Genomic DNA, 113992 nt, shown 5'->3' with positions numbered 1-113992 from the left:
GTGATCTCGCTCGGCCTCTCGGTCGTATCAGCCGACTCCGTGCTGTCCTTCGCCGCCGCTGACCAGGCCGGAATGGCAAGGGCGCTCTCGGGCGCCGAGCTCCGCACCTGGTGGGCCATCGCGGGTGGCGCGCTCGGGCTCGCCGTGGCAGCAGGCCTGCTGCAGCTCGTGCCCGGCCGGATCCGGCAGCTGACCCCCGCCTTCACGGCGGCGGGATCGTTCCTCGCGCTGTGCGCCGCCGCGAGCGCTCCTGGGGCGCTCGCCGTCACCATCGCGAACCTGCTGATCGCCGCGGCCTCCGTCGCGGGAGCGGTCGTGCTCGCCCGCGAGCGGCTGGTCCCTCCTGCCTCCGCAGTCCCCACGACTGCCCTCAGAATCGTGCTCCAGTGCGTCGCCGGCGTCGCGATCCTCGCGCTGCTGGCGGCGGGGCTCGCGGTGCGACCCGTCGAGATCGGCGCGCTTGTCGTCGGCGCTGCGCTCACCTTCGGGCTCCGGTTCTCGGCCGGGCGCACCTCACCGCTCCGGCCCGTCCTCACCGCACTCACGGCCGCGCAGCTGCTCGCCGTCCCCCTGCTCGTCGCGTTCGTGCGGGACGCCTGGAGGACCCCGGAGCCATCGGGGACGAACCTCGCCATCACGTGCTCCTACCTCGGCATCGCGCTCCTGCTCGCCGCCTCGCTGCTGCTCCCACGACCGTGGCTCTCCACCGCCGAGCGCATCCTGCTCGCCTCCGCGGCAGCCCTCCCTGCCTTCGTCGCCTCCTTCGTGCTGCTCGCGCTCCTCAGGTCGAGCGCGGCGCGAAGCGACGACGGCGCCCTCCTGACGGACGCCGGCTGGCCGCTCGGAGCCCTCTGGCTGAGCTGCGCCGCGCTCGGCGCGCTGCTGTGCGCCGCGTTCGTGCTCGTCGCCCTGCGCCGCCGGCAGGACGAGGATGCACCCGCCGTGGTGCCGCTCCTCGCCGTCCTGCCCCCAGCCCTCTGGGCAACGCTCGGGGCGCTCGTCACGGCGTTCGTGACGGCTCAGTTCCTTCCGCCGGTCGTGGCCTCCCTCGGCGTCGCCGCCGCCGCGCTGGCTGCCGGTGGCACCCTCGCGGCCCGACTTCGCGGCGCTCAGGGAAGCAGGGTCCTCTCCGCCGAGCTCGCAGCCACCGCCGTCGCGCTCGTCTCCCTCGTGAGCACGCCGTTCTTCACCGGCGCCTTCGGGTCGTCCGCCGGGGCGCAGTACCTCGCGGCGACGATCGCGACCTCGGCCGCCGTGCCGGTGCTGCTCGCGATCTCCCCCGCAGGGCTGTTCCGCGCGCGAGGACGAGCCTCGATCGCCTGGATCGGCGTGGGCCTCCTCACCGCCGCCTGGTACGTCTTCGCCACCGGCACCCCCGGCATCACGAGCTCCGAGGGCGTCCATCTCCCCGCCGGAGTCCCGCTTGTCGTCTCCGCACTCCTGCTCTGGTGGTTCGGCCGGGCGCGGAGCGCTGGCGAGCCGGCACGAGCGGCCGCCTTCGTCCTCGCCGGCGGGCTCGTGCTCTCGACGGTCGTCCCCGCGATCAACTCAGCCGAGACGACCACGGGCACGCTGCTGTACTTCCTCGTCGGCATCGTGGTCGCCCTGGGGGTCGCCCTTGCAGCGAGCATCCTCAGCGTCCCAGCCCACGCGCGTCCGCTGCTCGTCTCGCTGAGCGCCTCGGCCGCCGGCGTGGCCGTGCTCACGGCGCTCGCCCACGTCCAAGCGAACCTGACCGGCGACCTCAACCCGCGCGGCGTGCTCACCGGCCTGATCACGAGCGTCGAGGCACTCGTGTGGCTCACGGCCTGCGTCCTGCTCGTCGGCACCGTGTCGTGGCTCCTGCTGCGCCGCGTCTGGGCTGCGGATGAAGCCAGCGCCCGCCGCAAGCTGCTCATCGCTCTCCTCGCAGCGACCGGCGGCGCCGTCGTCATCGCGCTCCTGCTCACCACCCGGTTCGAGAGCGCCATCCTGCTGCTCGGCCTGGCGCTGCTCGCGGGCCTCCTCGCAGCCGTCCTGCCCGATCGCCTCGTCACCGCCGCCGGCCGCGCCGGACTCGCCCTCGTCGGCTTCCTAGCGCTCGCATCCCACGGTGTCGCCGTGGCGGTCGGCACACCCAGCGGGCCGAGCAGCCCATGGATTCAGCAGCAGACCGGCATCACCGTGCTCCTCGTCGGCCTCGTCGCGGCAGCCATCGTCGTGATCGCCCGAGTGCTCTCCGCCCCGAACCTGCTCGTGAGACTCGCCAGCTACGCCACCACGGTCCTCGCGACCTGGCTGCTCGTCGACCACGTGCAGGCCATCGGAGTCGAAAGCGTCTCCCCCGTGCAGATCGCCGCCGCAGCCGGAGTCATCGGAGCGCTCACCGCCCTGGCCGGTGTGCTCCTGGCTCCCGAGGGAACGCGCCGAGGAGACGGGATCGCGCTACGCGCGCTCGGCCTCCTGACGGCGCTGGCCGGCGTCCCCCTGGGAGCGGGAGCCTCACGCGCCCGAGTCGAAGGGTTCGCCGATTGGAGCGCGCTTCCGACCGCAGTCGCCCTGCTCGCGGCCGCCGCCATCGTCGCGAGCCTCCACGTCGGGGCGCGCTCGCCGTACGCGATCCTCCGCTACCTCGGCGTGCCGGTGCTCGCGCTCGCGTGGGTCTGGGAGGTGCTCGGGAACTGGGACGGCTCCTCCTTGTTCGTGGCCTTCGGCGGAGCGTTCCTCGTGTTCTTTGCAGCCGGCACCGCGACTGCCGCGAGCGGCCGTCTCGGCGACGAGCCCCGTCCGCCAAGCGTCGAGAGCCTCCTGTGGCTGGCAGCGGCACCCGGCATCTGGCTCAGTGCGGGCGCGATCGCCGCGGTCGCGCAGCCCCTCGACGAACCCGGCGCCCGCATCCTGTCGCTCTCGGTGCCGGAGCTCGCACTCGCCATCCTGACCCTCGCGCTGGTCGTCGTCTGCACCGTCGCGCCCGTTGCCCCGCGGATGCGCGCCTCGGCCAACGCGCTCGGCGTCGGCTCGTCGATCTCGGCCGCCGTACTCGGCCCCGCCCTGGTCATCGCAGCGCAGGGCCCCCTGACCCCGGTCACCCTGCCGCTCTGGGGTGTCCTGCCTGCCTGCTTCGTGCTGCTCTTCGCGAGCGCGCTGTGGCGGCGCCAGCACCAGCTCGAGAACCCGCGCCTCGCCGCGCTCGCCTCGACGGTGCTCGTGCCCCTCGCCATCACGGCGCTGGTGCTCTCCGCCCTCCCGAGCGTCCTGCGACGCGAGGTCGAGAACGGCCAGCAGGTCGCACTCACCTGGGTCCTGGTGCTCTGCGCCGTCACGCTGGCGAGCCTGGTCCGCCCGGAGCTGCTCCCCACTCTGGCGCCGGCGCAATCCGCCCCCGGCGCTCGGCCCTCGCTGCGCGTCCCCGTCCTCGCGTTCTCCGCAGCCGCCCTCGTCGCCATCATCGGCGTCGTGGCCACGGAGGCCCCGGCCCCCTGGCTCGAGCTCGCGACGGCACCCCTCGGCGCCACGCTGCTGGCGGGAGGCCTGTTCTTCCTCGACAAGCGCCCCGCGCTGCGCAGCTGGGCCGCGCTCACCCCGGGCCTGGCCCTGCTGCTGGTCCCGAGCTACCTGGCGCAGTTCGCCGACCCGGCGCCTTGGCGTCTCATCGCCCTCGGCCTCGGCGCGGTCGGCGTCACCGTCTGGGGAGCCACGCGTCGCCTCCAGGCGCCGCTCGTCTTCGGCGCGATCATCACCGCGCTCCACGCGGTCACCGCGTTCCGCCAGCAGCTCGCCGTCGTCGCCGGCGTCGTCCCCTGGTGGGCGTGGCTCGCACTCGCGGGCACGGTGCTCGTCGTCATCGCGACCACGTACGAGGCGCGACTGCGCGACGCGAAACGCGCCGCCGCGTCCATCCGCTCGCTCAGGTGAGCGCGCCGGCTGTCAGCTCACGAAGAACGTCAGAGCTGGCAGCCGGGGCACCAGTAGAGCTTGCGGGCCTGCATCTCCTCGAGGGCGATGGGAGTTCCGCAGACACGGCACAGCTCCCCGGCACGGCCGTAGACCCAGTGCCGGTCCTCGCGGTTCTCGAGTGCCGCCGCCTTCGCCTTCCCGCGAAGCCCGTCGATCGTCATCATCTGGCCAACCTCGACGCCGATCTTGAGCAGCTTCGTCCAATCGCGCCACAGCTGCCTGAGCTGCTCGTCGGTGAGCTGCGAGGTCGGCGTGTGCGGGTTGATGCCCGCCCGGTAGAGCATCTCAGCCCGGTACACGTTGCCGATGCCGCTCACGATCTGCTGATCCATGAGCACGATGCCGATGGGCGTGCGCTTGCCCCGCGCACGCTCGAGGAAGCGCGCCTCCGCCTTCGCACCGCGGTCGACGAGCGGGTCCGGCCCCAGCTTCTCGATGCGCGCAGCGACCTCGTCGCCCGTCATCAGCTCACACGCGGTCGGACCACGGAGGTCGGCACACGTCTCCGCGGTGAGGAGCCGCAGCCGCACGGCCCCGACGGGCTCCGGCGGCCACTGCGAGAGCTCCTGCTCGCGCTCAGCCTCGGCCATCTTCAGTCGCGTGCGCCTCGGGGCCCCGATGCTCGAGAGCGAGGTCTCACCCCGCGAGTCCTCGATCGTCACGCCGGGACGCCTGCGCGAGTACTCGCCGGTCTGCCCGAGCGTCGTCGAGACCTGACCGGAGAAATCCCAAGCACCGTAGATGCCGAGGTGCACGCGCAACCAGACGCCGCCCTCGAACCGCGAGAACATGTGCTTGCCGACCGCGAAGGTCTCGACCATCTCGCGGCCGTCGATCTCGGCAGCCCCCTCGACGAAGCGCCCCTGCGGCGAGGACGCCGAGACGACACGCCCCGCATAGTTCGCAGTGAACTGGCGGGCTATTCGGTGGACGGAGTGACCCTCAGGCATTCCCCGCCGGCGTCTCAGACTCCACCATCGGCGGCACGACGGTGCCGACGGCGCCAAGCACCGACTTCCCGGCGATCTTGCCGGTCTGCTCGTACTCGGCGAGCTGCGAGATACGGCGCAGGTGGCGCTCTTCTCCCGGGAACGGCTCGGCGATGAAGATGTCGATGAACCGCAGCACATCCACGATCTCGTGCTGCCTCGCGCCGATGGAGATCACGTTCGCGTTGTTGTGCTCGCGCGCCAGCTGCGCCGTGGCGTCGCTCCACGCCAGCGCCGCACGCACACCCGTGACCTTGTTGGCCGCGATCTGCTCGCCGTTGCCAGAACCGCCGAAGACGACGCCGAGCGACTTCGAGCCGTTGGCCCAGTCGTTGGCGACAGCCTGCGCGGCGTTGATGCAGAACGACGGGTAGTCGTCGAGGGCGTCGTACTCGGACGGGCCGTGGTCGACGACCTCGTGACCCTGATCGCGCAGGTGCTCCTGCAGCTGCTGCGAGAACTCCAGTCCAGCGTGATCCGTCGCCACGTGGATGCGCATCAGTCGAACACCGGTCCGCGGGTGCGGCTGCGCTTGAGCTCGAAGAAGCCATCGACCGACGCGGCCATCACGACGCCGTCGAAGAGGCGAAGCGCCTCCTCGCCCTTCGGCGCAGGAGACACGACGGGGCCGAAGAAGGCGACGCCGTCGATGGCGATGATCGGCGTTCCGACCTCGTCACCGACACGCTCCATGCCGGAGAGGTGGCTCGCGCGGTAGCGCTCGTCGAACTCGCCGGCGTCGGCGCGCTCGACGATCGACTCGGGGATCTCCAGCTCGGTGATCGCCTCCTGCAGCACCTCGTCGCGGTCCTTGCGCCCACCCGGGTGGATGCGCGTGCCGAGCGCGTCGTAGAGCGCCTTGACCTTCTCGTTGCCGAGGTCCTGCTCGACGCCGGCGACGACGCGGCCGAGGCGAGAGGTTCCCTGCAGCATGTCGCGGTACGACTGCGGGATGTCCTTCTCCTCGTTGAGGAGCTCGAGGCTCATGATGTGCCAGGTGATGTCGAGGTCACGATGGCGAGCGACCTCGTCGATCCATCGCGAGGTCATCCAGGCGAATGGGCAGATCGGGTCGAACCAGAAATCTACTTTGATCGGTGCGGGCATACGCATAAGCCTACTCGGCAGGACTAGGCTGGCCGCGCCGCAAGCCCGGAACCTCCGGGCTCCCTCACACCAAAGGAGCTGGAATGCCCGGAGAGAACCTGACTCGCGCTGAGTCGGTCGAGCGTCGAGGAGTTGTGCTCGGCGTCGAGCACTACGACGTCGCACTCGACCTCACGACGGGTCCTGAGACGTTCCGCTCGATCACGACGGTCACGTTCTCGGCGGTTCCCGGCTCGTCCACCTTCATCGACGCCATCACACGCCAGGTGCACAGCGTCGTGCTCAACGGCGAGGCGCTCGACGTCGCCGCCGTGAACGACGGGGTGCGCATCCAGCTGCCGAACCTCGCCGAGCACAACACGCTCACGGTCGACGCGGACGCGATCTACATGAACACGGGCGAGGGCCTGCACCGCTTCGTCGACCCCGCTGACGGCGAGGTGTACCTCTACTCGCAGTTCGAGGTGCCCGACTCCCGCCGCATGTTCACGGTGTTCGAGCAGCCGGACCTGAAGGCGAACTTCACGTTCCATGTCACGGCCCCCGCGGCGTGGCAGGTCATCTCCAACGAGCCGTCGCAGGCGCCTCAGCCCATCGACGGCGAGCGTGCCGTCTGGCACTTCGCGACGACGCCGCGCATCTCGAGCTACATCACGGCGCTCGTGGCCGGCCCGTACACGGTCGTGCGCGATGAGCTCACCTCCATCGACGGACGCACGATCCCGCTCGCCGTGTACTGCCGCACGTCGCTCGCGCCGAACCTCGACGCCGACAACATCTTCCGCACCACGAAGCAGGGCTTCGAGTACTACGAGAAGGCCTTCGGGGTTCCGTACCCGTTCACGAAGTACGACCAGCTCTTCGTGCCCGAGTTCAACGCGGGCGCCATGGAGAACGCCGGGTGCGTCACGTTCACGGAGACCTACGTGTTCCGGTCGAAGGTCGCGGATGCGGTGCGCGAGCGCCGCGTCGTCACGATCCTCCACGAGCTCGCCCACATGTGGTTCGGCGACCTCGTCACCATGAAGTGGTGGAACGACCTCTGGCTCAACGAGTCGTTCGCGGAGTTCATCTCGACGCTCGCGACCGCTGAGGCCACCGAGTGGACCGAGAACTGGGTCACCTTCAACGCCAGCGAGAAGTCGTGGGCGTACCGACAGGACCAGCTGCCCTCCACGCACCCGATCGTCGCAGAGATCCGCGACCTCGACGACGTGCAGGTCAACTTCGACGGCATCACCTACGCCAAGGGCGGTTCGGTCCTCAAGCAGCTCTTCGCCTGGGTCGGCCGCGACGCGTTCTTCGCCGGCATCAACGCGTACTTCCAGAAGCACGCGTGGGGCAACACGGAGCTGCGCGACCTGCTCGTGGAGCTCGAGACCACAAGTGGCCGCGACCTCACCGAGTGGAGCGCCAAGTGGCTCGAGACGGCCGGAGTCAACACGCTCCGCCCCGTCTACGAGCTGGACGAGCAGGGGAACTTCGCGTCGTTCGCCATCGAGCAGACGGCGACCGCCGAGCACCCCACGATCCGTCCGCACCGCCTCGCGATCGGCCTCTACAACGTGCAGGGTGACGAGCTGGTGCGCATCCACCGCTTCGAGCTCGACGTCGACGGCGCGCGGACCGAGGTGCCGAGCTTCGTGGGCGGTGCGCTCCCGGACCTCATCATCGTGAACGACGACGACCTCGCCTACGCGAAGATCCGTCTCGACGAGCACTCGGTCGGCACGGTGCAGCAGCATCTCCCCAAGCTGCGTGCTCCCCTGTCCCGCTCCCTCGTCGTCAGCTCGCTCTGGGATGCGACCCGGGATGCGGAGCTGCGCGCACGCGACTTCATCCGCACCGTGCTCGGGGTCATCGGCACCGAGACCGAGTCGACGACTCGCCGCACAGTGCTCGGTCAGCTCATCTCCGCGGCGAAGTTCTACACGGCGCCGGAAGACCGGGCCGAGATCGTCGAGGTCGTCACCGACGAGCTCTTCGAGCTGGCCAAGCAGGCTGAGGCGGGATCGGACGCGCAGTTCAGCTTCGTCAAGTCGTTCGCCTCTCTCGCGGAGAGCCCAGCGCAGCTCGATGCCGTCGCCGCGCTCTTCGACGGCACGTTCAAGCTCGAGGGCCTCGACATCGACACCGACCTCGGCTGGGAGCTCCTCTACGCGCTCGTCGCGGGCGGCCGCGCCGGCGAGTCCGAGATCGCGGCGAGGCTCGAATCCGACCGCACGGCGGACGGCGAGCGCAGCGCGGCACATGCCCGCGCAGCGATCCCGACGGCCGAGGGCAAGGAAGCGGCCTGGGCGTCCGTCATGGATCGCTCTGACGCCACCAACGCCATCGTGCGCGCCACCGTCGCGGGCTTCGACCGAGTCGCCGACGAGGCGCTCCTCGAGCCGTTCGTCGACCGCTACTTCGGTCACATCTCGACGATCTGGGCCGACCGGAGCTTCCAGATCGCGGAGACCCTCATCGAGGGCTTCTTCCCCGCAGGCCTCGCGACGGCACGCGTCCGAGACGCCGCCGACGCATGGCTCGCGAACAACGAGGGGGCGGCGCCCGCGTTCCGCCGCCTGATCATCGAAGGCCGCGCCGGAGTGGTGCGCGCCCTCGCCGCTCAGGAGCGCGACGCGCAAGCAGAGTAAGCACGGCAACGCGAAGAGGTCGCCTCCCCCTGGGAGGCGACCTCTTCGCGTTGCAGCCGGCGGTGTGCTGCGGGTCGAGGCGCTACTCGGCGAGTGCCGCCTCGATCGCCGCGACGACCTCCGGAGCGTCCGGCTCCGTCGTCGGGCGGAAGCGGGTGACCTTGCCGTCACGTCCGATGAGGAACTTCTCGAAGTTCCAGCTCACACGGCCTGCCTTGCCGTTCGCATCCGGAGTCTTCGTCAGCTCCGCGTAGAGCGGGTGCTGCGACCGGCCGTTGACCTTGACCTTCTCGAACATGGGGAAGCTGACGCCCCACGTGAGCGAGCAGTACTCCTTGATCTTGTCGGTGTCGGAGTACTCCTGCAGGAACTGGTTGCTGGGGAATCCGAGCACCGTGAAGCCCTGCGGGCCGTACTGGCGCTGCAGCTCCTCGAGCTTCTCGTACTGCCCCGAGAGGCCGCACTTCGAGGCGACGTTCACCACGAGCTTCACCGGCTCGTAGGTGGCGAGCTTCTTGGCCTCGCCGTCGATGGTGGTGACTTCGATGTCGTTCACGTTCAGGCTCATACGTGTGGCAACCGGAGCAGGCGCCCGCCTATTCCGTGTCGACGCAGCTCGGACGTGCCTCACACGAGACGGATAGGCGCATCCGCCTACACTCGAGGCGCTATGGCAGAATTCTGGACTTCCCTCACGACCGCGCTCGCCCCCTTCGACATCCCCATCACGATCGTCTTCTATATCCTCGGGGCGTTCGTGTTCCGGTGGATCCTGCTGCGGCTCATCGACCGCTCGGTGAAGCAGATCGTGAGCGGCGTCAAGAAGAAGCGCGGGGTGACGGACACGCAGGCCATCTCGGTCCGCTCGCCGCTCGCCGCTGTCAGGACGGTGCAGCGCACGCGCACGATCGGGTCGGTGCTGACGAACATCGTCAACGTCCTCATCGTGGTCATCCTCATCGTCATGATCATCGCGAAGATCGATCCGGGCATCCTCGCCTCCCTCTCCCTGCTGAGCGCGGCCGTCGGTGCCGGTCTCGGTTTCGGCGCGCAGCGCATCGTCGGCGATGTCCTCAACGGCCTCTTCATGGTCATGGAGGATCAGCTCGGTGTCGGCGACGTCATCGACATGGGCGAGGCGACGGGTGTCGTCGAGAAGGTCGGCGTGCGCATCACGCAGATCCGCGACGTCGAGGGCACACTGTGGTTCGTCCGCAACGGCGAGATCCAGCGCGTCGGCAGCTTCTCGCAGGGCTGGAACCGCATCGTGTTCGACCTCGCGGTTCCCTACGAGACGTCCCGCGCGCACGTCGAGCGGGTCATGCTCCATGCGGCGAAGGAGCTCACCGAAGACCCGGACTGGATGGACTACTTCATCGGCACACCCGAGATGTGGGGCATGGAGTCCATCTCCTCAGACGCTGTTGTCCTGCGCCTCACCATCCGCGTCCGCCCCGGCACGCGCTGGGAAGTGGAGCGAGAGCTGCGGGCCCGCACTCAGGACGCGCTAAAGTCGGCCGATATCAACCTGCCGTCCCTGAAGGCGATCGTGCTCGATGGGGCTGACGGCCAGCCGACGGCCGGAGGAGGTGCCTGATGACGAACAACCCCATCCACCTCCGAGCCTCAGAGGGCGGGGGCTCTGCCCTGCCGACGCTCTACGACGAGATCGGCGGCATGCCCGCCTTCGACAAGCTGGCCCACGCGTTCTACGAGGGGGTGCGCGACGACGAGCTCATGTGGCGCATGTACCCGCAGGACGACCTCGAGGGAGCGACCTGGCGACTCGGCCACTTCCTCGCCCAGTACTTCGGCGGGCCGAGCGAGTACAGCGCAGAACGCGGACATCCGCGGCTCCGGATGCGCCACAACGCGTTCCACATCAACCCGGAGGCGAGAGAGCACTGGCTTCGGCACATGCACGCGGCCATGGACCAGCTCGACCTCTCCCCCATCCACCGCCAGCAGATGGCCGACTACTTCGACCGCGCGGCGACCGCGATGGTGAACACCTTCGAGCCGAGCCCCGGAGCCGAGTCCGCCTCCTGAGCCCGGCCCGAACGGCCGTGGTCGCCCGACGCAGCCGCGGCTAGACGACGCCCTGCGCGAGCATCGCGTCGACGACCCGTGAGAAGCCGGCGATGTTCGCGCCGATCACGTAGTCGCCCGGCTTCCCGTACTCCTCCGCCGTCTCACTGCAGCGCGTGTGGATGTCGCGCATGATCTCCGCGAGACGCGCCTCGGTGTACTCGAACGTCCACGAGTCGCGCTGCGCGTTCTGCTGCATCTCGAGCGCACTCGTCGCGACACCGCCGGCGTTGGCGGCCTTGCCCGGGCCGAAGAGGACACCCTCCTCCGCCCGGAACCGGTCAGCAGCCTCCTTCGTGCACGGCATGTTCGCCCCCTCGGCGACGACCCGCACGCCGTTCTTGACCAGCGCCGCGGCAGCATCCCCGTCGAGCTCGTTCTGCGTTGCGCACGGCAGCGCGATGTCGACGGGAACGTGCCACATCCCGGCGGCGCTCGACAGCGCCTCCGCTCGCCCGCCCACCCGGTCGACGTACGCCCCGACACGCTTCCGCTCGACGAGCTTCAGCTGCTTGAGCACCTCGACATCGATGCCGTCAGGGTCGTACACCGCACCGGAGGAGTCGCTGGCCGAGACCACCTTCGCTCCGAGGGCCACGGCCTTCTCCATCGCGAAGATCGCGACGTTGCCGGAACCGGAGACCGCGACCTCCTTGCCGTCGAGGTCGTCGCCCTTGGTCTTGAGCATCTCCTGCGCGAACAGCACCGTCCCATAGCCAGTCGCCTCGGGTCGGACCAGCGACCCGCCCCACGTCATGCCCTTGCCCGTCAGCACGCCGGCCTCGAAGCGGTTGGTGAGGCGCTTGTACTGACCGAACAGGTAGCCGATCTCGCGCCCGCCCACGCCGATGTCGCCGGCAGGCACATCCGTGTGCTCGCCGATGTGCCGGTACAGCTCGGACATGAACGACTGGCAGAAGGCCATGATCTCGCGGTCGCTGCGCCCGCGCGGGTCGAAGTCGGCGCCGCCCTTCCCGCCGCCGATCGGCATGCCCGTGAGCGCGTTCTTGAAGATCTGCTCGAAGCCGAGGAACTTGATGATCCCGAGGTTCACCGACGGGTGGAAGCGCAGGCCGCCCTTGTAGGGGCCGAGCGCCGAGCTGAACTCGACGCGATAGCCGCGGTTCACCTGCACGTGCCCGTTGTCGTCGACCCACGGCACACGGAAGATGATCTGCCGCTCCGGCTCGCTCAGCCGGCGGATGACCGCGAGCTCGAAGTACTCGGGGTGGCGCTCGAGCACTGGACCGAGCGTGTCGAGCACCTCGGTCACTGCCTGATGGAACTCCGGTTCCCCCGCGTTGCTCGCGAAGATGTCCTTCTTGAGCCGTTCGATGCTGCGGTCCATGGGTTTCCTCCGGGGGTGCGGCGCACAGGGTGCGCGGGTGCTGAGCGATCGACTCGCTCAGTGGGCGACGGCAGCGTTCAGCGTGCCGAGCTGGATCGCAGGAGCACGTTGCCCTGCGTGGTCTCGAGTCGGAGCCAGGCTCCGGCGGTGAGGATGCGGGTCTCTTCACCCGAGCGCAGGAAGCCGAGGCTGAGGGCGGCGAAGGCGGCTCCGCTCGTGAGGCCGCTCTGCTCGTCGATCACGCGCGTCCAGACCTCCGTGCGCACGCGCTCGACCAGCGCGGTGCCCAGGTTGCCCGGCACGGCATCGGCGACTTCGGCGATGCCCTGGTCTGCGGCGGCGATGAGCGTGGCCGCCGACAGCGCCCCGGCCTGGGTCCACCCTCCGGTCGGTGCCGCGATGCCCGCCCACGATTCGCGGAGGCGCTCCGGCGGGACGGCGAGGTCGAACCCGACGGCCGCATCCGCCTCCCCTGACGGGGCGTCACCGCCGGCCGTCCGACGGCGAGCAAGGCGATCGAGGAGGCCCCGCAGAGGGACGGTCACATCGAACGCTCCCGCGTGGACGTCGTCGTCAGCCGCCCCCTCGAGTTCGGCTCGCAGCGCGCGGACGCCGAGCACGAGCGGCGAAGTGTCGAGGAGTCCCTGCGGTCGCAGCACGGGAACCCAGAACGCCGCAACCGTGCCGGCGTGCACGATGCGCACGGCCCCGTCCTCGATGCGACCGGCTCGACCGAGGAACGATTCGAGGTCGCGTGCGGCGTGCAGATCGGGGATGCGGAGAACGGGAGACATTGCCCTCTAACCTACTCAGTTCTCCGGGGGCAGCGGGTCCCTAGACTGCTGAGATGGCAGATCTGGTTCCCGAGTCGCCCTCGCACTCACCCGCGCCGCAGCAGCCGGCGCCGCTCTCGTTCGACGCCCTGGAGGCGCTGTCGCCGCTCGAAGCGTTCCTGCACACGCTGGACCTCACCGACACGGGTGCCCGCACTCGTGACGACATCTTCACGGGTCCGAGCCAATGGATGCCCCACGGCCGCGTGTTCGGCGGCCAGGTGGCGGCCCAGTCGCTGGTGGCGGCCGCCAGGACCGTGTCGGGCGAGCGACCCGTGCATTCCATGCACGGCTACTTCCTGCGTCCCGGCGACGTGAAGCTGCCGATCACGTTCGCCGTCGACCGCATCCACGACGGAAACTCGTTCACGACGCGCGCCGTGAGCGCGTTCCAGAGCGGGCAGCCGATCTGGTCGATGATCGCGTCGTTCCAGGACGTGGACGATGGGTTCGAGCACGAGGTGTCGATGCCGGAGGGCATCCCCGATCCGGATGACCTCCCGAGTGAGGCCGATCTCCTCGAGACGGTGAAGGCGACGCTCGGCGCTGAGGCGCCGGAGTCCCTCGCCGCGTACTGGCTGATGAAGCGGCCGTTCACGATGCGGCACGTCAACGGGCCCGTGTACCTCGAGCCCGCCGCCGATCAGACGCCGGCGCAGGCGGTGTGGATCAAGGCGGTGGAGCGCATGCCGGACGACCCGCTGCTGCACCGCGCGGCGATCGCGTACGCAAGCGACTACTCGATCCTCGAGCCCATCATGCGTGGGCACGGCCTGACCTGGTCGACGCCGGGGCTGCGAGCTGCGAGTCTCGACCACGGCGTGTGGTGGCATCGGGATGCGCGGGCTGACGAGTGGCTGCTCTATGTGCAGGACTCCCCGGTCGCGCGCGGCGGGCGTGGCCTCTCGCGAGGCCAGCTGTTCTCGCGTGACGGCGCGCTCGTCGCGACGGTGGCCCAGGAGGGCATGGTTCGCCGCAAGCGCCGCTGAACCGCAGCGCCGGGGGCCAGGGCGCCAGGAAGGCCAATACCGCCCCGCGCCCGGTCAGGCGTTGCTGCGGCCGCCGCGGAACGTGAGGGGCTCGTCGAGGTAGGCGGTCCAGGCGTCGCGTTCGCGGTCGTTGATGCGCCGCGGCCGCTGGGTCGCCGCGTCGATGAACACGAGCGTCGAGGACGCGATGACGTACTTCGTGCGTTCGCCGACCTCTGGCTGCGCGTCTTCGGGGCTCCAGATCTCGTAGTCGACCTCCGCGCTGGCGGCGCCCATCTTGGAGATCCACAGCTGCACGTCGAGGGGCTTCGTGGAGTACGGGATCGGGGCGAGGTACTCGATCTCGTTGCGGGCGATGAGGGTGAGCGTGTCGCCACCCTCCGCGGCCGCGTCGATGATGGCGAGGGGGCGCTCGTCGTCATTGGATGCGCCGATGTTCCAGAACGCGCGGACGCGGGCCTCCTCGAGGAGGGTGAGCACACGCGAGTTGTTGACGTGGTTGTAGGCGTCGAGGTCGCTCCAGCGGAGGAGCGTGGGAACGTGGAAGCGCATCGGAGTCGGTGGTCCTTCGTGTCTGCTTGGCGCCGGCGCGAGCCGACGTCGTCTGGCGGGGTGGGACGAGGAAACCCCGGGGTCGCACTGTGCGACCCCGGGGTTCCTGGTGGGACTAGTCCCTCGTGAGCTTGCGGTAGGTCATCCGCGACGGCTTCGCCGCGTCTGGGCCGAGGCGCTCGATCTTGTTCTCCTCGTAGCCCTCGAAGTTGCCCTCGAACCAGTGCCAGTGGCTCGGGTCTTCCTCGGTGCCCTCGTAGGCGAGGATGTGCGTGGCGATGCGGTCGAGGAACCACCGGTCGTGCGTGATGACCACGGCGCAGCCGGGGTACTCGAGCAGCGCGTTCTCGAGGCTCGAGAGCGTTTCGACGTCGAGGTCGTTCGTGGGCTCGTCGAGCAGCAGCAGGTTGCCGCCCTGCTTGAGGGTGAGCGCCAGGTTGAGGCGGTTGCGCTCACCACCGGAGAGCACGCCTGCCTTCTTCTGCTGGTCTGGTCCCTTGAACCCGAAGGTGGAGACGTAGGCCCGTGACGGGATCTCGACGTTCCCGACCTGCATGTAGTCGAAGCCGTCGGAGACGACCTCCCACACGTTCTTCTCGGGGTCGATGCCGCCGCGGGACTGGTCGACGTAGGAGAGCTTGACGGTCTCGCCGATCTTGAGCTCGCCACCGTCGAGCTCTTCGAAGCCGACGATCGACTTGAAGAGGGTCGTCTTGCCGACGCCGTTCGGTCCGATGATGCCGACGATGCCGTTGCGGGGCAGCGAGAAGCTGAGCCCGTCGATGAGAACTCGCTCGCCGAAGCCCTTCTTCAGCTTGTTCGCCTCGAGGACGATGCTGCCGAGGCGGGGGCCTGCGGGGATCTGGATCTCCTCGAAGTCGAGCTTCCTGGTGCGCTCGGCCTCGGAAGCCATCTCCTCGTAGCGGGCCAGGCGCGCCTTCGACTTGGCCTGGCGGCCCTTGGCGTTGGTGCGCACCCAGGCGAGCTCCTCTTCGAGGCGCTTCGCGAGCTTCTGGTCCTTCTTGCCCTGGACCTTGAGACGCTCCTGCTTCTTCTCGAGGTAGCTCGAGTAGTTGCCCTCGTAGCCGTGGAGGCGGCCGCGGTCGATCTCGGCGATCCACTGGGCGACGTGGTCGAGGAAGTACCGGTCGTGCGTGATGGCGATGACTGCGCCTGGATACTTCTGGAGGTGCTGCTCGAGCCAGAGCACGCTCTCGGCGTCGAGGTGGTTCGTGGGCTCGTCGAGGAGCAGCAGGTCGGGCTTCTCGAGCAGGAGCTTGCAGAGCGCGACGCGGCGCTTCTCACCACCCGACAGGACGCTGACGTCGGCGTCTCCCGGTGGGAGGCGGAGGGCGTCCATCGCCTGCTCGAGCTGCGAGTCGAGGTCCCAGGCATCGACGTGGTCGATGTACTCCTGGAGGGTGCCCATCTCTTCCATGAGCGCATCGAAGTCGGCGTCGGGTTCCGCCATGAGCGCGGAGATCTCGTTGAAGCGGTCGAGCTTCGCCTTCGTCTCGGCGACGCCGAGTTCGACGTTCTCGCGAACCGTCTTCGACTCGTCGAGCTCCGGCTCCTGCATGAGGATGCCGACCGTGAAGCCCGGGCTGAGGGTCGCGTCGCCGTTCGACGGGGTGTCGAGGCCAGCCATGATCTTGAGGATCGTGGACTTACCGGCCCCATTGGGGCCGACCATGCCGATCTTGGCACCTGGGAGGAACGACATCGTCACGTCGTCGAGAATGAGCTTGTCTCCGACCGCCTTGCGGGCGCGGATCATCTGATAAATGTACTCGGCCATGGGTTCCAGTCTAGGAGTTGGTTGGCACTCGGCGCGCGGCGCTCCGCTACCAGGTGATGGGCTGTGTGAGTCCGATGAGGCATTTGCCCGTGCTGACGGGGGCGACGATGTCCGAGGTGTAGCCGCGTGGGCCGCGCTGGCCGACGAGGCACTCCTCGCCGATCTTCACGGAGACGATGATGTAGTCGGCTTCGAGATCGACGTTCGTGCGGTCGAACGTGACCTCCATGGCGGCCTTGTCGAAGCCGGTCGCGGTGAGCCCGTCGACGAGTTCGACGGAGCTCGCTGAGCCATTGGTCGCGATCGTCTGCAGGTTCGTCTCGTCGAAGATCGGCTTGTTGTCGCTCGCCGTTCCGCCGGGAACGAAGGCCGCGGGTGGCGCTTGCGTCGCCTCGGCGGCCGCGGTCGTCTCGGCCGGGGGCTGCGCCTCCTGCGACGAGCATCCCGCCAGCGCCAGCGCCGCCACCAGAGCCACTGGGGCGATGAGAGCGAAACGGCGCATTCGTGACCTTTCTCGGACGGGGCGGTCACCAGTGTAGGTGGCCAGGCGCTCAGAAGGGCGGCTGGTACTCGCTCTCGTCGGAGACGGGCGGCTTGTGCCACTCCACCTCGTCGGGTGCTGGCGCCGGTTCATCTGCTTCCGGCGGGGCCTCACCCTGCATTCCGCCGTGCCCCTGCATTCCTCCCTGCCCCTGCGCCCCGCCGACTCGCTGCCGCTGGTCAGCGCCGCCCTCATCCTGGCGCACGCGCAGACGCTTCGCGAACGTCGAGGAGCCCGCCGTGAGGTCGTGACCGAGCGCATCCGCCACCACCTCGTGCTTCGTGCGAGGCCCGTTCTGCGAGTCGAACCTGCGCATCCGGAGCTTGCCGACGACGATCACCCGCTGTCCCTTCTCGAGCGACTTCTCCGCGTGCGTCGCGAGGTCTCCCCACGCGGCCACGTCGTACCAGTTGGGGTCGACATCCTCCCAGCTGTTCGTCGCCCGGTTCAGGCGACGAGAGTTGGTGGCGATGCGGAAGTTCACGACGAGCTGCCCGCTCGGCGTCGTCGTGAGCTCCGGCTTGCTGCCGAGGTTACCGATGAGCGTGATGTGGTCGTGCATGTCTCCCCCTTGGATCTGGCTGCGATGCGATCCGGCGCGGCGCTCGTGCCGGGAGCTCCGCGCCGGATCGTGGCACCAGTGTCGAGCTGGGAGGAGACGATCGTGCCTATGGGAGAGGCGCCTGTGCACGGCATCGCGTGCACAGGCGCCCTGTCGGCAGAGTGCCGGGAGATCAGAGCATGTACTGCGTGAACTTCGACCGCACCTTGTTGACCTTGGGCACGGCGACGAAGTTGCAGTAGCCCTGGCCGGGGTTCTTCGCGAAGAAGTCCTGGTGGTAGTCCTCGGCATCGAAGTACTGGCCGAGCGGCGAGATCTCGGTGACGATGCCGCCACCCCAGAGCTCGTCGGCACGGTCGCGCGCGGCTTCGAAGAGCTCCCGCTGGGCGTCGTCGGCGTAGTACATCGCGGAGCGGTACTGGGTGCCGACGTCGTTCCCCTGTCGGTTGAGCTGGCGGGGGTCGTGGAGTGTGAAGAAGATGTCGAGGATGACATCAGCCGGCACCACGTCCTCGTCGAAGACGACGCGCACCGCCTCGGCGTGCCCGGTCGTGCCGGTGCACACCAGCTCGTAGTCGGGCTTCGGGTGCTCACCACCTGTGTAGCCGGAGATCACATCGCTGACGCCTTTGACGTTCCTGTACACGGCATCGAGACACCAGAAGCAGCCACCTGCAAGCACGAATTCGGTCATGCGGCCAGGCTACGCCGGTGCGCGAGAACTTGGCTGAGCCCTGCGCGAACACGGCACCGGACGAAGAATGTCGGTGGTCGCTCCTAGCCTGACCTCATGTTCACGACGCAGCTGACCCAGCCCACGCAAACTCCCGTTCTGGCGCCCCGCACCGGACCATTCACCCAGCGTTTCGCCGAGCTGACCGCCACTCAGGTCCACGCCGCGCGGTGGCGCATCACGGGGTCCAACGGAGCAGTGCGCGGCTACGTCGAGGAGCACCCGCGCGGCTCGGGCGTGGTGTATGCCGCGACCCGCATGAGCCGCACGACCACCACGTTCCTCACGCTCGACGAGTTCTCCGACTTCCCCGAGGCGGTGAAGGCGTTCCGCTACCTCTGAGCAGTGCCGCCCTCACCCCGAGAAGGCGTCGTGGCCGGGAATCCTCAGGCTCGCCACCAGGTATCGGTGGGCAGCACCGGCAGCTGCCGCTTGTGCTCGGTCTTCCGGTAGAGGGCCTCGATGCGGGCTGCTGTCTCAGCATCGACCTCCCCACCCGTGAGGTAGGTGTCGATCTGGGTGTAGCTGAGACCGAGGTTCGCCTCGTCGGTCTGACCGGGGGTCTCATCGAGCAGGTCGGCGGTGGGCGCCTTCACGTACAGCCGCTCCGGAGCACCGAGCTCTTCGAGCAGCTGGCGACCCTGGCCCTTCGTGAGCCCCGCGAGCGGATTGAGGTCGGTGCCGCCGTCGCCGTACTTCGTGAAGAACCCCGTGACGGCTTCGGCCGCGTGGTCGGTGCCCAGCACGAGGAAGCCGCGCTCACCCGCGATGGCGTACTGCGCGACCATGCGCTGGCGGGCCTTGGAGTTGCCCTTGTTGAAATCGGTGATGGCACGGCCCATGGCCTGCAGGAAGGCATGCTGGAGACCGTCGGTCGCTGGCTTGATGTCGAAGCTGATGCGCTCGTCCGGCTCGATGAAGTCCAGCGCAAGCTGCGCGTCGTCTTCGTCGGCCTGGATGCCGTGCGGCAGGCGGACCGCGACGAACGTCGCCTCGCCACCCTCCGCGCGGACCTGCTCGACGGCGAGCTGGGCGAGCTTGCCGAGCAGAGACGAGTCCTGGCCGCCGCTGATGCCGAGCACGAGCCCCTTGGAGCCGCTTGCGAGCAGGTAGTCGCGCATGAAGGCGATTCGATCCCGGATCTCCGCCGCTGGATCGATGACCGGCTTCACGCCGAGGGCCGTGATGATTTCCTGTTGTGCGCTCATGGTGCCACCGATCCTAGCGAGCGCCTGTTTCGGTGGGGAGTCATTTTCAGGGGCAAGCACCCAGAGTGTCGCCGCCGCGACCCGGAGCGAGACCGCTCAGCTGCGCACGAGACGGGCGATGGCATCGGATGCTTCCTTGAGCTTCTGCTCGCCTTCGGCTCCCCCGAGCCGCACGGCGTCGGCGACGCAGTGCTTCAGGTGGTCGTCCATGAGGCCGAGCGCGACGTTCTCGAGGGCGGAGGTGATCGCGGAGATCTGGGTGAGGATGTCGATGCAGTACTGCTCCTCGTCGACCATCCGGTGGATGCCCCTCGCCTGCCCCTCGATGCGCTTGAGTCGAGTGAGGTACCTGCTCTTGTCCTCGATGTAGCCGTGATGGGCGTGGCCGCCCGCTTCGGTGATCTCGCTCATGATGCTGCCTTTCGTGGTGTGTGCTCTGGGGTGGCGGTCGGAGCTTCGAGGCCTCGGAAGGCCCGAAGCCGAAGGCTGTTGCCGACGACGAACACGCTCGAGAATGCCATGGCCGCGCCTGCGAGCATGGGGTTGAGCATGCCGAGCGCCGCGAGCGGGATTGCCGCGACGTTGTAGGCGAACGCCCAGAAGAGGTTGCCCTTGATGGTGCCGAGCGTGCGACGGGAGAGGCGGATCGCATCCACCGCGGCGAGGAGGTCGTCGCGCACGAGCGTGACGTCGGCCGCCTCGATGGCGATGTCCGATCCCGTCCCCATGGCGAGACCGAGGTCGGCTTGGGCGAGTGCCGCTGCGTCGTTGACGCCGTCTCCGACCATCGCGACGACGCGCCCCTCACTCTGCAGGCGGCGGATCACATCGACCTTCTCCTGCGGCAGCACCTCGGCGATGACCTCATCGATGCCGACTGCGGCCGCAACCTGCTTCGCGACGGTGGAGTTGTCGCCGGTCAGCAGCACTGGGGCGAGCCCGAGGCGGCGCAGCTCGGCGATGGCACGCTCGCTCGTCGGCTTGATGGTGTCGGCCACGGAGAGCACGCCACGCGCCTCACCGTCCCAGGCGACGATGACGGTCGTCTGCCCGAGGGCCTCGGCCTCGCGCTTGCGAGTCGCCAGCTCCTCACCCAGGTCTATAGCCCAGTCGGCAAGCAGCTGCTCGCGTCCGATGACGACGAGGTGACCATCGACGATGCCCTGCACTCCGGTGCCCTCGTGGTTCTGGAAGGCGTCGACGGCGGGCAGTGGGCCGACCTCTGCTGCGGCCCCGATCGCGAGCGCGCGAGCGATGGGATGCTCCGACGCGGATTCGAGCGCCCCCGCGAGCCTGAGGAGGTCACCTCTCGAGACGCCATCCGCGCTCCATGCCCCGACGAGGGCCATCTTGCCGCTCGTGACCGTGCCGGTCTTGTCGAGCACGATCGTGTCGACTCGGCGCGTGGACTCGAGGACCTCTGGACCCTTGATGAGGATGCCGAGCTGCGCGCCGCGTCCGGTGCCGACGAGCAGCGCCGTGGGGGTCGCGAGGCCGAGCGCGCACGGGCAGGCGATGATGAGCACGGCGACGGCCGCGGTGAAGGCAGCCGCGGCGGGGAAGCCGGCGCCGAGCCAGGCGCCGAGCGTCGCGACGGAGATGACGATGACGATGGGGACGAAGACGCCGGAGATGCGGTCAGCGAGTCGCTGGACCTCGGCCTTGCCGGTCTGGGCGTCCTCGACGAGCTTCGCCATCTGCGCGAGCTGGGTATCGCCGCCGACCTTCGTCGCGCGAACCACGAGGCGCCCACCCGCGTTGATCGTCGCACCGACGACTCGGTCGCCTTCGATGACCTCGACAGGGACGGACTCTCCGGTGAGCATCGAGGCGTCGACGGCGGAGCGGCCACCCGTGACGACTCCGTCTGTGGCGATCTTCTCGCCGGGGCGCACGACGAACTCGTCGCCGACGCGCAGCTCGCTGATCGCGATGCGAGTCTCCGCTCCCCCACGCAGGACGGCGACGTCCTTCGCGCCGAGCTCGAGGAGAGCACGGAGGGCCGCACTGGCCTGTCGCTTGGATCGCTTCTCGAAGTACCGACCGGCGAGCACGAACATCGTGACGCCGGCTGCGACCTCGAGGTAGATGTTGGCCGCGCCGTCGGAGGGGGCGATGGTGAGCTCGAACGGGTGCGTCATGCCCGCCTCGCCCGCTGTGCCGAGGAAGAGCGCGTAGAGCGACCACGCGAAGGCGGCGAGCGTGCCGACCGAGATGAGCGTGTCCATCGTCGCGCTGCCGTGGCGGAGGTTCATCCAGGCCGCCCTGTGGAAGGGCCAGGCTCCCCAGACGATGACCGGCGCCGCGAGTGCGAGCGAGGCCCACTGCCAGTACGTGAACTGGAAGGCGGGGACCATGGCGAGCAGGATCACGGGGACGGAGAGGACGATGCTGCCGATGAGTCGCTGGCGCAGGCTCGCGAGCTCGGGATCAGCCTCCGCAGACCCCTGGCTCGGTTCTGCCGCGTCCGGAGTCGGCAGCGCGGCTGTATAGCCCGTCTTCTCGACTTCGTCGATGAGGGATTGCGGGTCGAGCCCATCCGGTGCGCTGACGCGGGCCTTCTCGGTCGCGTAGTTGACGGATGCGGTGACGCCGTCCAGCTTGTTGAGCTTCTTCTCGATGCGCATGGCGCAGGAGGCGCAGGTCATGCCGCCGATCTCGAGCTCGATGTCGGTCGTCGTGTTCATCGTTCTCCCTCTCCGTGCTCGGGGGCTTCGGACTGCTCGTCTGGGGTCTGATGGATCTGTGGGCGCCAGTCGTCAGCCGGGCCCGCGTCGACGGCGAGCTGCGCCGTGAAGAAGGCCGCGCCGAAGACCGCCGCGAGGAGCGCGGCGTAGAGGCTGAGCTTGACCGGCACGTTCACGTCAGGCCCTGGTCGCTGCGTAGCCGGCCTCATCGACGGCGGCGATCACGGCCGCATCGTCGAGGGGCTCTGCGCTCTCGACGACGAGGCGCCCGGTCTCGGCCGAGACGTCGACGCTCGCGACGCCCGCGAGGTCGCTGACCTCCTGAGTGACGGCGCGCTCGCAGTGGGCGCAGGTCATGCCCGTGACCTGGTATGTGGTGGTGGTCATCCTGGATCTCCTTGCCGGGGCAGTGCCCCCTGGGGGTATGTACGGTGTGTGTAACCGTATACCCCTGGCAGGTATTCCCCGGCTCAGATCCAGAATCCTGCGACGGCTGAGAGTCGCCGACCGAGGTGCGCGCAGATCAGTCTTCGCGCAGGATCCGGTAGCCGCGCAGCGGGTCGTAGCCGTGGATCTCGCGCGTATCGAGGACGGCCATGAAGTCGAGCACCTCGTCGGTGACGAGCTGCCCTGGCACGAGCACGGGGAACCCTGGCGGGTAGGGCGTGACGAAGCCCGCGGAGATCGGCGCGGCGCCGCCCTTGACCCGTTCGGCGAGCTGGGCGTGGCTGAGGTGCTCGATGTTCGCCCGGCGCTGACCCCGGAAGAACGCGGTCCGCAGGTCGCCGTCCGGGAGCCCGTCGGCTGAGGCGTACTCCGGCGCGAATGCGCTGAAGTCGGGCAGCGGCGGCATCGGCGCGGGCGCGGGGCGCTCGCCGTCGATCTCCCGCGCCTGGGACTCCTCCTCGAAGCGCTCCGCGAGCTTCACGAGCACCTCGATGAGGTAGCCGACGGAACTGCGGGAGGTGCCGATGTTCGTCATGAACAGCACGGTGTTGCGGCTCGTCTTGTTGACCTGGATGCCGTAGCGATCCATGAGGTGCTCGTGCTTGAACGTGTCACCATCGACACCCGTGCGCGAGATCTCCACCGTGATCCGACTCGGGTCGACGACGAACTCGTCTTCCTCCCACGCTTGCCACATCGTCGAGAACCCGTCTCGGTGGGGCATGGGTCTCGTGCTGGCGCGATTCTCGGCCGGGATCAGATCGTGGCCGGACAGCACACGGAAGGTGCGGCGCAGCAGCGGGTGACGCGCGATGGCCTGCGCGATGCTCGTCGCCAGATCCAGCTGACGCTGGACGAGCTCGAACCCCTCCAGCTCCACCTGGCGTCGCCCGAGATCGAGCGAGGCGAGGATCTGATAGTTCGGCGACGTCGAGGTGTGCGTCATGTACGCCTCGTGGAACGGCTCCTCCGCCTCTCGGTACCAGTCCTTGTCGTAGACGTGGATCATCGAGCCCTGACGCAGCGCGGTGAGGGTCTTGTGGGTCGACTGCGTCGCGTAGACCCGGATCCGTGCATCCGGGGAAGGCAGGAGCCGCTCGGCGAGCCACACCTCGTCGGCAGCGGGCTCGCCCGTCTCAGGGTCGAACAGGCGAGCGCGCTGCTCCTGGTAGGCGGTCGCGTGCGCGGTGGTGGCCAGGCGATCCTCGAGGTGCTTCGCGGCCGCCATGGCCGTGCGGCGGCGGGTGATGGGGTGGAACGCGGCGAACGCGAACCAGGCTTCGTCCCAGAGGAACACGAGGTCAGGCTTGATGGCGAGGCACTCCGCCATGACCCGCTCCGGGTCATAGACGATGCCGTCGAAGGTGCAGTTCGTGAGCGTCACGAGGCGCACCTCGTCGAGGCGCCCCGCCGCGCGGTAGTCGAGGAGGAGCTGCTTGATGCGGTCGAGCGGCACCGCCCCGTAGAAGGCGAACTCGTTGAGCGGGTAGGCCTCGAGGTAGGCCGTGCGGGCGCCGGTGAGCATGAGCGCGTGGTGGTGCGACTTGTGGCAGTTGCGATCGACGAGCACGATGTCGCCGGGAGAGACGAGCGCCTGATGCACGATCTTGTTGGCCGTGGAGGTGCCGTTCGTGACGAAGAACGTGTGCTTCGCCCCGAAGGCTCGGGCCGCGAGCTCCTGCGACTTCTTGATCGCTCCGACCGGGGCGAGCAGCGAGTCGAGGCCGCCCGAGGTGGCGCTCGTCTCGGCGAGCAGGAGGTTGAGGCCGTAGAAGTCGACGAGGTCCGTGATCCACTTCGAGGTGACCACCGACCCGCCGCGCGAGATCGGCAGGGCGTGGAACACACCGGCCGGGCGACGGGCGTGCTCCTGGATGGCCGTGAAGAACGGGGTGTCGTAGAGGTGGGAGACGCGGCGCAGCAGCGACAGGTGCAGCTCGAGCTGATCCTCGCGCAGGAACACGCGGCGGAAGCGTCGCGTGAGCACGCCGGCGAGGTCTTCGATGTGCGCGCCCGCGACGAGGTACAGGTCGAGCTCAGGACGGAGGGTGTTGAGCGTGTCGGCGAGCCCGAGCACGCGCTGCACCGAGGCGAGGCTCGAGCGCGACGTCGCCGTGGTCCCGGCCGAGTCGACGTGGGCCAGGTCGATGGTCTCGCGCATGTCGCGGCTGAGGCGCTGCTGGCTGCGGTCGCTGAAGCCGGGGCGGATGATGACGGCGAGGATGTTCGGGTTCGTGAGCACGGCCGCGACGGCGTCGTCCGCGGACGGCACGATCACGTAGTCGTACACGAAGGCGTCCGCGGCGCTGCGGAGCTTGAGGATGTCGGCGCGTAGCGCGTCCCGGTCGGCGGTGGTCGTCTCGTCGACGAGCAGCACCTCGAAGCGAGGACGCGGGTCGGCGTCGTCCTGCAGCTCCGCACGCTCCGCCTCGTCGAGGCGGTCCTCGCGATGGTCGGCAGGGATGCTCGTGCCCCGCAGCCGACTCACGACCCGGCCGATGCGCTCGAGGGCCGTCGAGTACTCGCCCTTGTCGAGCGACTCGCGGATCTCGGCGACGTAGCGCTGCCCGAAGCCCGCCCAGTACAGCTCGAGCGTCTCGAGGGCGCGGAGGTTTCGCGAGATCTCGCCGTCTGCATCCAGGATGCTCGATGTCTCGTGCCCCGACTCGAGGCGCTTGATCGCGAAGCGCAGGTACTCCCACGCGTCGCTGCGCAGGCGCCAGGTGCTGGTCGGCATGCCCGGATCTCGCTCCAGGCTGTGACCGGAGGCGCGACGATCAGCGTCGATCGCGGTGTTGGCGGAATCGTGGAGACCTGCGGCATCGAAGCTCGTCACGCTCGCCATTCTTCCAGAGCACCGGACGCTTCTCGGCCACGCGACGAATCGCGACCGAACCGTGCCTAGGGCGCCAGGTAGCGGCGGATCAGATCACGCAGCTCGTCAGCTGCGCCCGATGCGTCGAAGGTCGTGTCCTCGACGCTGCGCGTCAGGACTCCGTCGGCGATCACCCCGACCCACAGGGCGAGCCGGTCACCCGTGATATCGGAGCGCCACAGCCGCTCACGTTGCCCGGCCGTGATGATCGCCTCGAGCGCACCCTGCTGCCCCGACGCGACTTCCTCGAGCAGCTGCTCGACGCGCTCGTCGCTCGGTGCTGCACTCAGGCCGGCGACGAAGCCGGCGAGGTGCGGATCGCTCGCCTCCTCGAGCAGCAGGTCGAGCCAGGCGAGCAGCGCACCTCGCGGATCGTCCGGGGCGCGTTCCGCGAGCGCTGCGAACCGGGTGCGCGACTGCGCTGCATCCGCCTCGAGGATGCCGACCAGGAGGTGCAGCTTCGTCGGGAAGTGGTGGAAGAAGGTCCCGGACGAGACACCGGAGCGTGCGCAGATGCGTGCCGTCGTCGCCCCCGCGTAGCCGAGCTCGGCGATGAGCTGGGAGCCGGCCTCGATGATCGCCGTGCGCGTTCCTCCGGTGCGTGCCGCCATCCGCTGCCTCCCGCCACCTTCTCGAAACCGATGTAGAGCGTTCACTCTAGAGTGTTTACTCTAGAGCATGAGCGAAACGACGGAGGAGCGAATCGACAGGCCCGCACCGCGCGGCGGCATCGGCACGCCGACGTTCGAGACGCGGACGCGTGACGGCTGGATCTTCCTCGCGGGGCTCCTGCTGTTCTGGGTCGTCTACAACGGCCCGCCGGTTCCGGAACTGGCAGGCATCGACCTCCGACTGGGTATGGCGGGACCCGCGTCGAGCAACGCCTGGAAGTGGCTCGGGGCGCTCCTTCTGATCGCGCTCGTGCTCTGGGGCGAGCATCGGGGGCTTGCCTCGCTGCTCATCACGAAGCCCACCAGCAAGGACATCGAGTGGGCCTTCTACGCCTTCGGGGGCGTCATGGCGTGGTCCTGGATCGCCAGCCTCGTGGCCCCGCAGGAGGAGAACAGCGGTGTCGCCACGATCACGAGCATGAGCATCGCCGGGGTCCTGCTGCTCATCGTCACCGCCGCCGTCACGGAGGAGGTGGCCTTCCGCGGCTACCTGCAGGAGCGCCTCGGATCGCTCCTGCACTCGCGGTGGATCGGCGCGGCGGTGAGCCTCGTGATCTTCATCGCGCCCCACGTGGTGTTCTTCGGGCCGAGCTGGCTGTTCCATCAGCTCGTCGGCACCCTGGCGCTCGTCGCGTTCACCCTCATCCGTCGCAACCTCGTCGCGACGATGCTCCTCCACTTCCTGATCAACGCGCCGATCCTCATCCCGACCGTTCTGGCGAAGCTCTGAGACCCCAGCCGACGGCACGGCGAGCTAGCCTCGCTGCCTCTGCGAGGCCAACCACGTGTGGTTGACGATGGCCCGACTCACCGCCTCGCGATAGGCGGCACCCTCCGGACCTCGCCGGAGATCACGGGAGAAGTAGGGCGAGGTCTCACGGTGGGGCGACCCGTTGTGGATGCGCTCTGCGAGCTCACTGAGGTACGTGCGACCCGCGAGGCGGTGCTGCTCGAGCTCGTCCTCGTCGAGGCAGATCAGGGCGGAGTCGTCGACCATGTTCGTCACCACGTACCTCGCGTCGAGGTACAGGCGCTCGCCTTGCGCGACGAGGAACCAGCGCCCGGGCTCGTGGTCGACGTAGCGCATGGCGTCTCGTTCTTCCGCGATGCGTGCCGCGTCGCCCCACTGCTCGACCGGCGGGATCGCGCCGAGCCGGTGCCGCCGCGCCTGGTCGAGCGCGAGGTGGCTGACGACCGGGGTGCCGCCACGAACGAGCGTGACGCAGAGGATGCGGCGGCACGCGAGGCAGGTCAGCTGACTCTCGACCCGCTCCATGAGGCCGGAGGTGTGGAGGGGGCGAAGATCCGACAGGCGCACCCAGCTGGCGCTCTCCTGGAGGAGGCCGGCCGCGAGCGCCTCCGCGATCGCGTCGATGGTGCGCTCGAGGTCACAGGCGCCGGCCCGGTCGCGCACGACGAGGCCGCTGCAGCTGGGGCAGAGATCGTCTTCAGGGCGGACGACGAGGCCCGGCTGCTCGAGTGTGAAGACGAGCGCAACGAGGTTGCCTGGGTCATTCCAGCCGCGGCGGTCGCGGAATTCCGCCCGCGCGTATCCGTCGTCGAGCTCGAAGTAGGGGGTGCCGAGCCCAGCGAAGCGGCGGCGTCCGGCGATGACCTTCTTGAGGTCGTCGAGCGTCGCCGCGTTGTGGGCGCCCTCGAGCCACTCGGACAGGTCGATCGCCGATGGCGAGTGGGCGGTGGGCACCGTGTGCAGGATCACGGCGACAAGCGCGTCGTCCTGCAGGATCAGCTCCCCACCAGAGGCGAACCGCAGCCGCCGTGACCGCACTGCCGGCTCCCCCACCAGCACCTCGGACACCCAGGCAGGGGCGCCGCCGAACGCCTCGACCAGCGACCGGACCGGCGCATCGCGTTCGGAGAGCGTGAGCGCGTCCAAGATCATCCGCAGTCGAGAGGGCATGCTTCATCGTGCCAGGCGCGGCCCGGAGACGCGCCTGCTGCGCTCAGGACGACGGCCGGAACGGTCCTCCGGGCGAGAACGCGTACGCCGCGAAGCGCTCGCCCATGAGCTGGTGAGCTTCGGGACCAGGGTGCAGGTCGTCGGGAAGCGGCAGCAGCTCCGCATCCGCTTCGCCGTAAAGCTCGGTGCCCTCGAGGAAGGACAGCTTCGGGTCGGCAGCACGGCGTTCGGCGAGCGAGGCGAGCTCGCGCCGGATCACGCTGAGGGTGAGACGCCCCTGCGACTCGTCCCCCGAGGTGCCCGTGGCCAGGAACTTCACGCGTCCGACCCTGAGCGATTCCGGGTCGAGCGCGCCGGGGCCCGGCGTGTGCTCGTGGATGCCGCAGAAGACCGGCGAGATGAGCACGATCGGGGTGTCTGGATGCCCGTCCCGGATCGTGTCGAGGAAGCCGTGGACGGCGGGCACGAACGCCCGGATGCGCATCGCGTCGACGTTCACGACGTTGATGCCGAGTTTCACGCTGATGAAGTCCGCGGGCGTGTCCCGCAGGACGCGGGCGAGGAACGGGTCGACCATCGCGCTGCCGCCGAGCCCGAGGTTCAGGAGCTCGACGCCAGCTCGGCGGGCCGCGACGGCCGGCCAGATGTCGCTCGGAGCGGACGCATTTGAACCGTGGCTGATGGAGCTGCCGTGGTGCAGCCACACCGGGCCCGCCGACGTGACCGGCTCAAGCGGTGCGTCCGAGCGCAGCTCGACCAGCTCGACCGACTCGTTGTGCGGAAGCCAGAACTCGACTCGCTTCACCTCGCCCGCTGCGAGCCCCGAGATCGTCGTCGTGTGCGTCGCGCCGGCGTGGAACGACGTCGCCCCGGTCTGCAGGTCGACCTCGACGGCGTCGCCGCCCGTCAGCTCGTCGCTGACGAGCCGCGTGCCGTCGACGAAGACGTCGACGCGCCCGCGAGGACGTTCGATGCCGGCGTAGGCGGATCTCGTGGGGTGCAGCTCGAGCGCGACGCTCGCGGCTGCCGTATCGAAGACCACGCGAACACCCGAGGGCTGAGCCTCCACCAGGAGCAGCTGCGGATCCGGGAACTGCGACCGGACTGCCTCGGGCAGCCGGTGGGGCCGAACGCCCCGGTCGGTCTGCTCGAGTTCCGCGGCGCCGCGCACGAACTGGGGAGAGAGCTGGGTGACGTTCACGAGAGTGCCTCCGGAATCGAGGTCGGCCGGGCCGAGGAGCTGCGGAGAAGGGTGCCCCAGGCAGGATTCGAACCTGCGACCGACGGATTAGAAGGCCGTTGCTCTATCCACTGAGCTACTGGGGCGCGGTCCCAGCCAGCATAGCGGGCCACGAAAGGGTGCACTGGCCGCCACGAAACCCGGGGAATCACTACGATGTCCCTCATGCCTATTGCTCAGGAACGTCTCGTCTGGATCGACTGCGAGATGACAGGCCTCGACCCGTCCATCGACGAGCTGGTCGAGGTCGCCGCTTTTGTCACCGACAGCGACCTGAACATCCTCGACGAAGGCTTCGAGATCGTGATCTCGGCGAGCGACGCAGCCATGGCCAACATGGGCGAGTTCGTGACGCAGATGCACACCACGTCCGGGCTCATCGAGGAGATCCCCAACGGCGCAAGCCTCGAGACCGCGACGGCGCAGCTGCTCGCGTACCTGAAGAAGCACGTCCCCGTGCCCAACACGGCCCCGCTTGCGGGCAACACCATCGGCACCGATCGCATGTTCCTCGCGAAGTACATGCCAGAGGTCGACCAGCACCTCCACTACCGCAACGTCGACGTCTCCACCCTGAAGGAGCTGTCGCGCCGCTGGTTCCCCCGCGTGTACTTCCACTCCCCCGACAAGGACGGCGGCCACCGCGCGAAGGCCGACATTCTCGAGTCGATCCGCGAGCTCAAGTACTACCGGAAGGCGGTGCTCGTGCCCGAGCCCGGACCGACCAGCGAGGAGCTTCGAGAGGTCGCAGCAGAAGTGGTGAACGACTTCGCCCAAAATCTGTAATAGACTCTCGTAGTCGCAGGCGAGCGAGAGCACGCGTGCGACAGACATGGTGGGTATAGCTCAGCTGGTAGAGCGCCTGGTTGTGGTCTAGGAGGCCGCGGGTTCAAGCCCCGTTACTCACCCCATGTTGGAAGGCCCCGATTTCCCTGCACTTGCAAGTGCTGGAGAACTCGGGGCCTTCGTCGTCGGGCCGGGTCTGTGCGAGGACAGTCCGGCCGCATCCACGCGAGAGGCGCAGGTTCCCAGTGCCGGGAATCTGCGCCTCCCGCGTGCTTCTAGCGAGGCGCGGGGGCCTCGAGTTTCGGTGAGTCCGGGAGAGGCGACTCGGGACGAGGCGGCTCAAGGGGAAGCGATTCAGCGACGGGTGACTCCGGGATGCGCGACTCCGGTTCCAGCACGAGCGCTGCGGCTGGCATGCGGCTCGCCCAGAGAACCCCGAAGAGCACGATCGCGCCTCCGACGAGCTCGAGCGGGCCGGGCCGCTCCCCCAGCACGAGCCACGCTGTCGAGATGCCGACCACGGGGACGAGCATCGAGAACGGTGCGACGACACCCGCCGGGTGGCGCTTCATGAGCCACACCCAGATTCCGGATCCGAGAACCGTGCCGAGCACGATCGTGTAGACGAGCCCAACCCACGCGGGAACCGCCGCGGCGGTCCACGCCGTCGCGAGCGACGCCCAGATCTGTTCCGGCCCCTCCACGAGCAGCGAGACGGCGAGCATGGGGATGGGCGGCACCACGGCCATCCACATCGTCAGGTGCAGGGGCTTCGGCGGTTCGGCGAGTCGGCTCGAGATGTTGCCGATGGCCCAGCCGAACGCGCCGATCACCACGAGCACAAACGGCCACCAGCTTCCGGCGCCGCCCCGGGCGACACCGACCAGCAGCAGGCCGCCGACCGCGACCGCGATGCCGATGACACGACGCGTCGTGAGCTTCTCGCGGAGGAAGATCGCGCCGAGCAGCACGGTGAACGGCGCCGACATCTGCAGCACGAGCGACGCGAGCCCCGTGGGGAAGCCAGCCGCCATACCGAGGTAGAGCCCGACGAACTGCAGGGTGCCGAAGCCGAGCCCGTACCCGACGAGCCACCGCAGCTTCACGTTCGGGCGCGGGATGAACAGGATCGTCGGGATAGCGAGCAACCCGAAGCGCAGGGCGATGAGGAAGAACGGCGGGAACTGCTCGAGCGAGGCGTGGATGGCGAGGAAGTTCACGCCCCAGAGGACTGCGACGAGGCAGGCGAGGGCGACATGGCGAGGAGGCACGGGATCAGTGTGCGGCGCGCTCACCCTGAAGCACCAGTGATGATCCGTGACCGATAACTGTAGGCTCCCTACATGGAATTCCGCCACCTCGAGCTGCTCCGCGAGCTGTCGCTGCGGGGCACACTCGCGGCGGTGGCCGAGGCCACGCACCGCACCCCCTCCGCCCTCTCGCAGCAGCTGAGGACCGCAGAGCGGGAGCTCGGCGCGAGCCTCGTCGAGCCGTTCTCCCGAGGGCTGCGCCTCACCGCGGCCGGGAGGATCCTCGCCGACGGCGCCGACGACGTGGGCAGGGCGCTCGCCGAAGTGCAGGCGAAGCTCGAGGCGAGCCTCGGCGAGCCGAGCGGCACCGTCTCGATCGGCGCGCTCCCGAGCGCCAGCGAAGCGCTTGTCCCCGGCCTCCTCCGCCGCACGGCCGGGTCGGCGATCCAGCTCGACCTCGACGACTTCGACCTCGCCGAGTCCGAGTACGCAGCGCGAACCCTCGACGCCGACATCGTTATCGGGCACAGCCTCACGGGAGACGTCCCGCGCGGGGCAGAGCACCTGCACACGCGAGTCCTCGCCCGGGAGCCGATCGACGTCGCCCTGCCGTCCGAGCATCCGCTGGCGCACCTCGACCACCTCGTCCCTGGCGATCTGCTCGGCACCACCTGGGTGGGTGTGCCCGTCGGCTACCCGTTCGACAGCATCCTGATCGCCGTCGAGAACGCCACGAGCACCAACCTCGATCGAGTGCAGCGGCTCCGCGACAACCGGCTCGTGGAAGCGCTCGTCGCAACCGGCACGGGGCTCGCGCTGCTGCCGCGCTTCACGACTCGCCCGCGCCCAGGGGTGGTGCTGCGCCCGCTCGACGGCGTGCGGTCCGTGCGCAGCATCGTCGCCATCGCACGTCCAGACCGTCAGGCGCGCTTCGCCGTGCGAACCGTCCTCGACCACCTCACCGCCGCGGGCGCCGACCTGGAGGCGGAGTTCGCGGAGGTCGACCCACCGCGTCCCTGACCAGCTCTAGCGATCTGACCACGAGTGCATGCTGGATGCGGCGACAGGGGTGGCTTTCATCACGCAAGTTGGACAGCAGATCGGGCCACGAGCGGTCAGCCGGCGCGCTTCGCGGACTCCACGAAGGCGCGGATCCGGGCGTGGTCCTTGACGCCCGGGCTCGACTCGACCCCGCTCGACACGTCGACACCCCAGGGCTCTGCCTCGCCGATCGCCTCGGCCACATTCCCCGGGTGCAGGCCGCCTGCCAGCAGCCAGTGCCCCTCGGGGCGACGCCGGACGAGCTCCGAGAGGTCCCAGCGCTCGCCAGACCCCGGCTTCGGCGCATCCAGCAGCAGGAGTTCCTCACCGAACGCCCCGACGCGCAGCTCAGGGTCGTCGGCGAGCGAGGTGGCTCGCCAGATCCGCGGGAAGATCGCGCCGGCAGTTCGAACCTCATCGCCCGAGTAGGAGCCGTGCAACTGCAGCACGTTCGCGCCGACCGCTCCCGCGATCTCGGCGGCATGCGTGGCCGACATGTCGTGCACGACCAGCACCCGATCGACGCCCGCCGCAACGGAACCGAAGATCTTCGCGGCCTCCTCCGCAGAACGCCTGCGCGGGCTCGTGCGGCTCATGACGATGCCGACCGCGTCGGCTCCGCTCTCGACGGCAACCGCCGCCGACTCGACAGAATCCAGGCCACACACTTTGACGTACACGCGAGCATCCTAGGACGTGGATGCAGGAGAGGTCGCCTCGCTCCCCCGTGAGGTGTCAGCGCTGCGGAGCGCCCGCGGGAGCCGCAACCAGGTCGCGCCGCCGCTTGGGCGCGATGAACTCGAGCAGGGAGAAGACCGCGAGCGCGACGAGGGCACCGGCGCCGGCTGCCCCCAGGGCGACGAGCAGGAAGCTCGACACCACTGAGAGGACGACGGAGGCTGACAGGTTCACGATGCTCAGAGCGACGAGGAGCAGGAGAATGGCGGCGGCCAGCACTCCCCAGCGCGTGCGGTTGAGCAGGTGCGGCCGCACCGATCGGACGATGCGCAGCACGATTCCGACGCCGAGGACCATGCCCCAGAAGGCGAACTGCGCGACCGTCTCATGGGTCAGGGCCTCCCCGAAGACGTCGATCATGGCCCCATTCTCGCGGGCCGCGTCGCACCACGCCAGCGAGCGGACGCTCTGGCGCGTCGAGCAGCTCAGTCGCGCACTGCGGCCAGTCGGAACCGCCGCTGCGTGACGACGATCGGCCGCGCTGCGTCGAGGCGACGCAGCGTGCTGATGTTGGCGTCGACCTCGAAGCCTGGGACATCCCACGGCACCAGGGCCATGTACTCGACCAGCGCACGAGCATCCGCGAACGTCATCCGCCCAGTCCACTCGTCGGCGAGCTCGATGCGGAGCCCGGCGGCTGCCACCTCGCTGCTCGCGTTCGCCAGCGTCACGTCGTCGTGCAGCGGGTCCCCGCCGAACCACTCTCGGAGCTCGTGCGCTTCCCGTCCGTCGACCTGCTGGGTCAGGAACCGGCCGCCCGGCGCGAGCACACGGGCGACTTCCCCGGCGTCGAAGGACTCGTGGCGGCACACGACGAGGTCCAGCGACGCATCTTCGAACGGCAGGGAGTCACCCGCCTCGGAGTCGTAGCGGTGCACGTCCACACCGAACGGCGCCAGGTTCCGCCTCGCGATCTCGACATTCGGCTCCCACCCCTCGGTTGCCGCGATGGCCAGGGACTCGGCGGCGGCACCGAGGTCGCCGATGAGCTCGATGAGCCGCTCGCCGCCTCCCGTGCCGAGGTCGGCGATGCGCGTGGCAGTCGCCATCGCGGCACGGCACTCGGCAGTGAAGTCCCAGTGGGGTTCGTCGGCGGTCATGCGCCCGTCCAGGGCGGAGAAGTCCCAGCCGACCATGGCGGCGGCGTGCGCAGCTCGCCACTCCTGCGGGCGGGAGCATTCGTCATCGGACACAGGGGCACCCTAGCGAGGCGCGCGGGTATCGAGCCGGGAGGCCCTCTCGAGGACACCTCGTAGGCTCGCGTCATGACCGCTTTCGAACTCGCATCCGCCCGGCCCGTCTCGGAAGGCGAGCTCGAGCTCGTCGAAGCCGCCCGGTCGACGATCGATGCGACGACGGATGCTGGGCCGGATGAGGACGGCATCCACACGGTAGGGGCTGCCGTGCGCGCGGCGGACGGCCGGGTGCACGTCGGCGTGAACCTGCACCATTTCACGGGCGGGCCCTGCGCCGAGCTGGTGGCGCTCGGCTCGGCCCGCGCCGCTGGTGCCCTCGAGCTGACGCACATCGTCGCCGTCGCGAACCACGGCCGCGGGGTGATGAGCCCCTGCGGGCGTGACCGCCAGGTGCTCGCCGACCACTACCCCGACATTCGGGTGATCCTGCCCGGCCCCGACGGCCTGATCAGCGTGGTCGCACGCGAGCTCCTCCCCGTCGCCTACGACCACGCCTCGGCGCAGGTCTAGCCGCCGGTCCCTGTCCAGCCACCCTGCGACACAATGAGCGGATGGAGATGTCGCGGGAGAACTTCGAGGCCCTGGTCGTCGACGAGCTCGATGAGCTGCCGGACGAGATGGTCGACGGCCTCGACAACGTGATCTTCGTCGTCGAGGACCGGCCAGAGGACGGCTCGCTCGACCTGCTCGGCGTCTACGAGGGGTTCGCGCTCACGGATCGCGGCCAGTACGGTTTCGGCGAGCTGCCCGACCGCATCGTGCTGTTCCGCGAGCCGCTCCTGTCGATCTGCGACGACGAGGAGACCCTCCGCGACGAGGTGCACACGACGCTCGTGCACGAGATCGCGCACTTCTACGGCATCGACGACGCGCAGCTCCACGAGCTCGGCTGGGCGTAGAGCCTCCCGATTCGCGCGTCCCCGGTACGCTTCCCGGATGCAGCAGACGCCACCAGCCCGCGGGCCCCTCCGGCCAGGACGCCTCCTCTGGGGAATCGTCCTCGTCCTGGCGGCACCAGCCTTCGCACTGTGGATGGCCGTGACCGGTCTGCTCTCGGCGCTTGCTGCCGCGAGCATCACGGTCGACGCCGTCGGGCCCATCCCACCGCTCGTCGAGGCCGGGCAGACGCTGCTCTCCGCGTTCGCGTTCTGGGCGATGTTCGTCTCGGCAGGTGCTGGCCTCGTCGTGCTGATCCTGCTCGGGGTGCGGAGCATCCAGGCGGCTCGTCGCACAGCAGGCGCGGCCGGTCCGACGTTCGGCTCCGTGCTCTGGGGGTGGGCATTCGCGATCCCACTCGCGACGGGAGTCGGCGCGCTCGCCGGTCTCCTGCTGCGGCCGGTCGCCGACAGCATCGGCACCGGCCTCTCCCTCGACGCCGGTCCCGGCACCAGCATCGACTACGACGACGCCGTCTACGGCCTCATCGTCGGCGGCACCTGGCTGCTCGCGGCGCTGGTGGGGCTGGTCATCGCCGTGATCTTCACCGTGCGCTACGTGCGCGCTCGCCGCCGGCAGAGCTCAGACCAGACGGGCACCGGCCCGCGTTGACGGCACTGCTCCCGCCGCGAAACCCCGTCACGCGCCGGGCACGGCCTCGATGATGACGTCGGCGAGCAGGAACGGCGCATTGCGTCGCCAGTGCTCGCGCTCTTGAGCCGCCCACATCTCCCAGAACTCCTCGAAGACGCCGACGTCTGCAGGACGCGAGAGCGCCCGCGGCTTCCGGTGGGCCTCGTCGAGCTCTATCCACACGCTCGTCGTCGCGAGGGGCGCGCTCTCGTGCGACAGCGAACCGCAGCCCTCGACGATGAGCGGCGCGGAGCCGTCGAGCTCGCGCCACGGACCGGGCGCATCCGCCGCCCAGTCCCAGCTCTCATAGCCGGGGCGGTGCGGGAGCCCCGGCTGCTCGGGATGGAGCATGTCGCGGTGCACCGCCTGCGAGGCGGCAGCGAGGCCACCCCAGCCCGGGTAGGCGTCGTCGAGGGACACCAGCTGCGCGCTCTCGAAGCCGCGCGCCCGGAACTCCGCCAGCAGCTCCCCCGCGAGCGTCGTCTTGCCCGAGCCCGACCCGCCGTCGATGATCACGACCGGGCGCGAGCCGCGGGCATCCGCGAGCACGCGGTCCAGCAGCGCCGCGACCCCGCTCACGCGCTGCCCACGAGCCGGTACGACCCCGCCGCGACGGCCACTCCGATAGCCGCGCCGGCGATGACCACTGCCGCAAGCACGAGAACGAGGTCCCGCCAGCCGAGATGTGAGGGGCGAGCCCACGTCCGCGTGATTTCCTCGGCGCCGAAGCCGCGAGCCTCCATGACGGTCGCCAGTGTCCCAGCCCGTCGCAGCGCGAGAGCGAGCAGCGCGAACGCCATCGTCATGAACCGTCGGATGGCACCCGAGTCGCCGAGACCGCGAGCGCGGCGCGCCTGGCTCATCGCCGTCCAGTCGTCGCGGAACACGGCGAAGAGGCGGATGCCCGCGAGCGCCGACACCACGAACCTCGCCGGGAGGTGCGCGACCTGCGCCAGACCGTCGGCGAGGCGGGTCGGGTCGATGCGGCTCAACGCGACGAGCGTCGGCACGCCGATCGCGAGCACGCGCACGCCGACGGCGATCGCGAGCTGGATGGAGTTGTCGGTGATGTTCGCGTAGAGGAACTGCCCGTAGCTCGCCCCGCCGGGCTTGGCGTACAGCAGCATGCTCGTGGCGGAGACGGGGGCGGCGATGAGGAGGATCCAGCTCGATCGCAGGACCTCCATGGGGCGCACTCCGGCGACGCCGAAGGCGAGGAGCGAGAACGTCAGCGCGACGGCCGCCGAGACGACATCGAGCGTCGTCAGCAGGGGAATCGAGTACATCACCGCCGCCAGGAACGGCGTGACCGGGTTCACGCGGTCGAGGAACCGTCCGCCGACGGGGAGCACTTCGAGCGGCACGCCGTCGGCATCGACCTGGGGCGATGTGGCCGACCGTGCCGGGCGGGAATCCGCCGAGGCGACGCCCGCGCCGCTGCCGATCATGCTGGCACCTTCTCGTTCTTGCGGTCGTGGGCTTCGATGCGGATGCGCTGGTCGCCGAGCACACGCACGAGCTGCTCGTCGTGAGTCACGGAGACCAGCGAGTGCCCCTCGGAGACGAGGCGAGACATGATCGTGACGAGCTCCGTCCAGGTCCTGCGGTCCTGCCCGAAGGTGGGCTCGTCGAAGATGAGCACCCGAGGCGCCGTCGCGAGCACCGTCGCGACGGACAGCCGACGCTGCTCGCCGCCGGAGAGCGTGAAGGGGTGCGCTTCCGCGAGGTGCGAGAGGCGCAGCGCCGCGAGCAGCTCGTCGACGCGTTCGCTCGTCTCGCGTCTGCCGCGCCCCACCGCATCCGGTCCCACCTCGAGCTCGCGCCGCACCGTGCCCGCGACGAACTGGTGCTCGGGCTGCTGGAAGACCGTGCCGATCCTCGTCAGCAGCTGACGGGAACGCCAGGCAGACGGATGCGGGCCGACCGGGCCCGCCACGCGGAACCTGCCGAGCGCCCAACCACCCCGTCGACGGTCAGCGTCTTCGCCAGCTTCACGCAGGGCACTGCTCGCACGCACGTCGCCCGCGACTGGCTTGAGCAGGCCAGCAAGCGTCAGCGCCAGCGTCGTCTTGCCCGCGCCGTTGGGCCCGAGCACCACCGTCGACTCCCCCGCCCGCAGCGTCGCGCCGAACTGCGTGTGCAGCGGATGGTCGGCACGCCCGAACCCGAGGCCGTCGGCGACGAGCAGGTCCTCCCCCGGGGCGCGCTCGCCCCGGGGAACCGAGGGTTCGTGGCCGCCTATCCACACACCCGCCGCGAGGAGCGACTCCCGCTGCTCCTCCAGGATCACGTCAGGGGCACCGTCTGCGAGCAGGTGCTGCTCAGTGCCGAGTACGACGACCCGGTCGACGCTCGAACGCCACACATCCACCCGATGCTCGATGACGATGAGCGTCGCGCCGGTGACCTCCGCGGCACGCACAACCGCCTCGCGAACCTCCTCGACACCAGCCGGGTCGAGGTTCGCGGTCGGCTCGTCGAGCAGGATGAGGTTCGGCCGCATCGCGAGCACGCCCGCGATCGCGAGGCGCTGGCGCTCACCGCCGGACAGCTGCGCGGTCGAGCGGTCGAGCGGCATCCGCAGCCCGACGGCGTCGAGCGCCTCGCGCACCCGAACCCAGGTCTCGGCGCGCGGCACACCGAGGTTCTCGCAGCCGAACGCGACGTCGTCGCCGATTCGGGCGAGCACCGTGTTCGCCTGCGGATCCTGCAGGACCAGCCCCACCGCGCCGCGCGCATCCGTCGGATGCCTGCCGTCGACCAGCAGCGAGCCGAGCTCCTGGCCATCGTCCTCGTGGTCGCCGAGCACCCCGGCAAGAGCCGCCAGGAGCGTGGACTTGCCCGCCCCCGACGGCCCGAGCAGCAGCACGGCCTCTCCGGGCTCGATCGTCAGGTCGAGCTGGCTGACCGCCAGCTTCGCCCGGTCGGCGTGGCGCCAGCCCCACCCCCTCGCCTCGACTCTCGCGCCCACGAGCGCTAGCCGATTCGCTTCGCGCTTCTGCCCGCCGCGAAGCGGTTCAGCGCGCCAGTGGCGGCGAGTGCTCGCGTGAGCAGCCAGCCGACGACTCCGGCCAGCACCGCACCGGAGACCACGACCGCGACGAGGTAGATCGTCAGGAATTCAGGGCCCTTCTCGATGTTCGCGCTGAGGAACAGCTCGAGCACCCACGCGGCGACGGCAGCACCAGCGCCCGCGAGCATCGCGACGCTCAGACCGAAGCGCTTGTAGAGGAAGAGCGCGAAGATGAGCTCGGCGCCGAGGCCCTGCGCGATCCCCGAGTAGACGGTCTCGATCGACCACTGGCTGCCGAGCAGCATGGAGACGCACGCCGCGAGCACCTCGACGAAGAGCGCAGCCCCCGGCTTGCGGATGATGAGCCCGCCCAGCACGCCGCCGAGCAGCCAGATGCCGACCGCGATGCCACCGAAGCCCGGCGTCAACGCGTCCATCGTCGTGAACCACAGGTAGCCGACGCTGTTCCAGAAGATGAAGATGAGGCCCGTCGCGACACCGAGAACGGCCGCCGTGACGATGTCGATGACACGCCAGCGGAAGCGGCTCTTCGGCGCCTTCGCCTGAGCCGGGACCTGCGCTGCCGCAGTCGGAGATGGAGTCGAGGAAGTTGTCATGCTGTGTGCCCTTTCGAGTGAAAGTGCACGGGCGCAGAGCCGTGGGCGACCCTGCTCGGAGATGTGCCTCCCTGCGCTGGCATTACCCAGATCAGGTTTGACGGTCGAAGGCTTGAGCCTTCCTCTCAGCCCGGACTACCGGACTCCCGTGAACACCCCGAGTATAGGCCGTACCGCGGCCCGAGCTACTTCTTGAGCGCCTTGATGAGCCGCGGGAGGGCGTGCCCGACCGTCCACACCAGCGGAATCGACACGACGAGCAGCGTGATGATGTTCGGGCGGAAGCTCGTGCCGAACTCGTCATCCACGTACGCGCCGACCGGCACGGCCATCCCGCCGCCACCGCCGCCCGACGAGTTCTCCTGACCCTCCTCAGTGCTCTCGCCACCCCCATAGCCGTACGAGACGAGAGCGACCGGAAGGATCGTGGACTTGCCGAGTTCCACCTTCTCGCCGTAGGCGAGAGTGACGCCGAGCTTCTTGACCGAGTCCGTGAGGTTCTGTGTGAGGTTCGTCATGCGGCCAGCGTAGGTCGTCGACATGCCTGTCAACCAGGAGAAGTCCTGTGTGCTCGCGGGCGAGAGCGCTCCCACCCTTTGGTAGCTTTAGTGCCTGCATCCACACGCGATGTTCTTCGATGAAGCAATAGGAGCGTGCATGAAAACGTGGCCCGGAAATGCCTACCCCCTCGGAGCGACGTTCGATGGAAGTGGCACCAACTTCGCGATCTTCAGCGAGGCCGCCCACAAGGTCGAGCTGTGCCTCTTCGATGACGACGGCAACGAGGAGCGGGTGAGGCTCTACGAGCAGGATGCGCACGTCTGGCATGCCTACCTCCCTCACGTGCAGCCCGGCCAGCAGTACGGCTACCGGATGCACGGCGACTACGACCCCGTGAACGGAAGCCGCTGCAACCCGGCGAAGCTCCTCCTCGACCCGTACGCGAAGGCGACGACGGGCGAGATCGACTGGGACCAGTCGCTCTTCAGCTACAACTTCGGCGATCCCGACTCGTTCAACGACCTCGACTCAGCGCCCCACATGATGAAGGGCGTTGTCATCAACCCCTACTTCGACTGGGCTGGCGACCGGAAGCCGGGCATCCCCTACAACGAGTCCCTCATCTACGAGGCGCACGTCAAGGGGCTCACCGAGCTGCACCCGGATGTGCCCGAGGAGATCCGCGGCACGTACGCCGGCATCGCGCACCCCGCGATCGTCGAGCACCTCAAGCGCCTCGGCGTCACCGCCATCGAGCTCATGCCCGTGCACCAGTTCGTGCAGGACAGCACCCTCATCGAGAAGGGGCTCCGCAACTACTGGGGGTACAACACCATCTCGTTCCTCGCCCCGCACGCCGACTACGCCTCCCAGGGCACGGCAGGCCAGCAGGTGCAGGAGTTCAAGTCGATGGTGCGCACGCTGCACGCCAACAACATCGAGGTCATCCTCGACGTCGTCTACAACCACACGGCAGAAGGCAACCACCTCGGCCCGACCCTCAGCTTCCGCGGCATCGACAACGCCGCCTACTACCGGCTCGAGGAAGACGACAAGCGGTACTACACCGACTACACGGGCACCGGCAACTCGCTCAACATGCGCCACCCGCACTCGCTGCAGCTCATCATGGACTCGCTGCGCTACTGGGTCACCGAGATGCACGTCGACGGCTTCCGCTTCGACCTCGCCTCCACCCTCGCCCGCGAGCTGCACGACGTCGACAAGCTGTCCACCTTCTTCGACCTCGTGCAGCAGGACCCGGTGGTCTCGCAGGTGAAGCTCATCGCCGAGCCGTGGGACGTCGGCCCCGGCGGCTACCAGGTCGGCAACTTCCCACCGCAGTGGACGGAGTGGAACGGCAAGTACCGCGACACCGTGCGCGACTTCTGGCGAGGCGAGCCGTCAACGCTCGGCGAGTTCGCGAGCCGCATCACCGGATCCGCCGACCTCTACGAGCACTCCGGACGCCGCCCCTTCGCCTCCATCAACTTCGTCACGGCCCACGACGGCTTCACGCTGAGAGACCTCGTCTCCTACAACGAGAAGCACAACGACGCCAACGGCGAGAACGGGAACGACGGCGAGAGCCACAACCGCTCCTACAACCTCGGCGTCGAAGGCCCGACCGATGACCCCGAGATCAACGCCATGCGCGCCCGGCAGCAGCGGAACATCATCGCGACGATGCTGCTCAGCCAGGGCGTGCCCATGCTCCTCCACGGCGACGAGCTGGGGCGCACCCAGAACGGCAACAACAACACGTACGCGCAGGACAGCGAGATCAGCTGGGTGCACTGGGAGAACGCCGACGAGCCGCTCGTCGAGTTCACGCGGGCCGTCGCGCAGCTGCGCGCCGACCACCCGACGTTCCGTCGACGCCGCTTCTTCAACGGCCGCGTCGAGGAGCGCGCCGAGGGATCCGCGCTGCCCGACATCGTGTGGCTCTCGACCGACGGCACGCAGATGGCATCCGAAGACTGGAACGCGGAGTTCGTGAAGTCGATGGGCATGTTCCTCAACGGCAACGCCATCGCCGGACGCGACGAGCGGGGCGAGGAGATCACCGATGTGAGCTTCATGGTCTACTTCAACGCCAGCGAGACAGTCGTCGAGGCGACCATCCCGAGCGTCGAGATCACCTCCCACTGGGACATCGTCATTGACACCTCCGGCATGCACACCGACCTCGAGGCCGTCGAGCCGGGAGCAACCATCCCGCTCGAGCCGCGCTCGCTCGTCGTCCTGCGCGAAGCGGAGCTCAACGAGAAGCCAGACCATTCGGTCGCCGCTTCCGTCGCCGCGATGACAACCCCCATCCCCATCATCACGCGGCCGCCCCTCGGCAGCTGACCCAGCCAGAGCCACCTCAGAAGCACCTCGCGCCACGGAGACCATGATGCGCATCCCATCCAGCACGTACCGATTCCAACTGACGTCGGAGTTCGACCTCGACGCCGCGACCGAGCAGCTGCCCTACCTGGAGCGGCTCGGCGTGGGATGGGTGTACCTCTCGCCCATCCTCCAGGCGACCCCAGGCAGCACGCACGGCTACGACGTCGTCGACCCCTCGAGGGTCGACGACGAACGTGGCGGGCGCGAGGGGCTCGAGCGGTTCTCCGCGAAGGCCCGCGAGCTGGGCCTCGGCGTGCTCGTCGACATCGTCCCGAACCACATGGGAGTCGGCACGCCACGCGACAACCCGTGGTGGTGGGATGTGCTCGAGCACGGCCAGCAGGCCGCGCACGCCGAGTCCTTCGACATCGACTGGGAGGCGGGCGGCGGCAAGCTCCTCATCCCAACGGTCGGCGACGACGACATGCCCAGGGAGCGGGGCGACGCGATCGCCAACGTGACCGTCGACACCGAGGCCGGCGTGCTGCGCTACCACTCCACCGAGTACCCGCTCGCGGAAGGCTCGGCACCCGAAGGCGCATCGGTGCGGGAAGTGCTCGACAACCAGCACTACCAGCTCATCCACTGGCGCCAAGGCGACAGCCGCCTCAACTACCGCCGCTTCTTCACGATCACCTCGCTCGCGGGCATCCGCGTCGAAGACGAGCACGTGTTCGAGGAAGCTCACGCGGAGATCCTCGACTGGATGCGTCACCGCCTCGTCGACGGGCTCCGGATCGACCACCCGGACGGACTCCGTGACCCGGGCGGCTACCTGCGCCACCTCGCCGACCGAACGCGCGGAGCGTATGTGCTCGTCGAGAAGATCCTCGAGGGCGACGAGGCGCTGCCCGCCGACTGGCGCACGGCAGGGACGACCGGCTACGACGCGCTCGGCCAGATCGACCGGGTGCTCGTCGACGCCGACGCCGAGGAGCCGCTCGACGAGCTCGCGGCGGGAGCAGACGGCGACCCGGTCGACTGGGAGCAGCTCATCCACGAGGCGAAGCGCGCCGTTGCCGACGTGTCACTGAACGCCGAGATCCGCCGCATCGCGCGAGAACTGCGCGCGACGGGCCTCGAGGACGACCTCATCGAGGACTCCGTCGCCGAGATCGCCGCCCACTTCAGCGTGTACCGCAGCTACCTTCCGACGGGCGCGAACCACCTCGCCGATGCGGCCAGGGCCGCCACCGAGCAGCGACCAGATCTCGCGGCGTCGATCGCCCGCGTCCTGCCGTTCCTCGAGGCGCCAGAAGCCGAGGCCGCGCTGCGTCTGCAGCAGACCACCGGCATGATCATGGCGAAGGCCGTCGAAGACCGCTCGTTCTACCGCTACGCACGCCTCACCTCCCTCAACGAGGTCGGCGGCGACCCGAACGTCTTCTCCATCACCCCGGAGCGGTTCCACGAGCTCCAGACGGCACGCGCCCGTGACTGGCCAGACGCCATGACCACGCTGTCGACCCACGACACGAAGCGCGGCGAGGACACGCGCGCACGCATCACCGCCCTCAGCGAGGTCCCCGAGTTCTGGGCGGAGAGCGTCGCCGAGCTCCAGAACGTGGCCCCCATCGATGACAACGCGTTCGCGCAGCTCACCTGGCAGGCCATCGTCGGCGCGTGGCCCGCATCCCGCGAGCGCCTCACCGACTACCTCGAGAAGGCCGCGCGCGAGGCCGACCTGCACACGAGCTGGACCAACCCGGACGAGACGTTCGAGGGGCAGCTGCACGCGGCCGTCGACGCCGTCTTCGACAACCCCGTCGCGTCGAACGTCGTCCAGAACGTCGTCGCCGAGACGCAGGAGGCGGGCTGGTCGAACTCGCTGACCGCGAAGATCGTGCAGCTCACGATGCCGGGCATCCCCGACGTCTACCAGGGCACGGAGCTGTGGACGCGCACCCTCGTCGACCCAGACAACCGGCAGAGTGTCGACTACTCGTCGCGCACTGCGGCGCTCGACGCGATCCTGCACGGGGCGGTCCCCGCGATCGACGACTCCGGTGCCGCGAAGCTGCTCGTGACCGCGGCCTGCCTGCGCCTGCGCCGCAGCCGACCGGAGCTCTTCACCGAGTACGAGGGCATCACCGCCGACGGGCCGGCGGCAGAGCACGCACTCGCGTTCTCGCGGGGCGGTGCCATCACGATCGGCACGCGCCTCCCCATCGGCCTCGAGCAGGGCGGCGGATGGATCGGCACGACCATCCCCCTCCCCGAGGGCGAGTGGATCGACCAGCTCACCGCAGCCGTCTTCACGGGCGGCAAGGACGTCCCGCTCGCCGCGCTCCTGCAGCAGTACCCCGTGGCGCTGCTCGCCAGGTCCTAGCCGGCACCCGCATCCACACCACCTCGCTTCCCACCAAGGAGTTTTCCCCGTGCGCGATTCCCGCTTCGATGTCTGGGCACCACACGCCGAGACGCTGACCCTGCACCTCGACGGCACCGAGCTGCCGATGCGGCGCACCGACGGCGACTGGTGGGTACCGGACACGGCGCTCGAGCTCGACGAGGACACCCACGACTACGGCTACCTCGTCGACGGCGACACGACCCCCATCCCGGACCCCCGCTCGCGGTGGCAGCCGGACGGCGTGCACGGCCTCTCGCGCACCTTCGACGCCGACCGGCACCCGTGGGTGGACGGCGACTGGACCGGCCGCCCGCTCGCGGGGTCCGTCATCATCGAGGTGCACATCGGCACCTTCACCCCCGAGGGCACGCTCGACTCGGCGATCGACCGCCTGGACCACCTGCAGGAACTCGGGGTCGACTTCGTCGAGGTCATGCCCGTCAACGCGTTCAGCGGCACCCACGGCTGGGGCTACGACGGCGTCGACTGGTTCGCCGTCCATGAGGGCTACGGCGGACCCGCCGCCTACCAGCGCTTCGTCGAGGCCTGCCACGAGCGTGGCATCGGCGTCATCCAGGACGTCGTCTACAACCACCTCGGCCCCTCCGGCAACTACCTGGGCAAGTTCGGGCCCTACCTCTCCGATCACCACGCCACGGCGTGGGGCGACACCGTCAACCTGGACGGGGAGAACTCCGACGAGGTTCGCGCGTTCATCCGTGCCAACGTGGCCATGTGGCTGCGTGACTTCCACGTCGACGGGCTCCGGCTCGACGCCGTCCACGCCCTCATCGACGACCGCGCCGTGCACATCCTCGAGGAGCTGGCCCGGGACGTCGCCGAGCTCGAAGCGCACGTCGGTCGCCCGCTGACCCTCATCGCCGAGTCCGACCTCAACAACCCACGCCTCATCACGTCGGACGAGGCAGGCGGCTACGGACTCGACGCCCAGTGGTCGGACGACTTCCACCACGCCGTGCACGTCAACCTGACCGGGGAGACCAGCGGCTACTACGCCGACTTCGAGGGTCTCGAAGCCCTCGCGAAGGTGCTCGAGAAGGGGTTCTTCCACGACGGCACGCTGTCGACCTTCCGAGGGCGCCATCACGGTCGCCCCCTGCCGGCTCACACGCGCGCCTGGCGGCTCGTCGTCTCGTCGCAGAATCACGACCAGATCGGCAACCGAGCCATCGGCGACCGCCTCACGGCGACGCTCTCCCCCGGCCAGCTGGCCATCGCGGCCACGCTCGAGCTGACCTCGCCCTTCACCCCCATGCTCTTCATGGGCGAGGAGTGGGGCGCCACGACCCCATTCCAGTTCTTCTCCTCCCACCCGGAGCCGGAGCTGGCGAAGGCGACCACGGAGGGCCGTATCGGCGAGTTCGCGCGCATGGGCTGGGACGCCGCCGTCGTTCCGAACCCGCAGGACGTCGCGACGTTCGAGCGGTCGAAGCTCGACTGGAGCGAGCTCGAGAAGCCGGAGCACGCCCAGCTCCTCGAGACCTACCGCGAGCTCATTGCACTCCGCAGGCGGGAAGCGGACATCACCACGCCCTGGATCGATGCGAGCAGCGTCGAGGCGTCGCAGGAAGACGGCACGCTGGTCATCACGCGAGGCGGTCTTGTCATCGCCGTGAACTTCTCGGCGGACGAGCGGGAGCTTCGAGTCGACCGAGCCACCGAGGTGCTCTTCTCCACGGATGCACGGGCAACGCTCGGCCAGACCACCGGCACCGTCGCGGGCGCACCGGTGGGCGCGTCCGCCGTCCCGCTCCGCCTTCCAGCTGAGAGCGCCGCCGTCCTCCGCGTCAGCTAGTTTCCGACCGGCGTCGCGGGGGTCCCGGAAGGAACGCCGCTCCGCGAGCCCGGGGCGGCGCAGAGTCGGCGGCGGCCCGCGCTGACCAACATCAGTGCACATTCGGACGCAGCCGACCAGAAACCGGCACAACCGCCAGAATTTGCACTGAAGTTGGACACGCGCACCGCGAACCGAGCCCGAAATCGGAGCGCGCGGCCGGGCGGGGCGGACCGGCGCACCGCCGAAACCGGGACCGGGACGCCGCTCCGCGAGCCCGGGGCGCCGCAGAGTCGGCGGCGGCCCGCGCTGACCAACATCAGTGCACATTCGGACGCAGCCGACCAGAAACCGGCACAACCGCCAGGATCTGCACTGAAGTTGGACACGCGCACCGCGAACCGAGCCCGGAACCGGGGCGGGGAAGACCGGAACCGGGGCGAGGAAGACCGGGCGGGGCGCTGTTCGCCTGGTGATTGCAGCGCCTCGGCGTACCCTGTCGCGCATGTGCAGAAACATCACAGAGCTGCGCGGGCTCGAACCAGCCGCGAACGACAACGAGATCGAAGCCGCCGCCCGCCAGTACGTGCGCAAGGTCTCCGGCATCACGCACCCGACCGCGCGCACGCGCGAGGCCTTCGAGAAGGCGGTCCGCGAGATCGCGCACATCACCGAGCACCTCCTCGAGGACCTCCCGGAACGGCGCCAGCCGCCGAAGACCGTGCCGCCGTTGCGTCGCCCCGAGGTGCAGGCCCGTGTCGCAGCACGCGAGGCGGGCGCCACCACGACAAGCGGCGCAAAGGCGGCATCCTAGGCACGCACACCCGGCCGAGCCCGCTGTCTCAGTGCTGGTTCGGGGCCTCGTCCTGCTTGCGGTTCGCGCGTTCGCTGATGCCGACCGTGCCGTCGCTGCGTTCCCCGCGGCCGAGCAGTGACGCCGGTCGAAGCGCGAACTTCCCGAAGCGGGCGACCGCCTGGTCGACGGCGCGCTCCGCCGCTTCCCAGTCGTCGTCCTCCTCCGCCCCGAAGAGCGACAGCTGACCCGAGCTCCCCGCCTCCACGAGCCGCTCAGCACGCACGCCGATGAGGCGCACCGGCCTGGGCGGCACGAGAGCCGCGCGCAGCATCTCCCGCGCAGCGAGGTACAGCGAGTGGCCAACATCGCTGGGCTCGGCAAGCGTGTGCGAGCGTGTGATCGTCGAGAAATCGGACCAGCGCAGCTTGATGCCGACCTGGCGCGCCTGCAGCCCCGCGCGACGCAGGCGCGTCGCCACCGCATCCGCCTGAGCCCGCACCTCGCGCTCCAGGAAGACGAAGTCGGTCACGTCCTCCAGGAACGTCTGCTCGTGGCTGATCGACTTCTCACGGCTCGCCTCCTCGACTCCCCGCTCGTCCCTCCCCCACGCGAGTGCGTGCAGCTTGCCCGCCCCCGCCTTGCCGACCGCCCGCTCCAGCACGGGCCCCGGCGTGTGCGCGAGGTCGAAGACCGTGTGGATGCCGATGCCGCGCAGCTTCGCCTCGCTCTTCTCGCCCACACCCCAGAGCGCGCCGACCGGCAGGTGGTGCAGGAACGGGATCGTCTCCTCGTGCGGGATAACGAGCATGCCGTCCGGTTTGCATTTGCCCGACGCGAGCTTCGCCACGAACTTGGTGGATGCGGCACCCACCGAGCAGGTCAGCCCCGTCTGCGCTTTGACCCGCGCGCGAAGGCTCGCCGCGATCTCACCCGGCGAGCCGAACAGCAGACTCGCGCCGGACACGTCGAGGAACGCCTCGTCGATGGAGAGCGGCTCGACGAGCGGCGTGAACTCGCGGAAGATCTCCATGACCTGCTGCGAGGCGTCACGGTACTTGCCCATGTTTCCCTGCAGCACCACCGCCTCCGGGCAGCGGGCGATCGCCTGATGCATCGGCATGGCGCTGCGGACACCCCTGGCCCGCGCCTCGTAGCTGGCGCTCGACACCACGCCCCGCTCCCGGGTGCCACCGACGATCACCGGCTTGCCGACGAGATCGGGCCGCTCGAGCAGCTCGACGGCCACGAAGAACGCGTCCATGTCGACATGGAGGATGCTCGCGGACGCGTCGCGGTCGGACGCCGCGCCCGTCTGCCGCGCCCCCATGTCTTTCCTGGTCATGCATCCATTGTGCGTCGCCCCACCGACATCTGCTGGACGCTCTGCGCGAATAGACTCTGCGCATGCAGCTGAACGAGTCTCGCGCCTGGACCGCCTTCTACGCACCCGGAACCCCGAAGGACATCGAAGTCCCCACAGGATCACTCCCAGACATGCTCGCGGAGATCGCCGAGCGCTTCCCGGACAAGCCAGCGATCGAGTTCTTCGGCGCCCAGACGACCTTCTCGGAGCTGCAGGACCAGGTGCTGCGGTTCGCGCAGGGCCTCCGCCGCATCGGGGTGAAGCGAGGTGACAGGGTGGCGCTCATCATGCCGAACGCGCCGCAGCATGTCGTCGCCTTCTACGCGGTGCTGCGCCTCGGCGCCGTCGTCGTGGAGCACAACCCGCTGTACACGCGCGACGAGCTCCGGACTCAGTTCGAGGACCACGGCGCCGAGATCGTCATCGCCTGGGACAAGGCCGCTCCGACCGTGCAGTCCCTCCCCCACAGCCTCGGCATCCGCCACGTCATCGCCGTCGATGTGACGAAGGGCATGCCACTCAAGACGCAGCTGCTCCTGCGCCTGCCGATCGCCAAGGCGCGCGCGTCGCGCGCCAAGCTCAGCGCCAAGGCTCCGGGGACGGTGCCGTTCGAGAAGCTCGCGAAGCAGCAGCTCCTCGACGCGAGCGTCCCGACGCCCGGACCGGAGGATCTCGCGAGCCTGCAGTACACGAGCGGGACGACCGGCAACCCCAAGGGCGCCATGCTCACGCACCGCAACCTGTGGTCCAACGCCCGTCAGGGTGCGGCGTGGATGCCCGAGTTCACGGCAGGCAACGAGACCATCTACGGCGTCCTCCCCATGTTCCACGCCTTCGGCGTGCTGCTGTCGGTCATCTACTCCGTGAGCGTCGGCGCGAAGGCCGTGCTCTTCCCGACGTTCGACCCCGAGCTCGTCATCGAGGCGTCCAAGAAGTCGCCGGCGACGTTCATCCCGGCCGTCCCGCCCATGTACGACCGGCTCGCTCGCGTCGCGAAGGACGGCAAGCTCGACCTCTCCGGCGTCATCTACGCGATCTCCGGCGCCATGACGCTGAACGACGGCATCGTGCACCGGTGGGAGGCTGTCGCAGGCGGGCAGCTCGTCGAGGGCTACGGCCTCACGGAGACCTCCCCCGTGGCGCTCGGGAACCCCTTCACCGACAAGCGCAAGACCGGCACCATCGGCATCCCCTTCCCCTCCACGCACATCAAGGTCACCGACCCCAGCGACCCGAGCACGGAGGTGGAGCTCGGCGAGGTCGGCGAGCTGCTCATCCGGGGGCCGCAGACCTTCCACGGGTACTGGAACCGCCCCCAGGAGACCGATGAGGTGCTCATCGAGGGCGGCTGGGTGCGCTCCGGTGATCTGGTCGTGCAGGACGAGGATGGATTCGTGACGGTCGTCGACCGCAAGAAGGAGCTCATCATCACGGGCGGCTTCAACGTCTCGCCCTCCGAGGTCGAGCGGGTCGTCACCGAGATCCCTGGTATCGCCGAGGTCGCCGTCGTCGGCATCAAGCGCGGCGGGGGTGCTGAGGCGGTCACCGCAGTGGTGGTGCTCGACGAGGGGGCGACGTTCGACGAGGCGGCGGCCCGCGCATTCGTTCGCGAGCGACTCTCGGAGCACAAGGTCCCTCGCTCCTACGTCGTGTGGGAGGAGCTCCCGAAGTCGCTCATCGGCAAGGTGCTGCGCAAGAAGGTGCGGGATGCGCTGCAGCAGAACCGCAACGCGACAGCTGCGCCAGCCGATGACAGCGCTGCTCCGGATGCGGATGCGGATGGCGGAGCGGCGGCCGAGTCAGCCTCCGACACGACCGGAAAGTAGCGGGTGGCCCGCCCCTGCGACGCACGGGCGGGCCGCAGCCTCGGGAGGCGATCAGCCCCCTGCGACGTACCGTTCGCCGTCTTCGCTCAGGCGGGTCCCCGTGGGGCCTTCGAGCTCGACCAGACCCGCTCGTGCTGCCTGCCGGACCGACGCGGCGACGTTGACGGGGACACGCCACGTCATGCGCTCGAATGCGTTGGCGATCTCCGCGGCCGTGACCTCACCATCGGCGCTGAGGATGGCGGCGACCGCGATCGCTATGCGCTGCCCGTTGTTCGTCGGCTTGAGGTCGGACGCGAGGTCCTCGAGACTGCGCTTCGCCTGCGAGGCGGCACGAGATCGGCTCGACGCGGCGCCGCGCGCACCCGCCCTGGTGCGGGATGCGATGGGAGTGCTGGTGCTCCCACCGCGACTGTCTGGAGCTGAATCGCCGGCTCGCCCCGCAGCGGACGCTCGCCCCTGACCAGCACGGACTCGAGTCGACGCGCGCACGGACGAGCCTGGGTTTCGCACCCGTCCTGGCCCTGCCGCTTCATCCTCGACTCGCCCCGGCGCACCGGTCACGGACGAGGGCGAGACGGCTTCCGGGTCCTTGGCGCTGTTGATCCCGGAGGGGCGGCGCGCGCGTCTGGCGCTGGCCTCCACCCCCGACCCGACGCTGCCGGCACCGGAGCCGCTGCGGCCGGACGACCTGGTGGGCCTCTCGTCCTTCGTCGGCGCATCGGGGGCCACCGTGCGGATGTCGATGGGAGAGAGATCCGCCGCGTCGACGCCGAACTCGACGACGGCGGTCACGTAGGTATCGAAGACTGCACGGTGCACTGAGGTGTCGTGCTGCTCGACAAGCGCGACGATGCCGGGGATGGCGCGGATGAGACGCGCGAAGCCGTGCGCCTCGTCGCCTTCGTCGGAGAGCAGCGCCGCGTCGCGGACGGTGCGCTCACGCGCGCTCGGTTCGGCCTTGCCCAGCTTCTGCTTGCCAGCTGCGGGAGCGGGTCTGCCTGGCGTCTTCGCCTCCGGCTTCCTCGCTCCTGGCTGCGTTGGCGTGCTGAGCCCGTCGTCCGGAGCTGACGCGCGAGGCTCCTCGGCAGACGAGTCGTCCTCGAGGGAGCTCTTGCCGACCTGCTTGGCTTCGCGGCCGGGATTGCCGGTCTCGCTCTTCTTGTCAGACTTGGCCCTCTTGTCCGACTTGGCTTTCTTGCCCGACCTCGACTTTTCGTCTGACTTGGCCTTCTTGTCAGACTTGGCCTTCTTGTCAGACTTGGCCTTCTCGTCTGACTTGGCTTTCTTGTCAGATTCCGCTTTCTCGTCTGACTTGTCTTGCTTGTCCGACTTGCTCTTCTTGTCCGACTTGGCCTTCTTGGCCGACGTGGTCTTCGTGGCGGACTCGGAGTGCTGCTTCTTGTTCTTGGGCTCTGCCGCAGCGACGGGCTCGGCAGTTGACGGCGCAGCCACGTCTCCGAGGGAAGCCGGCCGCAGCACCGTCTTGGGCGGCTGCACGCGCTCCTTCTTGACCTTCGCCCGAGGGCCGCCCTGGGTGGCGTCGGGTCGCTCGACCGGCGTGTTCTTGCCTGACTTCTTGTTCGACTTCTTGCCCATACGACTCACTGCTCCGTTCACCGAGGCTCTGTGGCTCTGACGCTAGCGCCAGAGCCACAGAGGCACCTCAGTCGTGCCCGACAATTCCTCGGTGTACGACGTGGGTCCTACGAGTTCTGCGCGCGCTCCAACACGAGCTCGCGAACGCGTGCCGCGTCCGCCTTGCCCCTCATCGCCTTCATGACGGCGCCGATGACCGCGCCTGCGGCCTGCACCTTGCCGTCGCGGATCTTGGCGAGCACGTCGGGCTGCTGCGCGAGGGCAGCGTCGATGGCCTCGATGAGCGGACCGTCATCGCTGACGACGGCGAGTCCACGTGACTCGACGACCTCCGCGGGTGAGCCCTCGCCTGCGAGCACACCCTCGAGCACGTCTCGCGCGAGTCGGTCGTTGACGGTGCCCGCCGTGATGAGCCCGTCGAGCTCCGCGATCTGCGCCGGCGTCGCGAGGTCGGTCGCCTGCACGCCACGGTCGTTGGCGATACGCGAGAGCTCGCCCATCCACCACTTCTTCGCACCGGCAGCCGTGGCGCCGGCGGCGACGGTCGCGTGGACGACGTCGAGAAGGCCGGCGTTGGCGATGTCCTGGAACTCCTGGTCGGCGAAGCCCCACTCCGCCTTGAGGCGGCGGCGGCGAGCGACGGGTGCCTCTGGCAGCGTGGCGCGCAGCTCCTCGACCAGCTCGCGGCTCGGGCGCAGCGGCATCAGGTCGGGCTCCGGGAAGTACCGGTAGTCGTCGGCATCCGACTTCGGACGACCGGACGAGGTGCGTCCCGTGTCCTCGTGCCAGTGTCGCGTCTCCTGCGTGATGCTGCCCCCTGCCGCGAGAAGCGCGGCCTGGCGCTGGATCTCGTAGCGGACGGCCCGCTCGATGGACCGGAAGGAGTTGACGTTCTTCGTCTCCGTGCGGGTGCCGAGCTTCTCCTCACCGCGCGGACGCAGCGAGACGTTCGCGTCACAGCGGAGGTTGCCACGTTCCATGCGGGCCTCGGAGACGCCGAGGGCGCGCACGATGTCGCGGATCGTCGAGACGTAGGCCGCTGCGAGCTGCGGCGTCTGCGCTTCTCCGCCGAAGATGGGCCGCGTCACGATCTCGACGAGTGGGACGCCAGCGCGGTTGTAGTCGACCAGGGAGTACTCGGCGCCCTGGATGCGCCCGGTGGAGCCGCCCACGTGGGTCAGCTTCCCTGCATCCTCTTCCATGTGGGCGCGCTCGATGGGCACGTGGAACACGGTGCCGTCTTCCAGCTCCACCTCGACCTCGCCGTCGAACGCGATGGGGTCGTCGTACTGCGAGATCTGGTAGTTCTTCGGGTTGTCCGGGTAGAAGTAGTTCTTCCGAGCGAAGCCCGAGACCTCCGCGATCTCGCAGCCGAGCGCGAGCCCGAGTGCGATCGAGTAGTGGACTGCCTGCTCGTTGACGACGGGCAGGGTGCCCGGGAGGCCGAGGTCGACGGGCCCGATGTTGGTGTTGGGCTCTCCGCCAACCTCGTTGCCCGAGTGGTTCGGGGTGTCGGAGAACATCTTGGTCTTGGTGCCGAGTTCGACGTGCACCTCGAGACCGATGACGGGCTCGTAGAGTTCGAGAGCGCGGTCGTAGTCCATGAGCTCTGGCTTGGCCATCAGCGTGCACCTGCCTTCAGCTGGGGGGCCTGCGAGAGCAGGGGCCCACCCCAGCGGTCTTCGAGAGTCTGTTCGAGTGCCGCGGCCACCGTGTAGAGGCGCGCGTCGTCACGGGCGGCTGCCATGAACTGGATGCCGACGGGCAGGCCGTTCTCCGGCGCGAGGCCGCCCGGAACGGAGATGCCGGGGACGCCGGCGAGGTTCGCCGGGATCGTCGTGAGGTCGGCCAGGTACATGGCCGTCGGGTCTTCCGCCTTCTCGCCGAGCTTGTAGGCGGTCGTCGGCGAGGTGGGTGCTGCGAGCACGTCGACCTCGGCGAACGCGGCGGCGAAGTCCTGCTGCACGAGTGTGCGCACCTTCTGCGCCGAGCCGTAGAACGCGTCGTAGTAGCCGGCGGAGAGCGCGTACGTGCCGAGGAGGATGCGACGCTTGGCTTCGTCGCCGAAGCCCTTGCTGCGCGTCGCGGACATGACTCGCTCGACGGTGGTCCCCGAGGGGTCGGTGACCCGCAGGCCGAAGCGCACGGAGTCGTAGCGCGCGAGGTTGCTGGAGGCCTCCGCTGGCATGATCAGGTAGTACGCGGCCACGGCGTACTCGAAGTGCGGGGTCTCGATCCAGGAGATGATCGCGCCGCGTTCCTCGAGGGCTGCGAGCGCCTCCTGGAATCGCTGCGTGACGCCGGCCTCGAAGCCGGCTCCGTCGGCGATCTGCTTGGGGACGCCGATGCGCAGGCCACGGACGGAGTCGTCCGCGCGTCCCGCGAGCGCCGCCTGCGTGAACGACGGCCACTCGCCCGTGAGGGAGGTGGAGTCGCGTCGGTCGTGACCGGCGAGGACGTCGTGCAGTGCGGCGGTGTCGAGCACGCCGCGTGCTGCCGGCCCGATCTGGTCGAGCGACGAGCCGAGCGCAAGCGCGCCGTAGCGGCTCACGCCACCGTAGGTGGGCTTCATGCCGACGGTTCCGGTGACGGATGCGGGCTGACGGATGGACCCGCCCGTGTCGGTGCCGAGCGCGAGCGGCGCCTCGTAGGCGGCGACGGCAGCGGCGGAACCGCCGCCGGACCCGCCTGGGATGCGCTCGAGGTCCCACGGGTTGTGGGTCGGCCCGTAGGCGGAGTGCTCCGTCGAGGAGCCCATCGCGAACTCGTCGAGGTTGGTCTTGCCGATGATGACGAGGTCGTTGTCGCGGAGGCGCTCGACGACGGTCGCGTCGTACGGAGGCACCCACCCTTCGAGGATGCGCGAGCCGGCGGTCGTCGGGGTGCCCTTGGTCGCGATGTTGTCCTTGACCGCGACGGGGACGCCGGCCAGCGGTGAGAGCTTCTCCCCTGCTTGGCGCTTCGCGTCGACACGTCCGGCTGCGGCGAGTGCGGAGTCGGCGTCGACGTGGAGGAAGGCGTGGACGTCTCCGTCGACTGCCTCGATGCGCTCGAGGTGCGCGGTGGTCGCCTCGATGGAGCTGATGCTGCCGTCGGCGATCGACGCGGCGAGGTCGGTCGCGCTCAGGCGCGTGATGTCGGTGCTCACTGCTCTTCCCCCAGGATCGCGGTCACGCGGAAGCGAGTTCCGTCGCTGTCCGGGGCACCCGCGAGTGCGGCGTCGCGGTCCAGCGGCTCGCCGACCTCGTCGGCTCGCGTCACGTTGTGCATGGCGATCGGGTGGGTCGTCACCTTGACGTCAGGCGTCGCAACCTCCTGCACTTTCTGGATGAGGTGCTGGATCTCGATGAGTTCGCCGGTGACGCGCTCGATCTCGCCTTCGGCGAGGTCGATGCGCGCGAGCTGAGCGAGGTGCTCAACGTCGGCGGCAGTGATGTCGGTCATTCGTCTCCGATAGTGAGTCGGCCAGGGCTGGACAAGTCTAGGCCGCGTGCTGACGCGGCCGTGCTCCATCCGTGGCTACTGGCGTGGTGGCTGCTGCTGGGGAGGCTGGGACGATGGCCCATTGCCCTGCCAGCGGGGGTCGTATCCGGGCTGCCCCGGCTGGGCGGGCTGCTGTCCCGGGTACTGCGGCTGCCCCTGGTAGGGCGGCTGCCCCGGCTGAGCGGGCTGTTGCCCCGGGTACTGTGGCTGCCCCTGGTAGGGCAGTTGCCCCGGCTGGGCGGGCTGTTGCCCTGGATATTGCGGCTGGCCGTGGTACGGCGGCTGGCCGTGCTGGGGCTGCGTTCGCGCAGGCTGGCCGTTCCATCCGCCGGGCTGCGGGTTCTGCTGCGGGCCGCGCGTCGGCGGGAACTGCTGCGGGGCGCCCTGCTGGCGGGGATCGAAGCCCCCGGCCGGGCCAGGGTAGGGAGTGCCCGGGTACGGCTGGCCTGGCTGCTGGCCGGGGTACGGCTGGCCCGGGTTGGGCTGGCCCGGCTGCTGCTGACCCTGGTTGTGCTGGCCCGGATACTGCGGCTGGCCCTGGCGTGGGTCACGCTGCTGCTGGGACGGCGCGCGACCGAAGTCGTTGCCGGCTGCCGACTGCTGCCCCTGCCAGGAACCCTCTTGCTGCGGCGGCTGTCCCTGCTGGCCCTGCGGCCCTGGCTGCTGCCCCTGTCCGGGGCGCGCTACACCCCATGGAGCCTGAGGCTGATACCCGCCTGCCGGGCCAGGCTGCCCTTGGCCCTGACCCTGGGGGCCCGGATTTTGCTGCCCCGGGAACTGCTGCCCCGGCGCCTGCTGGCCCGGGAACTGCTGGCCCGGGAACTGCTGAGCGGGCGCCTGCTGACCTGGGAATGGCTGCCCTGCCGGGTAGGCCCGTCCGGGATTCTGCTGCGGCTGAGGTGGCTGCCACGCTCCCTGGCCTTGGCCAGGCCCGGACTGGGCGCCTGGCTGCGGCCACCCCTGACGAGGAGGCTGGCCCTGGTTGCTCGGCTGCCCGAACTGCGTCGGCTGAGCCACCTGCGGTGGGTTGGCCAGGTGCGGCGGCAGGAACCCCTGGGCCGCGCCCTCACCAGGCGCAGGTGCTGGCACGGGCGGAGGTCCGCCGTTGGGAGGAGCGACGGCGGATGCTGGTGTGCGCTCCCATCGGGGCGAGGCGTCGAAGGGCTGCCAGGGCGCGCTCGGCGCCTGCTGCTGGGCAGTAGCCGAGGATGCTGCTGGCGCCTGCGACGCCGACGCCGCGCTCGGCTGATCCCGGCGCTGCGGGATCGGCACGTACGGAGCTGAAGCCGGCACGACGGGCGGAGGCGGAGTCGGGAGCCCCGCCGGCGGCACGACCGGGACGGGCGCGGGCTGCTGGGCCTCGAACGACGGCGCCTCGCGAGGATGCACCGGCGGAGCGTCGGTCGAGGAGGCGGTGGGGCTGACGTGCAGCTCGGCCGGCGCTTGGCTTTCCGGTGAAAGCTCGGCCTCTGGGCCCTGCTCGCCCTCGGTGCGCGAGTCGAGGGTGGCCGATGGGGCGGTCAGCGGAGAGGAGGGGGTGTCCGCGGCCGATTCGGGAGCCGGATGGGGGTCCGCTGCGGTGGTGTGCTCGACACCGGGATGAGGAGCGGGCGCGGGATCCGAGAGAGGCGCGGGCTCCCGAGCGGGGTCGGGTCCCGTAGTGGGCTCAGGCTCCGAGATCGGCGCGGGCTCCGAGACGGGCGCGGGCTCGACGGCGACCGCGGGAGCGCTGTCGTCTCCGGTCGGGACCGCGGCGGCGGGCGCCACGCGCACCACGAGCACCTGCTGGGCGTCGTCGAGTGTGATCTCGACCAGTCCGTCGCCGGTCGCCAGCTCGTAGCTGGCGGCTCCCGTGCGCTGGAGCTGCGAGTGCGTCCGCGCCGCGTAGGAGTGCAGGGCACGCACGTGGTCGCTCAGGACACCCGCGTCGACGGCGTCGAGGATGGCGCGGGTCGCACGTTCTGCGGTTGTGGCCGCGTCGGGCCCCGCCTGCACCATGAGATGCACCTGGACGCCGGGCGCCGCTTCGACGACGACGCTGTCGCGCGAGCGCGTCAGCGCCTTGGCAGCGAGGACGAGGTGCAGCGGAGACGCCTCGTCGGTCTTCACGACCGACGAGGAGAGCTGCTCTGGGCCACCATCGAGCACGAACGAGCGCACCCGGCCGGCAAGCTCGATGGCCTGCTCCGGGAAGCCGTTGACGTTGTTCCAGCCCCACATCCACGTGCCGGCGCTCTGCGCGACGCTGCCGATGAGCTGCACCGGAAGCACCGTCGCGGTCGGTTGGGTCTGATACGTGATCGACGGGGCGGTGAGGTCGACGTCCCATCCGGCGTCGCCGAGCTGCTCCGTGAGCTGCGCGTGCGCGTCGAAGTGGAGGATGGCGGCGTCGTCCGCCAGATCTTGCAAGCTCACGCTGAGCATGGTTCCCCGTTCCCCCGCGGCGAGCCATTGCCACGGCCTGCACACTGTAGCCGAGCGACCGGTCCGCCGCCTCGGAGTCCGCTTCCTGTCGTCGGTGCGCGCCGAGCTCTCATTCCGCGACGGCTCGCAGGTGCTCGACCGCGCTGGGGCCACCTTCGAGGAGCAGGCGGAAGCCGTCTGCGTCGAGGATGGGGATGCCGAGCTCCTCGGCCTTCGTCAGCTTCGAGCCCGCTCCGGGCCCTGCCGCGACGAAGTCGGTCTTCTTCGACACGCTGCCAGCGGCCTTCCCGCCGGCGGCGATGATCGCCTCCTTGGCGCCGTCCCGCGTGAACCCCTCGAGGGTTCCCGTCGCCACGACGCTCAGGCCGGAGAGCGGCCCCTCGGTGCTGGTCCGCGCGCCGGGGCCCGGATGGTCCGGCGTGGCGAAGCGCACTCCGGCAGCCCGCCAGGCCTCGACGATGTCACGGTGCCAGTCTTCCGCGAGCCACTCGACGATCGCGTCCGCGATGGTCGGGCCGACGCCCTCGACCTGGGCGAGCTCCTCGGCGGGAGCCGCCTCGATCGCCTCGAGGGAACCGAACCAGTCCGCGAGTGCCCGCGCGGCAACGGGGCCGACGTGGCGGATGTTGAGCGAGACGAGCTGACGCCAGAGGTCCTTCGTCTTGGCGACCTCGAGCTGCTCGAGGAGGGTCGTCGCCTGCTTTGAAGGCTCGACGAGCCTGAAGTCCTTCTTGATGCCGGCCTTGCGCCGCTCGGCGGGCGTCATCTCCTCGGAGCCCGGCGGGTAGACGAGCGAGACCTTCTGGAACGGAGCTCGTCGAATGAGCTCGCCCGTCTCATCGTCGGTCCTGGGCTCTCCCGTCTCCGAGTCGCGGACGACGACCTCGATGGGGACGATCTCCTCGAGGGTGAGCGCGAAGAGCCGAGCCTCGGTCTCGAGCGGAGGCAGCTCGGGCACCGTCGGCTGGGTCAGCGCTGCGGCGGTCACCTCGCCGAGCGCATCGATGTCGAGTCCCCCGCGCGAGCCGATGTGCTCGACTCGGCCTCGGACCTGGGCAGGACACGAGCGGGCGTTCGGGCAGCGCAGGTCGACGTCGCCCTCCTTCATGGGACGCAACGGGGTCCCGCACTCCGGGCAATCGCTCGGCATGACGAAGTCGCGCACGTCGTCGCCGCGCAGCTCGAGCACCGGCCCGAGCACCTCCGGGATGACGTCCCCGGCCTTGCGCAGCACGACCGTGTCGCCGATCTTGACGCCCTTGACCCGCACCACGTCCTGGTTGTGGAGGGTCGCCATCCGCACGACGCTGCCCGCCACCTTGACGGGTGCCATGATCGCGAAGGGCGTGACGCGCCCAGTGCGTCCCACGCTCGCCGCGATGTCGAGGAGCTTCGTGTGCACCTCTTCTGGCGGGTACTTGTAGGCGATGGCCCAGCGCGGCGCGCGGCTGGTCATGCCGAGCTCGTCGTGCAGCTCGAGCTCGTCGACCTTCACGACGATGCCGTCCAGCTCGTGCTCGACGGAGTGGCGTTCGGCCCCGTAGTGCTCGACGAAGTCGACGACGTCGTCGACCGCCTCGGCGACCTTGGCGTACGGGGTGACGGGCAGGCCCCATCCTGCGAGGAGCTCGTAGACCTGGCTCTGCGAATCGACCGGTGGTGAGGGCCACGCGCCGATCCCGTGGACGTACATCCGCAGCGAGTGGAGTCGGAGCTCGCCGGCCTCGCGTTCGAGGCCGCTCTTCTTCTCGAGCTGCTGCCGCAGGCCCCCGCTGGCCGCGTTGCGCGGGTTCGCGAAGTCGGGGAATCGCTTCGTGGCCCGCTCCAGCTCGGCCTGCTCGTCGAACTCACCGCGCGTCGCGGCGGGCCGGGCTTCCCACCTCGCCCGGTACTCGTCGACGGCACGGGGGCGCAGCGACGCCTGGAACTCGTTGAGCTGCGTGAACGCGGCGACCGGGATGAAGACCTCGCCTCGGACCTCGACGATCGGCGGGTGCCCCTCGCCCGAGAGCGCTTCGGGGATGCCGTCGATCTGCAGCGCGTTCTGCGTGACCTCCTCGCCCGTGCGACCGTCACCGCGAGTTGCCGCGGTGACGAGCCTGCCGTGCTCGTAGCGCAGGGCGATGGCGAGGCCGTCGATCTTCAGCTCCGTGAGCCAGGCGACTCGGCGGCCCGCGGCCGCCTCCGTCTTGGCGCACCACTCGCGCAGCTCGTCGATCGAGAAGACGTTGTCGAGGGAGAGCATGCGTTCCGCGTGCTCGATGGGCCGCAGGCCGTCAGCGACGCCGCCGCCGACCGTCTGCGTCGGGGAGTCCTGCGACTGCAGCTCGGGATGCTCGCGCTCCAGCTCGTCGAGCTCGCGGACGAGCGTGTCGTACTCGGCGTCCGAGACGAGCTGCGCGTCGCGCTCGTAGTACGCCGCCTGGTACTCGGCGACGAGCTCCCGCACCTCGGCGACGCGTTCCCGCGCATCCTCGAAGCTCGTCACGCTGTCGCTCCTGCGCGGGAGCTGAGCGTCGCCATCGCGGCCTTGCGGCTCACGGAGAGCAGCCAGTCTTTCTTGCCCGCGAGGCGCTTGGCGGCGCGCCGCTCGCTGGTCGTCTCGAGGTAGCTCTGCACGATGCCGACGACGGCGATGAGCACCGCGAAGACGGCGAACACGATCTGCCAGGTGGGTTCGAGCTGCATGAGGAAGTTCGAGGCGAGGAACACCGTGCCGCCGATGAGGAACCAGAGCACGAGGGCGAGGATCCAGTCCTTCGCTCCGAACGGGCGCGCCTCCAGGGTGCAGCGCTTCGCGAGCTGGAGGGCTGGCGCGTCGAAGTGCTCGTCGTAGTCACTGCGCCAGCGCTCCGAGTCGGAGAGGTTCTTGTACTTCGCCGCCCAGCGCTCCGCTCGGTCGGTGAGCATGTCCATCGCCTCGCCGTCTTTCAGGACCGAGCCCTCAGCCTGCTTGCTCATGCCGCCTCCTGCCCGTCTGCGCTGCCTGCAACGCCATCTTGCGCGGTGCTCTCCTGCACGGCGCTCACGGTTCGGTCGATCGTGAACTGGCCGAGCACGCTCGTGCCGACGTAGACCACGGCGGTCTGGCCTGGTGCGACGCCGACGAGCGGCTCGTCGACGACCACGCTCCATTCGACGCCCGGGATGGTGGCGTCGTCACGTGTGCTCGCGGCGCTCGTGCTCACACGCGCGGTGGCGGGGACCGGATCGGCGTGGGCGCGGATCTGGACGTCGCAGCGGAACGCGCCGTCGGCTTCCGTCTTCGCGGCGCCCGTCCAGCTCATCCGCTGGCCGGCGATCTCCGCGATGTTGAGCGCCTCCTTCGGCCCCACGACGACCTCGTTGGTCTTCGGGCGGATCTCGAGCACGAACCGCGGCTTCCCGTCGGGGGCTGGAACGCCGAGCCGGAGCCCCTTGCGTTGGCCGACGGTGTAGGCCGTCGCTCCGTCGTGCTCGCCGAGCTTCGCGCCGGCGCTGTCGACGACCTCGCCGGTGGCTGTGCCGAGGCGGTCACCGAGCCATCCCCGAGTGTCGCCGTCTGGGATGAAGCAGATGTCGTGCGAGTCGGGCTTCTGCGCGACGCTGATTCCGCGCTCGGCGGCCTCCGCACGGACGAGGTCCTTGGAGGGCGTGTCTCCGAGCGGGAAGTAGCAGTGCTCGAGCTGCTGCTGGGTGAGCACGCCGAGCACGTACGACTGGTCTTTCGCCCAAGCACTCGCTCGGTGCAGTTCGACGAGTCCGTCCTCGCCCGTCGCGAGGGTGGCGTAGTGCCCCGTGCACACGGCATCGAACCCGAGGTCGATGGCCTTCTCGAGGAGCGCCGCGAACTTGATCTTCTCGTTGCAGCGCATGCAAGGATTCGGCGTGCGGCCGGCGCTGTACTCCGCGATGAAGTCATCGACGACGTCGAGCTTGAACCGCTCGGAGAAGTCCCACACATAGAACGGGATGCCGAGGAGGTCGGCGGCACGACGGGCGTCCATCGAGTCCTCGATGGTGCAGCACCCTCGAGACCCCGTGCGGAGCGTGCCTGGCATTCGGGAGAGCGCGAGGTGCACGCCGATGACTTCGTGCCCGGCCTCGACGGCTCGGGCTGCTGCGACGGCGGAATCGACCCCGCCGCTCATGGCGGCTAGAACTTTCACCGGATAAGTGTACGTCGGGCCTCCGACACCGCCCCGTGTGCGGAACAGGTAGGGGTCAGCCGATGTGCGTCGCCGAGGTTGTCGTGGCCGGCTCAGCACCGGTCGCGAGCGGCTTCTCCTTCAGGAAGGACAGCGCGATGATGGAGATGACCGTCAGGGGCACAAGCGCGAGGAAGATCGGGATGAGCGCCTCGTTGTACGAGCCGACGATGATGGCCCTGAGCTGATCGGGCAGCTCAGCGATCGCCGCCGGCGTGAAGGAGCTCGCGCCGTCCTCGGCGGCTGCCCCGTCCGGGAGACGGTCGGCCACCATCTGCGTCAGCCGCGCAGCGAAGACCGAGCCCACAACCGCGGAGCCGAGCGTCGCGCCGACCTGGCGGAAGTAGTTGTTGGCCGCCGTCGCGGTGCCCACGATGCGAGCGGGGAACGAGTTCTGCACGATGAGCGTGAGCAGCTGCATGCTCCCGCCGAGTCCGATTCCCATGATGCCGAGGGCGACGCAGATCATCCACACCGGGCTGTCGACCGTGACGAACGAGAGCACCAGGAGCCCGGCACCGAGCACGGCGGACCCCGCGATGGGCACCCACTTGTAGCGCCCCGTGCGCGAGACGTACTGGCCGCTCAGGATCGATGTGATCAGCAGCGCACCCATCATGGGGGTCATCAGCAGGCCGGACACCGTTGGTCCGGACCCCGTCACCATCTGCAGGTAGGTCGGCATGTAGCCGAGCGTGCCGAACATGATGACGCCCGTGGAGAGGCTGGCGATCGTCGTCAGGATGAAGTTGCGGTCGCGGAACATGCCGAGCGGCATGATCGGGTTGGCGGCACCGCGCTCGACGAAGACGAACGCCGTGGCCGAGACGACGGCAAGCGCTGCGAGCAGCAGGATCGTCGGCGATGTCCACGCGTACTGCGACCCGCCCCAGGTTCCGACGAGCACGAGCGCGGTCGTCGCGAGCGAGATGAGGGCCATGCCGCTGACATCGATCCGAGTGCGTTCCTGCGCGGGGCGCTTGGGGAGACGGAGGAGGAAGATCGTCGCCAGCAGCGCAAGAGCACCGAGTGGCAGGTTGATCCAGAACACCCAGCGCCATCCCGGCCCCTCCGTGAACCAGCCACCGAGCAGCGGGCCAGCCACGGAGGAGAAGGCGAAGACCGCGCCCATGACCCCCATGTACTTGCCACGCTCGCGCGCGGGGACGACGTCGGCGATGGCGGCCTGCGACAGGATCATGAGTCCTCCGCCGCCGAGCCCCTGGACGATGCGCGCGCCGATGAGCAGCTCGATCGAGGGAGCCAGGCCGCCGAGCACCGAGCCGGCGATGAACAGCCCGATGGCGATGAGCAGCAGCGGCTTGCGTCCGAACAGGTCGGAGAGGTTGCCGTAGACGGGCATCATGACGGTCGACGCCAGGATGAACGACGTCACGACCCAGCTCATGTGCTCGACTCCGTGGAGCTCTCCCACGATGGTCGGCATGGCGCTGGAGAGGACCGTGTTGTTGAGCGATGCCATGAGCATCGTGACCATCAGGCCGAGGAAGAGCGGAACGATGCTCCGCTTGTGGGACGTGCCGGTGGTCGCGCCAGCCGCGGGCCTCGCTGCGCGCGCGCCGTCGCTCGCGCCGGTTCTTGTGCCGGTCTCGGCGCGGGCCTGCGAATCGATGCTGGGGGGAGTCGTCATAGGGATTCTGAGATCGCTTTCCTGAATACGTCGATAGAGCGGTTGATGGCGGCTTCCCGGTCGACCAGGATGCCGTGGGGGTCGTTCCGGCTGGTGAAGCGCAGGATGGTGGCGGCGAGCGACAGGAGTGCCTTGGCGGACTCGATGCCGTCAGGCAGCGGCTCGGTCGAGCTGTCGCCGTCCTGCTCGGTCAGGATCGCGAGGACGATGTCCTCAGCCGCGCTGATGTGGCGCCTGAGGCGCTCCTCGAGCACTGGGTTCTGGTCGGCGAGCGTGCGCCGCCGCGGGAAGTCGTCGTGGTCGGGGATCGCCGAATCGAGGACGGCCAGCATGAGCCGCATCGTGCGGCCGAACGAGTCACCCGCGCTTGCGCGGAAGTCCTCGAGGGCGCCGTCGGGCAGGGTCGGTGCCTGCATGCCGAGCACCGCATCCTCTTTGCTCGGGAAGTAGTTGAAGAAGGTTCGGCGTGAGACGCCGGCGCGATCGCTGATCGCGTCGATCGTGGTCTCGTCGAGGCCCCGCTCGATCGTGAGGTCGGCAGCGGCATCGTGGATGGCGTGCCAGCAGTCGATGCGGTTGCGTTCGCGGAGGGAGAGGGCTGGGTTCGACACCACTCAAGAATATGCATGAGTGCAAAGTTTCACAAGTGCAACTTTCCTGTGCAGGTCCTGGGTACAGTGGCACCTCGTGTCGACTCTCCCCGCTCCGAACCCCTCAGGCAGCGCACGGTCCCCGTGGTTCTGGACGGCACTCGCCGTCCTCGCGCTGGTGCTCCTCGCACTGAACCTGAGGACCGCCGTCACCAACGCCTCGCCGATCTTCGATCTCATCTCCGTCGACCTCCCGCTCCAGGGCGCCACCACCGGGCTTCTCACGATGCTGCCTCCCGTCGCGTTCGCGATCGCCGGCCTCGTCACCCCGTGGCTGCTGCGTCGCGTGCGCCTCGAGCTGCTCATCGTCCTCGCCCTGGCCGCCATCATCGCCGGCCACCTGCTCCGAGGAGCGGCCCCCGACGTCCCCACCCTCCTCGGCGGCAGCGGCATCGCCCTCCTCGGCATGGGCATCGGCAACATCCTCCTGCCGCCGGTCGTCGTCACGTACTTCCGGTCGCGCATCCCGGTCATGACCTCCACCTACGCGATCGTCGTCGCGCTCGGCACGATGCTGCCTCCGCTGCTCGCGGCGCCCGTCGCCCTGGCCTCCGGCTGGCGGACCTCGCTCTCGATGTGGGGCATCGTCGCAGCCTCGGCAGCCGTGCCGTGGCTCATCCTCCTCGTTCGCGCCCAGGTGCGAGCGGCGCGCGGACACGTGCCGGAGACGACGGGCGCCGTGACGCTGCCGAACGGCAGGCCCGCACGGCCCGCACGCTCCATCTGGCGCTCCAAGCGGGCATGGGCGCTCGCCACGACCTTCGCGATCTCGTCGATGAACGCGTACTGCTGCTTCGGCTGGCTCCCCACGATCCTGCAGGAGCGGGCGGGGGCAGACACGGTCGCCGCGGCCGGCTACCTCTCGCTGTTCGCGGCCATGGGCATCCCGCTCTCGCTGGCGACCCCGCTTGTCATCAAGCACCTCGGCACCACGTGGCCGCTCATCTCCGCGGCGGCCGGATTCGCGCTCGGCTACCTGGGCCTCATCCTGGCCCCAACGGCAGCCCCCGTCGCCTGGGTGCTGCTCATCGGCTTCGGGCAGCTGATCTTCCCCATCTGCCTCACGCTCATCGGCCTTCGCGCATCGGGCCAGCGCGGGTCGGCCATCCTGAGCGGCTTCGTCCAGCTCGTCGGCTACGCCCTCGCTGCCCTCGCGCCGTTCACGGTCGGCGTGCTGGCCACGGCGACGGGCAACTGGTCGATCCCGCTTGGCCTCCTCGCCGTGCTCACCCTCGGCGTCATCCCGCTCGCCCCCGCGCTTGCTGGCAAGTGGAAGATCGAAGACGAGATCCAGCTGGCCCGCTGAATCAGGATTCGAGCTCTGGCTCGACGTCGGTGCGCTGCTCCTCGTGAAGCGCGGCGTAGAGCCCGCCGCCGGCCATGAGCTCTGCGTGGCTGCCACGCTCGACGATGCGGCCCTCGTCGAGGACGCAGATCACGTCGGCGTCCTTCACCGTCGAGAGGCGGTGCGCGATGGCGAGCACCGTGCGCCCCCGGGATGCGGCGTCCAGCGCACGCTGCACGAATCGCTCCGACCGTGTGTCCAGAGCGCTGGTCGCCTCGTCGAGGACCAGGACGGCCGGGTCCTTGAGGAGAACTCGCGCAATGGCGACGCGCTGCTTCTCACCTCCGGAGAGCCGATACCCGCGCTCCCCCACCAGCGTCTCGTACCCGTCGGGGAACTTCGAGATGGTCTCGTGGATGTTGGCCTGCCGGCACGCATCCTCGATCTCCGCCTGCGTCGCCTCGGGCTTCGCGAAGCGCAGATTCTCTGCGATCGACGCATGGAACAGGTAGCTCTCCTGGCTCACGATGCCCGTGTTGGCGATGAGCGCGTCGTGGTCGAGGTCTCGCACGTCGGTTCCGGCGAACCTCACGGCTCCGGATGACGCCTCGTAGAGCCGCGGAACCAGGTAGCCGATGGTGGTCTTCCCGGCACCGCTCGGCCCGACGAACGCGACGAACTCACCGGGACGGACCGTGAACGAGACGTCGTCGAGCGTGGGGGCCGCGTCGGTCTCCGCGTCCGGGTAGCTGAACGACACGTGATCGAACGTCACCTCGCCGAGCCTCGACTCGTCGAGGGGCGTCGGCGCCGGCGACGGCGTGATGGCGGGAGCCAGGTCGAGGTACTCGAAGATGCGGGCGAAGAGCGCCTTCGATGTCTGCACCTCGAGCCCGATGCGCATGAGTCCGATGAGCGGCATCGTGAGTCTCGTCTGCACCGTCGTGAAGGCGACGATCGCCCCGGCCGTGAGATCGACGCCACCCGTGATGAGGTACGCGGCGACGATGTAGACGGCCGCGGGAACGAGCGAGAAGACGATCGACACGAACGCGAAGAAGCTCTGGCCGCTCATGGTCTGCTTGACCTGGAGGCCGATCTGCTTGAGGTTCTCAGCGCGATACCGCTGCCCCTCGGCCTCCTCGCGACCGAACGACTTCGCGAGCAGGATGCCGGAGACGCTCAGCGACTCCTGCGTGATGGCCGTCATCTCGGAGAGCGACTCCTGCGTCTTCGTCGCGATCCGGGCACGCACCTGGCCAACCCGACGCTGCGCCCAGACGAGCGCTGGCATGAGCACGAAGGCGATGATCGTGAGCTGCCACGAGAGCAGCGCCATCGCGACGACGGCTGCGAGGACGGTGACGATGTTCCCGACGACGCTCGTGATCATCGACTGCAGCGTGGATGCGACGCCACCGACGTCGTTCTGCAGGCGGGACTGGATGACGCCGGTCTTCGTGCGCGTGAAGAACGCGAGCTCCATGCGCTGGAGGTGCTCGAAGAGCCGCACGCGGAGGTCGCCCATGACCGAGTTGCCGACGCTGGCCGTGAAGTACGTCTGCACGACCCCGAGCGCGCTCGAGGCGACCCACAGCAGCGCCATGAGCCCGACGATCTTCCACAGCTCGCCGATGTTCGGCCCAGCTCCATCAGGCGGGAAGAGGCCGACATCGAACGCCTGCTCGGTGAGCAGCGGAGGCAGCACCGAGATGGCGGCGGTGACGAGCACCAGTGCCAGCGCGATGGCGATCTTCCGCCGGTACGGCGAGAACAGTCGGATGACCCGCTGCCATAGGTCGTCGATCTGTGGGGCCTGCTCGTTCGCCGCGCGGAGCACGGACTCATCGCGCACGCGGCCTCCGGCAGGGGGCCCGCCTCCAGCGCCTCGCATCGTCATGGCGTCAGCGTAGGCGCATCCGCCGACACTGAGGCGAGAGCCGAGGCCTGCTCAGCGGAGACGACTCGAAACTAGACGGCGCGGTCCGAGAAACCGGCGGTGCGCGCCTGCTCCACGATCCGCGGCAGCACTGCGAGGAGGGCGTCGATGTCCGCAGCTGACGTCGAGGCGCCCAGCGTGAAGCGGAGCGCGCTGAGCGCCGCACGCTCGTCGAGGCCCATGCCGAGCAGCACGTGAGAGGGCTCCGCGATGCCGGCCTGGCAGGCCGAGCCCGTCGAGACCGAGAACCCTGCCATGTCGAGCAGGAACAGCAGCGAGTCGCCCTGGCAGCCGTCGAAGGTGACGTGGACGTTCCCGGGCACTCGCGCCCTGACCTCCACGCCGCGATCGACGAGCGCGCCGTCCAGCGGTGCCCCTCGGAGCTGCGCGCCCGGAATGCGCTCGAGGCCCTCCGAGAGCTGCAGCGCGAGGCCGTCGAGGCGCGCCCCCTCCGCGGCCATATTGGTCATCGCGGCATCGGTGGCCGCCGCGAAGGCGAGCGCCGCCGGCACGTCCTGCGTGCCCGAGCGCACACCCCGCTGCTGCCCTCCCCCGTGGATCAGCGCCTCGACCGTGTGGGCGCGCGCGAGGGCGAGTGCCCCCATCGCGACGGGTCCGCCGATCTTGTGCGCGGAGACGCTGAGCGCCGCGACGCCGAGATCGCGGAGGGAGACGGGAATGTGCCCGAACGCCGCGACTGCGTCGACGTGCACGGGAATCCCCTGCTCGTTCGCGAGCTCGGCGAGCGCACGCACGGGCTGCACGGAGCCCACCTCGTTGTTCGCGAGGATGACCGTGACCAGGGCGATCTCGTCGGCGTGCTCGCGCATCCGTGCTGCCGCGACCTCGAGATCGACGAGGCCTGCTGCATCGACAGGCAGCCAGTCGATGACCGCTCCCTCGTGCGCGGCGAGCCATTCGAGCGCATCCACCGTCGCATGGTGCTCACCTCGAGGCGCCAGGATGCGCGTTCGGGTCGGCCGCTGCCGCAGCCGCGACCAGTAGAGGCCCTTGACGCCGAGGTTGATGGCCTCGGTGCCGCCAGAGGTGAACACGACCTCGATGGGGTCCGCGCCGAGCGCGGCTGCGACGCGCTCTCGTGCCCCCTCGAGCATCCGCTTCGCTGCCTGCCCGTGGCCGTGAATCGACGACGGATTCCCCGTCAGCTCGAGTCCCGCGAGCAGCGCAGCCCTCGCCTCCGGCACCATCGGCGTCGTCGCGGCGTAGTCGAGGTAAACGGCCATTTCGCTCCTCGCCTCACTCTCGACATAGACTTGCGCGATCTGTGCGCACCAGGACGCACGCATGTGACCAGGAAGCCGCCGGACGGCGCCCGGCCGCTCGATTCGAACAGTTTAGGCCTCATGCCCGATTCCCAGACCCGCTCAGACCTCGGCGTGACCCACCGCCAGGGAATCGCGCGCCTCCGCGTGTTCTCGATGCACGCGACCTCGATGACGCTGTGCCTCGTGGCCGCCGACGGCACGGTCACGCGGACCATCGAGATGGCCAGCATGCCAGGCGGCGTCTGGCAGGCAGAATGCGCCGAGCTCGTGAACGGGCAGCGGTACGCCGTGCGCGCCGACGGGCCGTCGAGCGGAACGAACGCCTTCGACAGGCATCGGCTGCTCGTCGAGCCGTACGCCAGGCAGGTCGCGAACGTCGGCAGCCCGGCCGTCCCGGTCTGGACCGCCCAGGTCGTCGAGTCCGAGCCCTTCGACTGGGGTCAGGTGCGAGCACCGCTCCTCCCCCTCCGCGACGTCGTCGTCTACGAAGCGCACGTCAAGGGATTCACGCAGCTCGCCCCGCACATGCCGGAAGACCTGCGTGGCAGCTACGCCGGCCTCGCGCACGAGGACACGATCGCCTACCTCCAATCGGTCGGCGTCACGGCGGTGGAGCTGCTTCCCGTGCACGCGTTCGCGTCCGAGTCGTTCCTGCGGCGCCAGGGCATGGCGAACTACTGGGGCTACAACACGCTCGGATTCTTCGCCCCGCATGCCGACTACGCCTCCCCCGCCGCCCGTGCGGCGGGCCCGCACGCGATCGCGCGCGAGTTCAAGGGCATGGTCAAGCACCTGCACGCAGCCGGCATCGAGGTGTACCTCGACGTCGTCTACAACCACACCTCCGAGGGTGGGCGCGGCGACGAGACGTCCATGTTCCGCGGCCTCGACAACGCCACGTACTACCGGCACGACATGCACGGCAACCCGGTCGACCAGACCGGCTGCGGCAACTCGCTCGACACGTCGGAGGCGATCGTGCGCGAGCTCATCCTCGACTCGCTCAGGTACTGGGTGGAGGAGTTCCACATCGACGGCTTCCGCTTCGACCTGGCGGCGACGCTCGGCCGGAATGCGCACCATGCCTTCGAGACGCATCACCCCCTGCTCGAGGCGATCGTCCGCGACGACCGCCTGGCCGACACGAAGCTCATCGCGGAGCCGTGGGACGTCGGCATGGGCGGCTGGCAGACGGGCAACTTCCCGGAGGACTGGTCGGAGTGGAACGACAGCTTCCGCGACCACGCACGTTCGTTCTGGGTCAGGGACATCGCCGAGGCGCGCAGCTCCGGCGTGCATCCCGAGGGTGCTGGCGCGTTCAGCACCTCGCTCGCCGGCTCGTCCGACATGTTCAGCGACGACCGCGGGCCCCTCGCCTCCGTCAACTTCGTGACGGCCCACGACGGCTTCACGCTTCGCGATCTCGTCTCCTACAACGTCAAGCACAACCTGCAGAACGCCGAGCTCGGCCGCGACGGGACCGGCGACAACCGCTCCTGGAACTTCGGCGTCGAGGGGCCAAGCGACCGCGACGACATCGAAGCGCTGCGCAGGCGCTCCATGCGCAACCTCCTCGGCACTCTGCTCCTGAGCGCGGGTGTGCCCATGCTGACGGCGGGCGATGAGGTCGCGCGGTCGCAGAAGGGCAACAACAATCCGTACAACCAGGATTCGCCCCTCACCTGGTTCTCCTGGGAGCTGAGCGAGGTCCAGCTCGCCCAGCTCGCGCATACGCGCAGGCTCATCGAGCTGCGTGCGCAGCACCAGGTGCTGCGTCCGAGCAGCTTCAACCACGGGCACGCGCTCAGCGAGCACGGCACCAGGCGCCGGTGGTTCGACGCGCTCGGCAACCCCATGGGCGACGGCTCCTGGCAGGGGCCGGGCGGGCGAACCCTGCAGGTGCTGCTGGACGCCTACATCCCGGAAGCCGATGCCGACTTCACGGGCGACGCCGAGCTCGTCGACGGGGTGCGGATGCTCACCGACCGGCTCCTGCTCGTCGTGCACGGCAGCGAGGACGACGCGGCGCTCCGCGCGCCAGCCGTCGACGAGATCACCGGGTACCGGCTCCTCTGGGACTCGACGCACGAGCACCCGGACGAGGCGCTCAGCGCCAGTCGCGTGCTCGTCCCAGGTCAGCTCACCGGTCTCGAGGGACCCTCCGTGCAGGTCTACGCCGTGGACGTCGAGCCGGGACACCACCACATCTAGACCACGGCGTGGGGGTCGTTCGCATTCCGTGACACGCGAACAGCCCCGATGCGGGTGGGTGTTGGTAGCGTTCGGATGTGGCAACGACACCAGCGTCAGACGACCAGATTCCACCGAGCCGCCCACGTCGGGCAGCCGCGAAGCGAGCGAGCACCTCGCCGAAGCCTGCCCCAGCGGCGCAGGACGCGCCAGTGAGCGCAGCGGCAGCACCCGAGCCCTCCTCGGCCAAGGCGCCACGGGCGCGCAAGCCGAAGGCTCCAGCGGCGATGCCGGCCGCAGCCGCGGCCGTCGCGACGGCGCTCCCGCCGACCGGCGACGCCTTCCCGGGCTCCGGCTACGTCCCGGTGATCGGCCGCATCCCCATCCTCGACCTGCAGCCGCAGCTCGTCGACAACCTCTTCCCGACGAAGGGGTACGTGGGCGATGTCGTGCCCTTCTCGTGCGTCGCCTTCCGCGAGGGACACGACATCATCGGCGTCGAGCTCGTGCTCACCGAGCCCGGCGCTGAGGCCACGCGCATCCGCATGCAGCCTGGCCCGAAGGGCACCGACTCGTGGCTCGCCGAGGCGCAGGTCACCGCCGCCGGCACCCACGAGTGGTGGGTCGAAGCCTGGAACGACGACTTCGCGACCTGGCAGCACAACGCGGAGATCAAGATCCCCGCAGGCATCGATGTCGACGTCATGCTCGAGCTCGGCGCGATGGTCGTCGACCGTGCGGCCACCAATCCTGAGCTCACCGCGCATCAGAGTGCCGTGCTGCGGGACGCGGCGACCGCGTCGCGCTTCACCTCCCGGTCCGCCTCCTTCCGCCTCGCCTCGCTGCTCGCCGAAGACGTGCTCGAGGTCGTCGAGGCGCACCCCGTCCGCTCCCTCGTGACGCGCTCGGCCAAGCGCAGCATCCAGGTCGACCGCGCGCTGGCCGGAAACGCGGCCTGGTACGAGTTCTTCCCCCGCTCGGAGGGCGCCAGGCAGGCGGCGGACGGCAGCTGGACCTCCGGCACGTTCCGCACCGCTGCCGAGCGAGTGCCTGCGGTCGCAGCCATGAACTTCGACGTGCTCTACGTTCCGCCGATCCACCCGATCGGGCACACCAACCGCAAGGGGCCGAACAACTCCCTCACGACGGAGCCTGGAGACCCGGGCTCCCCGTGGGCGATCGGGTCCGCAGAAGGCGGCCACCGCGACATCCACCCCGACCTGGGCACCGTCGAGGACTTCCGGTACTTCGTCAGCGAGGTCGAGAAGAACGGCATGGAGCTCGCCCTCGACCTCGCCCTGCAGGCGACCCCCGACCACCCGTGGGTAGCTGAGCATCCTGATTGGTTCACGCAGCTGCCAGACGGCAGCATCGCCTACGCCGAGAACCCGCCGAAGAAGTACCAGGACATCTACCCGATCAACTTCGACGGCGACCGCAACGGCCTGTACGCGGAGGTCCTCGACACGGTCGAGTACTGGATCGACCTCGGCGTCAAGATCTTCCGCGTCGACAACCCGCACACGAAGCCCCTGCAGTTCTGGGAGTGGCTGATCCACGAGGTCAACGCCAAGCACCCCGAGGTCATCTTCCTCGCCGAGGCGTTCACCCGACCCGCCATCATGCACGCGCTCGCGAAGGCCGGCTTCCAGCAGTCGTACACCTACTTCACCTGGCGCAACACGAAGACGGAGCTCGAGGAGTACCTCACCGAGGTATCGAAGGAGTCCAGCGACTTCCTTCGCCCGAACTTCTTCGTCAACACACCGGACATCCTCACCGAGTACCTGCAGAAGGGTGGGCGCAACGCCGCGAAGATCCGAGCGATCGTCGCCGCCACCTCCTCCCCGCTGTGGGGGGTCTATGCCGGATTCGAGCTCGCCGAGAACGTGGCCCGCCCCGGCTCGGAAGAGAACATCGACAACGAGAAGTACGAGTTCAAGCAGCGCGACTGGGCGGCCCAGGAAGCGAGCGGCTACTCCCTCGCTCCGCTGCTGACGAAGCTCAACGAGCTGCGCCGCGCCAACCCGGCGCTCCAGCAGCTGCGCAACTTCGAGGTGCAGTTCAGCGACAACGAGAACGTGCTCGTCTTCTCCAAGCACCTGCCCGCCGAGTACGCCGCCGACGGCGTCGCCAACACGGTGATCGTCGCGGTGAACCTCAACCACTCCGGTATCGAGGAGGCGACCGTCTACATCGACCAGACGAAGTTCGGGTTCGCGTCCGACACGGAGTTCGGGGTGGAAGACCTCCTCAGCGGGCACGAATGGGTCTGGGGCGGCGCGAACTACGTGCGCCTCGACCCATCCACCCTCCCCGCGCACATCCTGCGCGTCAGGCACTCGGCACTCTGACCCGTCGTCCGGTCGCGCCAGGCGGCGCGACCGGACGATCTCGAGAACGGAAACACCATGACCGACGAACTCAAGCCCGCCGCTCCCGCACCGATCGGCGTTCCCGAGGGTGAGCTGCGCTCGGTCGCCGAGGGTACGCACTCCGGCCCCCACGCGATCCTCGGGCAGCACCTGCAGGAAGACGGCCGCACGCTCATCCGAGCGCGTCGCCCCCTCGCGGAGCGCGTCACCGCGATCCTCGAGTCCAGCGGCGAGCGGGTCGAGCTGCAGCATCTCGCCCACGGCATCTGGCAGGGCGTGCACGAGCACGGCCTCGACGACTACCGCATCGAGACGGTCTATAGCGACGGCGTTCCGCACATCGTCGACGACCCCTACCGGTTCCTCCCCGTCGTGGGCGAGGTCGACCAGTTCCTCTTCGGCGAGGGGCGCCACGAGCGCCTCTGGCATGTCTTCGGCGCCCACCACCGCGAGCACTGGGGCACCCACTCCGCTGTCTGGGGCACCTCGTTCGTCGTCTGGGCACCCCACGCCCAGGCCGTGCGCGTCATCGGCTCGTTCAACGGCTGGGATGGCCGGGCGCACGCCCTGCGCCGCCTCGACGCACTCGGCATCTGGGAGCTCTTCGTGCCAGGCGTCACGCCGCACGAGACCTACAAGTTCCAGATCCGCACCGCCTCCGGCGACTGGGTCGAGAAGGCAGACCCCCTGGCGCTGCACGCGGAGCAGCCGCCGCAGACCGCGTCGGTCATCGCGAACCCCAGCACGTACGAGTGGGGCGACGGCGACTGGATGACGTCCCGGGCGCAGAAGGACCCGCACACGGGCCCCATGACCACCTACGAGCTCCACGCCATGTCCTGGCGTCCCGGACTGGGCTACCGCGAGCTGGCCGACCAGCTCGTCGAGTACCTCGACGGCCTCGAGTTCACCCACGTGGAGTTCATGCCGCTCTCGGAGCACCCCTTCGGCGGCTCGTGGGGCTACCAGGTCACCGGCTACTACGCGCCGACCTCCCGCCTCGGCTCGCCCGACGACCTGCGCTACCTCATCGACCGGCTCCACCAGGCCGGCTACGGCGTCATCATGGACTGGGTGCCCGGCCACTTCCCGAAGGACAGCTTCGGCCTCGCCGAGTTCGACGGCCAGGCGCTCTACGAGCACGCCGACCCTCGGCTCGGCGAGCAGCTCGACTGGGGCACGAAGGTCTTCAACTTCGGTGACTCCCAGGTGCGCAACTTCCTCGTCGCCAACGCGCTGTACTGGCTCGAGGAGTTCCACATCGACGGGCTGCGCGTCGACGCCGTCGCCTCCATCCTCTACCTCGACTACTCGCGCGAGGAGTGGGTGCCGAACATCCACGGCGGGCGCGAGAATCTCGAGGCCATCGCCTTCCTGCAGGAGGTCAACGCGACGGCCTACAAGCTCTACCCCGGTATCGCCATGATCGCCGAGGAGTCGACGAGCTGGGCTGGCGTCACGAAGCCGACCGAATGGGGCGGCCTCGGCTTCGGCCTCAAATGGAACATGGGCTGGATGAACGACAGCCTCAGGTACGTCGAGCGCGACCCCATCTACCGCTCCCACCACCAGGGAGACCTGACGTTCTCGTTCGTGTACGCGTGGAGCGAGCGGTTCCTGCTTCCCATCAGCCACGACGAGGTCGTCCACGGCAAGGGGTCTCTGTACTCGAAGATGCCAGGCGACGAGTGGCAGAAGCTCGCCGGCACGCGCCTCTTCCTGGCGTACCAGTGGGGCCACCCGGGCAAGCAGCTGCTCTTCATGGGGCAGGAGTTCGCGCAGCAGACCGAGTGGAGCGAGTCTCGCGGCCTCGACTGGTGGGAGCTCGACAACCCCGGCCACGCGGGCGTCCAGCGTCTCGTCGGAGACCTCAACCGTCTCGCGAAGCACGAGGGCGCGCTCTGGGAGCTCGACGACGACTCGTCCGGCATGGTGTGGCTCAGCGGCGACGACGCAGCGAACAGCGTCCTCGCATTCGCGCGCCGTGGTTTCGACGGCACTCCGGACGTCGCGATGATCTTCAACTTCTCGAACCAGGCCATCGGCGGCTACCGCCTCGGCCTGCCACACGCCGGACGCTGGTCTGAGGTGCTCAACACCGACGCGGAGACGTACGCGGGTTCGGGGGCCGGCAACTACGGTTCCGTCACGACCGAGGACGTCGCGTCCCACGGTTTCGCGCAGTCGGCGGCCATCACCCTCCCGCCGCTCGCAGCAGTCTGGCTCAAGTTCGAGGGCTAGGAGACCCGCAGGCTCGACGGAGCGAGGCCCGGATGCGATCTGATCGCATCCGGGCCTCGCTCTGTTCGCCAGCTCAGGTCAGAACAGCAGGTTCGTGAGCCGTGCCCGTGCAGCCCCCACGCGGGGGTCTGCCACGCCCACGACGAGGAACAGATCGAGGAGGCGTTCGCGCACCGTCGTCTTGCCCTCGGCGTCGAGCTTCGGGAACAGCGTCAGCAGGCGGTCGAACGCGTCGTCGATATGCCCGCCCGACAGGTCGAGGTCCGCGACGTCGAGCTGCGCATCGAGGTCGTCCGCGTTGGCGGCGCCTCGCTGCCGGATCCCCTCGAGCGTCTTGCCCTGGAGCCGGACGAGGAGCTGCACCTGGGCGAGGCCGGCGCGAGCCTCGTCGTCGGCGGGGCGCTCAGCGAGGGCGCGCTCGTAGGCGTCGATGGCTGCGGGATAGTCTCCGCGCTCGAGCGCCTCGAAGGCTTCAGCGTGCAGCGGCGGGAGCGGCGGTGCGGCAGGCTCGGCCTGGGCATCCACCTCGGCCTCAGGTGCCGCATCCACCGCGACGTGGCCCGTGAGCCCCTGCTGGGCAGCGACCTGGAGGATCTCGCCGACGATCTGCGTGATCTGCTCCTGGGGCGGGTTGCCGGAGAAGAGCTGCAGCGGCCGACCGCCGATGATGGCGATGACCTGCGGCTGCTGCCCGAGCTGCGGATGCGCATCCAGGTCGACTCGCACGAGCACGATGCGTCCTTCAGCGCTGCGGACGATGTTCGCGAGCACGGGCGAGAGGGCCTGCGCATCGCTCGACCAGGCGGCGTGCATCTCGACGATGACGGGCAGGAACTGCGAGAGCTGCATGAACTGCTCGAGCGTCTGCTCGTCGGCATCGACCACGACGTCCGGCAGCGTCGCAACCGGCTCTCCGGCTGCTGGCTGCGTGGGCTGTCCTGGAGCGCCGGCTGCCGGAGCGCCGGGCTCCTGACCTGCCGGCGTGTTCGCGCGCTGGACGAGCGAGGAGAGATCGACGGCTCCGTAGAGACTCGCTGGGTTGAGTGGAGGGGTTTCAGCCATAGGTAACCTCGTTGGCGTTGAGCTGGCGTGCGCCGGTCATGGTGTTGGCGTAGCCGAGCAGTTGGACTGCGCCGCCTGTCGCTTCAGACGGCACGTAGAACATGAGCTGGTTGGTGTAGAGCGTCTCGAACCCGAGTGACGAGGAGCTGGCACCGGCAAGAGCGGCGGTGCGGCCCTGGACGCTCAGCGTCGCGAGCTGCGTGCGCGCGCTCAGCTTCTCGACCTCCTCGATGGAGACCGCGATGATCGCGCCCCCGTCGAGCGTCTGCACGCCGAAGGGCGGGTCGTCGCTCTGCCGGGTCTGGAACTCGATCCGGGCCGCGTTCGCGTCGATCTCGCCCGAGACCGTCGCCCTGGCATCGGCGATCTGGGTGCGCAGGGAATCTCCTTCGGGAGAGAAGAGCGCGGCGAACTGCGAGCCGTCGCCGTTGCTGATGACGTCGGCGTAGGCCGCGGCGAGTTCCTCAGGAGCGATGACAAGCGGCTGTGCGAGGCCGTCGATACCGGGGGCTCCGATCTCGACGGGGGCCGCCTCCGGCAGGGTCACGTCGGGGGTGAGCTGCACGATGGATGCCACCTTGTAGGCGTCGCGGGCCGTCGACTGCGTGAGCATCATGCCGAACGGTGCCGTTGGCGTCTCTCCGCCGGCTTCACGGACCACGAAGATCGACTTCGGCCAGGCCTCGGAGGCCTGCGGCACGGCGTAGACGATCTCGCCGGTCGGGAAGGCCACGGGGCCGGGCAGCGCGTTGTCGGCGGCCTTCGCCTTGTACTCGGCCGCGCGCTCCTGGTAGGCGGCCTGGGTGAATCGCGGCGCCAGCCCATCCGGCTTGTTGGCGGCATCCGCTTCCTGGGCGAGCTTGGCTGCGTCGTCGAGGATCTCCGTGAGCTGCTGCGCGTTCACGGCGGGCAGTGCCTCGCCCTCGGTGAGGAGCGCCTGGTCGATCGAGGAGGTCGGGGTCGGCGTCGTGGGCGCACTCGTCGACCCGCCGAACTGCTCTGGCCAGAAGTCGGCGGAGCATCCGGAGAGCGCGATCGATCCGACGAGCAGCACTGGGATGAGCCTGAAGAGTCGCTTCGGGGCCTGGCTCCGGTCGCGACCGCGGGGTCGACGCCACTGCTGAGGCTCAGCAGCGGGCGCGTCGCCGGATGGTGCGGTCGCGTCAGGGCCGGGCGCACCGCCAGCGGGAGGCTCCCCGCCACCGGTGGAGTCGTCGTCATCCGACTTGCCTGAGTCCGCCTTGTCCGTGTCGTCGTCCGCTGGAGGCGCTGCCGACTCGGACGGGGAGTCGCCGGCATCCGGAGACGATGCCTCCTCCTGGCCGCTCCAGCTGAACGGGTCGTCGACCGCCGGAGCAACGGGTGCGCCAGGTGCCGGGCTGACTGCTGCTGCCTCGGCGCTCGGGGCCCGGAAGGAAGGGAAGGCGGCAGCCTGGGGCTGCCGGTCCGCCGCGTCGACGGTGGCCGGTGGCGCCCAGCTGGGCTCCTCGACCGGCCTGAAGCTGTCGTGGTCTGCCTCGACGGATCGAGCGTCGCCTTCGGAGAGCCGGACCGATTCGGCCACGACGCTCTGCGACTGCTCGATCGGATCGACCTCGGACGAATCGAGCCCGTCGTCCGCGACCTGCGTCGAGCCTTCGAAGGAGAACGCCGGCGTCGCCGCGGTTCCCCCGTCAGAGGCGGGCACGACGACCGGGATCTCGGAGGCGAGCTCCTCGCGAGCCTGTCGCTGCGGCTTCGAGCGGCGGCGCATGCTCAGCAGCGCCCAGAGCAGCAGGCCGAGGGAGATCAGCAGCAGGACTCCGCCGCCGAGCAGGAGCGGACCGGCCATGGGCGCGCGTCCGTCGAGCGGCCAGGAGATGGAGATCTCGTTGGGCGCGGAGGCCTCCCCGTCCGACTGGACGAGCAGGGCGAAGCCGACGGGAAGCGTCTGCTGCATCTCGAGCTGCCCCTCCCCCTCGTACTCCTGGAACCAGAGGTCGCTGCCGAGGATGTTGGGGGCCGTCGTCTCATCCGCCGAAGCCTCGCCCGGCGTGAAGACGAGAGCTCCGCTCGTGTCGTCGAGGGTGACGATCTCGTGCTGCGTCGTTCCGACCCAGCCTGCGATGTCCGCCTGGCGCCCGATCGCGACGCGAATGGGGCCGTCGCCGCGGATCGTGATGGATTGCGTGCCAGCGTGCTCGATGAGCGTGTCGCTGGGGATGACCAGCAACGGCGACTCCTGGGTCAGCGTGCCCGTCGCGACGACCGTGTCGGCCGCCCGCGCTTCCGTGACCTGCAGCCAGCCGACGACAAGCAGCGCGACACTTCCGAGGAATGCGATCGCGGCTAGGATGAATCTCACTGAGTGACTCCTTCTCGAGTGATTGCGCCGTGCATCGTTTGTGCGCTCGACGTGCTCCTCTCGCGAGGGTGCCGTCGTCTTCCATGAGGTTCATGGAGACTCTCGACCCCTCAATCTAACGCACCGTGCCCGCACTTCCCCTGGAATACGCCGGTTTCGCCCCCGAATTCGGTGAATGCGCCCGCGGTCACGTCCCGAGAAGCTGCGATTTCCGGAGAGATGTCTCCGCCATTCCGAGCCTCATCAGGGCGCTGTTCGGAGCCGCCGTCTAGACTTCAGGACGTGCGCAGGCGGTCGGCGCGCACCTGCACCCTGACTCACGCGGAGGCGTCCTTGGCATTCGACGACATCAACTTCAACACGGCGATGCGCGGTTACAACCGCGAAGAAGTCGACGAGGTCATCAGGTCACTGCGCACGCAGCTCGCCCAGGCCGGCAACCAGGACTCCGGTGCGAGCCGCGAGATCGCGGCGATGAGGACCCGCATCAAGCAGCTCGAGTCCGAGCTCAACGAGGTCGGCAATCCCACCTACTCCGGCCTCGGCACGAAGCTCGCGGGCACGCTCGCGACGGCCGAGCAGCAGGCGCAGAAGCTCACTGCCGAGGCGCAGCGCGAGGCCGACAAGATCCTCAGCGAAGCGCACCGGAACGCGGCCCGCATCCACCAGGAAGCCAACGACTACGCGGAGCGGGTGACACGTGAGGCGGATGTTCGCGCCTCGCGCGTGCTGAGCGATTCCCGCTCGGAGGCCGACAGCCTCCTGGAGAACGCGAAGCAGGAAGCCGATCTCACGCGCACCAACCAGGAGCGCGAGATCGAGACGGTCAAGGACCAGGTCACGACCGAGCTGCGCGAGCTGCGCCACTCGACCGATCTCGAGATCAGCGCGCTGCGCGCGTCGGTCGACGAGGAGCTGGCCACGAAGCGTCAGGCCGTGGAGAACGAGATCGCCGAGTCTGCCGCTCGCCTCGCCGAGCGGCAGCGGGAGATGGAGAAGGCCCGCGCCGACTTCGAGCGCGAAGCCGCGGCTCGCCGCACGCAGATGGAGCACGAGCAGGAGGCGGAGCGCCAGGCAGCGAAGGGCGAGCTCGACGCGCTCCGCGAGGGTTCCGTCCGGGAGATGAACGCGAAGCGCACGGAGCTCGATGTCGAGCTCTCGAAGCGCCGCAACGCGTTCGAGCAGCAGCTCGTGGCCGCTGGCCGCAAGGCGGAGGCAGCAGCGAAGAAGCTCATCGACGACGCGACCGAGCAGCTCGCCGACCTCAACCAGCGCAGCGAGCAGGTTCGGCGCGAAGCGGGAAAGATCATGGCGGATGCGCGTCGCCGCGCGCAGGAGACGCAGGACCAGGCAGAGCGCAAGGCGGCCGACCTGCTCGAGACGAGCAACAAGCAGGCGCGCGAGCGCAACACGGAGGTCGAGCAGCACACGCAGAGCCTGCTCGACAACGCCGAGCAGCGCCTCTCGGAGCTCCGCGAGGAGCGCGACCAGGTGCAGAGCTACCTCGACCAGCTCAAGCGAGCCTTCTCGCGTACCGACTTCAGCCTTCCCGAGGCCGACGAGCAGATCACGAAGCGGCCCGCCGCTGACGACACCGAGGCGGCGGCTTCGGGCACCGACGCAGCCGAGGCGCACGCCTTCGCGCTCTCGAGCGGTGGCTCCCAGCAGGAGCAGGAGACTGCAGCCGACGACGTGAGTGCGACGTCCGAAACACCAAGCGAGCCCGCTGACGAGAGCACCTCGAAGGACGAGCCGGTCCCTGCTCAGGCCGCGGGCCAGGGCCGCGGACAGAACCCGAGCCAGAAGCGCGGAGGTCCGCGCCAGCGGTAGGCCCAGCGTGCGATCTCGACCCCTCCCGCGCGTCTAGACTCGGATCCCGGCCATCGGCCGGGATCCGATCAGGGGGAACACCGCATGCGCATCGAGAATCCGTTCAGGCTGGGCTTCGTCGCGACGGTCGGCGTGCTCGTAGCTCTTGTCCTCGGTGGCATGATCGCCTCGCTGAGCACGATCCTCACCTATATCGGTGCGGCACTGTTCCTGGCGCTCGGCTTCGAGCCGATCATCGCGTTCCTGGAGCGCCACCGCTGGCCCAGGTGGGCGGCGATCATCTCCTCGCTGGGAGGAGCCGCGCTCGCCCTCGGTCTTGTCGTGTGGGCGCTGATCCCGAGCATCTCGAGCCAGGTCGAGCAGCTCTCGGCTCGCTACACGTCGATCGTGAACGACCTCGCGGGCTCGAACGTCATCGAGTGGGTCGACGAGCGCTTCCCGGATCTCCAGGCCCAGGAGTTCGTGACCGACGCGCTCGAGTGGCTGCGCAACAACCTCGCCGCCATCGGCGGTGGCGTGCTCGAAGTCGGCTTCGGCATCGTGAACGCCTTCTTCGGGGTGCTCATCGTCTTCATCCTCATGCTCTACTTCGTCTCGAGCATGAACAGCATCAAGCGCGGCTTCTACCAGCTCCTGCCGGCCTCCCGCCGGGCCCGCACGGCCGAGCTGACCGAGCAGATCACGGCGTCCGTCGGGAAGTTCGTCCTCGGGCAGCTCGCGCTCGGCCTCGCAAACGGGATCCTGTCCTTCACGTTCCTCTCCATCATCGGCGCGTCGATGCCCGCCGTGTTCGCGATCATCGCCTTCCTCGGCTCGCTCATCCCCCTCGTGGGAACGCTGTCGGCGTCGGTCATCATCGTCGTGCTGCAGCTGGCGCTCATGCCCGTCGACAGCAGCGTGTGGTGGATGGCCGCCATCTACTACGTCGTCTACATGCAGGTCGAGGCCTACGTCATCAGCCCTCGCATCATGAGCTCGGCCGTGCAGGTCCCCGGCGCCATCGTCGTCATCGCCGCGCTCACGGGAGGCACGCTCCTCGGGCTCCTCGGCGCTCTCGTCGCGATCCCGATCGCGGCGGCCATCCTCCTCATCGTCAAGGAAGTCTGGATACCGGCGCAGAACGAGCGCTAGCCTCACGGCCGCGCAGGCCGAGCGTTGCACGGCCCGTTCTCCACCTATGATTCGAGGCGTGCAGAGCATCCAGTGCCCCCGTTGCGCGTCGCTCGTCATGCTCGAGTCGCTGTCGTGCGACGCCTGCGCGACGCCGATCGCCTTCCACGACGAGACGCAGGTCTTCGTCGACGTCAGCGGCGGAGCCGTCCTCGTCGAGGGCAGGCTGTGGCGGGAATGCGGGAACCGGAGCTGGAGGTGCAACTGGCTCGTGGAGGACGGAATCGCGACCTCGTCATGCCTCTCCTGCAGGCTCGTTCGCAAGCGCCCTGAGTCCGACGACACCCTCGCGCTCGAGAAGCTCGCAGAGGCGAACGCGGACAGGCGGCGCCTGCTCGCGCAGTGCCTGCACCTGCGCCTCCCCATCGAGAGCTACGCGGAACGTGACGGGGGTCTCGGGTTCGACCTGCTCTCGAGCCGGAGCTCAGGCCAGCGAGTGTCGATCGGCCACGCGAACGGCATCATCACGATCGACCTGGCCGAGACCCTGGATGCGCACCGCGAAGCGCTCAGAGTGCGTCTGGGCGAGCCGTACCGCACCCTCCTCGGTCATTTCAGGCACGAGATCGGCCACTACTACCAGTCGATCCTGCTCGACGACGAGACGCTCCTCGACGAGTGCCGAGAGCTGTTCGGGGACGAGCGCGCGAGCTACCGGGAGGCGCTCGAACGCCACTACCGCCTGGGCGCCCCCGAGGGCTGGTCGGCGTCGTACATCTCCGAGTACGCGACGATGCACCCCTGGGAGGACTTCGCCGAGACCTTCGCGCACTACCTGCACATCCTCGGATCGCTCTGGACGGCCGCCGCCTCGAACGTGGTGCTGCAGCCGGAGACGACCCCGCTCCTCGACTACACGGAGGAGCCCATCGAGCGGGTGCTCGCCGACTGGCACGAGGTCTCGCTGCTCCTGAACCGCTTGAGCAGAGCGATGGGCCAGAACGACCTCTACCCGTTCGTGCTGAACGCTCCGACCGAGGTGAAGCTCGGCTTCATGCACCGGATCGTGACGCGGATCACTCGCCGCTCGGCCACGACGAGCTGAGCGGAAGCGCCGCCGGGTTCGTGTGCTGCACTATCTCCGTCAGCACTCGCTTCGTCTGCTTCTCCCCCACCCACAGGTGCCGACCGTCGTCGACGGGCACGAGCTCGAGGTTCGGGAGGTGCGCGATACGCTGCGCCGCCTCGTCGGGCTTGAGGAAGTCGTCGTGCTCTGGCACGACCATGACGACCGGGATGCGCGCGTCCGCCCAGCGGTCGAGCTCGGCTTGGCTCGTGCGCCGCAGGGGCGGGGACAGCAGGATGAGGCCCTTGACGTCCGCGTGCTCGTGGCCGTGCTTGAGCGCGAGCTCGGTGCCGAACGACCAGCCGACCAGCCACGGGTTCGGCAGACTGCGTTCGCGGACGAACGCCATGGCGGCTTCGAGATCGGCGCGCTCGGTCTCTCCGTCACCGAACTCGCCGTCGCTCGTGCCTCGCGGAGAGCTCGTGCCTCGCGTGTTGAAGCGAAGCACAGCCAGGTCCGCCTGCGCGGGCAGACGCAATGATGCCTTGCGCAGCACGTGCGAGTCCATGAACCCGCCTGCGGTGGGCAGGGGGTGCAGGGTGACCAGTGTCGCGACCGGCTCACGGTGGAGGGGCAGCGCCAGCTCCCCGACGAGGGTCAGGCCGTCGCTCGTGTGCAGCTCGATCTCCTCGCGGCGAGCTGGCAGCTCCGTTCCGCTCCGGATCTCGATGGACTCGCCAGCTTCTCCGGCCGTCGATGCGTCGGTCATGCCATCCTCCAACAGTGGTTGTGCCAGTGGCGGCGGGCCGCCAAGGCGTGCTCGTCTCCGAGGATGCCCTCGGCCCGCCAGACGACGACGTGCGCGACTCCCGCCTCGACGGCGTTGGGGCAGCCAGGACACACGTAGTCCTTGACCGCCCGGACCGCCGAGATCGGCTGCACGGTGTAGGAGACGCCGCGGCGCACCTCCGTGCGGCGCCAGCCCTCGCGGAGACGCTCCAGCTCGTCGGCCTGGTCGCCAGCGCGGTCGGCGGCGGCCTGCTGCCGCTTCGCCGCGCGACCGCCCTTCGTCCTCGGGGACGGATCACCGCTTGGACGGCGGGATCGGTTCGAGCGGGGCATGACAACCATTCTAGGAAGCTCGTGGGAACCGAGCTGACAGACGACGCCGCGTGACTCTGAGGTCACGCGGCGTCGTGAGGCTGAGCCCAGCGGGCTCGAGGAGAAGTGGATCAGTACCAGTTGTTGGCTTCCGAGTGCGCCCACGCGCCGCACGGAGTGCCGTAGCGGCCCTTGATGTAGTCGATGCCCCAGCGGATCTGCGTCTCGGGGTTCGTGCGCCAGTCAGAGCCGTGCGTGGCCATCTTGCTGCCGGGAAGCGACTGTGGAATGCCGTAGGCGCCGGACGAGGGGTTCTCGGCCGCCGCGTTCCAGCCGGACTCGCGCTGCCAGAGCTTCTCGAGGCAGGCGAACTCGCCGGTACCCCAGCCCATGGACGCGACGACGTCGGCGGCAACCGCCTTCGACGTGCCCGGGTCGGGCGCGACGTAGTCGGGGCTGCTGTTCGACGACGACGACGACGAGGAGGAGGAGGAGGAGGAGGAGGAACTCGACTCCTTCTCGGTCGGTGTCGGAGTGGGGGTCGGCGTCGGGGTCGGCGTCGTCACGACGATGCCGGCCAGATCGTTGTCTCGCGGAGTCGCAGTCGGGGCGGCAGTGCCCTCATCTTCGACCGTTGCCTCGCCACTCGCCTCGACGGCGGAGACCAGGCTGACCTCGTATCCCTGGGCCCCCGCGGCAGTCAGGTCCGCGACGCTCGGCGCGATCGCAAGAGCTGGGGAGGCGCCGCCGGCGACACCCGCCTGCAGGATGGCCGTGAGCGCAAGGGCACCGACAGCGGTGCTCGCGGCGATGGGGACGATGATCTTCGCCCGTGAGCGTCGTGCGGCCGTCGGACGCGCTGCTCGCGTCGAGCCTGTGCGCTGCAACGTGGTCATTGATCTCCCGGGGTTGGAACTAGGGACTCCCCGAGGATAACGGAATGGTCACGGAATGGCAACGAAAACGGCATCAGTCGCCCGCCGACTGCCGCAGCCATTCGCCCCGGACGTCTGACCGGACTCCCGGTCAGTAGCAGCTCCACTGCCCCCAGCCGGCCTTCGCCTGCAGCATCTTGGCGCGCATTGTCTGCTCTTCCAGCGATGCGTCGGAGGGCAGGCCCGTCCCGCCGACGGACTGCCAAGTGGGAAGCGAGAACTGGTACATGCCGTAGTAGCCGTTCCCAGTGTTGATCGAAGGGTTGCCACCGGACTCGCACTGCGCGATGCGGGCCAGCGTGGCGTCGATGCTCGGGTCCGAGGAGACGTCGGCCTCCTTGTACGAGGATCCCCCGGATGAGGAGTTCTTGCTCGAGTTCGAGGGGGCGGACTCGGGCTCGGGCTCCGGCTCGGGCGTCGGCGTCGGCGTCGGGGTGACCACGACGATGCTGGCGATGTCACTCGTACGGCTCGTGTCCGCCGGCACCGCATCCACTGCGGAGACGAGGCTCACGGCGTAGCCCTGCGCACCCGCGGCGGTCAGCTCGTCGACGGACGCGACGGAGACGACTTCGCTCTCGCCCTGCCCCTGGACCCCCAGCTGGACGGTCGCAGTGACCGCGAGAGCAGCGATCGCCACTCCGGCCAGGGTCGGAACGATCACGCGGGCTCCCGCACGTCGGCGGAGGCCTGCGGGCCGTGAGGCCCGCGTCGAGCCGGTGCGGATGGCGGTGGTGGTCATGCGGGTACTCCCAGGTGGTTCGCGGTGGCGAGGTCTTCAGCCGAAGGTGACGCTGCGGTCGTGGGCAGCGGGTCCGAGGTCAATAGGAGCCGTTGTGCTGGTTCCAGGCGGCGCACGGGGTGCCCCACGCTCGGTCGATGTAGTCGATCCCCCACTTGATCTGCGTCAGCGGGTTCGTCTTCCAGTCGGCGCCCATCGTGGCGAGCTTCTCAGCGGGCCACGATTGCGGGATGCCGTACGCACCGGAATCGGCGTTCTCGGCCAGGTAGTTCCAGCCGGATTCCTTCATCCACAGCTTGTCGAGGCAGGACATCTGGTCGGCACCCCAGCCGTACTGGGTCTTGACCATCTCCTCGGTGATCTTCTTGAGCGAGGCAGGGTCGGTCGGCACGACGTCGATGCTGACGCTCGAGCCCCGGTCGTCGATGGTGGTCCCCTGCGAGCTCTCCCCCGAGACGGCGAGGACCGCGTACGCCTGCGCCTGCTCCTGCGACAGCTCCTGGATGCTCGGGCTCAGCGACGCGTCGGCCGAGGCTGTGGCCCCGGCACCCGTGAGGGTGGTCACTGCGATGGCCCCGGCTGCGACGACGCCGAGCGCCGATGAGCCGAAGATCGCGGCGCGGCGCTTGGCGCGAGTCTTGCGACGCTGGCGAGCACGCTCTCCGCGAGTTGCAGTGGTTTCCGGCATGGAGCTCCAACCGATGGGCCGAGGGGACCACGCAATCGTAACGGGGAGGTCACGATTTGACAACGCTCAGGCTCAGCTGAGGTGGCAGGTGTACCTAACGAATGGCGAGCATGACGTCGATGACGGCGTCGATGAGCAGGTCGACCTGCGTCTCCTTGTAGCCGTGGCGCTTCGGCGTGAACGCGACACCGCGGACCTCGCGGAGCGACATGGCGGTTCCACCGCGCAGGAAGTCAGCGAGCCTGCTGGAGAACTCGTCGACCTCCTTGACGTCGTATCCACGCTGCAGGACGGAGACGCGATCGAAGCGCTCGCCGTCTTCGCGACGGAGCCGAGCGAGGACCGCCCGGGCCGTCGTCTTCGTCTCGCGCAGGAAGACATCACGGCCGACCCGGTCGATGTGCTCGTCGCGTTCGCGGATGGCGACGGCGTCCTCGAGGCGCTCGAGCGCGGCATCGACGTGCGGGGCGGAGTACCCGCCCTTGCGCATCGTGAACGCCGTGTGGCGGATGCTGCTCGTCGAGAGGCGCTTGCCCTGCGTGCCGTTGTCGAAGTTGTCGTAACGCTGCCGGGCGACGCGGAATGCACGGTCGACCTCTTCGGCGTCGTAGCCGAGGGTGCCACGAGATGCCAGAGGGAATGAAGTGCTGCTCACGCGGTCCATTGTGCCGCATCACGAGCGAACATGTCGCACGGCTCCCCGGTGGGGCATCACCAGAGCGTCGAGTCTGCGCTCCAGAAGTACAGCGCGAACGCCATCGCTCCCGACGGCAGGATCGAGTCGATGCGGTCGAAGAACCCACCGTGCCCGGGCAGCCAGGAGCTCATGTCCTTGATCTTGAGGTCGCGCTTGATCATCGACTCGGTCAGGTCGCCGGCCGTGGCGGTGATGAGCAGCAGGGGCCCCATGATCAGGCCGAACCACCAGTCCTGGTCGAGGAGGAAGATGCTGACGAGGATGCCCACGACGATCGACGTGAGGCCGGCACCCGCGAACCCCTCCCAGGTCTTGCCCGGGCTGATCTTCGGCGCGAGCTTGTGCTTGCCGAAGTTGAGGCCGAAGACGTAGGCACCCACGTCCACGGCCACGACGATGATGAGGAAGCCGAGCACCCACCACTGGCCGTCCTCCTGCGAGGTGAGGAGCACCGTGAACGAGCCGAGGTACGAGACGTAGATGAGGATGAGCGCGGCGGCCAGGAAGTCGGCCCAGACCGCTTTCCGCGGTGGCCGATCGGTGGACACCGAGGCTTCCACGAGCCGCCACACCGTGACGACGAAGACGCCGATCAGCAGCGCGAGCCACTGCCCGACGACGTCGAAGTAGTAGGCGACAGGTTGGATGGCGACGGCTGCGACGACAAGCGGGATGCGCGGCACGTCGCGCCCGGCGCCGCGCATCGCGCTCGCGAGCTCGATCGTCGCGAAGATGACCATCGCGACCGCGAACGGGATGAAGAGCTGCTTGATGAAGATGAGGCTCGAGATGAGGAGCGCCCCGAGCACGACGCCGAAGAAGATCGCGAAGGACAGGTTGCGCCCACTGCGGGCGTTGATCGCGTCGTTGCGTGCCCGCAGCTTGTCGCGCTGCTCCCGCACCTGGGTCCGCGCCTGCTGCGCGCGCGATTCCAGGTCGTGAAGGATGTTCGTGCCGGTGTCACCAAGCCGCGATGGGCGGAGCGGGGTCAGGGGCGGCGCAGGAGCGCCGTCGCCCATGACCGGGAGATCGTCAGCAGCCGCGGGGGCTCCGGCCGCTGGTGCGCCGTCGCCCTCGCTGGCGGCGGGACCGAAGGCGCTCGGCGTCTCGCGCGCTTCGGAATCCGCCTCTGTCTCCCGGACCTCGCGGTCCAGGCGCTCGCCGGGGTCTGCCCCGTCACTCCCAGTCGTGGACACGAGCGACTAGACCTCGAGGAGCTCGGCTTCCTTGTGCTTGGAAGCCTCGTCGATGCGATCGATGTGCGCCTTCGTGAAGGTCTCGAGTTCCTTCTCGCCGCGAGCGATGTCGTCCTCGCCCACTTCGTCCTTCAGCGCTTCGAGGTCGGTCTTCGCCTTGCGACGGATGTTGCGGACGGCGACGCGCGCCTCCTCCGCCTTCGTCTGCACGAGCTTGACGTACTCCTTGCGGCGGTCGGCCGTGAGCTCCGGCATGACCACGCGAATGAGGTTGCCGTCGTTGCTCGGCGTGACCCCGAGGTTCGGCCGCGACACGATGGCCTTCTCGATCTCCTTGAGGGCCGACTTGTCGTAGGGCGTGATCACGAGAACACGAGCTTCGGGGACGGCGATCGACGCGAGCTGCTCGAGCGGCGTCGCGGTGCCGTAGTAGTCGACGGGGATCTTCGTGAAGAGCTGGGGGTTCGCCCGCCCCGTTCGCACCGTCGAGAAGTCTTCCTTCGCGTGGTCGACGGCCTTCGCCATCTTGTCTTTGGTCTCGGTGAGCACGTCGTTGATCACGGGGTGTCCTTTCCAGGGCGTTCTGCATCATCCTACCGAGATGGTCGGATGCGCACGCCACGCTCGAGGGCGCGGCGCACTGACGAAAATTGTCGCGGGGTGGCGGTTGCGGTGGGGCCCTCGACTAGTCGAGGCTCGACGTGACGAGCGTCCCGATGTCCTCGCCGAGGATGGCGCGGGCGATGTTGCCCTCTGGGCTCATGCCGAACACGCGCATGTCCATGCCGTTGTCCATGCAGAGGCTGAAGGCGGTCGAGTCGACGACCTTGAGGCCACGCTGGAGCGCGTCCTGGTAGGTGACCGAGTGCAGCAGCTCGGCGCTGGGGTCCTGGCGCGGGTCGGCGGTGTAGACGCCGTCGACACCGTTCTTCGCGACGAGCACCACGTCTGCTCCGACTTCGAGCGCACGCTGTGCGGCGACCGTGTCGGTCGAGAAGTACGGGAGGCCGGCGCCGGCGCCGAAGATGACGACGCGGCCCTTCTCCATGTGGCGCTTGGAGCGGAGCGGAATGTACGGCTCGGCGACCTGGCGCATCTCGATGGCGGACTGCACACGGGCGGGGGTGCCCGCCTGCTCGATGAAGTCCTGCAGCGCGAGGGCGTTCATGACGGTGCCGAGCATGCCCATGTAGTCGGCTCGCGCGCGGTCCATGCCGGCGTTCGCGAGCTGAGCGCCGCGGAAGAAGTTCCCTCCGCCGACGACGATGGCGACTTCCACGTCGCGTGCAGCAGCGGCGATCTCCTTGGAGATGCTCGTGAGCACCTCGGGATCGACACCCATCTTGCCTGCACCGAACGCTTCGCCAGAGAGTTTGAGGAGAACGCGTCTGCGCGGGGCCTGTGGTGACATTTGTGCTCCTTGTGGGATCGCTGATCGTCCACGAGCCTACCTTGTGCGGAGCGCGCACGAGTCTCAGCGGACCTCCTCGAGCGGGCTCCGGGGACACGAAACGGGGCCGGATGCTTGCGCATCCGGCCCCGAATTCGTGTGCGTCTGGCGTTAGGCGCCGACGCGGATGCGACCGAAGTCGACGACGTTGACGCCTGCGGCGTCAGCGATCTTCTTCACGGTCTGCTTGTTGTCGCGAGCGTAGTCCTGCTCGAGGAGCACGATCTGCTTGAAGAAGCCGGTCAGGCGTCCCTCGATGATCTTCGGAAGGGCTGCCTCTGGCTTGCCCTCGCTCCGAGAGATCTCCTCGACGATGACCCGCTCCTTGTCGATTGCCTCGGCAGGAACGTCCTCACGGGTGAGGTACTGCGGGTCGAACATCGCGATGTGCTGAGCGATGCCGCGAGCCGTAGCCGCGTCGTCGCCCTCGTACGCCACGACGACGCCGACCTGCGGTGGCAGGTCCTGCGAGGTGCGGTGCAGGTAGATCTCGAAGTTGGCGCCCTTGAGGAGGCTCACCTTGCGGAGTTCCATCTTCTCGCCCAGGATCGCGGCGACGCCATCGATGGTCTCCTTGACGGTCGTGCCGTCGACGGGGGCGGCAAGCGCCTCGTCGACGTTCGACGCGCCAGCGGCGGCCACAGCATCGAGCACCTTCTCGGAGAGTGCGATGAACTTGTCGCCCTTGGCAACGAAGTCGGTCTCGGTTGCGAGCTCGATGAGCGTCGCGGTGCCGTTTCCGTTGTCCTTCGCGGCGACGAGGCCTTCGCTGGTGGAACGGTCAGCGCGCTTCGCGTTGCCCTTCGCACCCTTGAGGCGGAGGATCTCGACGGCCTTTTCCTTGTCGCCGTCGGCCTCTTCGAGCGCCTTCTTCGTGTCGACCATGCCAGTACCGAGCTGCTCACGCAGCTCCTTGACATCAGCGAGGGTGAAGTTAGCCATGTGTGGGGTTCTCCCTAGTGCTTGAAGTTACTTGGACTCTTCGACGGCTTCGACAGCCTCGGCTGCTTCAGCAGGCTCGGCGGCCTCGGCAGGCTCAGCTGCCTCGACAGCCTCGGCCTCGGCAGGAGCCTCGGTCTCAGCAGGAGCCTCGACGACGGCCTCAGCGGCAGGAGCGTCGCCCTGCAGCAGGTCGTTCTCCCACTCAGCCAGCGGCTCGACCTCGGCCTGGCCTTCGGTCGGCTTCTGGTGGCGCTGGATCAGGCCCTCAGCTGCTGCGTCGGCGATGATGCGCGTCAGCAGCGCAACGGAGCGGATGGCGTCGTCGTTGCCCGGGATCGGGTAGTTGACGTCGTCCGGGTCGCAGTTCGTGTCGAGGATCGCGATGACCGGGATGCCGAGCTTCTTGGCCTCGTCGATCGCGAGGTGCTCCTTCTTGGTGTCGACAACCCAGAGCGCCGAAGGCGTCTTCGAGAGGTTGCGGATACCACCGAGCGACTTCTCGAGCTTGTCACGCTCGCGACGCTGGATGAGGAGTTCCTTCTTCGTGAAGCCGCGCGTCGTGTCGTCGAAGTCGACGAGGTCGAGCTCCTTGAGACGGTTGAGGCGCTTCTGGACGGTGCCGAAGTTCGTGAGGAGGCCACCGAGCCAGCGCTGGTTCACGTAGGGCTGGCCCACGCGGGTCGCCTGCTCGGAGATGGACTCCTGAGCCTGCTTCTTGGTGCCGACGAAGAGGATGGTGCCGCCGTGTGCGACGGTCTCCTTGACGAAGTCGAAAGCAGCATCGATGTAGCCCAGCGACTGCTGGAGGTCGATGATGTAGATGCCGGACCGCTCGGTGAAGATGAATCGCTTCATCTTCGGGTTCCAGCGACGGGTCTGGTGCCCGAAGTGCACGCCGCTGTCGAGCAGCTGGCGGATGGTGACGACTGCCATGGTCGTTCTCCCTATTCGAATGCGCATTCCTGCGCGCGGTTGTTCTCTGCGACCGGCGGCCGCACAGCCTGGTGCCCAGCGCGCACCCGCTCTCGCACCGAAGTGCTGGAGACCGATGGATGCACGCCTCGATGGGCACGCGAAGTCAGCCCGCATGGCGGGCTGCTGGCGTCAGTCTACACAGGAGCGGTGGCGCAGGGAACCGGTGCACGGACTCAGGTGCAGCCGAGCCTGTGGACAGGCGTCCTCCACACCTCGTGGTCGTCTGCCGCAGGGGCCCGCTCACCGGGCACCACGATGACACCATGCACCGCACCCCGGAGTCCCCAGCGTCCCTCGTCCGCCCCCGGCGCGGTCTCGCGACGCTCATTCTCCTCCTGCTCATGGCCAGCGCGACTCTGGGCGGCGCTCCGCACGCGGCCGGGGCTTCGAGCACGTGGAGCTGGCCCGTGGAAGCGCCTCCGAACGTCGCTCGTGGATTCGACCTCGCCGCCCGGTACGGGGCCGGCCACCGCGGCGTCGACATCTCCGCGGCACCGGGCGACGACGTCCGCTCCCCCGCCCCGGGAACCGTCACGTTCGCGGGCTTCGTCGTCGACCGACCGGTGCTCTCGATCCAGCATGCCGACGGCCTGCTCGCCAGCTACGAGCCGGTCGTCACACAGCTGAGACCGGGAGACGTCGTCTCCACCGGTCAGCGCATCGGAGAGCTGAGCATCGGGCATCGCCACACGCCCGAAGGGAACCTGCACCTCGGGGTTCGACGCGACGGCGCCTACCTCGACCCCGCCCCGCTGTTCGGGGTGCTGCGACCTCCTGCGGCCGTCTTGCTTCCCCTCTACCGATGAGCAGCCGACGCTCGCCACGACCCACACCAGAAAGGCACCACATGTCTCCTCTCCACCAGCAGCGACCGCCCTCGCCCGCCGGGACTGCCCATCGCACCGCGCACTCCCCATCACGCTGGATCACTCGACTTCCTCGCGCCGCAGCTGGCCTCGTCATGCTCGCCATGACCGCGTCGTTCCTGCTGTTCTCCGGAGCGCAGACCGCGAGCGCAGCCGGCTACGGCCCCGGCTTCGACGACGCCCAGAACGGCGGACAGGGACGGATCGGGGCCTACAGCTTCGAGGGACGCAACGTCTACTGCCTGCAGCCCTGGCTGCCCCGCCCGCTCGATGAGACGACGAAGGGAAGCGTCGTCGATGGCGAGCAGTTCCAGATGAGCGACGACGACACAGCCCGCGTGAACTGGGCCATCTCGACCCACGGGCAGTCCGCGGACCCGACGGTGACCAGCGCCGTCGCCATGTTCGTCTGGTCGCTCGCGGCCCCCGAAAGCTACTCGGGCCATGCGGTGAGCGGAGACGAGCACTACCTCGGACGTGTGCCCGAGGAGAAGCGGGCAGACGTCGGCAGCACCCTCGCGGCCATTCGCGCGGATGCGGCGAAGGTCGGCGCCAGCGCGCCGGTCGACCTCAAGGGCAGCCTTGCGTTCACGACCGACGGGGCAGATGCGAGAATGGGCACCGTCACCCTGGCAACGGAGGTACCCGGAGCCACGGGAACAGTGGTGCTGAGCGGCGCCACCTTCGTCGCCACCGGCGCCGAGACCTCGACGATTCGAGGCGGAGAATCGGCTCCGATCGTGGTCAGCCCCGCGGCCCTCGACCGCGGGCCCGTCACGGTGAGCGGCACCGCGAGCGTCACCTCTCCGTCTGTGCCCTGGGCCGCGAAGATCCTCGTCCTGCACACGCCAGGCGCTCAGCTGCTCGGAGGAAGCGGCGGCACCCTGCCCGGGGAGTTCACGGCCGTCGGCCAGGACCGAGTGCCTCGGGTGCCCGTCGCGACGCCGACCCCAACACCCACACCGGCCCCGACGGCGACGCCGACAGCCACGCCGACCTCAACACCCAAGCCCACGCCGACGGCAACGGCAACGGCAACGGCAACGCACCCCCCAACGACTCCGCCCACACCAATGGCAACCCGCACACCAACGGCCACGCCGACAGCCACAGCCACACCGGTACCGAGCGTGACCCCGAGCGCTCCTCCGATCCCTGCGAGCTCTGCCCCGACGAGCCCGCCCGTCAGCGCCGCGCCGCCCTCGGCTCCCGCGATGACGACACCTCCGGGGAACACGAACCCTCCGGAGAGCTCGAACCCTCCGGAGAGCTCGAACCCTCCGGAGATCTCCAGGCCGAGCACGACGCCCACGGCAACGCAGAGTGCCACCGCGTCGCCGCCGGCGTCCACGACGCCGGCACCCAGCGCGAAGGCGGGCACTCCAGCGCCGAGCACGGCGCCCGCGTCACCGCCGGCCGCCAGCTCGGCAGCCGCAGAATCATCGCCGTCGAGCTCGCCAGACGCCCTTGCCCAGACCGGGGCCGCAGGTATCGGCTGGCCCCTGCTCCTGGGCGCCGGAGCGCTTGTCATCGGCATCGGCGCGCTCGCCTGGGGACTGCTGAGTCGCCGACGCCAGGCCTGACCCGCCTCCACGCAGCGGAGCCAGATCCGCGAGGACGCAGGCACGCCTCGGCGGCCAGACCCGGCCGTCGAGGCGTGCCGGCCTGCCGGCCCGCTGGCCTGCCGGACTGCATCGTCCAGCGTCCAGCGTCCAGCCGTTTAGCCGTCCGGGGTCCAGCCAGATCGACCCCGGCTTCAGGCTCGGGGATGCGCCTGCAGGTACGACGCCTTCAGGCGCTCCGCGGAGACGTGGGTGTAGATCTGCGTCGTCCCCAGGTCGGAGTGGCCCAGGATCTCCTGGACGGCGCGGAGGTCCGCTCCCCCATCCAGCAGGTGCGTCGCCGCAGTATGGCGGAACGTGTGCGGCCCAGAAGGGCCACCGCCGGGCGCAGCTCCCAGCACCTCACGGGAGAGCGCGTACACGGTGCGGGCATCCAACCGCCCGCCGCGAGCACCGAGGAACAGCGCCTGCCCAGAACGCGGCTGCTCGAGGACCGGCCTGCCGACCTCGAGCCACCGCTCGACCGCCTTCGCAGCGTGCGCCCCGAACGGCACCACTCGCTCCTTGTCGCCCTTGCCGACGACCCTCACCACGCGCCGCCCCAGATCGACTGCCCCGACATCGAGCGAACAGCACTCCGAGACACGAATGCCCGACGCATACAGCAGCTCGATGATCGCGACATCGCGCTGCTCCACCGGATCGCCCGAGGACGCTCGCTCGGCGAGCGCGTCCAGGATCCCCCGCATTCCGTCAGCCGACACCACCCGCGGCAACGTCGACCCCGCCTTCGGGCTCTTCAGGCGCCGCGCCGAATCCGGGCCGCGGCCGGTCTCCTCGAGCCACGACGTGAACCCGCGAAAGGAAGCCGCCATGCGGGCGATGCTCGACGCGGCCTTGCCCGCCTGCGTCTGCTGCCACAGCAGATCCCTGAAGACCTCCAAGCTGAGCGCACCCGGCCCATCGATCCCAGCGCGCTCGCAGGAGTCGAGCAGGATGCCGAGATCGCCCGCATAGGCCTGCGCAGTCCGCGGCGACAGCCCACGCTCGGAGCGCAGCGAGCGCAGGTAGGCGTCGACCGCGACCGAGAGCTCCTGCATGCCCACCATCGTAGGTCGCAACCCAGACACCACGGCCGCGGCGTGAACCGGCAGCCTACGACTTGGCGTGGGCCGGCTTCGCGTGGTGCGAGCCCCCGCCCACCTGGCCAGGATGAGCCGACTCGGCGTGCGCTGGCCTCGGGTCTTCCAGGATGCCCTTGCTCGGCCACCAGAAGCGGTCACCGGTGAGGAAGGCGAGCGCCGGCACGATCACCGTTCGCACCAGGAGGGTGTCGAGGAGCACGCCGACGCACACGATGATGCCGATCTGCGTGAGCGTGATGAGCGGCAGGACACCGAGCGCCGCGAACACGGCGGCGAGCAGGATCCCAGCGCTCGTGATCACGCCTCCCGTCGCCGAGAGCGAGCGGATCATCCCGTCCTTCGTTCCGTGCTTCACCGCCTCCTCGCGAGCCCTCGTGACGAGGAAGATGTTGTAGTCGACGCCGAGCGCGACGAGGAAGAGGAAGCTGAACAGCAGCACCGAGGTGTCCAGAGCTGGGAAGCCGAACACGTTCTCGAACAGCAGCCAGCTGGCACCCACCGACGCGAAGAACGAGCCGACGACGGTGAGGAGCAGCAGGATCGGGGCGACCAGCGACCGCAGGAGGAGCAGGAGCACGACGAACACGACCGCGAGGATGAGGGGGAACAGCAGCAGCTGGTCCCGGTCCTGGGCGGCCTGCTCGTCGAGGGCCTGAGCGTCCAGGCCGCCGACGATCGCGTCGGCGCCGTCGACCTGGGACAGTTCCGCGCGGAGGCGCTCGACGGTGGCGAGTGCCTCGTCTGTCTCCGCAGGAGAGGAGAGCCCGACATCGATGCGAGTGATCTCGCCGCTGGAGTCACCCACCGATGCTGTGGCGACACCCTCGATCTCGGCGGCACGATCGGCCACCGCCTGCGCTGCACCGGAATTCGCGACGACGACCGCCGGTGCGCCTGCCAGGTCGGGGAAATGCTCGTTGAGCAGCTCCTGCCCGACGACCGCCTCCGGCGTGGACGTGAACCGCTCCGTCTGAGCGAGCCCGACCTTGATGCTGGGCGCGACGGCGGCGAGCGCGATGAGCACGACGATGCCGGCGCCCGCGACGATGGCTGGACGCTTCGAGACGCCGGTTCCGAGCTTGAACCAGAAGCCCTTGCCGTGCTGATCGTCGCCGACGCGTGGCACGACCGGCCAGAAGATACCGCGAGGGAAGAGCACGAGGGTGGCTGGCAGGAGCACGAGCGCGAACACCATGGCGATGACGACGCCGATCGCGCAGGCGAGGCCGAGGACGACGTTTCCGCCGAGCGAGGCGAACAGCAGCGTCGCGAGGCTCAGGGCCACGGTCCCACCGCTCGCGATGATGGCGGGGCCCGCGCCGCGCAGGGCGGTTGCCATGGCCTCGCGCCTGTCGGCCGAGACACGGAGTTCGTCTCGATACCTGGCGATGAGGAGCAGCGCGTAGTTCGTGCCCGCGCCGAAGACCAGGACGGAGAGGATGCCCTTGATCGACGCATCCATGGTCAAGCCGAACGCGCCGACGATCCGGGTGGCGACGATGCCGGCGACGCCGTCGGCGAGCCCGACGACGGAGAGCGGGATGAGCCAGAGGACGGGGCTGCGGTAGGTGACGATGAGGAGGAAGGCGACGACGAGGACGGTGACCGTGAGCAGCGTGAAGTTGGCGCCCTCGAAGACTGCGGCGATGTCGACCGCGAAGCCCTCGGGGCCCGTCATGACCGGGATGAGCCCGTCTGGCAGCCCGTCGGCCGCGGCGGCTCGCATGGCTTCGGCGCGCGCGGACTGTGCATCGACGTCGGTGGTCGCGTCGAGCGGCACCGTGAGGATCATGGCCTCGCCGTCTTCGGCTGGGAAGGCCGGCGGCAGCGCGTCGACGCCCGCGGCGTCGGCGATGCCCGAGCTGGCCGCGGAGACGGCCGCCAGATCGTCGGGAGTGAGCGCTTCGCCGTCGCGGTGGAACACGAAGAGCGCGGCGCTGCTGTCCTCGGTCTCGAAGGTGGCGAGCGCTTCCTCGACCTTGGCGGACTCAGCGGAGGCGGGGAGGTCGCCGGCTGGCGCGACGTCGCCGCTCTCACCCGAGCCCCAGAAGAACGCGAGCCCGCTCAAGACGACGAAGACGGCGATGACGATCGCGCCGCTCGCCTTGCCGGTGATGAATCGGATGATGCCACGCATGGACGAACCACCTAAATGCACTAGTAATCAATTTGCTTAGCTAACCTAGCGCTAGGATGTGTTCCATGCAATCCGGGGATGAACGGGGTCGCGCGTTTCCGCGCGTGCATGAGTCGACCGCGCTGCTGCGCGAGATCCTCACGATCTCCGACGAGTACGAGGTCGTCGTGGCGAAGGAGCTCGAGGTCAATCACACCGATCTCGTGGCGATGCAGCACCTGATCTCCTCGGGTCACCTCACCCCGTCCGATATCGCGCGCCGCCTCGGCATAACGACGGCGGCGGTGACGGTCGTGGTGGATCGGCTCGTGAAGGCGGGGCACGTGCGTCGTGAGCCGAACCCGAGCGATCGCCGCGGTGTGCTCGTCTTCCCGGAAGAGGATTCGACGGCGAAGGCCCGCGGCCTGCTGGCGCCGATGATCATGGACATCGACTCGGTCGCCCAGGACTTCGACGAGGCTGAACGCGCGGTCATCGTGCGCTACCTGGAGGGGGTCGTCGCGAGCTACCGGGAGCACCTTCAGCCTCCGAGTTGACCCGGACGATGCGCACCACCCGCGCCTTCCCCCGTTCCTCAGCGTCTCGCCTGGGTGGTCCTGGTCCACCCTGCGGCGCTCTCTCGGGCAAGGCCGTTGAGTTCGAGCTCCGCCAGACCCGCCGCCGTCTCGGCGACCGTGAGCCCCGCCGCCGACGCGATCTCAGCGCTGCGCTGGGGCCGCCCGACTCGGAGGGCGTCCCTGGCTCGTACCGCGTTGGATGAGGGTCGATCACCGTCAGCTCGCTCGCGGCCGCCTTCGCCTGGCCATGCGGCTCCGTCCGGCAGTTCGAGCTCGCTTCCCCGGTGATCGCCGAGGAGCTCGACGATGTCGTCGACCGAGGTGATGAGCGAGGCATCGGACTCTCGCAGCAGCCGGTGGCAGCCGACCGAGGCCGCACTCGTGACGGGGCCGGGCACGGCACCCAGTGGCCGACCGAGCGTCAGCGCGTGGGCAACGGTGTTCGCGGCTCCGGACCTGCGCCCTGCCTCGACGACGACGGTCGCCGAGGCAAGGGCGCTGATGATGCGGTTGCGCTGCAGGAACCTCCATCGCGTGGGCGCTTGCCCGATCGGGAGCTCGCTGACAAGTGCGCCGTGCGCGATGATCCGTTCCAGGAGGGCGCGGTTGCCCTGCGGGTAGAGCCGATCAGGACCGCCGGCGAGCACCGCCACCGTTGGCGCCCCCTCGGCGAGGGCCACCCGGTGCGCGACGGCGTCGATGCCGTACGCGCCCCCGGAGACGAGTCCGAAGCCGCGGTTGGCGAGTCCGCTCGCGAGGCGCACCGTGACCTCCTCGCCGTAGCTGGTGGATGCCCGGGCCCCCACGAGCGCGACGGACCGCGTGAGCTGGCGGAGCGTGTCGAGGGAGCCGCGAACCCAGAGCGCGCACGGCGCATGTGGGCCGAGGTCGGCGAGCTGCGTCGGCCATTCGGGGTCTCCGGGGAGAACGGCGCGCACTCCGAGTCGCGCCGAGCTGCGCAGGATGGCCGCGGTGCGCTCGAGGTCGAGGCGGTGGTGCCACCGTTCGACTGCCGTCGCGAGCTCGTCGAACGGAATTCCCGCGCCCGAACCGCGCTCCCTGGCCCGCCGGAGCAGAGCCCCGGAGACGACCGCTTCCAGGGCCTCGACGGGGCCGAGTGCCCCGATCAGCAGCCCAGCTGTGGCGTCGCCCGGCTCGACCGTACAGGACCAGGCCAGCTGCGCGATCCGGGCCTGCACGGCTGCGTCGCCGAGATCGTCGACCTTCCCGCCGCTCACCCCGGCCAGCGCGTCTCGCAATGCGGCCGGGTCGGGCCACGACTCGCGTGCCTGGCCGTCTGCTCGACGGACGTGATCGGTACCGCGATCGTGCGCGCCGCTCTGCGGTTCCTGTGCTGACAATCTCCACCTACCCCAGTCTGATTCGATAGGACAGCGCTTCGTGCACGTGGTGGACTTCCGGGCGCGATGCTCCGTCGAGGTCGGCGATGGTCCAGGCGACCCGGAGGACACGATCGTGTCCGCGCATCGTGACCTGCCCGCGTTCGAGCGCGATTGCGAGGGGTGCGTAGGCGTCGCGCCTCGGGCGGTGCTCTGGGGCGCGCAGCCATCGCGAGACGATTCGGGCGTTGATCGTCCACGGCGTCGACTCGAGTCGCCTCCTGGCGCGTCCGCGAGCTTCTTCGACCAGCCCGCGCGCCGTGGCTGTGCTGATGCTCGGATGCGCGGCTTCCTGCCCGGCGTGGCCCAGCTGCGCCTCGTGGTCCACGAGTCGGGCCCGGGCGGCCGAGACGCGTTCGACCCGCAGCTGGAGGTCGATTCGGTCGAGCAGCGGACCGGAGAGGCGAGCGAGATAGCGCCGTGGGGCTGAGGCATCGCAGCGGCACTCCGCGTCGGGGTCGCCGTGGTTTCCGCAGGGGCAGGGGTTCGCGGCGAGCACGAGCTGCATCTCGGCGGGGTAGGCCGCCCGACCCTGGGCGCGATGGATCTCGATGACGCCGTTCTCGAGCGGCTGGCGCATCGAGTCCAGCGTGTGGCGCGCGAACTCGGGCGCCTCGTCGAGGAAGAGCACCCCGCCCGTCGCGAGCGAGATGGCACCTGGCCTGATCAGGCCGCTTCCACCGCCCAGCAGCGCGACGGCCGAAGCGGTGTGGTGGGGCGCTTCGAATGGCGGCCTGCGGTCGAGGCGCGCGGCGAGCGGCATCCCTCTGAGCGAGCGCACCGCGGCCAGGGTCACGGCGGCCTCCGGCTCGAGGTCGGGGAGGATGCCGGGCAGTCGCTCCGCGAGCATGGTCTTGCCCGCGCCCGGCGGTCCCAGCATGAGCAGGTGGTGGCCGCCTGCGGCAGCGATGATGAGGGTCCGGACGGCGGCGTCGCTGCCGACCACGTCGGACAGATCGAGCGCCGACCCCGCGCTGAGCGCCCCGGTCGGGTCCTCGCTGCGCTCGCGCTCCCGCACCGCGACGGACCGCCCTGCCGAGCTCGAGGGGTACTCGAGTTCCTCGGTGAGCTCGTCCGCATCGGCCCCGTAGTGCAGTGCCACGGCCCGCAGCGAGGTGACGGCGACGACGCGGATGTCCTCCACGAGCTCCGCCTCCGCCTTCGAGTCCGCAGGCACGACGACGGTATCGAAGCCCGCGGCTCGCGCGGCGGCCACGGCAGGCAGGACGCCGACGACGGCCCGTACCTGCCCGGTGAGGGAGAGCTCGCCGATGTGCACCGCGCGCGTCGGCGACTCGGCCGAGATGATCCCGGCAGCGGCGAGGAACGACACCGCGATCGCGAGGTCGAAGCCGGCCCCGTGCTTGCGCAGCGAGGCGGGATACATGTTCGTGACGACGCGGCTCGCCGGCAGCGGGCATCCCGAGCTCTGCAGCGCCGCCCTGACCCGCTCGCGCGCCTCCCCCAGCGAGGTGTCCGGCAGCCCGACGAGCTTGAAGAACGGCAGGCCCGGGCTGATCTGCGTCTCCACCTCGACGAGCTCCCCGCCGAGCCCCTCGAGCGCGATCGCCACCGAATGGCCGACCGTGCCCTGCGTCACGCGCCCACCCCCACGACGTGCTGCACCGTCGGCGTGCGATCGCTCGGGGCGATCACCGCGATCACGTCGAGCCGCATCGCACCGCGCTCGTCCGGGTGCGCGAGCATCCAGAGCCCCGCTAGCCGCCGCATACGGGCCAGCTTCGTCGGCGTGATCGCCTCGAGCGGATGCCCCGCCGCCGTCGACCGCCGCGCCTTCACCTCCGTGAACACGATGAACCCGCCCCGACGCGAGACGACATCGATCTCCCCCTCGCGGCACCGCCAGTTCCGCTCGAGCACATCGTGGCCGCGCTCCTCGAGATACGCGGTCGCGAGATTCTCCCCGAGCCGCCCCAGCTGATCCTTGGCACGCATCCGCACCACCTCCCTTGCCGGGAGTCTGGACCGCCACGCACCGCTCGCCCACGTTGAGACCAGCCGCTGTGGAGTGCCGGGCGTCCACAGGACGAGCGTCAGCAGAGTCGCCGACCGACGCCGGAAGGAATGCGGCCCGGAACGCGGGTCCCCGGCGGTCGTTCGGCCCGGTCAGCCGCGCTGCGCGAGGGCCAGCGGCAGCACGGCGCTCGCACCCGCACGGCGGAGCTCACGCGAGCAGACCGTCATGGTCCAACCGCTGTCGACGAAGTCGTCGATGAGGAGCACGGGCCCCGCCGGGATGTCGAGCGACCCCGCCGAGAAACGTCCCTCGACACTGGAGAGCCGGAACGCACTGTTGCCACCCGGCTGGCCCGCCGGCCCGCCGCGAACCAGATCAAGCGACCCCAGCAGCGGCAGACGCCCCGCACCGGCGATGCCCTCGGCAAGCGAGGCGCTCAGGCGGGGCCTCGAGCGCGAGGGAACGAACACGACTCCCTGCGGCCGGGCCGCCCACTTCCACTCGGACAGGATGCGGATGCACGCCTGCAGCAAGGGCCCCGTCACGGTCGTCTCCGGCCCGGCCGAGTCGAAGAGCTCCCGAAGCGGACCTCCCCAGCCGAGGTCGCTGAGGCGCGCGAGCACCCGACCCTCTGATGCCTGCTCCTCCTTGGGGATGCGCCCCTTCAGCTCGACACCGAGGCTCGCCATGCCGCTCGGCCATTGGCGCCTCGGCGCGATGTCGGCGCCGACACGATCGAGCGCGGCCCCCGCTCTCGCCTGCACCGCCGCATCCGTCGTCGAGTCGAACCAGACGCCCGCGCAGTTGTCGCAGCGCCCGCACGGCGCCGCGGTCGAGTCGTCGAGCTGACGTTGCAGGAACTCCATGCGACAGCCGTCGGTGCGCTCGTAGTCGATCATCGACTGCGCCTCCGCCGATCGGGCCGAGGCGATACGGGCATAGCGCTCGCCGTCGTAGCTCCACGGCTGGCCGGTCGAGACCCAGCCGCCCTGCTCGCGTCGCACAGCGCCGTCGACGTCGAGCACCTTGAGCAGCAGCTCGAGGCGAGAGCGTCGGAGGTCGACCGCCGACTCGAGCGCGACCGTCGACCGCGGTGAGCCGCCAAGCGCGCCGAGGACAGCCTGCGCGCGCTCCTCGTCCGGCATCGAGACCGTCGCGAAGTACTCCCAGATGGCGCGGTCCTCCTCGCCCGGCAGCAGCAGCACGTCGGCCGACGCGCTCGAACGACCGGCTCGGCCGACCTGCTGGTAGTACGCCACGGGCGACGACGGCGCCCCGAGGTGCACGACGAACCCGAGGTCGGGCTTGTCGAACCCCATGCCGAGGGCGCTTGTGGCGACCAGGGCCTTGACCTCGTTGCGCTTCAGCGCGCCCTCGAGGCGCTCGCGCTCATCTGGGTCGGTCTTGCCCGTGTACGCGGGTGCGTGGATTCCGGCCTCCCGGAGGGCCGCTGACGTGTCTTCGGCGCCCGCGACCGTGAGGGTGTAGATGATGCCGGATCCCGGTAGCTCATCGAGGTGCTGCAGGAGCCACGCCAGCCGCTCACGAGCGTTGCCGAGTCGGAGCACGCCGAGTCGGAGGCTGGCTCGCGCGAGCGGGCCGCGGATCGTGAGGATGCCGCTGCGGCCGAGCTGCTCCTCGATGTCGTGGACGACGCGCTCGTTCGCGGTCGCCGTCGTCGCGAGGACGGGGATGTCGGTGCCGAGCCCGGAGATGAGGGACGCGATGCGACGGTAGTCGGGCCGGAAGTCGTGACCCCAGTCGGAGATGCAGTGCGCCTCGTCGACCACGACAAGACCCGTGCGGTTAAGGAGCTCCGGCAGCTGAGCGTCTCGGAACTCCGGGTTGTTGAGACGCTCGGGTGAGACGAGCAGGACATCGATCTCGTCGGCGGCGAGCTGCTCTCGGATGCTCGCCCACTCGTGCGCGTTCGCCGACGACATGGACACCGCCCGCACGCCCGCGCGACTCGCGGCCTCGACCTGGTCGCGCATGAGGGCGAGCAGCGGCGAGATGAGGATCGTCGGCCCGGCGCCGCGGGCGCGCAGCATGAGGCTCGAGATGAAGTACACGGCCGACTTGCCCCAGCCGGTGCGCTGCACGACGAGGACTCGTCGGCGCTCGTCGACGATCGCCGAGATCGCCTCGAGCTGTCCGTCGTGGAAGACCGCGTCGTCTCTGCCGACAAGCGCCCTCAGGATCTGAGTGGCTGCGGATGCGGTGGCGTCGGGAATCATCGTCTCTGTCACTCCACGAGGCTCCCACGGACCACCGACATCAGCGTCCACTCGGCGCGTCGCCGCGCGCCCGCTATTCGTCGAGCGCGAGTTCCTTGGGAAGCTCGAACTCCTTCGAGCCCGTCTCCTCGACGTTGACGTCCTTGAACGTCAGCACGCGAACCTGCTTGACGAAGCGGTCGGAACGGTAGATGTCCCACACCCACACGTCTTTCATCGTGAGCTCGAAGTAGAAATCGTGCTCGGTGTCGCGCCGCACCAGGTCCACGCTGTTCGCAAGGTAGAAGCGGCGCTCGGTCTCGATCACGTATTTGAACTGCCCCGCGACGTCGCGGTACTCGCGAAACAGGGAAAGCTCCTGCTCGCGCTCGTAATCGTCGAAATTCTCGTCGTCCATGATCCGCCCAGTCTACGGGGTCGCGGCGCGAAGCCAGGTGTGCCGGTGGAGCTCGCTCGGGCCCGCCGCGGCGATCGCCGCGAGGTGGGCCGCGCTGCCGTATCCCTTGTTCGATTCCCAGAGGTATTCGGGATGCGCCTCACCCGCCGAGACCATGAGGGCATCGCGTTCCAGCTTCGCGATCACGGACGCTGCTGCGACCGAGGTGCAGTCCCGGTCGGCCTTCGGGCGCACCACGACGCGGAGCGGCGTCGACAGGCACGGCGAGAGCCAGTCGTGCGAGCCGTCGAGCAGCACGACGGCGTCAGCGACCGGGACCCCGCTCGCGTGGAGTTCGGCGAGCGCCCGCTTGGCGGCGGCCCCGAGGCAGGCGGTGATGCCGCGCTCGTCGATCTCGATGGCACTCGCGTACCCGACGCCGACGCTCATCGCCCACGCCTCGATGCCCGCGCGTGCTTCGAGCCGGCGCTTCGCGCTCAGCAGCTTGGAGTCGCGGACGCCCGCCGGGGCCCCGAGCTCGATCCTGGCGGCGTCGATCGCGCAGGCTCCGACGGCGACGGGCCCGGCGATGGCTCCGCGCCCGACCTCGTCGACGCCGATGACGACGGGGGCGGTGAGCAGCAGCTCTCGCTCGACGTCGAGCGTGGGGTCGACGGGTGGTGTCACTCCTGGTCCGTCCGCTCCGGGACGCGGTCGAAGACCTCGGGGTAGTTGCCGAGGAAGGTGAAGCGATCGAGCGGCCAGTTCAGCAGGAACGCCTTGCCGACGACGTCGTCGACGGGCACGAAGCCGCCTCCCGGCTCGTCCTGGTGGTACCGGGAGTCCTCCGAGTTGTAGCGGTTGTCGCCCATGACCCAGAGGTGCCCCTCCGGGACGGTCACGTCGAACGGCAGACCGGAGGCCGCCTGCCCGTCCTGGAGCAGCAGGTACGGCTCGCCGATCGGCAGCCCGTTGATGAGCACCTGGCCGTACTCGTTGCAGCACGAGACCGTATCGCCAGGCAACCCGATGACCCGCTTGATGAGGTGGTTGCTCGTCTCTTCCGGCTTGAGGCCCACGAACTCGAGGGCGCCGTCGACCGCGGCCTGCGACGCGGTCTTCTCCGTCGGCGCGACGACCGGGAGCCATCCGCCCGGATCCTCGAACACGACGATGTCGCCGCGCTCGATGCCGATCATGTCCGGGACGAGGAGGTTGACGAGCACGCGGTCCTCGACGACGAGCGTGTCGTTCATCGACGCGGAGGGGATGTAGAAGGGCCGCAGCAGGAAGGTCTTGATGAGCATCGACATGACGATCGCGAGGACCGCGACGATGACGAGGTCGCGCGCGAACGAGAGCATCGCCTTGCCGAGACGGCCGGTGCGCTCCGGCGCGGGCTCATCAGCGGCGATGAGCCCCGTCGCGTGGATGGGCGCGTCGGCGATCTCGGACGCGCCCAGTCCCGCAGGGCGATCGGTGCGACCGAGGCGGTGCCTGCCCTCGTGCGGCGCTCGTCCGTGAGACGGAGCGCGGCGATCGCGCGCACTCGCGTCGACCATGGCGCCCCCTCAAGCTCGGTCCGCCGTGGCGGTTGTGGTGTTTCGTCCGGATCGACACGAATGGCTCCCGCTATGGGGAGCCATTCGCCTACTGCTGAAGCCTAGTTGTCGCGCTTCTCGCGGATCTTCGCAGCCTTGCCACGACGACCACGGAGGTAGTAGAGCTTCGCGCGACGCACGGCGCCGCGGGAGACGATCTCGATCTTCTCGATGACCGGGGTGTGCACGGGGAACGTGCGCTCCACGCCCACCTGGAAGCTGACCTTGCGGACCGTGAAGGTCTCGCGGACGCCAGCGCCCTGACGAGCGATGACGACACCCTGGAAGACCTGGACGCGCGAGCGCGTGCCTTCGACGATGTTCACGTGCACCTTGACGGTGTCGCCGGGGCGGAAGTCTGGGACATCGCTGCGCAGCGATGCTGCGTCGATGACGTCGATAACGTTGGTCATGATTTCGCTCTCTGCAGTCGCCACAGGTCGGCTGCGAAGGTCAGTGAAGAGGTTGGCGTGCATCGCGAAGTGCTCTCGTCCCCTGTGGCAGAGTCGAGCCGCGGCACAAGGATCTAGTAAACCACGCCCGACAGACGCCCGCAATGCGAACGCCGAGCGGAACGCGCGCTCAGCTGCGCTCTTCCGGGTCGGGGTCGAGGGTGATGACCTTTCCGGCATCCGGTCCGGACGCTCCCCCACCTCCCGCGGGCGGCCCTCCCCGCCCCGACGCCCCGGGCATCCCCGGGGTCGGCATGCCGGGCATGCCGCCGAACAGGCCGAACGGATTCGCCTGCGGACCCGCGGTCTGCGCGGCGGCCAGCCGCTCCTGGACGACAGCCGTTAGTCGCCTGCGCGCGACGGAGCCCGCGACGACCATGGACAGGAACGCTGCGGCGAGCACCCACAGCCCCGGCGCGTCGGGAACCACGGCCCCGACCGCCCAGAGCAGCCAGGGCACGACGATGAGGGGGACATCGCGCAGCTGCAGGGCCTTGGACTCGCGGATGTCGGGCCTGAGCCAGAAGTTCGCGGAGAGGATGAGGAGCCCGGCGACGGCGGCGAGACCCGCGAATCCGAAGACGAACAATCGCCCGACCGGGGCGCCGATGATGAGCCACCCCACGAACTGCCAGGCGGCGAGGAAGAGCGCCGCGGGGAGGAGTGCGCGGTAGACGAGTCGGCCGATGCCCATGTGCCAACGCTACGGGAGGTTCCCGAGCGGAGGCAGATCGTTCGCTCACGGCGCGAGCGCCGGTACGATTGTCGGATGATCGAGCTGCGCACCCAGAAGGAAATCGAAGAGATGCGACCTGCGGGGCGCTTCGTCGCCGAGGTGCTCAGCGAGCTCTCGCAGAGCGCCGCAGTCGGCACGAACCTCCTCGAGCTCGATGCTCGAGCGCACGAGCTGATCACCAAGCGCGGCGCGAAGAGCTGCTACATCGACTACCACCCCTCCTTCGGCAACTCGCCGTTCGGCAAGGTCATCTGCACGTCGGTCAACGACGCCGTCCTGCACGGCCTTCCCCACGACTACGCCCTCAAGGACGGCGACCTGCTGACGCTCGACTTCGCGGTCGCGGTCGACGGCTGGGTCAGCGACTCGGCCATCACCGTCGCGGTCGGCACGCCCCGTGAGGCGGACCTGAGCCTCGTGGCGACGACGGAGGTGGCACTGGATGCGGCCATCGAGGCCGCGCGCGCCGGCAACAAGCTCGGCGACATCTCCCACGCCATCGGCCAGGTCGCGAAGAACGCCGGCTACCCCGTGAACGTCGAGTTCGGCGGCCACGGAGTCGGCCGCACCATGCACCAGGAGCCGAGTGTTCCGAACCGCGGGCGCGCCAACCGGGGCATGCCGCTCAAGCCGGGCCTCGTGCTGGCCATCGAGCCGTGGTTCCTCGAGACGACGGACAAGCTGGTCCAGGACGCGGACGGCTGGACGCTGCGCAGCGCAGACGGCTCGCGCGGCGCGCACAGCGAGCACACCGTCGTGATCACCGATGGCGACCCGATCGTCCTGACGGCGCGCAGCTAGCGCGCCGAGCTGCTAGCGGGCCTCGGGCGGCAGCAGCTCGGGGCGGACGCGTCGCGTGCGTTCGATCTGCTGCTCGTGGCGCCAGGTGGCGATCTTCGCGTGGTGCCCGCTCAGGAGCACCTCTGGCACCTCGCGGCCGCGCCACACGGCGGGCTTCGTGTAGCTCGGGTACTCGAGCAGGCCGTCCTCGTGCGACTCCTCGACGAGCGACTCCGGGTTGCCGACGACCCCGGGGACCAGGCGACCGAAGGCCTCGATCATGGCCGTGACGGCCACCTCTCCCCCGTTGAGCACGTAGTCGCCGAGGCTCACGAGCTCGACTCTGGCGCGCTGCGCGGTGTCGTCGAAGACACGCTGGTCGATGCCCTCGTACCGCCCGCAGCCGAACACGATGTGCTTCTCGAGCGCGTAGCGCCGAGCGGTCGCCTGCGTGAAGACCGTTCCGGCGGGTGATGGGAAGACGACGAGGGGTCTGGTGTCGCCATCGCCCGCCTCCTGGGCTGCCGCGTCGGTGTCCGCTGCCGCGTTGGTGCCAGCAGCCGTCTCGGCGTCGGCGGCCTCGTCGAGGATCCTGTCGATCGTCTGCCCCCAGGGCTCTGGCTTCATGACCATGCCGGCGCCACCGCCGTAGGGGGTGTCGTCCACCGTGCGGTGCCGGTCGGTCGTCGCGTCGCGCAGGTCGTGCACTCGGACGTCGATGATGCCGTCCTGCCTGGCCCTGCCGAGCAGGGACACATCGAGCACCTGGAAGAACTCGGGAAAGATGGTGACGATGTCGACGCGCATGGGCTCCAGCTTAAGCGGATGCGCGCCCGCGGTTGATCGCGGGCGCGCAGACGTGAGGATGGTGGAGGCTCGGTTACTCGGCCTCGGTCTTGGTCTCGGCCTTGGCAGCGACGGGCTCGGCCTCGGCAGCGACGGGCTCGGCCTTGTCGGCAGCAGCCTCGGCCGGCGCCTCGGCGGGTGACTCTTCGATCTCCTCGAAGAGGCCTCCTGGGGGCGTGACGCTGACGATGCCGGCCTCGAGGTCGACGTCGGCGACGATAGCCTTGACGAGCGGGACGAGCACTTCCGCGTCTGCGGTCTTCACGACGAGCAGGTCCTGTGCAGGGAAGTGCTCGACGCGGACGACCTGGCCGACGGAGACGCCCTCGCGCTGGACGTCGAGTCCGACGAGCTGGTGGTCGTACCAGGCGTCGTCTTCGAGCTCCTCAGCGTCGTTGGAGTCGACCCAGAGGATCGCCTTGGCGAGACTCTCGGCCGCTGTGCGGTCGGAGACCCCGACGAAGAATCCGACCGGGTGGCCGTTGTACCAGCGGAGCTCCTGGAGCTCCAGGCTCTTGCCGTGCCACTCGCTCTCGGCGGGCACCTGCAGGCTGAAGCTGGCGCCGGGCACGAAGCGCCGGGCTGGCTCGTCGGTGAAGAGCTCGAGCTTGACGGCACCCTTGAGGCCGTGGGCCTTGGTGAGCCGCCCCACTCGGAGCTCGGTGATGCCCTTCTTCTTGCCTGCCACCTCAGTCGTCAACTACGTCGACGCGGACTCGGCGGCCATCGGCAAGGGCGGTCACGACGGTACGCAGCGCCTTGGCGGTGCGGCCGGAGCGACCGATGACGCGGCCGAGGTCCTCGGAGTGCACACGCACTTCGAGGACCTCGCCGCGTGCAGCCGTGCTGCGGTCCACGCGGACATCGTCGGGGTGATCGACGATTCCCTTGACGAGATGTTCCAGCGCGGAAGCGAGCATGACTAGGCCTCGACCTCTTCGGTCGCTGCTTCTTCGGTGACCTCGGCGGCCGGAGCTGCCTTCGGCTCAGCCTTCGGGCGGAGGACCGGCTTCTTGCCGGCGTCTGCCACGAACGGAGCCTTGGCCTCGGGTGCCTTGACCTGGTTCTCGGTCGAGCCTTCGCCCGTGAACTTGCCCCAGTCGCCCGTGAGCTTGAGCAGGACGACGACGGCCTCGGAGGCCTGTGCGCCGACGCTCAGCCAGTACTGTGCACGCTCCGAGTCGACCTCGATGAACGAGGGGTTCTCGGTGGGGTGGTACTTGCCGATCTCCTCGATGACGCGACCGTCGCGCTTGGTGCGCGAGTCGGCGACGACGATGCGGTAGTAGGGTGCCCGGATCTTTCCAAGGCGCTTCAGACGAATTTTGACAGCCACGTGTCTCCTGATGGTGTGTGTATCGGCGAACGACAGCCGGAGGGCGTGGGGCACACTCGGCAGAGCTCAATGGTGAACCGTGGGCCGGATTAGAGGGTCGAGCCCACGAGGCTCAACTGCCTAGTTTGGCAGATTCTCGGCCAGTTAGCCAACCGCAGAATCGTCGCCGGACCCCGAACGACTCTGCGGGTCGATCGAAGCCTCATTCGCGCGCTCCGCTCGGCGCTGTCTGCGCTGCACGAAGAAGAGGATGATCCCACCCACGAGGACGAGGAGAACGGCGCCGACGACGTAGGGCACGAAGTCCTGGGCCCCGGTCGTGGCGAGTTCTGCGAGGGCATCCGAGTAGCGCATGGGGCCTCCGATCTCGGGCGGCGCGTGCCGTCGCCCGACTCCTCCATCTATCTTGCGGCGGATGCGGATCGGGCCGCAATGCAGACACGCCGCGGGCCCTGGTGCGTCTACGCTTCAACCATGCGTTTCGCCTCATCAGAGCGTTCGACACTCGGTGTCGAATGGGAGCTCGGTATCGTCGACGCTGCGTCGCGCGAACTGACCGGCATCGGCCATGAACTGATCTCTCGTCTCGACGATGAGCGGTTCACGAAGGAGTTCCTCACGAACACCGTCGAACTCGTGACGGGCGTGCACCGCTCGGCGGGGTCGGCGGTCGGCGAGCTCCGGGAACTCAGGGACGAGCTGCTGGCCGCCGCGGATGCCGCCGGCGCCGGTGTGATCGGCTCTGGCACGCACCCGTTCTCCAAGTGGCGCGAGCAGCAGCGCTCGCCCGGCGAGCGCTACCGCATGGTCGCGGAGCGATCCGGCCGCTGGGGAGGGCAGCTCGCGATCTGGGGCGTGCACACCCACGTCGGAGTCGAGGACTGCCGGAAGGTCCCGGCGATCATGCGAGCCGCGTTGGCGAACTACCCGCTCATGCTCGCCCTCTCCGCGTCGAGCCCGTACTGGCAGGGCGAGGACACGACGTTCAGCTCCCACCGCACGATGATCTTCCAGCAGCTCCCGACCGGCGGCCTCCCGCCGGAGATGGAGACGTGGGAGGACTACGAGCGCGTCGCGCACGATGTGCTGCACACGGGCATCGTCGACGAGGTGCAGGAGCTGCGCTGGGACGTGCGCCCGTCAGCACAGTGGGGCACGGTGGAGATCCGCATCTCGGATGGGGCGACCAACCTCCGCGAACTCGGGGCCATGGTCGCGCTCAACCACGTGATCGTGGAGCACGCGTCTCGCCAGCTCGACGCGGGCCGCGACACGGATCGGCTCCCCTCGTGGTTCGTTCGCGAGAACAAGTGGCGCGCCGCGCGCTACGGGCTCGACGCCATCATCATCGAGGATGCGGAGGGCAACGAGCGTCCCGTGACCGAGGTGCTGACCGAGCGCATCCAGGGCGACTACCTGCGAGTCGCCGAGGATCTGGGCTGCGCTGACGAGCTCTCAGCGATCGCGGACATCATCGAGAGCGGGTCGTCGAGCGACCGCCAGCGCCGCGTCGCCGAGGAGCACGACGGCGCGCTTGTGCCCGTCGTCGACTCCCTCATCGCCGAGCTCAAGGCCTGACGCGGCACCTCGGACGGTCTCGAAGTCTCTCCGTCAGACTTTGTTACTTTGTCAGGACATTAGGTGTATGCTGACTCTCGTCCTCGTTCACCATCGGACTGAAAGTTGTACAGAGCCGTATGACCACTACAACAGCTACGTCGCCCCTCGACCTCATCACGCTCGGTCGTGTCGGCGTCGACATCTACCCCCTCCAGACCGGAGTCGGGCTCGAGGACGTCACGACCTTCGGGAAGTTCCTCGGCGGCAGCGCGACCAACGTCGCCGTCGCCGGAGCCAAGCACGGACTGAGCTCGGCGGTCATCACCCGCACGGGAGACGACCCCTTCGGGCGGTACATCGTCCGCGAGCTCGAGCGCCTCGGCGTCAGGAGCGACTTCGTCACCCGCGACGACTCGCTTGCGACCCCGGTCACGTTCTGCGAGATCTTCCCCCCGGACGACTTCCCCCTCTACTTCTACCGCCAGCCGAAGGCTCCGGACCTCAACATCGAGACCGAGACGCTCGACCTGGACGCGATCCGTGACGCCAAGATCTTCTGGGCGACCGTGACCGGCCTCTCCGAGGAGCCGAGCCGCGCGGCCCACCACGCGGCGTTCGCAGCTCGCGCCCGCCGCGACCACACCATCCTCGACCTCGACTACCGCGCCATGTTCTGGCCGGACGCGGCCACGGCGACGGCCGCCATCGAGCCCATCCTCGCGCAGTCGACCATCGCCATCGGCAACAAGGAGGAGTGCGAGGTCGCGGTCGGCGAGACCGAGCCGCAGCGCGCCGCTGATGCGCTCCTCGAGCGAGGCGTCGACATCGCGGTCGTCAAGCAGGGCCCCCGCGGCGTGCTGGCGAAGACCCGAGAGGGCTCCATCGAGGTGCCGACGCACTTCGTCGACGTCGTCAACGGCCTCGGAGCCGGCGACAGCTTCGGCGGGGCCTTCTGCAAGGGGCTCATCGCCGGGTGGGACCTCGAGCACATCCTGCGCTTCGCGAACGTCGCGGGAGCCATCGTGGCGTCGCGACTCGAATGCTCGACCGCGATGCCCTCGACGGCGGAGGTCGACGAGATCCTGAAGGAGAACTCCCTTGCCTGAGCACTACCGGATCCTCGACGACGCGGCCTTCGAGCGCCTCCGTGACGCTCGAGCCGACGGCCCCTCCGCGCTGCGGGCGGCCCTCGCCAATCGCGTCCGGCGCTCGTCGCTGCTCCCCGAGGATCGCCGACTGTTCTTCGTCGCCGCCGACCATCCGGCACGTGGCGCCCTCGGCGTCCGTGACGACGCCATGGCGATGGCCGACCGCTACGACCTGCTCGACCGGCTCGCGCTCGCCCTGTCCCGCCCCGGCGTGGACGGCGTGCTCGGCACGCCCGACATCATCGACGACCTCGCCCTGCTCGGCGTGCTCGACGACAAGCTCATCGTCGGCTCCATGAACCGTGGCGGACTCCGCGGCGCGAGCTTCGAGATGGACGACCGCTTCACGGGATACGACGTCGACTCGATGGTTCGCGACGGCATCGACTTCGCGAAGACGCTCGTCCGGGTGAATCTCGCGGATGCGGGCACCGTCTCGACGCTCGAGGCCAACGCCCGCGCCGTCGACGATGCAGCGGCGGCATCCCTCCCGATCATGCTCGAGCCGTTCATGAGCGAGTGGAAGGACGGCCGGATCGTCAACGACCTCTCCCCCGACGCCGTCATCAACTCGATCGCCATCACCTCCGGCCTCGGCAACAGCTCGGGCTCGACCTGGATGAAGCTGCCCGTCGTGCCCGAGATGGAACGCGTCATGGCGGCGACGACACTCCCGACGCTGCTGCTCGGCGGAGAGCCGAACGGCGACCAGGAGGCGGTGTACGCCAAGTGGGCCGACGCCCTCGCCCTCCCCGGTGTCCGCGGGCTCGTCGTCGGCCGCACGCTCCTCTATCCCGCCGATGGCGACGTCGCTGCCGCCGTCGACACGGCCGCGAGCCTCGTGCACACCCCGAGCTGAGCTCGGACCCCCAACACCCTCTCGTCGCGGCAGCTGCCGCTTCCACCAGCGCCGCTCCCGGCTGGCGCACCACAGCGAAGGAAGATCCATGACTGACACTGCTCTGCCCACGATCCAGCACTGGATCAACGGCGCCTCCTCGACCTCGACGCCCGCGCGCACCTCGCCGGTCTTCAACCCCGCCCTCGGCACCGCGACGAGCAACGTCGCTCTCGCCGACGACGCGGAGATCAACGCAGCGATCGCCGCCGCGAAGGCCGCATTCCCCGGCTGGTCGAACACCTCGATCGCGAAGCGCCAGAACATCATCTTCAAGTTCCGTGAGCTGTTGAACGAGCGGAAGCTGGAGCTCGCGCGCATCATCACCTCCGAGCACGGGAAGGTCGTGTCCGACGCCGCTGGCGAGATCCAGCGGGGCCTCGAGGTCGTGGAGCTCGCGACCGGGTTCCCCCACATCATGAAGGGCAACTTCACCGAGAACGCCTCGACCGGCGTCGACGTGTTCTCCATCAAGCAGGCCCTCGGCGTGGTCGGCATCATCAGCCCGTTCAACTTCCCCGCGATGG

At 69.3% G+C, this 113992-nt stretch carries 103 protein-coding genes, 2 tRNA genes and 1 riboswitch (1 of these 106 cut by a window edge); of the genes, 33 read left to right on the top strand and 72 right to left on the bottom strand.

Going from position 1 to position 113992, the window contains the following annotated elements:
- Positions 1-3894, top strand: the 3' portion of a protein-coding gene (locus C5E07_RS06740) for an SCO7613 C-terminal domain-containing membrane protein (RefSeq protein ID WP_104298882.1). It extends 1602 nt beyond the left edge of the window; only the last 3894 of its 5496 coding nucleotides appear in the window; the start codon falls outside the window, past its left edge; the stop codon is at positions 3892-3894.
- 29 nt (positions 3895-3923) lie between these two features.
- On the opposite strand, the gene C5E07_RS06735 is transcribed toward C5E07_RS06740, so the two are convergent.
- Genes C5E07_RS06735 through C5E07_RS06725 form a run of 3 tightly spaced genes read right to left on the bottom strand, consistent with a single transcriptional unit; the run spans position 3924 to position 6032 of the window.
- The gene (locus C5E07_RS06735; protein ID WP_104298881.1) at positions 3924-4886 is read right to left on the bottom strand and encodes an Fpg/Nei family DNA glycosylase; all 963 of its coding nucleotides are present in this window, start codon (positions 4884-4886) and stop codon (positions 3924-3926) included.
- Entirely contained in the window at positions 4879-5424 is a 546-nt protein-coding gene (locus tag C5E07_RS06730; protein ID WP_104240752.1) for a ribose-5-phosphate isomerase, read from the bottom strand. The genes C5E07_RS06735 and C5E07_RS06730 overlap by 8 nt, the downstream gene beginning before the upstream one ends.
- Positions 5424-6032, bottom strand: coding sequence for a DsbA family protein (locus tag C5E07_RS06725; RefSeq protein WP_104240751.1), 609 nt, complete (start codon positions 6030-6032; stop codon positions 5424-5426). Before C5E07_RS06725 ends, C5E07_RS06730 begins: the two co-directional genes overlap by 1 nt.
- Before the next feature lie 83 nt (positions 6033-6115).
- Between C5E07_RS06725 and pepN the strand changes: the two genes are divergently transcribed.
- Positions 6116-8671 carry an aminopeptidase N gene (gene pepN / locus C5E07_RS06720; protein WP_104298880.1) on the top strand — a complete coding sequence of 852 codons (2556 nt, stop codon included), beginning with the start codon at positions 6116-6118 and terminating at the stop codon, positions 8669-8671.
- 82 nt (positions 8672-8753) lie between these two features.
- On the opposite strand, the gene C5E07_RS06715 is transcribed toward pepN, so the two are convergent.
- Positions 8754-9233, bottom strand: a complete 480-nt coding sequence (locus C5E07_RS06715; RefSeq protein WP_374953196.1) for a glutathione peroxidase — start codon at positions 9231-9233, stop codon at positions 8754-8756.
- Positions 9234-9341: 108 nt separating this feature from the next.
- On the opposite strand from C5E07_RS06715, the gene C5E07_RS06710 reads away from it, so the two are divergent.
- On the top strand, positions 9342-10268 hold the full coding sequence (locus tag C5E07_RS06710) for a mechanosensitive ion channel family protein (protein ID WP_104298878.1): 927 nt from the start codon (positions 9342-9344) through the stop codon (positions 10266-10268).
- On the top strand, positions 10268-10720 hold the full coding sequence (locus C5E07_RS06705; protein WP_104240747.1) for a globin: 453 nt from the start codon (positions 10268-10270) through the stop codon (positions 10718-10720). The genes C5E07_RS06710 and C5E07_RS06705 overlap by 1 nt, the downstream gene beginning before the upstream one ends.
- A gap of 40 nt (positions 10721-10760) precedes the next feature.
- Here C5E07_RS06705 and gdhA read toward each other — a convergent pair whose 3' ends face one another.
- Positions 10761-12107, bottom strand: coding sequence for an NADP-specific glutamate dehydrogenase (gdhA, locus tag C5E07_RS06700; protein WP_104298877.1), 1347 nt, complete (start codon positions 12105-12107; stop codon positions 10761-10763).
- Positions 12108-12184: 77 nt separating this feature from the next.
- Positions 12185-12901, bottom strand: a complete 717-nt coding sequence (locus C5E07_RS06695) for a hypothetical protein (protein ID WP_104298876.1) — start codon at positions 12899-12901, stop codon at positions 12185-12187.
- Positions 12902-12954: 53 nt separating this feature from the next.
- Between C5E07_RS06695 and C5E07_RS06690 the strand changes: the two genes are divergently transcribed.
- Positions 12955-13929, top strand: coding sequence for an acyl-CoA thioesterase II (locus C5E07_RS06690; protein WP_104298875.1), 975 nt, complete (start codon positions 12955-12957; stop codon positions 13927-13929).
- A gap of 54 nt (positions 13930-13983) precedes the next feature.
- Here the strand turns inward: C5E07_RS06690 and C5E07_RS06685 are convergent, their stop codons facing one another.
- The 5 genes from C5E07_RS06685 to msrA all read right to left on the bottom strand — a co-directional run bounded on the left by C5E07_RS06685 (position 13984) and on the right by msrA (position 18076).
- Positions 13984-14481, bottom strand: coding sequence for a thioesterase family protein (locus C5E07_RS06685; protein ID WP_104298874.1), 498 nt, complete (start codon positions 14479-14481; stop codon positions 13984-13986).
- 115 nt (positions 14482-14596) lie between these two features.
- Complete coding sequence (ettA, locus tag C5E07_RS06680; protein WP_104240742.1) at positions 14597-16279, bottom strand: energy-dependent translational throttle protein EttA; 1683 nt, start codon at positions 16277-16279, stop codon at positions 14597-14599.
- A 46-nt stretch (positions 16280-16325) separates the two neighbouring features.
- Positions 16326-16781, bottom strand: coding sequence for a DUF6993 domain-containing protein (locus C5E07_RS06675; protein WP_146080538.1), 456 nt, complete (start codon positions 16779-16781; stop codon positions 16326-16328).
- A gap of 49 nt (positions 16782-16830) precedes the next feature.
- Entirely contained in the window at positions 16831-17382 is a 552-nt protein-coding gene (locus tag C5E07_RS06670; RefSeq protein WP_104298872.1) for a single-stranded DNA-binding protein, read from the bottom strand.
- A gap of 172 nt (positions 17383-17554) precedes the next feature.
- The gene (msrA, locus tag C5E07_RS06665; protein ID WP_104240739.1) at positions 17555-18076 is read right to left on the bottom strand and encodes a peptide-methionine (S)-S-oxide reductase MsrA; all 522 of its coding nucleotides are present in this window, start codon (positions 18074-18076) and stop codon (positions 17555-17557) included.
- Positions 18077-18172: 96 nt separating this feature from the next.
- Between msrA and C5E07_RS06660 the strand changes: the two genes are divergently transcribed.
- Positions 18173-18457, top strand: coding sequence for a hypothetical protein (locus tag C5E07_RS06660; protein ID WP_104298871.1), 285 nt, complete (start codon positions 18173-18175; stop codon positions 18455-18457).
- A 44-nt stretch (positions 18458-18501) separates the two neighbouring features.
- Here the strand turns inward: C5E07_RS06660 and nadE are convergent, their stop codons facing one another.
- The 7 genes from nadE to C5E07_RS06625 all read right to left on the bottom strand — a co-directional run bounded on the left by nadE (position 18502) and on the right by C5E07_RS06625 (position 25943).
- Positions 18502-19323: an ammonia-dependent NAD(+) synthetase gene (gene nadE, locus C5E07_RS06655; RefSeq protein WP_104298870.1), complete on the bottom strand. Its 822-nt coding sequence runs from the start codon at positions 19321-19323 to the stop codon at positions 18502-18504.
- A gap of 96 nt (positions 19324-19419) precedes the next feature.
- Entirely contained in the window at positions 19420-19734 is a 315-nt protein-coding gene (locus C5E07_RS06650; RefSeq protein WP_104240736.1) for a metal-sensitive transcriptional regulator, read from the bottom strand.
- On the bottom strand, positions 19731-22010 hold the full coding sequence (locus C5E07_RS06645) for a cation-translocating P-type ATPase (RefSeq protein ID WP_104298869.1): 2280 nt from the start codon (positions 22008-22010) through the stop codon (positions 19731-19733). Before C5E07_RS06645 ends, C5E07_RS06650 begins: the two co-directional genes overlap by 4 nt.
- Entirely contained in the window at positions 22007-22186 is a 180-nt protein-coding gene (locus tag C5E07_RS06640; protein WP_104240734.1) for a hypothetical protein, read from the bottom strand. The genes C5E07_RS06645 and C5E07_RS06640 overlap by 4 nt, the downstream gene beginning before the upstream one ends.
- Before the next feature lies 1 nt (position 22187).
- Positions 22188-22397 (bottom strand): heavy-metal-associated domain-containing protein, encoded by a 210-nt coding sequence (locus C5E07_RS06635; RefSeq protein WP_104240733.1) that lies wholly within the window; start codon positions 22395-22397, stop codon positions 22188-22190.
- Positions 22398-22533: 136 nt separating this feature from the next.
- Entirely contained in the window at positions 22534-25194 is a 2661-nt protein-coding gene (locus C5E07_RS06630) for an aminotransferase class I/II-fold pyridoxal phosphate-dependent enzyme (RefSeq protein WP_228497161.1), read from the bottom strand.
- Between the two features lie 164 nt (positions 25195-25358).
- A complete protein-coding gene (locus C5E07_RS06625) occupies positions 25359-25943 on the bottom strand; it encodes a TetR/AcrR family transcriptional regulator (protein WP_104298868.1) in 585 nt (194 codons plus the stop codon).
- Between the two features lie 67 nt (positions 25944-26010).
- Here C5E07_RS06625 and C5E07_RS06620 point away from each other — a divergent pair, with 67 nt between their 5' ends.
- Complete coding sequence (locus tag C5E07_RS06620) at positions 26011-26733, top strand: CPBP family intramembrane glutamic endopeptidase (protein ID WP_104298867.1); 723 nt, start codon at positions 26011-26013, stop codon at positions 26731-26733.
- Between the two features lie 24 nt (positions 26734-26757).
- Here C5E07_RS06620 and C5E07_RS06615 read toward each other — a convergent pair whose 3' ends face one another.
- The 3 genes from C5E07_RS06615 to C5E07_RS06605 all read right to left on the bottom strand — a co-directional run bounded on the left by C5E07_RS06615 (position 26758) and on the right by C5E07_RS06605 (position 29250).
- Positions 26758-27924, bottom strand: coding sequence for a hypothetical protein (locus tag C5E07_RS06615; RefSeq protein ID WP_146080537.1), 1167 nt, complete (start codon positions 27922-27924; stop codon positions 26758-26760).
- 43 nt (positions 27925-27967) lie between these two features.
- The gene (locus C5E07_RS06610) at positions 27968-29125 is read right to left on the bottom strand and encodes a GDSL-type esterase/lipase family protein (protein WP_104298865.1); all 1158 of its coding nucleotides are present in this window, start codon (positions 29123-29125) and stop codon (positions 27968-27970) included.
- 52 nt (positions 29126-29177) lie between these two features.
- Positions 29178-29250: transfer RNA gene (locus C5E07_RS06605), tRNA-Arg, on the bottom strand.
- A 79-nt stretch (positions 29251-29329) separates the two neighbouring features.
- On the opposite strand from C5E07_RS06605, the gene orn reads away from it, so the two are divergent.
- Together orn and C5E07_RS06595 are read left to right on the top strand one after the other, a co-directional pair.
- Positions 29330-29950: an oligoribonuclease gene (gene orn / locus C5E07_RS06600; protein WP_104240789.1), complete on the top strand. Its 621-nt coding sequence runs from the start codon at positions 29330-29332 to the stop codon at positions 29948-29950.
- A gap of 49 nt (positions 29951-29999) precedes the next feature.
- Positions 30000-30075 (top strand) — tRNA-His (locus C5E07_RS06595).
- 150 nt (positions 30076-30225) lie between these two features.
- Here C5E07_RS06595 and C5E07_RS06590 read toward each other — a convergent pair.
- The gene (locus C5E07_RS06590; protein ID WP_104298864.1) at positions 30226-31221 is read right to left on the bottom strand and encodes an EamA family transporter; all 996 of its coding nucleotides are present in this window, start codon (positions 31219-31221) and stop codon (positions 30226-30228) included.
- Between the two features lie 72 nt (positions 31222-31293).
- Between C5E07_RS06590 and C5E07_RS06585 the strand changes: the two genes are divergently transcribed.
- A complete protein-coding gene (locus C5E07_RS06585) occupies positions 31294-32220 on the top strand; it encodes a LysR family transcriptional regulator (protein WP_104240727.1) in 927 nt (308 codons plus the stop codon).
- Between the two features lie 95 nt (positions 32221-32315).
- On the opposite strand, the gene C5E07_RS06580 is transcribed toward C5E07_RS06585, so the two are convergent.
- The 3 genes from C5E07_RS06580 to C5E07_RS06570 form a co-directional block, all read right to left on the bottom strand.
- Positions 32316-32921: a phosphoribosylanthranilate isomerase gene (locus C5E07_RS06580; RefSeq protein ID WP_104298863.1), complete on the bottom strand. Its 606-nt coding sequence runs from the start codon at positions 32919-32921 to the stop codon at positions 32316-32318.
- A gap of 55 nt (positions 32922-32976) precedes the next feature.
- Positions 32977-33339 (bottom strand): hypothetical protein, encoded by a 363-nt coding sequence (locus C5E07_RS06575; protein WP_104298862.1) that lies wholly within the window; start codon positions 33337-33339, stop codon positions 32977-32979.
- Between the two features lie 65 nt (positions 33340-33404).
- A complete protein-coding gene (locus C5E07_RS06570; protein ID WP_258063795.1) occupies positions 33405-34172 on the bottom strand; it encodes a class I SAM-dependent methyltransferase in 768 nt (255 codons plus the stop codon).
- A 72-nt stretch (positions 34173-34244) separates the two neighbouring features.
- On the opposite strand from C5E07_RS06570, the gene C5E07_RS06565 reads away from it, so the two are divergent.
- The 3 genes from C5E07_RS06565 to C5E07_RS06555 are packed head-to-tail and all read left to right on the top strand — an operon-like array spanning position 34245 to position 35723.
- On the top strand, positions 34245-34685 hold the full coding sequence (locus C5E07_RS06565) for a cytidine deaminase (RefSeq protein ID WP_104298860.1): 441 nt from the start codon (positions 34245-34247) through the stop codon (positions 34683-34685).
- Positions 34686-34726: 41 nt separating this feature from the next.
- On the top strand, positions 34727-35074 hold the full coding sequence (locus C5E07_RS06560; RefSeq protein ID WP_104240722.1) for a metallopeptidase family protein: 348 nt from the start codon (positions 34727-34729) through the stop codon (positions 35072-35074).
- Positions 35075-35111: 37 nt separating this feature from the next.
- Positions 35112-35723, top strand: coding sequence for a hypothetical protein (locus tag C5E07_RS06555; protein ID WP_104298859.1), 612 nt, complete (start codon positions 35112-35114; stop codon positions 35721-35723).
- Positions 35724-35750: 27 nt separating this feature from the next.
- On the opposite strand, the gene C5E07_RS06550 is transcribed toward C5E07_RS06555, so the two are convergent.
- The 5 genes from C5E07_RS06550 to C5E07_RS06530 all read right to left on the bottom strand — a co-directional run bounded on the left by C5E07_RS06550 (position 35751) and on the right by C5E07_RS06530 (position 39892).
- A complete protein-coding gene (locus tag C5E07_RS06550) occupies positions 35751-36323 on the bottom strand; it encodes a cobalt ABC transporter (RefSeq protein ID WP_104298858.1) in 573 nt (190 codons plus the stop codon).
- Positions 36320-37192, bottom strand: coding sequence for an energy-coupling factor transporter transmembrane protein EcfT (locus tag C5E07_RS06545; RefSeq protein WP_146080536.1), 873 nt, complete (start codon positions 37190-37192; stop codon positions 36320-36322). The genes C5E07_RS06550 and C5E07_RS06545 overlap by 4 nt, the downstream gene beginning before the upstream one ends.
- Positions 37189-38715: an ABC transporter ATP-binding protein gene (locus tag C5E07_RS06540; protein WP_104298857.1), complete on the bottom strand. Its 1527-nt coding sequence runs from the start codon at positions 38713-38715 to the stop codon at positions 37189-37191. The genes C5E07_RS06545 and C5E07_RS06540 overlap by 4 nt, the downstream gene beginning before the upstream one ends.
- Before the next feature lie 5 nt (positions 38716-38720).
- Positions 38721-39374, bottom strand: a complete 654-nt coding sequence (locus C5E07_RS06535; protein WP_104298856.1) for an ECF transporter S component — start codon at positions 39372-39374, stop codon at positions 38721-38723.
- Positions 39375-39425: 51 nt separating this feature from the next.
- Positions 39426-39535: riboswitch (TPP riboswitch) on the bottom strand.
- 24 nt (positions 39536-39559) lie between these two features.
- Positions 39560-39892: a hypothetical protein gene (locus C5E07_RS06530; protein WP_104298986.1), complete on the bottom strand. Its 333-nt coding sequence runs from the start codon at positions 39890-39892 to the stop codon at positions 39560-39562.
- 139 nt (positions 39893-40031) lie between these two features.
- Between C5E07_RS06530 and glgX (C5E07_RS06525) the strand changes: the two genes are divergently transcribed.
- From glgX (C5E07_RS06525) to C5E07_RS06510, 4 genes are all read left to right on the top strand, one after another.
- Positions 40032-42227: a glycogen debranching protein GlgX gene (gene glgX, locus C5E07_RS06525; protein WP_104298855.1), complete on the top strand. Its 2196-nt coding sequence runs from the start codon at positions 40032-40034 to the stop codon at positions 42225-42227.
- Positions 42228-42270: 43 nt separating this feature from the next.
- Entirely contained in the window at positions 42271-44598 is a 2328-nt protein-coding gene (gene treY, locus C5E07_RS06520; protein ID WP_308471355.1) for a malto-oligosyltrehalose synthase, read from the top strand.
- A gap of 49 nt (positions 44599-44647) precedes the next feature.
- On the top strand, positions 44648-46438 hold the full coding sequence (gene treZ / locus C5E07_RS06515) for a malto-oligosyltrehalose trehalohydrolase (RefSeq protein WP_104298854.1): 1791 nt from the start codon (positions 44648-44650) through the stop codon (positions 46436-46438).
- A gap of 484 nt (positions 46439-46922) precedes the next feature.
- The gene (locus C5E07_RS06510) at positions 46923-47231 is read left to right on the top strand and encodes a DUF2277 domain-containing protein (protein ID WP_104298853.1); all 309 of its coding nucleotides are present in this window, start codon (positions 46923-46925) and stop codon (positions 47229-47231) included.
- A gap of 28 nt (positions 47232-47259) precedes the next feature.
- On the opposite strand, the gene C5E07_RS06505 is transcribed toward C5E07_RS06510, so the two are convergent.
- Complete coding sequence (locus C5E07_RS06505) at positions 47260-48555, bottom strand: DNA polymerase IV (protein ID WP_104298852.1); 1296 nt, start codon at positions 48553-48555, stop codon at positions 47260-47262.
- A gap of 62 nt (positions 48556-48617) precedes the next feature.
- Here C5E07_RS06505 and C5E07_RS06500 point away from each other — a divergent pair, with 62 nt between their 5' ends.
- Positions 48618-50402, top strand: coding sequence for a long-chain-fatty-acid--CoA ligase (locus C5E07_RS06500; RefSeq protein WP_104298851.1), 1785 nt, complete (start codon positions 48618-48620; stop codon positions 50400-50402).
- 51 nt (positions 50403-50453) lie between these two features.
- Here C5E07_RS06500 and C5E07_RS06495 read toward each other — a convergent pair whose 3' ends face one another.
- The 10 genes from C5E07_RS06495 to C5E07_RS06450 all read right to left on the bottom strand — a co-directional run bounded on the left by C5E07_RS06495 (position 50454) and on the right by C5E07_RS06450 (position 64357).
- Positions 50454-52022, bottom strand: a complete 1569-nt coding sequence (locus tag C5E07_RS06495; RefSeq protein ID WP_146080535.1) for a hypothetical protein — start codon at positions 52020-52022, stop codon at positions 50454-50456.
- Between the two features lie 86 nt (positions 52023-52108).
- Positions 52109-53623: an Asp-tRNA(Asn)/Glu-tRNA(Gln) amidotransferase subunit GatB gene (gene gatB, locus C5E07_RS06490; protein WP_104298849.1), complete on the bottom strand. Its 1515-nt coding sequence runs from the start codon at positions 53621-53623 to the stop codon at positions 52109-52111.
- Positions 53623-55149, bottom strand: coding sequence for an Asp-tRNA(Asn)/Glu-tRNA(Gln) amidotransferase subunit GatA (gene gatA / locus C5E07_RS06485; protein ID WP_104298848.1), 1527 nt, complete (start codon positions 55147-55149; stop codon positions 53623-53625). The genes gatB and gatA overlap by 1 nt, the downstream gene beginning before the upstream one ends.
- The gene (gene gatC, locus C5E07_RS06480) at positions 55146-55445 is read right to left on the bottom strand and encodes an Asp-tRNA(Asn)/Glu-tRNA(Gln) amidotransferase subunit GatC (RefSeq protein WP_104298847.1); all 300 of its coding nucleotides are present in this window, start codon (positions 55443-55445) and stop codon (positions 55146-55148) included. Before gatC ends, gatA begins: the two co-directional genes overlap by 4 nt.
- A gap of 75 nt (positions 55446-55520) precedes the next feature.
- Positions 55521-57899, bottom strand: a complete 2379-nt coding sequence (locus C5E07_RS06475) for a DUF6882 domain-containing protein (protein ID WP_146080534.1) — start codon at positions 57897-57899, stop codon at positions 55521-55523.
- Between the two features lie 118 nt (positions 57900-58017).
- Positions 58018-60396: an NAD-dependent DNA ligase LigA gene (gene ligA, locus C5E07_RS06470; RefSeq protein ID WP_104298845.1), complete on the bottom strand. Its 2379-nt coding sequence runs from the start codon at positions 60394-60396 to the stop codon at positions 58018-58020.
- Positions 60393-60869: a hypothetical protein gene (locus tag C5E07_RS06465; RefSeq protein WP_104240706.1), complete on the bottom strand. Its 477-nt coding sequence runs from the start codon at positions 60867-60869 to the stop codon at positions 60393-60395. The genes ligA and C5E07_RS06465 overlap by 4 nt, the downstream gene beginning before the upstream one ends.
- Positions 60866-62056, bottom strand: a complete 1191-nt coding sequence (mnmA, locus tag C5E07_RS06460; RefSeq protein ID WP_258063794.1) for a tRNA 2-thiouridine(34) synthase MnmA — start codon at positions 62054-62056, stop codon at positions 60866-60868. Before mnmA ends, C5E07_RS06465 begins: the two co-directional genes overlap by 4 nt.
- A gap of 55 nt (positions 62057-62111) precedes the next feature.
- Positions 62112-63746 (bottom strand): MDR family MFS transporter, encoded by a 1635-nt coding sequence (locus C5E07_RS06455; RefSeq protein WP_104298843.1) that lies wholly within the window; start codon positions 63744-63746, stop codon positions 62112-62114.
- Positions 63743-64357 carry a TetR/AcrR family transcriptional regulator gene (locus C5E07_RS06450; protein ID WP_160072457.1) on the bottom strand — a complete coding sequence of 205 codons (615 nt, stop codon included), beginning with the start codon at positions 64355-64357 and terminating at the stop codon, positions 63743-63745. Before C5E07_RS06450 ends, C5E07_RS06455 begins: the two co-directional genes overlap by 4 nt.
- A gap of 76 nt (positions 64358-64433) precedes the next feature.
- Between C5E07_RS06450 and C5E07_RS06445 the strand changes: the two genes are divergently transcribed.
- Entirely contained in the window at positions 64434-65702 is a 1269-nt protein-coding gene (locus C5E07_RS06445; RefSeq protein WP_181057857.1) for a CynX/NimT family MFS transporter, read from the top strand.
- A 1-nt stretch (position 65703) separates the two neighbouring features.
- Here the strand turns inward: C5E07_RS06445 and C5E07_RS06440 are convergent, their stop codons facing one another.
- Positions 65704-67581, bottom strand: a complete 1878-nt coding sequence (locus C5E07_RS06440; protein ID WP_104240701.1) for an ABC transporter ATP-binding protein — start codon at positions 67579-67581, stop codon at positions 65704-65706.
- A gap of 71 nt (positions 67582-67652) precedes the next feature.
- Positions 67653-68864 carry a cysteine desulfurase family protein gene (locus tag C5E07_RS06435; RefSeq protein WP_104298840.1) on the bottom strand — a complete coding sequence of 404 codons (1212 nt, stop codon included), beginning with the start codon at positions 68862-68864 and terminating at the stop codon, positions 67653-67655.
- Positions 68865-68984: 120 nt separating this feature from the next.
- On the opposite strand from C5E07_RS06435, the gene glgX (C5E07_RS06430) reads away from it, so the two are divergent.
- From glgX (C5E07_RS06430) to glgB, 3 genes are all read left to right on the top strand, one after another.
- A complete protein-coding gene (gene glgX / locus C5E07_RS06430; RefSeq protein WP_104298839.1) occupies positions 68985-71117 on the top strand; it encodes a glycogen debranching protein GlgX in 2133 nt (710 codons plus the stop codon).
- Between the two features lie 266 nt (positions 71118-71383).
- Positions 71384-73450 (top strand): alpha-1,4-glucan--maltose-1-phosphate maltosyltransferase, encoded by a 2067-nt coding sequence (locus tag C5E07_RS06425; protein WP_104298984.1) that lies wholly within the window; start codon positions 71384-71386, stop codon positions 73448-73450.
- 57 nt (positions 73451-73507) lie between these two features.
- Positions 73508-75712 (top strand): 1,4-alpha-glucan branching protein GlgB, encoded by a 2205-nt coding sequence (gene glgB, locus C5E07_RS06420; protein WP_104240698.1) that lies wholly within the window; start codon positions 73508-73510, stop codon positions 75710-75712.
- A 78-nt stretch (positions 75713-75790) separates the two neighbouring features.
- Here glgB and C5E07_RS06415 read toward each other — a convergent pair whose 3' ends face one another.
- Together C5E07_RS06415 and C5E07_RS06410 are read right to left on the bottom strand one after the other, a co-directional pair.
- Positions 75791-76774, bottom strand: a complete 984-nt coding sequence (locus tag C5E07_RS06415; protein ID WP_104298838.1) for a tetratricopeptide repeat protein — start codon at positions 76772-76774, stop codon at positions 75791-75793.
- Positions 76767-79118, bottom strand: a complete 2352-nt coding sequence (locus C5E07_RS06410; protein ID WP_104298837.1) for a hypothetical protein — start codon at positions 79116-79118, stop codon at positions 76767-76769. The genes C5E07_RS06415 and C5E07_RS06410 overlap by 8 nt, the downstream gene beginning before the upstream one ends.
- Positions 79119-79451: 333 nt before the next feature.
- On the opposite strand from C5E07_RS06410, the gene C5E07_RS06405 reads away from it, so the two are divergent.
- The 3 genes from C5E07_RS06405 (at position 79452) to C5E07_RS06395 (ending at position 83163) form a co-directional block, all read left to right on the top strand.
- Positions 79452-80948, top strand: a complete 1497-nt coding sequence (locus tag C5E07_RS06405; RefSeq protein ID WP_181057855.1) for a DivIVA domain-containing protein — start codon at positions 79452-79454, stop codon at positions 80946-80948.
- 84 nt (positions 80949-81032) lie between these two features.
- On the top strand, positions 81033-82079 hold the full coding sequence (locus tag C5E07_RS06400) for an AI-2E family transporter (RefSeq protein WP_104240694.1): 1047 nt from the start codon (positions 81033-81035) through the stop codon (positions 82077-82079).
- 58 nt (positions 82080-82137) lie between these two features.
- Positions 82138-83163: a putative zinc-binding metallopeptidase gene (locus tag C5E07_RS06395; protein WP_258063793.1), complete on the top strand. Its 1026-nt coding sequence runs from the start codon at positions 82138-82140 to the stop codon at positions 83161-83163.
- Here the strand turns inward: C5E07_RS06395 and C5E07_RS06390 are convergent.
- The 11 genes from C5E07_RS06390 to rpsB all read right to left on the bottom strand — a co-directional run bounded on the left by C5E07_RS06390 (position 83135) and on the right by rpsB (position 91808).
- Positions 83135-83893 (bottom strand): alpha/beta hydrolase, encoded by a 759-nt coding sequence (locus C5E07_RS06390; RefSeq protein WP_104298834.1) that lies wholly within the window; start codon positions 83891-83893, stop codon positions 83135-83137. The genes C5E07_RS06395 and C5E07_RS06390 overlap by 29 nt on opposite strands.
- Positions 83890-84246, bottom strand: a complete 357-nt coding sequence (locus tag C5E07_RS06385; RefSeq protein WP_104240783.1) for a hypothetical protein — start codon at positions 84244-84246, stop codon at positions 83890-83892. The genes C5E07_RS06390 and C5E07_RS06385 overlap by 4 nt, the downstream gene beginning before the upstream one ends.
- A gap of 110 nt (positions 84247-84356) precedes the next feature.
- A complete protein-coding gene (locus tag C5E07_RS06380) occupies positions 84357-85121 on the bottom strand; it encodes a transglycosylase SLT domain-containing protein (RefSeq protein ID WP_104298833.1) in 765 nt (254 codons plus the stop codon).
- 130 nt (positions 85122-85251) lie between these two features.
- Positions 85252-85902 (bottom strand): transglycosylase family protein, encoded by a 651-nt coding sequence (locus tag C5E07_RS19640; RefSeq protein ID WP_219820054.1) that lies wholly within the window; start codon positions 85900-85902, stop codon positions 85252-85254.
- 79 nt (positions 85903-85981) lie between these two features.
- Positions 85982-86590, bottom strand: a complete 609-nt coding sequence (locus tag C5E07_RS19915) for a hypothetical protein (RefSeq protein WP_104240691.1) — start codon at positions 86588-86590, stop codon at positions 85982-85984.
- A 94-nt stretch (positions 86591-86684) separates the two neighbouring features.
- Positions 86685-87245: a DivIVA domain-containing protein gene (locus tag C5E07_RS06365; RefSeq protein ID WP_374953083.1), complete on the bottom strand. Its 561-nt coding sequence runs from the start codon at positions 87243-87245 to the stop codon at positions 86685-86687.
- 56 nt (positions 87246-87301) lie between these two features.
- Positions 87302-88483 carry a phosphatidate cytidylyltransferase gene (locus C5E07_RS06360; protein ID WP_258063792.1) on the bottom strand — a complete coding sequence of 394 codons (1182 nt, stop codon included), beginning with the start codon at positions 88481-88483 and terminating at the stop codon, positions 87302-87304.
- A gap of 6 nt (positions 88484-88489) precedes the next feature.
- Positions 88490-89044, bottom strand: a complete 555-nt coding sequence (frr, locus tag C5E07_RS06355) for a ribosome recycling factor (protein ID WP_104240689.1) — start codon at positions 89042-89044, stop codon at positions 88490-88492.
- 124 nt (positions 89045-89168) lie between these two features.
- A complete protein-coding gene (gene pyrH / locus C5E07_RS06350; RefSeq protein WP_104240688.1) occupies positions 89169-89894 on the bottom strand; it encodes a UMP kinase in 726 nt (241 codons plus the stop codon).
- A 150-nt stretch (positions 89895-90044) separates the two neighbouring features.
- The gene (gene tsf / locus C5E07_RS06345) at positions 90045-90875 is read right to left on the bottom strand and encodes a translation elongation factor Ts (protein WP_104240687.1); all 831 of its coding nucleotides are present in this window, start codon (positions 90873-90875) and stop codon (positions 90045-90047) included.
- Positions 90876-90902: 27 nt separating this feature from the next.
- Positions 90903-91808: a 30S ribosomal protein S2 gene (rpsB, locus tag C5E07_RS06340; RefSeq protein WP_104298832.1), complete on the bottom strand. Its 906-nt coding sequence runs from the start codon at positions 91806-91808 to the stop codon at positions 90903-90905.
- A gap of 305 nt (positions 91809-92113) precedes the next feature.
- On the opposite strand from rpsB, the gene C5E07_RS06335 reads away from it, so the two are divergent.
- Complete coding sequence (locus C5E07_RS06335) at positions 92114-92656, top strand: murein hydrolase activator EnvC (protein WP_104298831.1); 543 nt, start codon at positions 92114-92116, stop codon at positions 92654-92656.
- Positions 92657-92697: 41 nt separating this feature from the next.
- A complete protein-coding gene (locus C5E07_RS06330; RefSeq protein ID WP_146080533.1) occupies positions 92698-94299 on the top strand; it encodes a hypothetical protein in 1602 nt (533 codons plus the stop codon).
- Between the two features lie 173 nt (positions 94300-94472).
- Here the strand turns inward: C5E07_RS06330 and C5E07_RS06325 are convergent, their stop codons facing one another.
- Complete coding sequence (locus tag C5E07_RS06325; RefSeq protein WP_104240683.1) at positions 94473-95378, bottom strand: tyrosine recombinase XerC; 906 nt, start codon at positions 95376-95378, stop codon at positions 94473-94475.
- A 55-nt stretch (positions 95379-95433) separates the two neighbouring features.
- Entirely contained in the window at positions 95434-97560 is a 2127-nt protein-coding gene (locus C5E07_RS06320) for an MMPL family transporter (protein WP_104298829.1), read from the bottom strand.
- Positions 97561-97625: 65 nt separating this feature from the next.
- Between C5E07_RS06320 and C5E07_RS06315 the strand changes: the two genes are divergently transcribed.
- Positions 97626-98096: a MarR family winged helix-turn-helix transcriptional regulator gene (locus C5E07_RS06315; protein WP_104240681.1), complete on the top strand. Its 471-nt coding sequence runs from the start codon at positions 97626-97628 to the stop codon at positions 98094-98096.
- A gap of 38 nt (positions 98097-98134) precedes the next feature.
- Here C5E07_RS06315 and dprA read toward each other — a convergent pair whose 3' ends face one another.
- The 9 genes from dprA to C5E07_RS06270 all read right to left on the bottom strand — a co-directional run bounded on the left by dprA (position 98135) and on the right by C5E07_RS06270 (position 106855).
- A complete protein-coding gene (gene dprA / locus C5E07_RS06310; RefSeq protein ID WP_104298828.1) occupies positions 98135-99478 on the bottom strand; it encodes a DNA-processing protein DprA in 1344 nt (447 codons plus the stop codon).
- A 7-nt stretch (positions 99479-99485) separates the two neighbouring features.
- The gene (locus C5E07_RS06305; protein WP_104240679.1) at positions 99486-101117 is read right to left on the bottom strand and encodes a YifB family Mg chelatase-like AAA ATPase; all 1632 of its coding nucleotides are present in this window, start codon (positions 101115-101117) and stop codon (positions 99486-99488) included.
- Positions 101114-101473, bottom strand: coding sequence for a YraN family protein (locus tag C5E07_RS06300; RefSeq protein ID WP_104240678.1), 360 nt, complete (start codon positions 101471-101473; stop codon positions 101114-101116). The genes C5E07_RS06305 and C5E07_RS06300 overlap by 4 nt, the downstream gene beginning before the upstream one ends.
- Before the next feature lie 171 nt (positions 101474-101644).
- Entirely contained in the window at positions 101645-103732 is a 2088-nt protein-coding gene (locus tag C5E07_RS06295; RefSeq protein ID WP_104298827.1) for a RecQ family ATP-dependent DNA helicase, read from the bottom strand.
- Between the two features lie 73 nt (positions 103733-103805).
- Positions 103806-104129 carry a DUF2469 family protein gene (locus tag C5E07_RS06290; RefSeq protein ID WP_068484088.1) on the bottom strand — a complete coding sequence of 108 codons (324 nt, stop codon included), beginning with the start codon at positions 104127-104129 and terminating at the stop codon, positions 103806-103808.
- A 12-nt stretch (positions 104130-104141) separates the two neighbouring features.
- The gene (locus C5E07_RS19725) at positions 104142-104795 is read right to left on the bottom strand and encodes a ribonuclease HII (RefSeq protein ID WP_258063791.1); all 654 of its coding nucleotides are present in this window, start codon (positions 104793-104795) and stop codon (positions 104142-104144) included.
- A complete protein-coding gene (gene lepB / locus C5E07_RS19720; protein ID WP_104298826.1) occupies positions 104792-105670 on the bottom strand; it encodes a signal peptidase I in 879 nt (292 codons plus the stop codon). Before lepB ends, C5E07_RS19725 begins: the two co-directional genes overlap by 4 nt.
- A gap of 101 nt (positions 105671-105771) precedes the next feature.
- On the bottom strand, positions 105772-106122 hold the full coding sequence (gene rplS / locus C5E07_RS06275) for a 50S ribosomal protein L19 (RefSeq protein WP_068484112.1): 351 nt from the start codon (positions 106120-106122) through the stop codon (positions 105772-105774).
- A 169-nt stretch (positions 106123-106291) separates the two neighbouring features.
- A complete protein-coding gene (locus tag C5E07_RS06270) occupies positions 106292-106855 on the bottom strand; it encodes a hypothetical protein (RefSeq protein ID WP_104298825.1) in 564 nt (187 codons plus the stop codon).
- 75 nt (positions 106856-106930) lie between these two features.
- Here C5E07_RS06270 and map point away from each other — a divergent pair, with 75 nt between their 5' ends.
- Positions 106931-107698, top strand: coding sequence for a type I methionyl aminopeptidase (map, locus tag C5E07_RS06265; RefSeq protein ID WP_104298824.1), 768 nt, complete (start codon positions 106931-106933; stop codon positions 107696-107698).
- Positions 107699-107710: 12 nt separating this feature from the next.
- Here the strand turns inward: map and trmD are convergent, their stop codons facing one another.
- The 5 genes from trmD to C5E07_RS06240 all read right to left on the bottom strand — a co-directional run bounded on the left by trmD (position 107711) and on the right by C5E07_RS06240 (position 110213).
- A complete protein-coding gene (gene trmD, locus C5E07_RS06260; RefSeq protein ID WP_104298823.1) occupies positions 107711-108484 on the bottom strand; it encodes a tRNA (guanosine(37)-N1)-methyltransferase TrmD in 774 nt (257 codons plus the stop codon).
- A gap of 73 nt (positions 108485-108557) precedes the next feature.
- On the bottom strand, positions 108558-109211 hold the full coding sequence (gene rimM / locus C5E07_RS06255) for a ribosome maturation factor RimM (RefSeq protein WP_258063072.1): 654 nt from the start codon (positions 109209-109211) through the stop codon (positions 108558-108560).
- A 1-nt stretch (position 109212) separates the two neighbouring features.
- Positions 109213-109443 carry an RNA-binding protein gene (locus C5E07_RS06250; protein WP_068484100.1) on the bottom strand — a complete coding sequence of 77 codons (231 nt, stop codon included), beginning with the start codon at positions 109441-109443 and terminating at the stop codon, positions 109213-109215.
- Positions 109444-109445: 2 nt separating this feature from the next.
- A complete protein-coding gene (gene rpsP, locus C5E07_RS06245) occupies positions 109446-109859 on the bottom strand; it encodes a 30S ribosomal protein S16 (protein WP_104240673.1) in 414 nt (137 codons plus the stop codon).
- A gap of 144 nt (positions 109860-110003) precedes the next feature.
- Entirely contained in the window at positions 110004-110213 is a 210-nt protein-coding gene (locus C5E07_RS06240) for an LPXTG cell wall anchor domain-containing protein (protein ID WP_104298822.1), read from the bottom strand.
- A gap of 120 nt (positions 110214-110333) precedes the next feature.
- On the opposite strand from C5E07_RS06240, the gene C5E07_RS06235 reads away from it, so the two are divergent.
- From C5E07_RS06235 to C5E07_RS06220, 4 genes are all read left to right on the top strand, one after another.
- The gene (locus C5E07_RS06235) at positions 110334-111437 is read left to right on the top strand and encodes a glutamate--cysteine ligase (RefSeq protein WP_219820055.1); all 1104 of its coding nucleotides are present in this window, start codon (positions 110334-110336) and stop codon (positions 111435-111437) included.
- A 119-nt stretch (positions 111438-111556) separates the two neighbouring features.
- Complete coding sequence (gene iolC, locus C5E07_RS06230) at positions 111557-112525, top strand: 5-dehydro-2-deoxygluconokinase (protein WP_104298820.1); 969 nt, start codon at positions 111557-111559, stop codon at positions 112523-112525.
- Positions 112518-113426, top strand: a complete 909-nt coding sequence (locus C5E07_RS06225) for a deoxyribose-phosphate aldolase (RefSeq protein ID WP_104240669.1) — start codon at positions 112518-112520, stop codon at positions 113424-113426. The genes iolC and C5E07_RS06225 overlap by 8 nt, the downstream gene beginning before the upstream one ends.
- An 88-nt stretch (positions 113427-113514) precedes the next feature.
- On the top strand, positions 113515-113992 hold a 478-nt coding region (locus C5E07_RS06220), incomplete at its 3' end, for an aldehyde dehydrogenase family protein (protein WP_146080532.1).

The sequence above is a fragment of the Pseudoclavibacter sp. RFBJ3 genome (genome assembly GCF_002931375.1).
GTDB lineage: Bacteria > Actinomycetota > Actinomycetes > Actinomycetales > Microbacteriaceae > Pseudoclavibacter.
Note: the sequence above shows the minus strand (reverse complement) of the source record. Positions and strands in the feature narration are given on the sequence as shown.

What these genes read in the sequence shown, in the direction of transcription:
- C5E07_RS06270 (WP_104298825.1), bottom strand. Translation starts at nt 106,855, where the DNA reads ATGGGCATCGGCCGACTCGTCTACCGCGCACTCCTCCCCGCGGCGCTC.
- pyrH (WP_104240688.1), bottom strand. Translation starts at nt 89,894, where the DNA reads ATGTCACCACAGGCCCCGCGCAGACGCGTTCTCCTCAAACTCTCTGGC.
- C5E07_RS06295 (WP_104298827.1), bottom strand. Translation starts at nt 103,732, where the DNA reads ATGATTCCCGACGCCACCGCATCCGCAGCCACTCAGATCCTGAGGGCG.
- glgX (WP_104298839.1), top strand. Translation starts at nt 68,985, where the DNA reads ATGCCCGATTCCCAGACCCGCTCAGACCTCGGCGTGACCCACCGCCAG.
- C5E07_RS06625 (WP_104298868.1), bottom strand. Translation starts at nt 25,943, where the DNA reads ATGGCGGCACGCACCGGAGGAACGCGCACGGCGATCATCGAGGCCGGC.
- glgX (WP_104298855.1), top strand. Translation starts at nt 40,032, where the DNA reads ATGAAAACGTGGCCCGGAAATGCCTACCCCCTCGGAGCGACGTTCGAT.
- C5E07_RS06425 (WP_104298984.1), top strand. Translation starts at nt 71,384, where the DNA reads ATGCCGGCCGCAGCCGCGGCCGTCGCGACGGCGCTCCCGCCGACCGGC.
- C5E07_RS06645 (WP_104298869.1), bottom strand. Translation starts at nt 22,010, where the DNA reads ATGAACACGACGACCGACATCGAGCTCGAGATCGGCGGCATGACCTGC.
- C5E07_RS06650 (WP_104240736.1), bottom strand. Translation starts at nt 19,734, where the DNA reads ATGAGCGAGATCACCGAAGCGGGCGGCCACGCCCATCACGGCTACATC.
- tsf (WP_104240687.1), bottom strand. Translation starts at nt 90,875, where the DNA reads ATGGCTAACTTCACCCTCGCTGATGTCAAGGAGCTGCGTGAGCAGCTC.
- C5E07_RS06735 (WP_104298881.1), bottom strand. Translation starts at nt 4,886, where the DNA reads ATGCCTGAGGGTCACTCCGTCCACCGAATAGCCCGCCAGTTCACTGCG.
- ettA (WP_104240742.1), bottom strand. Translation starts at nt 16,279, where the DNA reads ATGGCCGAGTACATTTATCAGATGATCCGCGCCCGCAAGGCGGTCGGA.
- C5E07_RS06615 (WP_146080537.1), bottom strand. Translation starts at nt 27,924, where the DNA reads ATGCCCTCTCGACTGCGGATGATCTTGGACGCGCTCACGCTCTCCGAA.
- C5E07_RS06710 (WP_104298878.1), top strand. Translation starts at nt 9,342, where the DNA reads ATGGCAGAATTCTGGACTTCCCTCACGACCGCGCTCGCCCCCTTCGAC.
- C5E07_RS06455 (WP_104298843.1), bottom strand. Translation starts at nt 63,746, where the DNA reads ATGACGACTCCCCCCAGCATCGATTCGCAGGCCCGCGCCGAGACCGGC.
- C5E07_RS06560 (WP_104240722.1), top strand. Translation starts at nt 34,727, where the DNA reads ATGGAGATGTCGCGGGAGAACTTCGAGGCCCTGGTCGTCGACGAGCTC.
- C5E07_RS06545 (WP_146080536.1), bottom strand. Translation starts at nt 37,192, where the DNA reads ATGATCGGCAGCGGCGCGGGCGTCGCCTCGGCGGATTCCCGCCCGGCA.
- gdhA (WP_104298877.1), bottom strand. Translation starts at nt 12,107, where the DNA reads ATGGACCGCAGCATCGAACGGCTCAAGAAGGACATCTTCGCGAGCAAC.
- C5E07_RS06695 (WP_104298876.1), bottom strand. Translation starts at nt 12,901, where the DNA reads ATGTCTCCCGTTCTCCGCATCCCCGATCTGCACGCCGCACGCGACCTC.
- glgB (WP_104240698.1), top strand. Translation starts at nt 73,508, where the DNA reads ATGACCGACGAACTCAAGCCCGCCGCTCCCGCACCGATCGGCGTTCCC.
- C5E07_RS06325 (WP_104240683.1), bottom strand. Translation starts at nt 95,378, where the DNA reads ATGCAGGAGCTCTCGGTCGCGGTCGACGCCTACCTGCGCTCGCTGCGC.
- rpsB (WP_104298832.1), bottom strand. Translation starts at nt 91,808, where the DNA reads ATGGCAGTCGTCACCATCCGCCAGCTGCTCGACAGCGGCGTGCACTTC.
- C5E07_RS06400 (WP_104240694.1), top strand. Translation starts at nt 81,033, where the DNA reads ATGCGCATCGAGAATCCGTTCAGGCTGGGCTTCGTCGCGACGGTCGGC.
- nadE (WP_104298870.1), bottom strand. Translation starts at nt 19,323, where the DNA reads ATGAGCGCACAACAGGAAATCATCACGGCCCTCGGCGTGAAGCCGGTC.
- map (WP_104298824.1), top strand. Translation starts at nt 106,931, where the DNA reads ATGATCGAGCTGCGCACCCAGAAGGAAATCGAAGAGATGCGACCTGCG.
- C5E07_RS06670 (WP_104298872.1), bottom strand. Translation starts at nt 17,382, where the DNA reads ATGCACGACCACATCACGCTCATCGGTAACCTCGGCAGCAAGCCGGAG.
- C5E07_RS06505 (WP_104298852.1), bottom strand. Translation starts at nt 48,555, where the DNA reads ATGACCAGGAAAGACATGGGGGCGCGGCAGACGGGCGCGGCGTCCGAC.
- C5E07_RS06315 (WP_104240681.1), top strand. Translation starts at nt 97,626, where the DNA reads ATGCAATCCGGGGATGAACGGGGTCGCGCGTTTCCGCGCGTGCATGAG.
- pepN (WP_104298880.1), top strand. Translation starts at nt 6,116, where the DNA reads ATGCCCGGAGAGAACCTGACTCGCGCTGAGTCGGTCGAGCGTCGAGGA.
- C5E07_RS06300 (WP_104240678.1), bottom strand. Translation starts at nt 101,473, where the DNA reads ATGCGTGCCAAGGATCAGCTGGGGCGGCTCGGGGAGAATCTCGCGACC.
- C5E07_RS06380 (WP_104298833.1), bottom strand. Translation starts at nt 85,121, where the DNA reads ATGACCACGTTGCAGCGCACAGGCTCGACGCGAGCAGCGCGTCCGACG.
- C5E07_RS06235 (WP_219820055.1), top strand. Translation starts at nt 110,334, where the DNA reads ATGCGTTTCGCCTCATCAGAGCGTTCGACACTCGGTGTCGAATGGGAG.
- C5E07_RS06390 (WP_104298834.1), bottom strand. Translation starts at nt 83,893, where the DNA reads ATGACCGACGCATCGACGGCCGGAGAAGCTGGCGAGTCCATCGAGATC.
- iolC (WP_104298820.1), top strand. Translation starts at nt 111,557, where the DNA reads ATGACCACTACAACAGCTACGTCGCCCCTCGACCTCATCACGCTCGGT.
- treY (WP_308471355.1), top strand. Translation starts at nt 42,271, where the DNA reads ATGATGCGCATCCCATCCAGCACGTACCGATTCCAACTGACGTCGGAG.
- C5E07_RS06510 (WP_104298853.1), top strand. Translation starts at nt 46,923, where the DNA reads ATGTGCAGAAACATCACAGAGCTGCGCGGGCTCGAACCAGCCGCGAAC.
- C5E07_RS06290 (WP_068484088.1), bottom strand. Translation starts at nt 104,129, where the DNA reads ATGGACGACGAGAATTTCGACGATTACGAGCGCGAGCAGGAGCTTTCC.
- C5E07_RS06250 (WP_068484100.1), bottom strand. Translation starts at nt 109,443, where the DNA reads ATGCTCGCTTCCGCGCTGGAACATCTCGTCAAGGGAATCGTCGATCAC.
- C5E07_RS19915 (WP_104240691.1), bottom strand. Translation starts at nt 86,590, where the DNA reads ATGCCGGAAACCACTGCAACTCGCGGAGAGCGTGCTCGCCAGCGTCGC.
- C5E07_RS06535 (WP_104298856.1), bottom strand. Translation starts at nt 39,374, where the DNA reads ATGACAACTTCCTCGACTCCATCTCCGACTGCGGCAGCGCAGGTCCCG.
- C5E07_RS06705 (WP_104240747.1), top strand. Translation starts at nt 10,268, where the DNA reads ATGACGAACAACCCCATCCACCTCCGAGCCTCAGAGGGCGGGGGCTCT.
- C5E07_RS06555 (WP_104298859.1), top strand. Translation starts at nt 35,112, where the DNA reads ATGCAGCAGACGCCACCAGCCCGCGGGCCCCTCCGGCCAGGACGCCTC.
- C5E07_RS06440 (WP_104240701.1), bottom strand. Translation starts at nt 67,581, where the DNA reads ATGACGATGCGAGGCGCTGGAGGCGGGCCCCCTGCCGGAGGCCGCGTG.
- C5E07_RS06240 (WP_104298822.1), bottom strand. Translation starts at nt 110,213, where the DNA reads ATGCGCTACTCGGATGCCCTCGCAGAACTCGCCACGACCGGGGCCCAG.
- C5E07_RS06620 (WP_104298867.1), top strand. Translation starts at nt 26,011, where the DNA reads ATGAGCGAAACGACGGAGGAGCGAATCGACAGGCCCGCACCGCGCGGC.
- C5E07_RS19640 (WP_219820054.1), bottom strand. Translation starts at nt 85,902, where the DNA reads ATGACCACCACCGCCATCCGCACCGGCTCGACGCGGGCCTCACGGCCC.
- C5E07_RS06415 (WP_104298838.1), bottom strand. Translation starts at nt 76,774, where the DNA reads ATGGCTGAAACCCCTCCACTCAACCCAGCGAGTCTCTACGGAGCCGTC.
- gatB (WP_104298849.1), bottom strand. Translation starts at nt 53,623, where the DNA reads ATGGCCAAGCCAGAGCTCATGGACTACGACCGCGCTCTCGAACTCTAC.
- C5E07_RS06320 (WP_104298829.1), bottom strand. Translation starts at nt 97,560, where the DNA reads ATGCGTGGCATCATCCGATTCATCACCGGCAAGGCGAGCGGCGCGATC.
- C5E07_RS06530 (WP_104298986.1), bottom strand. Translation starts at nt 39,892, where the DNA reads ATGACGAACCTCACACAGAACCTCACGGACTCGGTCAAGAAGCTCGGC.
- C5E07_RS06465 (WP_104240706.1), bottom strand. Translation starts at nt 60,869, where the DNA reads ATGAGCAAGCAGGCTGAGGGCTCGGTCCTGAAAGACGGCGAGGCGATG.
- rplS (WP_068484112.1), bottom strand. Translation starts at nt 106,122, where the DNA reads ATGACCAACGTTATCGACGTCATCGACGCAGCATCGCTGCGCAGCGAT.
- msrA (WP_104240739.1), bottom strand. Translation starts at nt 18,076, where the DNA reads ATGACCGAATTCGTGCTTGCAGGTGGCTGCTTCTGGTGTCTCGATGCC.
- C5E07_RS06575 (WP_104298862.1), bottom strand. Translation starts at nt 33,339, where the DNA reads ATGATCGACGTCTTCGGGGAGGCCCTGACCCATGAGACGGTCGCGCAG.
- gatC (WP_104298847.1), bottom strand. Translation starts at nt 55,445, where the DNA reads ATGACCGACATCACTGCCGCCGACGTTGAGCACCTCGCTCAGCTCGCG.
- C5E07_RS06725 (WP_104240751.1), bottom strand. Translation starts at nt 6,032, where the DNA reads ATGCCCGCACCGATCAAAGTAGATTTCTGGTTCGACCCGATCTGCCCA.
- C5E07_RS06685 (WP_104298874.1), bottom strand. Translation starts at nt 14,481, where the DNA reads ATGCGCTTCCACGTTCCCACGCTCCTCCGCTGGAGCGACCTCGACGCC.
- C5E07_RS06435 (WP_104298840.1), bottom strand. Translation starts at nt 68,864, where the DNA reads ATGGCCGTTTACCTCGACTACGCCGCGACGACGCCGATGGTGCCGGAG.
- C5E07_RS06630 (WP_228497161.1), bottom strand. Translation starts at nt 25,194, where the DNA reads ATGCCGACCAGCACCTGGCGCCTGCGCAGCGACGCGTGGGAGTACCTG.
- C5E07_RS06565 (WP_104298860.1), top strand. Translation starts at nt 34,245, where the DNA reads ATGACCGCTTTCGAACTCGCATCCGCCCGGCCCGTCTCGGAAGGCGAG.
- C5E07_RS06500 (WP_104298851.1), top strand. Translation starts at nt 48,618, where the DNA reads ATGCAGCTGAACGAGTCTCGCGCCTGGACCGCCTTCTACGCACCCGGA.
- C5E07_RS06660 (WP_104298871.1), top strand. Translation starts at nt 18,173, where the DNA reads ATGTTCACGACGCAGCTGACCCAGCCCACGCAAACTCCCGTTCTGGCG.
- lepB (WP_104298826.1), bottom strand. Translation starts at nt 105,670, where the DNA reads ATGGTCGACGCGAGTGCGCGCGATCGCCGCGCTCCGTCTCACGGACGA.
- C5E07_RS06690 (WP_104298875.1), top strand. Translation starts at nt 12,955, where the DNA reads ATGGCAGATCTGGTTCCCGAGTCGCCCTCGCACTCACCCGCGCCGCAG.
- C5E07_RS06675 (WP_146080538.1), bottom strand. Translation starts at nt 16,781, where the DNA reads ATGCGCCGTTTCGCTCTCATCGCCCCAGTGGCTCTGGTGGCGGCGCTG.
- trmD (WP_104298823.1), bottom strand. Translation starts at nt 108,484, where the DNA reads ATGCGCGTCGACATCGTCACCATCTTTCCCGAGTTCTTCCAGGTGCTC.
- C5E07_RS06330 (WP_146080533.1), top strand. Translation starts at nt 92,698, where the DNA reads ATGTCTCCTCTCCACCAGCAGCGACCGCCCTCGCCCGCCGGGACTGCC.
- C5E07_RS06730 (WP_104240752.1), bottom strand. Translation starts at nt 5,424, where the DNA reads ATGCGCATCCACGTGGCGACGGATCACGCTGGACTGGAGTTCTCGCAG.
- orn (WP_104240789.1), top strand. Translation starts at nt 29,330, where the DNA reads ATGCCTATTGCTCAGGAACGTCTCGTCTGGATCGACTGCGAGATGACA.
- C5E07_RS06385 (WP_104240783.1), bottom strand. Translation starts at nt 84,246, where the DNA reads ATGCCCCGCTCGAACCGATCCCGCCGTCCAAGCGGTGATCCGTCCCCG.
- C5E07_RS06585 (WP_104240727.1), top strand. Translation starts at nt 31,294, where the DNA reads ATGGAATTCCGCCACCTCGAGCTGCTCCGCGAGCTGTCGCTGCGGGGC.
- C5E07_RS06335 (WP_104298831.1), top strand. Translation starts at nt 92,114, where the DNA reads ATGCACCGCACCCCGGAGTCCCCAGCGTCCCTCGTCCGCCCCCGGCGC.
- C5E07_RS06635 (WP_104240733.1), bottom strand. Translation starts at nt 22,397, where the DNA reads ATGACCACCACCACATACCAGGTCACGGGCATGACCTGCGCCCACTGC.